This is a genomic window from Methanolobus sp. ZRKC2 (genome assembly GCF_045291185.1).
Taxonomy (GTDB): Archaea; Halobacteriota; Methanosarcinia; order Methanosarcinales; family Methanosarcinaceae; genus Methanolobus.
This window is the reverse complement of record NZ_CP146980.1, coordinates 2,479,616-2,594,958: the sequence shown is the minus strand read 5'-3', so window position 1 is coordinate 2,594,958 and position 115,343 is coordinate 2,479,616. Positions and strand designations below refer to the sequence as shown.

The window sequence follows — 115,343 nt, the reverse complement described above, 5'->3', positions numbered from 1 at the left end:
CGTATTCCACAACACCCATTGTATTGCCTGAATCGTCTTTTATGGGAGAAACAAAAATCTGAAATGCCTTCCCGGTTCTTATTTCACGTATATCAGCAGGGGTTGTTGTTTCAATTATTGTTCTCCCCGTTGAGAGAGCCTCCCCTATTTTGCACCAGGGACAGGGAGATTCCCTTTGCATGAATACTTCGTAACATTTTTTCCCAAGGAGGTCATTAGAAGAAGCACAATTTGCCATTTTTAACCTGAAATCAGCATTATTATGGGCAATGATATTATATTCAGTATCTACTACATTAAGGGTTCCGGGAATCAAATTGATTATGGATTGGAGTAATGTCCTGTTCTCCCGGAGTTCCTGATCTGCTTTTTTGCGCTCAGTGATGTTTGACAGGAAGAGTGAAAGCCCGACGACATTTCCTTTGTCGTCCTTGAGAGGACTGTAAACATTCTCATACCATTGCCTGTTGAGTGAAGAATCCCCATATTCTTCAATCATTGTGAAAGCTTCACCTGCAAGTACACGATCAAAGTTTGCTTTTGCCTTTTCCCGGTCTACAGGGTCTTTTATATAGCTAAGCATATTGACACCAACCTCGATACTGGCATTCCATATATGCTCCATTGTAGCTTCATGGTTTTTGTTGAAAGCAAGATACCTGTATTCCTTATCAAGAGCGAATATTACAACGTTTTCAGGGCTTTCGATTATCCCCTGAACAAAATTATACGCCTGCCTGTATCTTTCTTCATTTTGTTGGAGTGCGTCTTCAGCTTCTTTTCTGGCAGTAATATCCAAAATTGTTCCCTGATAATGAGTAATCTCACCATTATCATTTCTTTTAATAACCGTACGGTCATCTATCCACCTGACATTTCCATCAGCGGTGAGAATACGATATTCCTGGGAAAAATCACCTATTCCCTTTTCTGAATATGTTTGAACTTCCAAAGCAACTCTTTCCATGTCATCGGGATAGATAATATTTTCAAAAATAACGTTCATTGACAGAAAATCATCTGGAGAATAACCGAACTGTGAGACGTTCTCAGAAACATATTCAACGGGCCATCCGTCTTCGGCTTTCCACAAAAAAACAACTACAGGACTATAATTTAGAATTTGCTCTAAAAGGCTATCATACCGACTATGATGGGGGTTTGCAGAATTTTTTTCACCACAATTCATTCCGGATTTCACCTCTGAGAACTGATTGTGTAACAGTTACAATGAATCGTGGAAAATATATATACTTACTGATAGCGGATGTCTCCCCGGGAAATATCTAGCTTGCAACCAGGAGAATATACATGCTAAAAGGAGAGAGGGAATGGTTGAAGAAACTGCCGAAGATATGATGATGTATGGAAATAGTCATACTGGAAAATATTTAAAAGAAAAGTTACAGAAAGAAAAATGCTACCTGAGGAAGTGTGCGATATGATTGAAATGGCAGATTTATCCATAGAAAGACCAATTGGAAGCCATAGTAATAACCATATTCTGGAATTAATTAAAAGCGAGTTTGCGGATTGTAATTACGACCTAATCTCTTTACCAATTAAATGCCAATACTGGAAAAAAGGAATCTCATCAATAGGACAAGGTGACATCAGGCATGAGCTCTTAACAAGCCCATTTTCAAGAAATTATAACGGAAAGGGAAGACTAATCGTTTGTTCAAAAATCCTGGATTTGGAAAACAGTGAAATTGAAAATAATATTCTTGTGTTAAAAGATGAGATTACACAGATTCCACTGATGCCTAAAGATTTCCCATTCTATTTCCCGGATGAGAATAAGAAATTCTATGAATTGGTAGAGAAATCAAATCCAGCTTGTATTTTAACTCTTACAGGAAAACACCAGATGTCAGGCCTTGACCCGTATCCTTTCTTTGAAGATGGAAATTTCAGTATCCCATCCTGCTATGCGTCAAATGAATTGGATTTAGACAAACTTGACCTTACAAAAGATATTGAAATTACCATTGATTCAAGTGTTGAAGAGCGAGAGACAGAACAATTGATTTTGCAGAAGAGAGGCACATCAGATGAAACCATAATTATCTGTGCACACATGGATACCAAGTATGGGACAGACGGCGCCCTGGATAATGCAAGTGGACTATATACCCTGTTGCAGATCGCTAAGAGGCTGGAAGACGTAAAAACAAGATCTAATATCCATATCGTGCCTTTCAATGGGGAAGAGTACTTCGGCGTAAGCGGCCAATTGAAATATCTTGACTATTTGAAGGATAACGAAAAAAAAGTCAAATTAGTTATAAACATTGATTCTCCCGGATATCGTGACTCAAAGAATGCACTGTCATTTTACAATATTGAAGAGGATAGAGTCAATGATAATTTAAGTGGCATAAATGATGATGTAGTGAAGGGAATGGATTGGTATGCAGGAGATCATGCAATATTTGCTTTTCAGGGCATCCCCTGTATTGCAGCAACCTCAAGCAACCTGTTTGAAGAAGCGATAAATGTAACTCATACTTCAAAAGATGTCTTAGCAAATGTGGATACTAGTTTGCTTAATCGCTTGTCTGGAGACTTAATTGGTATTCTTCTGAAACTGGATTGGGAATAAAATTTTCAGATATTTTTTTCAACACAAACAATTTACAAAGACAGATATAAAGTCTTTATATGTATGCATACAAGGAATTTAACTATGTCAAAAAATGTATCTTAAGAGCGGACCTTTATCAAGCAGTTGGTGAGTTAGCTGCAGATCGAAGAGTTAGAGAACTCGCACCAATTACCGCTTTTGACAGAAGCAAATTTTTTTTGTTAACTCTGCTAGGTATCGACTGGATTACGCTGAACCTGACATTGAGCTGGTGTTTACTGATCCTGCGTGACTGTGGCTGCCTGCAGATATAGTGACGCACCAGCATTTTTTGGAGTGATGCTTTTCGAAGAAATACAGCACGGTCAATGTTTGAATAGGACTAATCTGCAACTTAGAAATGCAAGGCTTTTACGCACTTGCCGACTTGACGCTGGGAGGGGTCGCACCTAAGAGACAAGCGAGCGTGAATTTTCAAAATGTGCCTATCCTCAGGATACTTGTCACTTTACTCTTTTTCTTGTTTTTTGGAGTAATTAGTGAGCTTCTGAGTCTGTTTGCATGACATATTTATTATATACTGTTAATTTAAATTAGAGGAATATTTTAATATTTTTATCAAAATCTTATCGAAAAAATAATAGTATTGTAAAACATACTGTGCAAAAGAATGAAGTTGATTATTGTAGAAAAAGATGTATGAAAAATATTACATTCATATGTGACAATCTTTCAAAAAATCGGTACAATCAAGGGATAAGATATGAGCGAAAAAAAAATAAATAATTATGAATTTAATTTACTTGCAGATGAAATTGTTGATATCGATTTTTTTGAAGATAAAACTCATGAAAATGTAGCTGAGACACTATACAAATTAATTAAAAAAAGTGATAGTGGCTTTACAATTGGAATAGAGGGATCATGGGGTTCAGGAAAGTCAACAGTCGTTTCAATCTTAAAAAGAAAAATGGAAAAAGAGCCTGAATTGTTCCACTATTTTTATTTTGACGCATGGGCGCATGAAGGTGACCATTTACGAAGGATATTTTTGGAATCTTTTATTTCTCAATTAAATACAGGATCACAAAAGCTTAAAGATTTAGAAAAAGAAATTTCAAATCGCAAGCGTAAGACGGAAACAACTACAAAACAACATGGAACAAATCTCGGAAAATTGCTCGCATTTTCGGTTCTATTTGTGCCTTTGGGTGCAGGTCTTGTTTCTGGAGCCGATATTCTACAATTATCTTTGTATTGGAACGGAAACCCACAATGGTTTTTTTTGATTGGAACTTTCTTGTCGCTCATGCCATTGTGGGTACTTGCATTAAATGCGTTCCATTTAAAAAAACGTGATGAATATACATGGAGAGAGATTTTCAAGGGCAAATGGAAAGATATGCTTAAGTCAGATAACTGGGTTTTTTTAGAAAGCAATAGTGAAATCACTACTACACAAGAAATATCTGAAGAAGAAGAGCGTTCTTCCGTGGAATTTGAGAAATATTTTAGAGATATATTATCTGAAGTTTTTCGCAATAAGAAATCTAGCAAACTGCTAATTGTTGTTGACAATCTTGATCGTATTGATGCAGAAGATTCATTGAAAATTTGGTCAACCCTACAAACCTTTCTTCAACAGAGAAACCCTTCAAAATCAGGTTGCCAGTTCTACGAGAATATTTGGATTATTGTTCCTTATGATATGTATGGACTTTCTAAGCTCTGGGATAATGGGAAATATTTAGAAGCTGATTCCATAGAACCTAAATTGGGGTCTTGTGCAAAATCGTTTTTCGATAAATGTTTTCAAATTCGTGTTGAAGTTCCTGAACCAATCTTTACGGGATGGGAAAATTTCACAAAAGATATGCTGAATAAAGCGTTTGAAGGTTGGGAGGATAACGAAAAAAAAGAAGTATTAGAAATATTGAAATTGACACGTCAAAATCTTGGTGATACTCCAACCCCTCGTCAAATTAAAAACTACATCAATCAGGTAGGAATACTTAAGTTGCATGTCGGCAAAGAAATCCCTATAAAAAGCGTTGCATATTATTCAATATATAAATATATAAAAGGTTCTTCGACAGGATCAATCAAAAATGATTTGATAAAAAATGTCTTACCTTTACCTAAACATAAAGACTTTTTACCACCGGAATGTAGTAAACATCTAGCAGGGATTATTTTTGGAGTTAAGCCGGAAAAAGGGAACCAACTACTTCTTGAACCGGAAATTGAAAAAGCTTTGTTAAGTGCAGATGGTAGGGAATTGAAACATATAGCAGAAGTCCACCAAGATGGATTTTGGTCAGTATTTGATTATCATATAAACAATATACTTGTAACAAGTGATTCGTTTAATTATTCAAAAGCAGTTTATGATGGCTTATGGGAAAAGTATGAATCTGAATGTGACAGGTTTAGATTGAAAATAAAGGAATCTTTTGCAAAAGAAATACCATCTCTTCCTGAAGATGGAAAGATTGAAGACTATTTGCCCATCATAAAAATGAATTCGGACAGCATTTTTCTTGAAAAAATATGGAATGTTGTTATAGTAACCTTAGAATCAAAAATTAAAGGAGAGGAAGATTTTAATTTCGAAGATAATGTAAAGTTCCTGAAAAATATTGTTGAAAGCCTAGGAGATACTCCAAAATCATATACATCTTCAAAAATTGGCATTGAGCAGTGGATTAAGTGGGCCAAAGCAGCGAATTTAGAGGAAATACCTGCATATCTATGGATGACGCCTACCCAACTTATAGTTGAAGAGGTTAAAACAGCTGAGGGTACAGTACTGTCTGGAACAAAAGAACTTTTATCATATTGTATTCACTCAGGAATTACTGGTTGGGAAGAAGTTGCTACTGCATGTCAAAATCACCTATCAAAAAATAATGGTTCAGTAAATGATCAAAGTTCGAAGGAAATACCTGAGATTTTGCTATTACTTACTATACATGATCAAGCTTCTCACAAAGTAATTGAACGAATTCTTCGGAGTGGCCAATTCCATAATTTTGTTCAAACGCAACAAAATAATGAAGTAAATATCTATTCAGCTTTTCTAATGGCATATTTCTTTAAAAACGGACTGCATGATATTGATATTCCAAATGTTGTGAATTCGATGGATGGGGTGCAATTAATGCGGACTATTTGGTTGACAAATAATGAACCTAATGCAATCGAAATGCTAATACTTCTAAAAAAATATAATAAGCTTGATCTCGTATGGGACATGGCTGAAAACAAAAAAAATCAACTTGTTATTGGAATTATACATTTTGCTCTTGAGGATAATATTTTAGAATTGTTCAATTGTCCTGGTGCACTAACGAAGTTGCAAACTGTTATAGAAATGATAACAGACATTGATATGCAGGACAGATTAGTAACGCAATTCATTGAAAATTCGGATGTAGAAAAGGAGATTAAAACCACTTCTAACTTAGACGTTTTTAAGTATGCTGAAGCACTTAATTCAATTTTGAGAAAATCAAAAGACAATGATATTGTTCGTATCCTTACAATACCTATGAAAAAAATAGATCAGAAAGGGTGGGATACGTGTTTTATTGATAATAAAAACCCAATACTACTAGCTCTAGAAATAAAAAATAAAAAATCGGACTTTTCACTTGAAAATGCTTATTTAGGTACAATTTTTGGATTTGCTCAACGGTGGAGTAAAGATGAAAACAGGGTGGATGATTGGCATAAAGAAAAATGGATTGATCTTGTGAATCTACTAGGAGAAAGTTTTCAAAAGCGTTACAAAGATAAAATCACTAAATTGTTGTTAGATAATGATTTTGTTGTTACAAAAGAGTTCTGTGAATATAATCATGGTTTTTTTGACTATCAGACTTTGTTCAATAGTGAAAAGACAAAACTACAAACTTCATTTGCAGAAGCAGTTGAAAGCAATGGTAATTTTGATTGTTTAGAAATATTGGATATAATCCTGAATATTGATAAATCTAGAGATTTTATTCCAGATAGTTACATCTCTGATGCCGAATCAGAACCACTTATGAATCTTTATGAAGCCCAAGAAGATGATAACAAAAAAGATATTCTAAAACGACTTGCTCATAAATTCAATATTGAAATCATAGAACAAAAATCGGAATCTCAAGAAGAAATAGAGTAAACATCAGTAAGGCTTTAGCAGATTGAGTTTTCCTTGATAACAACATGCATAAAAATGGTGCGGGAGGTGCGATTCGAACGCACGAACTCCTACGAGACAGGGTCCTAAGCCCTGCGCCTTTGGCCAGGCTGGGCAACCCCCGCATTTTCGAACAGCACTGTAAACGGATTTGTTATTTATTAATATTACGCGCTCTACAGATAATTCAGGATATATTTGTGATTAAAAAATGATAATTTCTGGATCATCAACGATGGAAAATCAGTCCTTTATGATCCAGAACTTTATAGAAGCGCACTTTCAGGAAATCAGTTATCACAAAAGCTACTAGAGAGTAGACCCACACGAAAATGGCCAATTCCCAGCCTATTGGAGTTATGTAGAGACCATATACCACAATCAGGGTTGCAAATAGCTTTGTTGCGACAGCAGACCATAAGAGAAGCCCTCCAGGCTTTATGGACCAGAAAGGTCCCCTTGTGCGAGCCAGGAAAATCGTCAGGTGACCGGCTACGGCCAGCTTGAGGAAAATAAACGATTGGATCTCACCCTGGCTAAGGCTGAGCACAGTCTCTCCCAGATAGAGAATTAGGAAAGAAAAGAATACACTTATGAATCCCAGAAAAGTAGCCATGGTTATGATACTTCTCATATTCCATTTATCGGGAAAAGGAGAAGGTTTCACATTATCATATGCAATAGCCATTATGGGACCATCATTAAGTAGTGCCAGCAACACAATCATGAAGGCTGTTATTGGGTATAAATTGAAAACCACGATAGAGAGAGCGATAAAGAACACTATGTTTACAGTTTCTGAAACACGGTAGACAGAGTAGCTTTTCATTCTCTGGAATATTATCCTGCTCTCACGAACAGCATCCACAATAACCGAAAGACCGGGTTTGGTAAAAACGATATCTGCTGCAGATTTAGCTGCATCCGTAGCACCTGCAACAGCAATACCGGCATTCGCTTTTTTAAGGGCAGGAGCATCATTTACCCCATCACCCGTCATACCAACAATGTGATCGTTATTCTGCAACAGCTCTACAATATGGTACTTATGTTCCGGGAACACCTGTGCAAAACCATCAGCATTCTCAACAATACTCATTGCTTTATTGTCAGACATATGAAGTATTTTTGAAGCTGCAATGATATGTTTTCCCAGATTAACCTGACCCGCAATCTCCTTTGCAATGGCAATGTGATCACCGGTAACCATCTTGATCTTTACTCCCAGGGACTGGGCTTTCTTGATGGTTTCAGCAGAGTCATCATACGGAGGATCATACAGAGCCAGTATACCAAGCATCCTCCAGGTCCCATTCTCATCCGTGCCTGCAACTCCGAGTGCTCTATGTCCTTCAGATGCGAATTTTTCCACAACGGTATTCAATTCATCGCTAATAGCATCTTTATTGGAGGACATCTCAAGTATAACCTGAGGCGCTCCCTTTGCAAACTGGAAGTGTTTGCCATTACTATCTTCTACTGTGACCTGGGCACGTTTTATAACCGGATCAAAAGGCTTGAATTCAAGAACTTTGTATTTTGAACTCCTTCCTCCGACGTCCTCCATACCTTTAACCCCGGATATTATCGCAGTATCTATTGGATCATGGTCTTCTTTCCTCGAGGCCAGCAGGCCACCAAGATATACATCAGTATCCGAAAAATCCCCGAAAGACACAACATCGGCAAGTGTCAGCTTATTCTGGGTAATAGTACCGGTCTTATCAGAACACAGCACATCCATACCTGCCATTTCCTCTATAGCAACCGGTTTGCTTACGATAGCCTCCTTCTTGGAAAGATCAGTAGCTCCCACTGCCATTGATACGGACAATACGGCAGGCAGTGCAGCGGGAATAGCTGCAACCGTCAAAACAAGTGCAAATTGGAGAGTTGTCAGCATACTCTCCTGACGGTAAAGAGCCACCATGAAAATAAGAACAATTGCAAAAACTGCAAGGACTATAAGGTAATCCCCTATTTTCATAACGGCTTTCTGGAAATGGCTTACAGTCTTGGCTTCTGCCACCAGACGTGTTGTTTTGCCAAAGTAAGTATCCATGCCTGTCGAAACAACAAGAGCATTCATCTCACCTTTCTGGATTATCGACCCGGAGTATGCTACATCCGAAACGTGTTTCTCCACAGGTAGAGACTCGCCGGTTAATGCAGACTCATCAATCTGCAAATAATCGCCTTTTATCAACTTGACATCAGCAGGAACGATATCCCCAAGACGCAAACGCACAATATCCCCCGGAACCAGTTCACGTGCAGGTGATTCTGTCCACTTGTCATCACGCTTAACCCTAGCATTTAGGGCCATTCGCTTTTTCAAAAGTTCGATGGCATTGTCAGCCTTATTTTCCTGCCAGAAACCCACAACAGCATTAATTAATAGAAGCACGAATATGATGATCAGGTCATCCCAGCTCTGTATAATTGCAGAAAGAATTATAGCAATTTCTATCATCCAGGGAATGGGACCCCAGAAATAACCAAGGAACCTTCGAAGAGGACTTACCTTTTTCTCGACGATCTCATTATAACCATATTTTTGAATTCTCTCCTGAGCTTCGGAAGCAGTAAGACCATCAGGGGATGAAGAGAGTTTATCCATTACCTCATCTACCGAAGTTTCACTGCCGAATTTCTCTTTCTTACCCTGGTCTTTACTACTCATGTCCCCAGCATCATCTGCCATAAAGCAACACCCACACTCACACAATACAAACTGCCAATTCCGTACAAGTAAAGTTTTTCCTCCAGCATTAAATGCCTTTGGAAATGAAATTACTAAAGCAAAATCACTTTCAGTTATTCATGAAAATTGTCCGGGAACCTCCATAAGTAATTAGCATCTATCGTTTAGAACCTGTACAGTAGTACTGTCAGAATACTATAATCATACTTACAGGCACACATTTATCCAAAAGATAAAACAAGGCAGGAAGAACACTTTTCCATAGCTTCCATAGCCTTATATAACAGGAAAATGGAACTGTGGTCGATTATTCACTACCATGGATAAAATGAACTAAAAATGAAGGCATTATCATTAAGATAAGCAGCAAAATTCCTACGTACAGCCAGCAAAGGCATGATTTATTAATTGAAGACAACTGGATGCAACTTAAAGAGCCTCAAAATCTTGTGACCTCAATAGTTGTTTCACTGCCCCTGATGGCCCTCAATACACTACTGGCAATTGCCGTGTTCGGTTTGTTCCGGCCAATGGTGCTCTCAGATCTTGGCATCAGCCAGGAAGGATTCCAGATAACCATCAATCTGCAGATAATTGCAGGTTTAATTGTGCTTTTGCTGGTACATGAACTGCTGCATTTAATATTTGTACCGCATTTTGCATCTTCAGAGAAGACATGCGTTGGCATGACCCTTATGGGAGGATACGTTTATTCAGAAGAAGAGATCCCAAAATGGAGATATCTACTGATTACAATAATGCCTTTTGTAGTTATTTCATTAATAGTGCCGCCCATACTTGGAATTCTTAGCTTGTTGTCCCCTTTGGTGCTGATCCTGATAATTATAAACTCCATGGCATCTTCAGTGGATATACTGACATTCATAACGATAGTAACACAGGTGCCCAATGGATCATACCTGACAAGCAACGGTTTAAGGACCTACTGGAAAAAATGAAATAATCCTCCACGCAATTATAAAAATATCACACAGACCTGAATATCACAAGAGACCTTGCCCTTTCAAGAGAATGATCCACCATTGGTTGACGGTATCCCGTATCATCGGGCAATTCGGTCTTTTCAAGGGCATGGATGATTTTTGGGTTAACTCCTGCAAGTTCAGGTACCCATTTCTTGATGTATTCGCATTGAGGATCATACTTTCTTTGCTGCAGCCAGGGATTGAATATACGGAAGAAAGGTTGTGAATCTGCCCCTGTGGAAGCTGCCCATTGCCAGTTTCCGTTGTTCACACAGGGATCATAATCCACCAGTTTGCTCGCAAAATATCTTTCTCCCCAGCGCCAGTCAAGATGAAGATCTTTAACCAAAAATGATGCAACAATCATTCTCACGCGGTTATGCATATAGCCGGTGGAATTGAGTTCCCTCATACCGGCATCAACAATAGGAAAACCTGTATTACCCGAACACCATTCTCCAAAAGCCGGCATGTTGTAGTCCCAGGATATCTTCTCAAATTTCTCTTTGAAGGCACACTTGAACACATATGGATAATGATATGCGATGTAGGTGAAGAAATCACGCCAGTAAAGTTCCCTTATCAGGGAATGTCCGGCGCCCAGTTCATCTTTCACAATATGATAGAACTCCCTGATAGAAATAGTTCCCAGTTTATTATGTGCCGAAAGTCCAGTAGTTCCGTTAACTGACGGATAATCCCTTTCATAATCGTAATCCTTAAACCGCGAAATATTCTCCAGTACCTTCAGGGCGTTATACCTTCCCCCATGAGTGAATATACAGTCATTCCGTACATTCAGCAATCTATCAATATCAGTAATTTCTTCCAGACCAAGGTCTTCGGTATAAAAATTGCTTTCCACCATCGTGGAAGGCACAGGAACTAAATTGGCAGAAGCTGCATGGTAAAACTGAGAAAAAACAGAATAAGGTTTTCCTTTCTGCGTGAATACAGTAGCAGGCTCATTCAGAAGGCAATCATGGAATTGCAGCAGCCTGACATTCATATTATTACATACATTCCTGATTGACTCGTCTCTTTGTCTGCTAAAAGGAGTGTAATCCTCATTCAGAAAAACAGCATCTATTCCAATTTCATCCGCGAGCATGCCAATGACATCTTCCGGCATACCTGAAAACATATACAAACGTCCACCTTTACTCTCCAGCTGGCTCCTGAGATCTTCAAGGGATTCCAGCAGGAACTGAAAAGCATTGTCATTGAAGTTCTCCCTCTCAGGATTCGCAAGTCGCGGATCGAATATAAAGCATGGTATGACTTTTTGCGAAGAATCTATTGCTTTCATAAGAGCAGTATTATCCTCAATACGTAGGTCCCGCCTGAAAACAAAAAGTGATCTTCGAAATTCCGACATCATTGTACCTCAATTGCAACCTCGTTTCTCATCAGCACAGAAGGGATCCAGGGAGGATCATATCTCATCAGAAAATAGTCTCCTTTGGTTTTGATACCATGCTCATCGAGTACCCTGTCAAGCTCTGCCCTGTGTTCCTCATAACTTGAATCACTGACATATCCTGAAAAAGTTATCGTTGCAACTTTCCGTGGAGGTAACCTGGAAGTACCAATATTACTATTTTCCGGCACAGGTATGTCTTTTGAATTGTATTCTTCAGGAAGCACAAAGGACATGTTCACAGCACCTTTTCCCTGGTCAGAAAACACAGGTGCCGTCATACTGATTTCGACATTCTCATTGTTATTGCCTGATATATAGCTTGCAAGTGCCGAAAAAGCAGAGTTTGTACCATCAGATGTAATTGTAATTAGCGCAAGATCGCCGTACTGCCTTATTTCTACATCGTCCTCCAGCTCTTCCAAAATAACATAATCCACCTTCTCTGAACTCATCGATACCATTACTCCCGCAAGGAACCAGATTACAATTAATACGCCTACAATGGCCAGGATTCCAAAAATAACCTCCTTCCTCTCCATAATAATAAAACGCATTTGGAGCTTAAAGGTGTTTAGATTTCACTTAATTCCGAAATAAAACTGCATCTATATAGTCCAAATGCAAAATAAGCTTTTAAAAATATTTATATATATTATGCTCGTTTCCATACACATGATCGAAGCTTTGATCTTTGACGTTGATGGCGTACTTGTGGACTCCATGCACCTGCACGCACATGCATGGAAAACAGCCTTTGCTGAAGCAGGGATTGATTTTGACGAGAGGGAAATATATGGCATGGAAGGAGCCAACGATAAAGGTATTGTCGAAATGGTAACTAAAAGTCTGGACAAAGAGATAGATGACGGGATTTTCAACTCTGTCCCGGCCAGAAAACATGAGCTTTTCAATGTCGACGATGTGAAGGTATTCGATGGCATGGACACCTGCCTCCAAAATCTTAAAAATGATTTACTCCTTGCCGTTGTTTCAGGTTCTGACCGGAGTGCCGTGGAAAAAATGATGGGCAGATTTTTTCCGGATACTTTCAACGTAATGGTCAGCGGAAGTGATGGTATCCAGGGAAAACCCAATCCCGATCCATACAATAAAGCCGTTGAAGAACTCGGAGTACGCAAAGAAAATTGCATTGTTGTGGAAAACGCACCACTGGGGGTTGAAGCTGCAAAGAGTGCCGGGCTTTTCTGTATAGGTTTACCGACCTATGTGGACAGCACACAGCTGGAGCATGCCAACCTGGTTCTGAAGAACCATGAGGAACTTATAGCCTATCTGAAGGAAACGTTGGAGTAACTTCCAGATTGCATTTTTTGCTGGTTTCGGTACAAATGCTCTCCAGCAATTTCCTGACAGATGCAGGACCATAGAGAGATTCAGCCTGTTTTCTCAACTCTGCGGTATTTTCTCCGAATTTGCCTTCAAAGACTACCTCGCATATCATTGAAAGCAATTCTTGAGCTGAAACTGAATAATCAAGCCTCCTGCCATATCCCCTGTTATCCACAACCTGAGCATTATTCTCCTGTTCATTATGACCCTGGTCCGGGAATGAGAAAAGCGGTAATCCGAAACTCAGTGTTTCCATAAGAGTGCCATGTCCCCCTGCAGAGATTACGAGGTCGCTTGCTTTGTAGTACGGGAAAGGATCGGCTATGAAACTGCAGATGTTCACGTTTTCAGGTATTTCCCCCAATTCGCCAATATCCAGACTGGGACCTGCTATAAGAGTATAGTTTATGCGATGATCCATCTTTGCGGCTACCAGGATTTTATCAAATATTTCTCGCCTGTAGCCGAAACCTCCGATTGTGCACAACACATGCGGACTGGCCATATCGGGTGCTTCCACCTCGCTGAACCTTTTTCTGACAAGTGGACCGCTAAATGTCATCTTTTTTCGGATATCCTGAGGAAATGCAAGGTTGCGAGCACATACAGTATAAGGCTCCGGAAAATCCGGGACTACTATACGATCAACTGTGTGGTAGATGAAATGATAGAATCTCCTGACAAAAATACCAAGAACCCCGACTGCCGAACCTTTGCTCTGAAAGAATTCCTCCATGTTAGACTGGTTAACGATCATGCAGGTACCAATTTTCTTTAACCTGGCAGCCAGTATACCAAGATAATAACCATCAGACACTATGATATCCGGATCTTTTTCTCTGACAAGCCTGAACACCGAGAGAATATTGCGCAGAGACATGCTTTTGATTGTGTGCCTTATGGAAGCTTCAAGATTCAGAGAACCTTCTTTGCCCACGAGTTTTAGCTCCTGCGGAATCTCACAGACAGTGTATCCTGATTTTTCAATCAGTTCCTTTGAGTAGCCGTAGGCTCCGAAATGTACAGTGTGACCTGCAGACATTAGCTCCCTGCCAAGAGTAATACTTCTGCCGGTGTGGCCAAGGCCTTCACCACATGTGAAAAGAATAACATCCATGATTTTTTCCGCCATTTATCTTATATGTTCATGTCGCATATATTCCTATGAGGGGTAGATTAAGATAACACTAAATAATATATTTCTCTTTAGAATGTATATATATTAGAGATAACTATATTATATAGAGATTAAATATTTATCTGGCACTTTTTTATATATCACATGAAGCTCGGAGTACTATAACAATCTGAAAAGCGTGATAACCTTGTTCCAGAGACCAGACATCAGCAAACAGAAGATTATTTCCTCTGAAAGGACAGCCAAACTTTTAGAAAACGGGTGGCACAGGGCAGACCTGCACGTACATACCTGCTGTTCCTACGATGTCCCTCCTGCAAGGTCAATGCATCCTGAAAATCTCTTCAACAAAGGGAAATCGAGAGGGCTTGATTTCATAACTTTTACAGACCATGATACTGTAAAGGCCTATGACCTGATGGGATGGAACAGAAATGATCTTACAACAGGTGTAGAGCTCTCCATTAACGACCAGGAAAATGTTGGCCACACAGTACATATCAATGTTTTTGAGTTTGATAAGCAACAATACAAGGAATTCAACCAGCTGGCAAGAAAAGAGAACAATATCTACAGCCTGATAGATTATTTCAAGAGCAATGATCTCCCTTACATGTACAATCACCCATTCTGGTTCCAGCTGGGAGACAGGCCTAATATCCTTGCAGTACCTGAACTTGCAAAGAACTTCCCGGTTATAGAGTATAATATGCAGGATCTGAAACAGAAAAACCTGTTTTCAATGGTCCTTGCACAACGCTATGGGAAGGGAATGGTAGTCACAACTGATAGCCACACAGGAAGCATCGGAAAAGTTCATACCATTGCAAAGGGAGACGATTTCCGCGAATATTTCACCAATATCAGTAAAGGCCGCTCTTATATGGTAATAGACGAACCTATATGGAAACACCTGACAGGAGAGATGAGTGCCTGGATCGAACTGGTATTCAGCATGGAGAAGGATATACGCGAAGAGATGGGATTTACTACCGGCGTGGGAAAGATAGACAGAATTGTGGATCTCCTAGACAAATACGGACTTAACCATCACCACAGATTCAACAGTGCGGCAATGAACGCGATGCAACTGGTATCAAGATCAGGATTGCCGGTTTTCCTTTATATGCTTTCAAAACAGCCCCAGGTTTCCAGGATCGGTAAAATGGTTAATGTCTGAGATATTGATATCCAAATCAGGAAACTCTTTTTTTATTTTCTATGATTCACTGCCTGTTAAGAATTTCTCCCATAAGATCACTGTCATGGAGTATCTTGAAACTTACCAGGCCACCTATGAGGAGGTTTATGTAGAAAGTAAAAGCCCTCCATATGATAACGAGAACACCAAGCATATAGGCAGGTACAAATGTGGAGAACAGGGTTGTAGCCCCGAATTCTGCTATACCGCTTGAGCCGGGAGTTGCCGGTACGATCAGGAGAATGAACAACAGTACCTGGGTCGCAAAAGCATACAGGAAGAAAGGTTGTGAGCCCAGACCCAGTAAGAGAACAGGGATCAGTGAGAATTCCAGTACCCAGAATAGAACGGTTAATAACATTCCATAGAATAAACCACTCCTACCTTCATTTATGAAAGTGTAACTGCATTCATTAAAGTGCCCGATCTCCTTTTCTACCCGTTGGGGCAGATTTTTTACCAGTTCGCTTTTACCGGTGATCCTGACAAAAAGACCGGAAAACATGTGAATGATATTTACCAGTTTCCCCGGTCTCTTGACGGAATACATCAGCAAGAGTATTACGCCAAGTATAGTCACAACTCCTGCCAGCAGAAGGATATCGATTCCTGGATTGTTCATCCTTCCACGCAGGAAATATACTGCTATCGGAGCAGCTATCAATATTACTATAGCATCAAGCAATCTTTCAGTTACAACTACCGAAGTTGCTTTTCCCAGGGGCATGTACCTTTTACTGAGAAGATGCACCCTCAATGGCTCGCCTCCGGCTGATGACGGAGTGATCGAGGCAAGGAAGACACTTGATGAAACTATCTCCAGCGAATCGATAAATTTTACATTATATCCAAGGGCCTTTGACATAGAGCTGGTTCGAAGTCCCCATACTACGAAGGAAAGTAAGTGTAACAACAGAGCGGCAAATATGTACTCCATTTTCATCCCGAGGATTATATCCAGGGTCTGCTGATCCCAGACAAACACGAATATAATGAGAACGGAAATGAAACTTATCCCAAGAGTTAGTGTTAATAATTTTGATAACTGTTTCATCTGCAGCCTTCGCAATTAAATTGTCTGATAAACTAAGCATTTGTATAGACTGCCGGGTTTTATAATAAATTGATGGTATTGGGCATTTAGAGAAGTCAGGAAGATATTTTATGAGAAACTGGAAAAAATGCAAATACATCAATCAACTTTTTAAAAAATAAAGCATATTATCATGCTCATGAAGTTTTCTGCCATAAAGGCAAAAAGGTGCTATAGATGAAAGTAATGATATTTGTCTGCGGAGAGGGCCTTGGACACACTAGCAGGTGTATCTCCCTGGCACGGGAGCTGACATCTGCAGGTCACACTGTACACTTCGGAGCCTATGGGTATTCTGCAGATTTCATCGAAAGTAAAGGTTACTTAGTCCACAGGATACCTTCGGAAGTCACGCTTGTAGGTAAAGCAGGTACCCTGAACCTTAAGAGATCGATACTTGCAACTTTCAAGAGAGGACAATTCCTGAGCATTATCAAAATCACAAGGCTGCTTAAAAGAATTAAACCTGATGCTGTAATCTCGGACAGCTACTACATAGGTGTCATGAGTGCAAAGGCCAGGAGTATACCCACTCACCTGATTATCAACCAGTCAAGCATGGAACAGTTCTTCATGCAAGAGGGAATTTCAAGCAGGATTGTCGGAGAGCTTGTTAAGAAGTTTTACAGTGGAATATTCAAGAGAATTGACGGCATCATCATCCCGGATTTTCCCATTCCCCACACCATATGTCGCAGAAACCTTGAATTTGAGAAAGATATCCTGGATAAAGTTCTCTACAGCGGCCCCCTAATAGGAAAGGAATACGAAGAGGTTGATGAGTTGGACCTTAAAAAACCGCATATTCTTTCCACGCTTGGAGGTTTTGGCTACAGAGAACCGATCTTCAGGAAGGTAATACAAGCAGCAGAGATGGACAAAGAGATTAACTACACACTACTCTCCGGCCCGAATGTAGACCCTTCCATCTTTGAATCCCTGCCAAAGAATGTAAAGGTGCTCGAATTCATTGACGACCAGTTCCCATACCTTAAGTCATCGAACATTGTAATTGCTCCCGGCGGACACAGTACTATGATGGAAGCTTTCAGCTTCGGTGTACCTATGATTACTTTTCCTGACATGAACCACACCGAGCAACAGAATAATTCATGGGCGGTGGAGGAGGATGGCCTCGGGAAAAAGCTGGATTACTCTACATCTCCCGAAAAGATACTTTCAACCATACAGGAAATTCTCCAAGACAGCAAATACAGGGACAATACTTTTGAATTGAAAACGGCAGCAAAAGAGCTTAACGGACCTACAGCCATATGTAAGATGCTTGAATCGGAACTGAGAGATAATGAGAGAGATGAAGGGAAGAAGAGAACGAAAATTGCTGCGATTGGCAGGTTACGAAAGAAGATTTCTGTAAAGAAGAGTTATTGAGAACACAAATTAAAGATGATATCAGAAGTTTCAGAAGGCACGCCAGCCATTCTGCAACTCCTGATTTTTTGGTGGTACAATATCGAAGTCAGATTCTTTTATCCAATATAATATGTAACCTGGACTGACATTGAAACTGTGGTCTCACCTACCTCGATTGGAGTGGAAGCTGCTTCGTCCATTTCTGCTTTATCCATGTTCCTTGCATAGTATATTACAGGATCATCATCATCACTTATGGATGCTGTCTGCACACCTGTAACCTCAACACCCAGACTGTCGGCGAGGTCATTGGCCTTTGATGATGCATCAGTTGTGGCTTCATCCAGAAGATCTTCTCGAAGCTGCTCCTGCATTTCATCGGACACTGAGAAGGAGATGCCTCCGATCTGGTTAGCTCCTGCATCTGTAGACCTGTCGATGATATCGCCCAGGTTGTCAAGTTCAGTGGTTGTGACCTGCACACTGTTGGATGCCGAGTAACCGGTGATCATTCTTTCTCCCTCATAGTTGTAGACCGGATACACGGAAACATAGGATGTCTGTATTTCCCTATCCTCCAGACCCATTGCCTTGAGTTCTTCTATGACGGCACTCATGAGAGCTGCATTCTCATCAGATGCCACCTTTGCAGTATCGGATTCCACAACTACACCTATGCTTAAGGTGGCTGTATCCGGGACGACTTTCTGTTCAGCGTACCCACTCATGGTAATTGTATCTTCTACATTCGTTCCTAACCCATTCTGCGAGATGGCGAATATCGTCAGCGACATCACCACCAGGACTATTGATAGTGCAATTATAGCTAAATAGGATTTATCGTTTTTATTTTCCTGTGACATTTTCACATGCTCCTTTTTAGGTGCTTTGTTAACCGACAATTATGCCAGGTTATTGTAGTTAACAGAAGTACCTGCACATATTAAAGAATTGTTTAAACTTTAAGTTGAGTTGTAGTTATATATGGCGCAGCATATTGATAAGAAATAATAGAGGAGTGAAGTGAATTTATGAGGATAGAGAATGAATGGCAATTAACTACTGCATCTCCTGAAAGACTAGCCTGGAAGCACAAAGAAAATACTAAAAGTAAAGGAAGTGAATACGATTCTACAGATTCGTTTTTTTACTAATACAAACAATAAGAGAAGCCACTAAATACACCCATACTAAGTAGACTGCAATTGTAAATAGTATGAATGGAACATTAGTACTTTTAAAAGCCAAATATTCTACATATTTTTCTGTACCAAGCATTCGCGAGACAATAATCGTGGAAAACACACGTATGAATGTGGGGATGAGATACAAGCTCACAACCAAAATTATGAAACTATAAATTTTTTGTTTTGTAGGTCTAATAAATGTGATAATATCCATAACAAGCGTAATGTCTAGAAATTATTAAAATGTTTTTGAGTTTCATGGAAAAAGGTAGCGATAAGAATCTAAACCACCAATTTGAGAACGAAATTGGTCAAGACTTATGAACCATTTTTCAATGTATTCGGGTGAGAATACCTCCAAATAAAGAAAATCTAAAAAAAGTAGATAGCTAGATGAATCGCTTCAGAGCCTATCTTCAATTATTTTAGCAATTCTGATTGCTTCATCTAAATCTTTGCCCTTTTCATCCATAACATTTACAGTTACCAATTCATTATTAGAGGTCATGAATATTAGGTCGGTATGCGAAATATCTGATAGGTTGGCATATGAAATATCTGATTCTTCAGAGGGGGAACTACATGAATAGAAGCCATTAGTACCAATGTTGCAAGTATCAGTATCATATTCTGCCCCCTGCAGCTGTACATCCTGCTCTTCCATCGCAGTTTTAAATATTTCAATCCACTCATATCCTCGTTTAAACATGAATTCCAGTCCTTCATCCGAATCGAATTTTTCGATTTCAACCGACACCGCACGCCCGGATTTATCAATCCAATAAGATTTCTCTCCAACATTGCGAGTAACCAACGGTAAAGCGTCTGTATATTTGCTCCCGCGGGATGAATTATAAGTGTAAATATCACTTTTAGGAGCTGCATAGAAGAAATAATCGTCTAAAGTAAGTCCCGGTACATCACTAGGTTTAATTATCAAATCAGGAGCCGGATAGGATTCCGAATCTGTTTCTGAAGAAAATGAAGCTTCTGAAATACCTTCATCTTCGCTACTGACACAACCTGAAAAGAGTAAGCAAGCTATTAAAATAAAAATCATCAATATATTTTTTGTATCAATCAACTCTTCGACCTTCTAGAATTTATTTATGATTCATAAATTTATTATCATATGTATTTTTCGTTTTTATTTGAAATCTCAGGTTTTTCAGCTTCACTCTATGAAAAAAAGCAGATACTGAGAACATCAAACAGTAAGAAGAAATCATCCAGTTATGTTGACTAATAGAAAGCAATAAAATAATTTTGACTCTGTAGAAAAACTATTGATATCATCATCTATCATCTAAACTCTGCAAAATAATCACTATTCGGAGAAAATATAAAAATTTTATTGAATCATATAAGCAGTTTGATAGAATGACCATAAAGTAATTATAAAGTGACCTTTACTGTGTCAAAAACAATTAATAAACAATAAATATTAAGAATGAGTAGGCATAAATTATGAGAAGTAAGAAAGTATTAATAATTTTGTTGATTTTGTTATCTGCATTTTTTACAACAGGTTGTGTGGACGAACAGACTGACCAAGGAGAAATTGCAGAAACACATGTTCAAGGAGAAAAGGAACTGCAGGATCCTACTTTGATGGAAGAAAATTTATCTGTTTCTCAACTGCAAACAAGCAATTTTGATGCAGCTGCAACTCCTGTTCGTGTATCACTGGAAGAAGCGCAGGACAAGGTAAGTTTTGAGGTAAGTTATCCTTCATATATTCCTGAAGATTATAATTTCATCCATGCATCTATTTATAAAAGCGTTGATAAAACAGCTTCAGAGGGTGTTTTGGAAAGTGTTGGTCTATTGTACAAGAACAACACTGGTTTTATAAGTATCAGTGAAAAGAGTTATCATAATGATTCTTTCAAGTATCAGGCAACTGACGATGATGAAACTGTCAATATCAATGGACATGAAGCCACATACATAGAATTTTCACAGGGTCATGCTTTGATATGGGATGTAGACGACATCCAGATATGTATTTATGCTATGACTAGCAAAGAAGAAATTTTGAGGATGGCTAAATCCATAAAATGACCTGTATGGTCCCATTTTTTCTTTTTTTGTTTTTTTATATTTTAAAATGCTACATATACCAAAATAAGAATGCCTGAAAAAATTATTAACCTTGCACCATATCCTCCATTTTCCCTCCCCATACAGGTATTTGTTTTTGTTAGTATGGCATATAATATCAATAGAACACTCACAATTAAAGGAATGAGTGATAAGATTTTGCCTACAATTTTTTCTTCAGTAAGTCAACCCTGAGCCATTTTATGTATATCTTCTGAATCCATGCTCTCTGTATTTATGTGGTGGATTTTCAAGTATACAAATTTCTATATAGTAGGTAGAAAGTACATTTATTTATGAAATCTATGCAAATAATGCTAATGTTTATGTTCTTAATTCTGATAAGTTCAGGATGCACAGAAAAAGAAGAATTCACAATATCAGATAATGCAACTATAATATCCATGAAATATGTGGTCACCTCGCCAACTGACATGGAAATGCAGGAACTGATAATTAATTCAACTTCTATGAATCTCAGCATATATAGTCCTGACAATGAACTCAAAGCACGTTATGTCACTCCAATGATCAAGTACCAGTGGAAACAGCCTCCTTATATGCTGAAAGGAAAGCCCTTCCTTGAGATGACGTCCTCTTCCAAAGCGCAGAAAATCCGACCAGATGCTTCAGATTCTGGTACTCTGGAAGTTACTGTGCTGCAGGATGGTAGTATACACAAATTAACCATTGATTCAGATTCTTCTGAATATCAAGTTGAAGATTTGTATGAGATTGAAAATTATATGGATTCTTTGAGACAACTCGCATTTGAACCCACATTTGATGAAGCACAGGAAATTGTTGAGCAATGGATCATTTCGATGCCAACTTACAGTTTTGATGGTTCAAACCTCACATTGGAAGAACATATTCGCGAAGATACACTGCCTTCTACACACCTGCTGATTTACACATTCACCAGCAGTCATGAAGGCTATGGTGACCGCTCAGATGAAATTTTAACTGAAGCAACCACTAACCACACAATAAGAGTTACCTTTAGCCAGCGTGAAATCAGAAAAGCCATAATTGATGGATCATGGGATGAGATCAATCAAGAAACAGTATAAAGTAACCTTATACTTGGCGTGAACTCTCAGCAATAACAATTCAAGAAAAGGTTAGAAAAGTGCGCCGACCGGGATTGGGAGCCTTCATAATTATGATGACATCCCGCACCTATCGGCCATATCACCCAATGATGAACATTAGGTGTTTACTCTTCCTGTTGTCATGAAACGCTAGCGGGCGGACAAAATAGAAAACCCGGTTCACGTTTCAGACTTGACCAATTAGCCGTTGGCACAGGTCAAGTAATCACATATTGTGTTTACAAAGATAAAAGGGTTTTTATACCTAAAATACATTATTAAGAATGTTGAGTTTAGCCGACTCGACTAAAATATTATAGGACAAAATAAAATGAACTCGAATAGTATTAGCTTAAGCTATATCAACATAGCTAGCATAGTAGTTGAAAACAAATCATTCTTTCCGGGCAGGTGTTCTGCATGAAAACCAGCACAGTACATCCACACGGTAAGGATGATAAATATTGTCGTTCTGTGATTCCTCAGCCGGTTTGTAAGGAGGTTGGGTTGAAAATCGGAAGTACTCTTTCTTGGTCTGCACTTGACAATCAAACCCTTATCGCAAAGGTGGTGCAGTAATGGCAGATACTAAACCAGAAGATAAGCAAAATGAATCCGGTGTTCCTAATGCTTTGCCGGAAACAGCATACTTGCGCTTGCCTTCAACTGATTTTTCCCTTTCTCCTGATAATGAAAAAGATGGCAGGAAATATGAAGGTTCTGTTAGTCTCAAAGTTTCCAATACTGGCGACTTCAGAAAGGACTATTTCAGAATTCCTTATATTGACATGAAGAAGATTATTGACTTCTGCCGTGAGAATAAGGATCTTTTCAATAAGCAGCTAAAACAGGAACGTGAAAAGTTACAGGTAGGGGATCTTTAACCCCGCCTTTTCTGAGGTGTTATTATGTCCGATAGCTGCAAGCATGGACTTTCAGAAGCAAGACTCACGGAACTTGTCACCCTGCGCCGCCATTGTGTTCTATATCGGGACGAATCCGATGATGTAACAGATTATAGAAAATGGCAAGGAAAGATAGACAAAATAGACGCAGAATTCAAAGCTAACGGGGTGCTACCATGACCAGCACTCTTAAAAGGTGTCCTGACTGCGGACAGCCTGTTAGAGTTTTTCCTTCAGATGACTTCACAGAGTGCGACAATAAGTTATGTGGTGAATCTTTCCGGGTTGTTCGTGATGGGGACGACATTAAACTCCTTCATCTCTACTACAAGAAACGTCCAGATAATGAAACCCGTTTAGACATGTTCGCCCAGGGGTTGCTTACATGATCGAAGAAATAGGTGGTCTTGTGTGCCTTGGGATGATGTTTCTTTCTATGATAATTGGTAATCGTCTTGTGAGGTGTGGACTGTGACCGAGCTTAAACTAGGAGATATCCAAGAAGTATACTTTAAAACGTTCGACATGGAACGCATATGCATAGACAAGGTATTTTTCCTTGTTTATGATGAGAATTACTCCCAGGGTGATCATCGTTTTGATTCTGAACTAAGAGACAAATTTATACATTATGTGAAACGGTCCCGCATCGGAAAAGGTCGTTTTGAGCAAGTTTTACGGAAAGAAAACGAAGGTCAATATTCATCCTGGGAACTCCAATTAAGAGGGCCTCGCGTAATGCGTTTTCATGTCAACATTATACATTTTTTGCAGGAAAGGCATAACATAAGGCCTGAGAGTGTCATATACGATGATAATTTTATGCCAATCGATGTAAAGCTTACCGCTCAGGATTATGTAGCAGCTTTTCGGGAATTCGTATGGGACGCAATGCAACTTTATAAGCGAGTGGTAAAAAAGCATTGGGGTGTTGACCTAGAAAAGATAAGATACAAAATATCCGAAATTGAAATACCTTTCGAGGTCTATCCGGCTAGTGTTGAGGACATCGCTGATAACTTGTATGCAAAAGGTCTTGCATTTTCAAAATATAACACCCAGAGCGGCACAATCTACCTACAGGATGTCAAAACCGACAACATGATTAAAGTTACCCGGAAGTACGACAAAATATCTAAAGTCGATGATGCAGACTTAAACCCGGTCCTGCGTCGTGATATTCTCTATATGAATAAAATAAATAGCGGAAGGAATGACCACAAAATACAGATAAAAATCTATCAGAAAACATTCGGACTCTGCAGGATAGAATTCACAGTATTCTCAAAAGATGCAGATTCAATCTTTGAATTCAGGCGAGAAGATGAACAGATAACAGAAGACTTAATTCTATTCGTTCATCACGGCCTGAAAGAAAACGGCGTTTTAGCAGATCGCTATGATAAATCGCTTGACGATGTTATCAAATTCGTTTCAAAAGCATTCAAAGAACCTGAAGATCTGATATACTCCCTGCGTGGATGTGATATTTTCGAAACTTGCAGGGCTAACAGATCATCACGGCAAAGGCTGGTTAAAAAAGGAATCCTGCTTAAGAAATATGACAGTGACGGGCAACAGCAAAGAGGTGTTTATATTGTCAATCCTCTTGTACGTGATTTTTTGAACATGTATAAACCGAAAGGTAACGAACACTTTGTAAAAGGGGGTTTATTCCCTGATCTCTAAAGGTGGTAATGTGATTGAAAAGATACTTCGATATTTTTTAGTTATCAATGCTCCTTTTGCAATGTTGGATTTATTATTTTTAAATAGACTAAAAGATGTTGGATTCTTAACCGATATCGAAAGGCAGATAATAGTATATTCTGGGTTGTATCTTGGAATCCTGCTTTCTATTTTCATAGCATGGGCAATACTGAACGAAAATGCAGAAAATAATGCCAAATAGAGGAAAATGATTTGGTATTTGCTAGACAAAGTTAAATATCAAAATATTCATATATTTTGACTGTTTACTAATTCCAATTCATAAAAATGGTCCCAGAAGAAAATCGTTACAATACAGTATTCTAGCAAGCGATACAAACCTGGAATACCAGGATAAAATCATGAAAACAATGTCACAATGCTTCCATAACCACAAAAATAGTGCTCACGCATTAAAATCAAGGTCAGCTATTCTGAAAATCTCAATGCTATTGCTGTTTTGCCTGTTCCTTAGCGTACCGGCATCGGCAGCTACTTATTCTGGTGGCAGCGGTACACTTGCCGACCCATATCAGCTATCAACTGACAGTGATATTGATATGCTTTCCGTCACTTCTGCTGATTGGGACAAGAACTTCACACTGACACAGAACATTACACTAGTTGGCAATCACAGCTCAATTGGCAATTCAATTACCAAGTTCACAGGTGACTTTAACGGAAGTGGATTTGCAGTGAAGAACCTGACTGTTTTTCAAACCACTGAATATGCCGGATTCTTTGGTTATACAGATTTCGGTGCTAATATCCATGACCTTGGAGTAGAGACAAGCCCGGATGGTGTTGTATCAATAAGCAGCAATGTTGGCGTGCTGGTCGGAAAGAATTATGGCACTGTGAACAACAGTTATGCTGCTGGTAATGCCTCAGGTGGAGAATTTGTCGGCGTGTTGGTTGGAATTAATAATGGCATTGTGAGCAACAGTTATGCTACTGGTACTGCCGCAGGTAGTAGTTATGTCGGCGGTCTGATTGGACAGAATGATGGCACTGTGAACAAAAGTTATGCTACTGGTGATGCCTCAGGCGTATCCAATTATGTCGGAGGTTTGATCGGATATAATTTTATTAGTGGCACTGTGAACAACAGTTATGCTACTGGTGATGCCTCAGGTCTTAGTAATATCGGCGGTCTGGTCGGATATAATTTTAAGACTGTGAGCAACAGTTATGCTACAGGCAGTGTTACCGGAAGTGGTAATTATGTCGGCAGTCTGGTCGGAAAGAATGATGACACTGTGAGCAACAGTTTTGCCACTGGTACTGCCACAGGTAGTAGTTATGTCGGCGGTCTGGTCGGACGGAATGATGACACTGTGAGCAACAGTTTTGCCACTGGTACTGCCACAGGTAGTAGTTATGTCGGCGGTCTGGTCGGAATTAATTATGGCATTGTGAGCAACAGTTATTATTCCGGCATTCCGGACAACAGTATTGGAACTACGTCTTCATATGTCAATTTCACCAGTTTTGCATTCATTTCCGGAAGTTCAGGGCTTAACTGGAACGCAAGCGGCAACAATATCATAACAGCCAATGATCCGGGTTTTGTATGGAAAATCGTAGATGGATATACTCATCCGTTCTTCCAGTACCAGGATATACCTTCACCACTTGCACCATATGTAGAATCCATATCAGTGAGCAATGGTATCAATAACAGCGACGGTAGTGCGTCATTTAAGCTCAACGTTACAGGGTGTAGCTTTAACATCACGGACACTGTGTTTGTAAACCTGACAATGGAAGGCCAGACCCCGATAAACGGAACAATTGACAGTATCACCTATACTACCATCAATACTACATTCAACCTGACACAGGCTATTGCAGGTGACTGGTCACTATATGTCATCAATCCTGACAGCCAGAACTCAACAGCGAAGACTTTTACAATCGAATCATCTTTCATTCCGGGAATTCCAGAAACATTCACAAATACAACAGGTAAGTTCTGGGTGAATCATAGCTGGAATGCAGGCACAGGGGATATAGCTGATTTCTATAACGTAAGCTATGATATAGGCTGGCAAAATGATACGATAAAAAGTTTCAATCATACCGGACTTGCTGCTCATGCATGGTCCAATATAACGGTCTACGCATACAATTCCACTGATTCCATATTGTCGGCAGGAGTCAGTAACAACATTCAGATCCCGAACAATGCTGTCACTATTCTCAATGTAACGGATATTACAGTATGTGAAGGAGAAACTATCAGCTTTGACATCAATTCCACGGATGCAGACGGTGATACGCCGCAATTTGACTGTAACAGGAGTTCCCTGTTCGACAATTTCAATACCAGCAATGGCGAGGGTTCATGGGTCACAGACCTCAATGATGCGGGAATTTACTACATTGAATTCAATGTAAGTGACGGTTATGGTTCGGTAGATTCTCAGGTAATGAACATCACAGTAAACAATGTCATCATTCCGGGAATTCCAGAAACATTCACAAATACAACAGGTAAGTTCTGGGTGAATCATAGCTGGAATGCAGGCACAGGGAATATAGCTGATTTCTATAACGTAAGCCATGATATAGGCTGGCAAAATGATACGATAAAAAGTTTCAATCATACCGGACTTGCTGCTCATGCATGGTCCAATATAACGGTCTACGCATACAATTCCACTGATTCCACATTGTCGGCAGGAGTCAGTAACAACGTTCAGATCCCGAACAATGCTGTCACTATTCTCAATGTAACGGATATTATGGTATGTGAAGGAGAAACTATCAGTTTTGACATCAACTCCACGGATGCAGACGGAGATACGCCGCAATTTGACTGTAACAGGAGTTTCCTGTTCGACAGTTTCAATACCAGCAACGGCGACGGTTCATGGGTCACAGACCTCACTGATGCGGGAACTTACTACATTGAATTCAATGTAAGTGACGGTTATGGTTCGGTCGATTCTCAGGTAATGAACATTACAGTAAACAATGTCGTAACTCCGGTTGCCAATTTCAGTGCGAGCGTAACTTCAGGAACAGCACCTCTGACGGTCACTTTCACAGACAACTCCAGCAACAACCCGACAGCCTGGTCCTGGGACTTTGGGGACGGTGCAAATTCCAGCCAGCAAAGCCCGGTTCACACTTTCAATGCTGCTGGGACCTATAACGTAAGCCTGAATGCAAGCAACTTTGCCGGAAGCAACCTTAGCAGTAACATGACCATCACCGTTACAACAGCACCAAGTTCCAAATCATCAGGTTCCGGCGGTGGTGGTGGAAGCTCCGAAAAACTACACATCAGTGAATCGGATGAACCTGGAAAGGGTGCTGGTGAAGGCAATACGGAAGAAAAAAGCACAAAGCATGTTGAGTCAGTGAGCTTTGAAGCTGGTTCCAACGGCAAAACCCTGACTGATGTTACTGTATGGTCCAGTGAAGAAACCGGATATCTCAGCGTCGGTGCAGGCACTAAAGCTATAAGTGAGTCAGGTGGATCTGTTAACAACATCAGGATAGTAGATATCCTGCCTGCTACTGTTCCGGCAGCAACGGACGTTCCTGAGATGGAAGGTGCAATGGCTTTGCAGGCCTATGAATGTACACCTGACGGTACAACATTCTACCCGGCGATCAGCCTGACATTTGCACTGAGCGAGCAAGAATGGGAGCAATACGGAGAAAGTGCAAGGGTAGGCTGGTACAATGATGATACCGGCGAATGGGAAATAATGCAAGGAACTGCAGATGCCGTTTCAAGAACTATTACCATTAAGGTATCGCACTTCAGCACTTATGCTCTCTTCGGTGATGATACCGGAGAGGCTGCGACCGGGGCAACGGAGAAAACAAGTATTCAGAGCAGTATGTCCATGTCCTGGCTCTGGATAGTTTTACTTCTGGTAATTGTCGGAGGAACGGGGTACTATGTTACACAGGTAAAGAAAAAGGAATAATGTCGTATAGATACGGCATTTTTTTACTTTTTTATTTTGTGTGTTTTAGCTTATTGTATGTTTATTTCGATATTTACGGGGATATAAATTTATCATATATCGCCAAATAAAGGAAGGAAATCATAAAAAGGTTGGGAAATTAACCTTTCAGTCCAATCTCTCCCTTAGACAATATGTACCCGATTGCAGCACCTAAGAACCCTACAAGCGCTTGCCCTTCAACAATTCCCTGATAGGCAAGAACCGAAGCAAGACTGATGACAAGTGCAGCAAGAGCATAACTCCCAAGTACAGTATAGGTTCTTTCTCTTGCTCCACGGCTTCCCCAATTCTCGATAAGTCTGTGAACTTCGTCCCATTTGAAATTGTCAATTGCAGATTGCCAGTTCACTGTAGGGGCGATTTCCTGATTTACTTCTCCTATTTTCCCATTCTCATCGACATAATAAGATCCATGAGGAATCAAATTGTAATTTCCTTCTTCATCGATATAATATGCTCCCGGTGTAACTTGTTTCTGTGATTCTGTCATCATTATTCCTTCATATATTTTTATAATTTTAAGATTAATTTGTATACATAGTATAAATATATAATATCCATCTTCTCTTTTTCTTATTTTCTCGATCATTTCAACAGCTAAAAGATATTTTCTTATAGTTACACACACTGCCAATTAAAGGAAATCTTCCTTTTTATAGCTTCCAAGAACATACTGAAAAACGGTTGTTTCTTTATATACTAAAATCAATTTTTTCGATGTCTGGTAATGGCCTTGGAAGAAATCTTCCTATTAGTTTTACTAATCGGAAATTATATGTTTGCCTAAACCGGACAATAAGAATTTTGCAAGATCTTGCTGCAGCTGGAGATCATCAGCTCAGGCCTACAAAACAAAACCATAACAATCGATACATAATAAATAAAATTATGAACTAAAAACTATTTTTGATACTGTACAAAAAGGCAAATTAAGTATTTCCCATCAGTATGTGAGTCTCGGTCGGTCGCTGGCTTCACGCCATTGTCTGAGCAAACGGGTAATATTGGTTCGCCGAAGGGTAGCCCGCAGGGCCGGACCTTTATTGCCCGGTTGTGAGTGCGTGAATAAAAGCCAGTGTCCGACCATCACATACAGGAAATGCTATTGTCTTGCTGATCAGGGATAACTTAGCCCCCGGCATCATTCCCCCCTTTCCCATCAGGCTTAGATCGAGAGAGGGAAGCTGGCTTCATTTTGCCTGAAGAACTGCCCGGCGTGCGAGCCTACCTGGCCGCCGTCGGGCTTCCGGCCCTCTCCCCTCGGGGCTATTAGTAGATAGTACCTCTGTGTGCACACATTTGATGCACAAACTCTTAGCATATCGGTTTTTCGTTCTACCATTCTTTTATAATGTTGGAAAATGCTTATATATAATTACAGTTTGTAAAAATATTTATTAGGAATATTGTGCTTAAATCCGCTACAATACGTTTGTGCACTTTATACCATCATTGCATAGCGGTTTTGTTTTAAGAACATTGTTCTTAATGTACTTATTATACTTATTTACAAAGTTATATATGTCTACATGCTTATATACTTCTTCATGAGAACCCTTAACCTCAAAAGGTCGCATTGCGCTTCACTATCCCTTTTTTCGTTAGTCGGTTCTCTCGTACCACGTTGGAGAGCCATATTTTTTATTTCCCTGGCTCTCCTAATCTTTGTTTCTTCTGCTTCTGCTGCTCTTGAAGAAGTGCATACGGAAATTCGAACAACTGATAGTGGTCCTTTAATAGATTTTACAGGCTCACATTGGAATTGGCGTTTAGATTATGTTCGATCTTCTGACCTTCCAGATCCCGGACAAGAATACGTATTTTACAAATCTTATGTTGTAGAGAACATGGAATATTTTACGCGGGATAGTCAATATGGATGGTTGTATAATGGCTATTATTACAAGATTCCTAACGCTGTTGCCGGTGAAACGTTATATGTAGATTCTTATTATGCTAAGGTGGGTTCAGAATATAATACTTGGTCGGTAAAGCTTGTATTTTTCAGAGGTACTCCTGAACCTGATTCTACTCTTTATTTTGATGGTTCTGCATCTAATCAGAATTCGTATATTAATGATACGTATGTACCGTTGGGAGTTACAAAAGATGGAATCTTAGATTACGAAATTGGCTCATATGATTCTGAAAAATTATATTTTGTTAATTGTACTTCAGGCGGGTATTCTTATCAGGAGGATTGCAAAGACGGTAATAGTTTTGATGATTCAATGACCAGCCGCCTGGGTAGAATGGCCTATTTGCCCTATGTTGATGGTTCAGAGAGTTACACCTTTACACTATGGGAAGTTGACGGTGTAGATAAGAGTGACATTCCTTGGTATCTGTTTTTTGTAGAGCCTCTTTCGTGGCTTATTAGTCATTATACAAGTTCTACACCTACTTATACAGAGCTTGATTCCATTACTATTAATCTGCATGCGGTTGAAAGTATACCACCTGATGAGTTACCCGATGAGTTACCGGATGATGATCCAGCACCTGAACCTGAGCCTATTGATCCAATACCCAAACCTGAGCCTATAGAAATTCCTGACTATACCACTAACGAAAGCTTAAGCGGTAATTATACTGAAAATTTTACGGATTCAGCAGGTGAAATTATAGGTACTGTTTCTAATGGAACATCCGGCACTATTGGTTTTTTGCTCTCTCCGGTGCGTTCCTTGACTACATATGTCAATTATGCTAATGCTACTCTAGCCGATTCTTATAACTCTGCAAATAGCAGTAAACCTATTTTGCTTGCGATTGTTCCTCCTGTTGTCTCTGCTATTCCGGTAAAAGTACAGAAATATATTACTTTTGTCTTGGTCCTGAAACTTGTATTAATCCTTTTGAGGTGGAAATAATGGCTCTTGACCTCCTTTTACAAAGTTTTTTGAACCTTATCTTGTATGCTATTCTTTCAGTTATTGATTTTATCTTTGGAGGAATCCATGAAATTATAATGCAGATATGGACAGCTTTTGCTGAACTGTACCAAGCATTTTATGGCCTGATTATGTCTGTAGTCGGCCTGTTTACTGATTTCTTGGGTGCTCTCTTGCCTTCCGCATGGTTTGCTCTAATGCTTATCACAATGCTGGTTGTTTTTGTTCTCCGTGTGTATCATTTCCTGAAAGATGTTTCAATAGCGGGGTTCAAAATATGAGCGATTTTATTATTTTAATTCAGTTCATTGCTTCCGTTGTTGGGGCCGCATTTGATGCTTTTGATACTGTTTTTATGGATGGGTACACCTTTTTAGATATCTTTTTGGCATTGGCTTATTTTGGTTCTATCTTGTGGTTCTATGAGGAACTTACCGATATACGAGGAGGTCGGAACGATTAATCTTAATTATACCGAAGCTGCCCTTTTCTTTAACGCCTCTTCTGCTGGTTCTACTTATTGGCACAACGAGGATTTGGTTATACTTCTCTTGATAATAATTGCACTTTGTCAGGTTTTCCAACTTGTATTAGTTCTCTGGAAGTGGGTTTTAAATGATTAGTCTTGGCCTTGGTCCTTATCTTGATAATCAGTTTGCTTGTCTGCCTCTGAGCACTCAGATTTTTTTAGCTTCTGTTATTGTTCTTGGTGGCTTTGTCGGCTGCTTCTGGTTATCTGTCTATGTCTTGGTAACTGAAGTATTTCACATTCCTTTTAGAAAGTTCTTAGATGATCTTTGCGGAGTTGATTCTGAATGACTGATGTTTACACTCAAATAGTAACAATTGTAGGACCACCTCAAAATGACGTGCAGGCAACGGTTGTTTATTTCGTGGCCTGTGTTGTTGGTCTTTTGATTGTGTTCTTAGTTCCGTACGTTATGAAACTCATAGCTTCAACAGGCCGATAAGTGGCCATTGACTGAGTGGAGGTGAAAAAATAGATGGGTCTGACAGAAGATTTAGCAAATATGACTGAGATTGTAGGTTTCGGCTTTGACACTTTGGGAAGTGCAATGTCTAGTTTCACCGTGTATCCTATGAACATCTTTGTAGGGTTCACTATTGTTGGTATATCTTGGAAGATGGTTGCAAAATACATCATCAAGAGGAAGTGACCAAAGGAATAAGTCCGGGGCAAATTTCAGGCTTGCCTGATCTATGCCCTAGACGCAAACTATAGAGGTCTTTTATGTCAGTTGAAATTATCGGAGCTCCCCCAAGGAAAGGGAAGACTTATTGGGCTACTCGGAAAGCGTTGAAATCTATGGAGAAAAAACACAATAAACGCTTGGAAAACCAAAAAGCACGTTTGAAGAATCCAGATATTCCGGTTTATACTGGTCAGGTATTCACTAATTATCCAGTGTTTCATCCTACTCTCGGATATACTAAAGTGTGGGAGGAAGGTTTTGAAGAAATGCCTATTTTTGATTCAGATATCTATATTGATGAATCGCACAGGTATTATAATTCTAGAAAAATCAAGAATTTTACAAGTGAAATGCATGATTTTTTTGCATGGTCTGGGCAGCGTGGTAATAATGTTGTACTGATTACGCATGACCCGGGGCGTGTTGATACAATTATCCGTGAGATATGTGAATGCTTCCGGTTTGCTCGTAACTGGTCCTTATTTGGTCGGCCTATCATCTTTTTCATTGATTCTTATTTATCTGAAGATGAGTATAAGCAGCGTCATACAGGAACTCGTTATTCTATGGACTGGTTCTTATTCTCAAAAAAAGTTGCAAAGTCCTATGATACTCATTTCTTCCGTAATGAGCCAGAGGAAAAGCCATATTATAAGGATTGGATGGAACGTTATGGTTTAAAAGAGCCACAAATGACTACAATCCGGGATTATTTAAAAAAGTGTCTTTTTAGGGTTAAGTCCTACTGGACCTAACCCGGCTTGAGGCCTAAGCCCAAAAAGAATAGATCAAGAAAGAAAGACGCAGTTAATATTTGACCTGCATCAATAAACAAGGAGTGGCGGCGAGCATCTAAAATACTCTTCTTTTACTAGTTCCATATCTATATCAAGATAAAAGCCGCTCCATACCTCTTTTTTAATAGTGTGTCCGAGCAAGGTTTGAATATGTTCTCCTTTCATTCCTTTTCTACGAAGATATGTTGTAACAAATCCTCTAAAACAATGTGTTGACATTTTCTTTTCAAGCGGTGCGTCTGGATCAGGATCGTGAAAGCCGATATTTTCAGCATGATATTGTATGAATTCGTTGATATCATCTTTATGGATTCTGCCGCCGTGTTCCGTAATGAAAAGGTAAGGGCTTTTACATTTTCCTATTTCTACCCGGCTTTCTCTCCAAGATAAATATTCCTTGAGAACGAATTCGAGTTCAAGATCAATAAAACGGATAATGTTTTTAGCTCTCTTTTTTCGTTCAATAATTATTATTTTATTCTTAAGGTCGATATCTTCCGGTTTCAGGAGTAATAGTTCTTCCCTGCGAATCCCGGTTTTTGCAAATACCATCACTATTGTTAGTTCGAGTATGAGTTCCAACCTTTTTATCAATTCACGCACATTTTCAAGTTTTGGAACCTGCCTTCTTTCTGAAGGTTCTACGTTGTCCAGATATCTTTTACGAAACCCGGTTATCGGGTTAGTATCAACTATTTTTTTATAAATCAGAAATTCATAGAAAGACGACAGACCAGAAAATATATTTTTTAAAGTTGACCCACTGAGATCTCTTAACATTAAGTATTCCAGATATTCTTCTAATTCTTCTGTGTCTACTTCACCGGGTTCCGGGAAATATTCTAAAAATGCCTTTACGTTTTGACTATATCCCTGAATAGTTCTTTTTGCTCTTCTACGAATAGTTAAATCTCGTTCAAAATTTTGTAATAACTCCACTATTACCACCGTTTTTTAGAAGTGGCATATATAGTTTTGTATCAACTATTTAAAAATATTCTATATAGTGTCTATAAATCACATAGAAAAATGAATCAAGTGATACTGTTTAATTTTTATATTAACAGTAATAAGGAAAAAGGGTGATATGCGCCGACCGGGATTCGAACCCGGGTTTAAGGCTTGGAAGGCCTCAGTCATAGCCACTAGACCATCAGCGCAAGATTGCAACTCATACAAGCGTTTTTCAAATATAACGTTTTCGCCTGGTGCTGAATAACAGCAAATAAGTATATTTTGGATCATGCATATCTGAATCCTACAATCAAATACAGAGGACAAAATTGATCGATGCAGCTATTCATACCGAAAAAATAACAAAGAAATACGATGGAGTGACGGCTGTCGACAGTGTTGACATTACTGTGGAAAAAGGGGAACTCTTCGGGTTGCTTGGACCCAACGGGGCAGGGAAGTCAACACTCATAGGCATGCTTTCCACAATGTTAAGACCCACTTCAGGCAACGCACAGGTCTGGGACTACGACATAAAGAGAGATGCCACAAAGGTACGCAAATCAATTGGTGTGGTATTTCAGGATACCACCCTTGACCAGAAGCTCACCGGGAGGGAGAACCTGGACCTTCACGGAAGACTCTATGGCTTGCCAAAAAAATCACGCCACCAACGCATTGATGAAGTGCTGGAGCTTGTAGAGCTATCCGAATGGGCTGATGAGATCGTGCAGAAATACTCCGGCGGAATGATGCGCCGCCTTGAGATTGCCAGGGGATTGATGCATCATCCCAATGTATTGTTCATGGACGAGCCCACACTGGGACTCGATCCACAGACAAGGAACCACATATGGGATTACATAAAAGAACTCAACCGGGAAAAGAATATCACCATCATACTCACGACCCATTACATGGAAGAAGCAGACAGGCTCTGCAACCGCCTGGCCATCATCGATCACGGGAAAATAATCACCAGCGGAACACCTATGGAATTAAAGTCATCACTTGGCGGAGATATCCTTAACCTTGAGTTTACCACAAATGAAGATACTGCAAAGCTTATTGAACACTATTCAGCAAACACACTTGCAGGCAGTATTTCCGCATCTGGAAATACAGTACAGATCACCACCGCCGAGGGAGAGCGGACGATACCCGATGTGCTGAAAGTTACATCACAGATTGGCCTCGATATCCAGTCAGTTAGCCTGCACAAACCAACCCTTGATGATGTTTTCCTGCATTACACAGGAAAAGGAATACGGGACTCAGATACCGACGCAGGAAAAATAAAAACTATGAGAAGGAGAAGACACGCAGGAAAATGAGGAAAGAAACTACATCGTGTAGTTTTCACGCAACTCTTTTATCCTATCCCTCAGTTCCGCAGCCCTCTCGAATTCCAGATTCTTGGCTGCAAGATGCATTTCCGCCTCAAGGTCAATAACCATATCCGAAAGTTCCGTTGTGGACAGGTCTTCTGCTATTGACATTATCTCCGAAACCCCCTCATACTCTTTAGATTCCACAAGCTCTTTTTGCAGTGCTTTCTGAATAGTCTGCGGAATGATATCGTGTTCACGGTTGAAATCTATCTGGAGTTTTCGACGCCTGTTAGTCTCCTTCATAGCGCGCTCCATTGAACCGGTGATGTTATCAGCATATAGCATCACACGACCCTCGGAATTCCTGGAAGCACGCCCGATGGTTTGGATCAGGGAACGCTCTGAACGCAGGAACCCCTCCTTGTCCGCATCAAGTATGGCCACAAATGCGACTTCAGGAATATCCAGCCCTTCCCTCAGCAGGTTAATACCCACAAGTACATCGAATTCACCTTTTCGAAGATCCCTGACAATCTCCGCACGCTCGAGAGTATCTATATCAGAATGCATATATCGCACCTTGACACCCATTTCCACCAGGTAGTCAGTCAGATCCTCAGCCATTCTCTTTGTAAGGGTTGTTACCAGGGTACGGAAACCTTCAGCAGTCACTTTTCTTATCTCACCGATCAGGTCATCTACCTGGTTCTCTATTGGCCTCACCGTAACCTCGGGATCTACAAGGCCAGTAGGCCGGATGATCTGCTCCACCACAGCACGGCTCTTTTTTAGCTCATACTCTGCAGGAGTGGCAGACACGTAGAGAACATTGTTTAACTGCCTTTCGAATTCATCATAGCGAAGTGGACGGTTGTCATATGCGGATGGAAGGCGGAACCCATAGGATACAAGTGAGTCCTTCCTCGCATGGTCACCGTTGTGCATGCCCCTTATCTGGGGAATGGTCACATGGGACTCATCGATAACAACCAGATAGTCGTCCGGGAAGAAATTAAGTAATGAAGACGGCGGGGCACCTGGTTTACGACCATCAAAGTGACGGGAATAATTCTCTATACCACTGCAATAGCCTAGTTCCCTTATCATTTCTATGTCGAACCTTGTACGCTGTTCAAGCCGTTGTGCCTCAAGAAGTTTGTCTTCCGACCTTAAGCGAGCCAGCTGTTCCTCGAGTTCGGCCTCAATGGACTTCAGCGCCTCTTCGATATACTCTTCCGGCATAACGAAGTGCTTTGCAGGATATATCATAGTACTCTCTCCGGGAGCTAGCTCATGAATAACCTTTCCTGACACAGGATCAAAGTAGGTCATTCTGTCTATCTCGTCGCCGAACAATTCTATCCGTATGCCCCGGAGTTCCTGAGCAGGATAGACTTCTATAGTATCTCCCCTTGAGCGGAATTTTCCCTTACTGAACTCAACATCGTTGCGTTCATACTGTATATTGATGAGGGACTCAAAAAGTGATCTTTTGTCTATCTCTTCCCCCACTGTCAGAATAACTGACATCTTACGCCATTCATCAGGAGAACCAAGGTTATAGATGCAGGATACACTTGAAACAACTATGACATCCTTGCGCTCAAGCAAAGACCTGGTGGCAGAAAGGCGTAAACGGTCAATCTCTTCATTTATTGAGGAGTCCTTTTCTATATATGTATCACTTGTCGGGATATAAGCCTCAGGCTGATAGTAATCATAATAACTCACGAAATACTCAACTGCATTTTCCGGGAAGAATTCACGAAACTCAGAGAAAAGCTGTGCTGCAAGAGTCTTGTTATGTGCAATCACAAGTGTGGGCTTCTGTATGTTCTGGATGACGTTTGCAACTGTGAATGTCTTACCAGAACCGGTTACACCCAGCAGAGTCTGATGTTTCTTATTCTTTTGGAATCCACCTGAGAGCTGTTCTATAGCTTTTGGCTGGTCACCCCGTGGTTCATAATCAGATACAAGTTTGAACGGACGCATCATTTGTAGTATTGAACTGAACCTGTATAAACGTATTCACAATGGCTACGCATGCCTATTACAAATTTGTGAACAACAAAAAACAATTTAACAGGATCACAGCTTAACCACAGAATACTCACCTGAAAACAATGAAATAAATAACCATAAGAGCTATTGCCAGGATGATCAGGGTTTGTGCACTCTTATTGTCGGAACCAAAGATTATCGGGATAGGACCTATCATAATTAGTCCACTACCTTTCACCTCGGCTCCCGAGGATTCATCATTCTCCCTGTTTCCGAGCATTGAACCCATACTACCGAGTATGATAAAAAGAAATCCAAGCATGATTAAGAGCATGCCTACGGAGATAAGCAATGCAGACATTATGACATCCTCCTTGCGAACAGGAGATAAGCGATTGCTATAATAACACCTGCCCACAGCATTGAAGTTGTGATCTCAGGAGAAGAACCAAAAGCTATTGGTATCGGACCGATGAGAAGGACACCTCCGAATTCTCCGTCAGACCCACCTGAGGAAGATAACATACCCAGGAATACAAGGATAAAACCAAGGACAATGAGTAAAATGCCAATACGAATAGCATTCTGAGAAGAACTCATGGTTAAGAAAAGGATTTGTGGGATTTATACCCTGTGATGGAATTGATGCGGAACATTTACCCTGGTATCAGGATAGGATGGTTCCATTTCATCTGCAATGTACCTGTATTCACGCTGGGTTCTGTTACCACGGCGGTCAAGAAGTTTTTTCTGGAACATCCTTGAGAGATATGTAGATACAGTGCTCTGTTTTATTGGACCGTATATTCTTTCATATTGCTGCTGGATGTCCTGTGAAGAAAACCAGACTCTTGGATACTCATATTTAAGAAAGAGTTCAAGCCTCTCATTAATAGTAAGGGAAGAATCATTGATTCGTTCCCTCAAAGTGGTGGTACGGACAGGAGCTATGTGAGCATCCTGCCGGGCATTCATTACTTCTGGTACAGTCGGCTGAACCTGTTGGTTGTGGAGTGGTGGTGGTTGGGCTATAGAGGAGTTTTGCTGAGCCGACTGACCATGGAAGTAATATGGTGCTGCCGCAGGGGGCAGATAATAATTATTTGGCTGGAAAGCCTGTTGTGATTGCAACTGCTGGTAGAACTGCGGAGGAACTTGCTGTTGTAAAGGCAATTGCTGTTCCTGAACCGGATTCACAGTTTGTGAATATGGCATCACAGGTTGTTGTATAGCAGTTGGAACGTTACCGGAAGAAGTATTAGATGAGTTAATAGACGAAGGTTCGGTGTATATTTTGTTCTCGTCCTCTAGAGAGTCTATGAATGCAAGGATGCACCGTTTCCAGTGCTTCCCGCCGAATTCGACACTCGTGCTTTCAGCGCCATCTTCATCGATGATCTCAAGCCGAACCTTCATCCTATTTGCCTCTTTTGCAGATCCATTCATCCCCTCAGATTTGTGGATTCACATACCATTTATCCCCTCAGATAATGGTTGCTCGTTTAATCTTGATCCGTTGATATGTGATCACTTCCGGAACACAATGTTTCCGTGTGACCTACAATTACTTAAATGGAAGTAATAATATATAAATATTCCGTTTGATATCAGTATGCATTTGTTTTTAGACAGAATAAAGCCCTATTATCCCTTTTTTCTTGATTTAAAGAGATTAAGACAGCCATACTATCCTTCCACTAATTCATTAAGTGAAATTAATGGTAGATAAATTTTTCTTTTTTGTCCTGTTATGAACTCAATTTTTAATTATCACAATTAAATACAGCATTAAAGTCTTTAATTACAAAATAACACCTTAAAATGAATTTATTCGTCAAAAAAAGCTGAAATACAGAAAAAATTCCTGTTTTTTGTGAAACTAAAAAAGAAACGGAAAGGAGCTAAAAACTTTCCACCAGAGAAGGCAAGGCTTCCCTGAAATGCTTGCAGTTGATTTATATGACATGATGCCCATAGTATGCCCTTATGTCAAACAGTAGTGCTGAGTCGCCGGTTGACACTGAAAACCCAAAAATGGGGACTCCTATGGAGTCAGAAGATACTGAAAAAAAAGACGTTGATTCACTGCTTCAGGAAATCGAAGTACTGAAGGTGAGCAATGAGAATATGCGGGCAAAATTACTTGAAGCGAGCATGCTGGCCAATAGTTACCTTGAAGAGGCCAATAAGCTCAAAAAACAGATTGAGCAGTTGACAAGGCCCCCACTTTTCATTGCCAGTGTAATGGAAGTAGAAAATGACATGGCAGTCATAAGACAACACGGGAACAACCAGGAAGTTGTCACAAAGATCCCTGCCAATTTCCATGGCGAGATACAGCCAGGAATGAGAGTCTGTGTAAATGCTGCATTCTCCATAATATCCATTATCAGCAGGGCAGCCGATGTGCGCGCACAGGTCATGGAACTAATCAATTCACCTGGCGTGGACTATGATATGATAGGAGGACTTGACGATGTCCTCAAGGAAGTCATTGAATCCGTAGAGTTACCACTTACCGAGCCTGAGCTTTTTGAGAAGATAGGTATAGAGCCACCAACAGGAGTTCTGCTTTACGGTGCACCAGGAACTGGAAAAACACTTATTGCAAAGGCCGTTGCATCCCGCGCGCAGGCAACTTTCATCCGCATGTCAGGCTCAGACCTGATTCAGAAGTTCGTGGGTGAAGGTGCGCGCCTTGTTAAAGATGTATTCCAGATGGCCAGGGACAAAGCTCCATCGATATTATTCATTGACGAGATCGATGCTGTGGGAGGCATGCGTACACATGATGGCACCACAGGTTCTGCAGAAGTCAACAGGACAATGCTCCAGTTGCTTGCGGAGATGGATGGTTTTGACGCAACAAGAGATGTCAAAATTATTGCTGCAACCAACAGGATAGATCTGCTGGACCCTGCATTGCTCCGCCCGGGACGCTTTGACCGTGTGATCGAAGTGCCAATCCCCGACGAGAAGGGACGTACGGAGATCATGAAGATACACACCCGCAAGATGAATCTTGATACGGATGTTGACTTCGAAAAACTCTCAAGAATAACCGATGGCCTGAGCGGTGCTGATCTCAAGATCATCACCAAGGAAGCCGGCATGTTTGTCCTGAGAAGACGTGGCGACAAGATAAGAATGAAAGACTTCATGGATGCCTACGAAAAAGTAGTCACCGAAGAAGAGACAAATATTCCTCACGGTATGTTTGCATAAAGCAAATGTACCCACATTTTTCCAAACGAAAGGTTAATATGCATTAAATGACTTTCAAGATGCTGTTAAGCCAAATCAAATTGCTCCGATAGTGTAGCACGGCCAATCATGCAGGACTCTCACTCCTGCGACTGGGGTTCGAATCCCCATCGGAGCATTCTTCTATTACTCTTAATTTTTGTTTTGAAATTTAATCTTTTAACTGAGTTGCCGCACTTTTTTCCTGAAAAATATAAGAGCCGTACCAATAGTAGCACAAATAAAAAAAAAGAATCATGGACAGGTCGGACATTCCTCAACAGTCCAATCCATCCACTGGGCAGAACGTAACTCTTTTGCGGTTTCCAGGTCTACCCCATAGACCTGTTGGTAGAATTCCAGTAACCATTCATCAAGCTCCACATCCTCAAATAACTCAGGATATGTACCTGTTGCTATCACCATTACATCAATAGGATACTCTAATCTTTTTGCACAATTACAGGGCGACCATGGGAGTGCCACTACCTTTCGATTCTTTATGGCATCCATCTCCTGAAGATTTTGATAATAAGGTGCTTCATAGAGTTCAAGAGGCGGATGATAGCCGGATGCAGTACAGAGCACAATAACATCAGGATTGAGTGCCAGCAAATGCTCGGAACTTACTGTCTTGAAATATCCTTCTTCCTGGAAAGCATTGTTAGCATCCACAATGTCCTGAATAAAGAAAGACTCGATCGTATCAAGACCAAAGACCTGCCCGGCTCCACCGTTTCCACGTGCCTTGGGAGAGGCACCGAATATCAATACTTCAGGCTTATCCTCATCCTGCACATCCTGTGTTTTCTCACTTACAAACTTCACCTGTTCCTCCAGGTAATCAGCAATAATTCCTGTTTCATTCTCTTTACCAAAGACCTGGCCAATGATATTGATTTCATCAGATATTGTAGACATATCAGGAGAATCATAACAATTCGGACTGTGAAGTACAATAAGAGGAATTCCCAGGGATTCTATTGTCTCGATACTCTTCCGGGTAGTCTCATCTTCAACATATCGGAGAGAGCAACTGCCTGCACGAACAATCACAACATCCGGTTCAAGACTTGCAAGAGTCTCATAATTGATTGCGGAACCGGAAGATACAAACAAAGGCAGATCCATTATCCAGGGATTTAAGTATGTCACCGGATTCATGCCATCCTCATAAACATATGTTTCCCCGCCAACTGTTTCATACGTGTAATTAAAATTACGCTGAAGACAGCTGGAGCCGACTCCTACAAGAGTATCCTGAACTCCGATAGCTGCCATGACGCCTTCGACAAAACCATCACTAACCGTAGCAACCCTCTCAATATCCGCCGGCACCTGGACAACAACCCCACGACTGTCAACAACAGTCCTGTATTGTTGTTCAACTGCAATAGAGCTATCATTTCCATTTTCAGTGCATCCGACACCTAGCAAGAAGCTTAGCAAAACAACAAGCACCAAAAAATAATGTACATTGATTTTCATCATTACTTCTCCATTTAAAAGGCTAAAAGATTTAATCTCCGGAAAACTACCTCACTCTTGCAGAAACACTTCTGGGAAGCACCATTCTTATCCCATCAAAAGACCTGACAGCACACATATCCTGATAAACATCATTAAGAATATCTTCAGTAATCACACGATCAGGAGGACCCTGGCTGATTATCCCGTTCCGGTTCATAACTACAACCTTATCACAAAACCATGAAACATGGTTCGGATCATGGCTGCATGCAAGAATTGTGATCCCCTGCTCGCTTATTTTACGCATAAGGTCCCATATACCCATCTGGTTGCGGAAATCAAGTGCGGAGGTGGGTTCATCCAGAAAAATAATACGCGTTTCCTGAGCTATGGCCCTGGCAATAAGTACCATTTGCCGTTGTCCTCCTGACAATTGATTATAAGGCTGCTCTGCAAGATGAGAAATCTCCAGTAATTCCAAAGCATCCCATGCTTTCTTCTTATCCACCTGCCTGATACCAAAAAAAGCACCTAAATGCGGAGTTCTTCCCATCAGAACTACTTCTTTAACAAGATATGGGAACGGGGGTTTGTGCTCCTGGGGAACATAGGCTACTATCTTTGCCATATCCTCAATCCTGCAATCACCGATATCAACACCATCCATAACAACCGAGCCTTTAGAATATTTCAGAAATTTCATACAACATTTGAATAGTGTGGTCTTTCCACACCCATTCGGCCCGAAAAGTCCGCAAAGCTGGCCTTCTTCAACATTGAACGATATGTCATGCAGAATGGTGGTGGACCCATAGTTAAAATGAATATTCTTTACCTGAAGAATATGATCACCCCAGCAGAGATCTTCCTTTGTTCCGTAACAGATAGCAAAGGTATGGGGCCCCGAGTATCGAAGTAATAATCCCCACCGGGATTTCAGAAGTCGTAAGTGTTCTTGCCATTGTATCGCATACGATCAGATAGATGCTTCCGAGCATAGCTGCAGAAGGTATTACAAATCTGTTATCAGGCCCTACTGTCATTCTTGCCGCATGTGGCATCATAAGACCTACCCATGCAACAATCCCAACAACTGAAACTGCAATTGCCGTAACAAGAGTAGCAATAGAGATGATAATAAATTTTGATCTTTCAGGATTTACACCCAATGCTTTTGCTTCTTCATCTCCCATAGAGAGGATATTCAATTTCCATGCATACATCCACATTATCAGGAAAGAGACAAACACTATTGGCACTGTAATCATAACATCATTCCAGGTAGCGTAATAGAAGCCACCCATAAGCCAAAATACAATCTCACGCAGTGCCGAATCATCAGCGGTGTATTTTAGAAGAGAGACTAATGCCGAGAATATCGACCCGATTATTATGCCGCCGAGTATCAGAGTTACTACCGGAGTCTGACCTCGTGTTCTTGCCAGCATATATGCAGCCAATACGGCAATCGATCCAAAAATGAATGCAGCCACCTGTACAGAACTGAAAATTTCAGGATAAACGATCCCCAATGCTGCACCAAATGCAGCACCTGAAGAAACACCAAGAATATATGGCTCAACCAAAGGATTCTTGAAACAACCCTGGAAGACGGCACCGGATGTTGCAAGAGCAGCTCCGACAGCGATGGCCAGCAGGACTCTCGGGAGACGAATATTCCATATTATAGTATTATGCAGCTTGCTGACTCCGGAAATATCCTGATATGGATTGATGTTTGCAAATATGGTTGCATAAACATTTGTAAAAGAGACATCATAAGCTCCCATTAACATTGCAAGCACTGCACAAAGAACCAGAGATAAAAAGAAGATGAAAAGAATACCATATTTACGAGTATCAGAAAAAGCTTCAAGATTTACTTTATATTCATCTTTCAATTGAAAGCCTTTTCTGAAAACTTCAAGCATTTTTCTCCTCCTTAAAAGTTAGGCATGTATTGCTAAACTGCAATAAATTAGTCTTTTAATTTCACTAAAAAAGATACTATTGACTCTATTTCCGGAGAGTTTACATTGAATTCATTCCCAAGCAAACCTGCTCTGAAAACAGATTCCATAATAGGAAGAGTCGCAAGAACACGATTTTGAGGAACTTGCTCAAAAAGAATAGTTTTACTTCCCCCTTCAACCCTGTTCAGCACAAAATATAGTTCTTTTCCGGCAGCATTCGCAAGATTGCTTATCTTCTCTGACAGACGTATAGATTCATAAGATGGGTCAATAACCATGAACAGTGCATCGCAGCCTTCCTCTACACCCCTGCCAAAATGCTCGACACCAGCTTCAGTATCGACAAGAACAAAATCATTACTTGCAGTGTCAATATTCTTCAGTAAATGTTTTGAAAGAGCACCCATAGGACAGGCACAACCCTCACCAAAATCATGGATTTTCCCTACTGACATGAGTGATAAGTTTCCATTTCTGGAGACATATTCTCTGGGAATATCGGCTATTTCCCACCTGCTTTCAAAAAACTGAACCTCTTCCCCTGATGAAAAACTATTCATCATCTTTTCAGCAAGCTCATTTTTTCCGCCGAAATAATTAAGGAAATCCTGCGGCAATTCCATTCCTAACTGCCGGTGAAGTCCGAAGTTGGATTCGTCATTGTCTACAACAAGGACATTATATCCCCCTCGGACCATGGCTTGTGCAAGTAAGGCTGTTAATGTACTTTTTCCACATCCACCTTTACCACATAAAAGTATTTTCAAAATATCACCACTTTATTTATTTTTAAGCGGACCCTTACATGTGCGGACCCACTTCATTTGACAAGCTGGTAACTTACCCATATGAACATACTCCTGGAGAATGCCATAGCACTATTTCCAATAAAGCATCGTTTTTATTGCTATTTTATCAGTTTTTTGTGTTACCAGCGACAATAGCACAGAAGATATTATGATATAAAAAGATATTCATAACAATTAGTATTACTAAACCATAATATCTTAATATTACATGCTCATTACATACTTGACATTATGATTTGAAGAAAGGTCAGGCAAAATTAAAAAAAAGCAAGATAATTGCCATCCTGTGCATACCGATAATCTTAGCCAAATTCGTTTCCAACCGCATAAAAGAATGGAACCATAGATCACCCAGAAAGCATGTGAAGTTCTGATAGCAGCACAGAATTGCATGGATTTTGGAGTTGCCAGACCTACCCCCAAGGACAAGAAAGTATCAAGAACAATTTAAGGAAGATGAATATGGAATTGCAAGATATAGACTGGAACGATGTCTGGACAGAACAGATGAAAAAGCACAGGGCAAGTGAGAAAAAAGAATGTGCCTCAATCTGGGAAGATAAAGAGAATGCAAGAAAATTCTGGGACATTTCACAAAGAGACGGACAGAAGAGAGCAAGAAAAACAATTGAAACACTGAACATCACACCAGAATCAAAGGTACTTGACATCGGTGCAGGACCTGGATCACTTGCAATTCCACTCTCCCAAAAAGTCAGTCATGTGACAGCCATAGAACCATCTACAGGCATGACCGAGGTTTTGCAGGAGAAAATAGAGGAGTACGGATGCGACAACATCAACATTGTCAGGAAAAAGTGGGAAGATATCGATACTGAAAAAGACCTTGATGGCCCCTATGACATCATCATTGCATCTTTTTCATTAGGGATGGATGACATCCGCAAAGCAATCGAGGATATGGAATCAGTGTCATCAGGCCATGTCTACCTTTACTGGTTTGCGGGAGATACCACATGGGAAAAGCTATCTCGAGAAGTATGGTACCGACTACATGGAACAGACTATATTCCCAACCCGAGATGCGATGTTCTCTACAATATTCTTTACCAGATGGGAATTTACCCCAACATGCAGACATTCAAACTTGAATATACCGAAAGTTATCAATCTATAGAAGAAGCAGTGAATAGTCTTTCAAACCATTTCTCATTGACCACTGAAGATCAAAAGGCAACATTTGCAGATTATCTAGAGAATAAGCTTGAAAAAGATAAGGGAGCCTTCAAATATCAAGCCAGCTCAACCAGAGTAAAGATCTGGTGGAAAACAAAAGATATCAACAACAAGTGAATGTTCTTGGAATGGGTTCCAGCTGTTGTCTAGAAAAAATTCAGCGATCGTTAGAAACATCCAGCACGCTGGATGTCTGTGTTACTATTTTACCTACAACGTCCCGGACTTTATCCCTTCCTTTGACTTTGATCCTGATTTCAGCAAACTCAGCATAAAGACCAGACCTTTCCTTGTAAAGCTGATAGAGGCCTTTGTCCTTCAAACCTACAACTCCCCGCTTATCAAGGTTAGAAAGCCTATTTTTAATTATACCAAAGGGCACGTCCAAAAAAACAATAATCGACTGGTTTTGCAAAAAATGCATGGCTTTTTCGGAATAGATCACACTACCACCCGTAGAGATGATGCAATTGTCCTGCAACTCAAGTAAAAGTATGCACTCCTCTTCTACATCAATAAGAGCAGTATCACCTTTCTCATCTATCAGCTCCTGAAGAGCTGAGCCTGAATATTCCTGAATGAGAGCATCAGTATCGATAAAGCAATACCCCAGATGACTGGCAAGTGCATTTCCCACGGAGCTCTTGCCCGCACCGGGCATACCGATAAGAGTTATAATCATACTGCCATCCGTTCAGCTTTTACATTTCTCTGTTGTCCGTAGCTTTGTCCCAAAAACAAATAATCTCAATTTGTCAATGCCTGTATTGGCGCAGGTATCCTGCCGCCCCTTGCAATGAAGTTCTCTGAGCTAAAACCGTTCACTGGCATCACAGGTGCGGTACCCAGCAGGCCACCGAATTCCACCATGTCACCTATAGTCTTCCCAGGAGCAGGGATGATTCGCACGGCAGTTGTTTTCTTGTTGATCATTCCAATAGCCATTTCATCTGCAATGATAGCGGATATAGTTGGTGCAGGTGTATCACCAGGAACTGCAATCATGTCCAGACCCACCGAGCATACGCTGGTCATTGCCTCCAGCTTATCAAGACTGAGTGAACCTCTTCTGACCGCCCTGATCATACCTTCATCCTCACTAACAGGAATGAAGGCACCGCTCAGGCCTCCAACGGACGAGGAAGCCATTGCACCTCCCTTCTTCACTGCATCATTCAATAGGGCCAATGCAGCAGTAGTGCCGTGGGTACCGCAACTCTCCAGACCCATTGCCTCAAGTATCGCAGCAACACTGTCACCTATAGCAGGAGTAGGAGCAAGAGACAGGTCAAGCACGCCGAATTTAGCATCCAGGCGCTTAGCGACCTCTTTCCCAATGATTTCACCCATGCGGGTTATCTTGAAAGCCGTTTTCTTGATACATTCAGATATGTCACCAAGTGAAGGGTCTTCCAATGCTCTTACTGCCGAGTTAACCACACCAGGACCACTCACACCTACATTGATAGTACACTCCGGCTCGCCTATTCCATGAAATGCACCTGCCATGAAGGGATTATCATCAGGAGCGTTTGCAAAAACCACAAGTTTTGCACAGCCTATGCCCCCTTCCTCACAGGTTAACTGTGCTGTTTCCCTGATAATCTTTCCCATGAGTGCCACAGCATCCATATTTATTCCGGCTTTGGTTGTTGCCACATTGATTGACGAGCATACCTTCTTTGTTCCCGAAAGTGCAGCAGGAATAGAGTTGATAAGCTTCAGATCGCCAGATGTCATGCCCTTCTGAACAAGAGCACTGAATCCTCCAATGAAATCCACCCCTACATCCTCTGCAGCTTTGTCAAGTGTCCGGGCTACCGAGGTCAGGTCCGAAACATTACAGCTTTCTGCAACAACTGCAATAGGAGTAACTGAGATTCTTTTATTGGTAATAGGAATTCCATAGAGGCTTTGCACTTCATCTGTGGTTTTCACAAGGTCACGTGCGTATGTGGTGATTTTGTTATAGATATTCTCGTTAAGGATATCTATGTCAGGGTTGCTGCAGTCGCGCAAACTGATACCCATTGTCACGGTCCTGATATCAAGATTCTCATTGGACACCATTTTGATAGTTTCAAGAATCTCTTCCGGATGAATAATCACTGAAAAATCCCCCTTCAGATCCTGTGCATGAAACGAAAAGTATCTTCATGCTGAACCTTTGCTTCGACACCAAGTTCACGACCTGTCTCAGACATGGCTTTCTGGAAGGACACAAGGTCAAAGTTCTCCTCTTTTACTTCCGCAAGCATAATCATCGTAAACAGGTCTTCCATGATGGTCTGGCTGATATCTACAATATTAACGTTGAAATCCGCCATCACCCGGCTAACGTCTGCAACAATACCAACTTTATCGATACCAATGACTGTTATTATGAAACGACTGGGAACCATGATCTATCCTTCTAGATTACAAACAATTAGAGTACTTGCATGTATAATAGATTAAGTTGTATTTCTGGTTTTGCTAGCATATGGGCACTCATCTCCATAGTCAGCCTAAAAACATAGATGCAACAAAACAAAGAGCAAAAGCTCAATTGCAGTATGAGCATAAATATAAAAACAAACATATTTCAAGAAATATTAGTATCTTTACTAGAAAGCCTCAGATCAAATGTCACATTGTATAAAAATTTTTTAGAATATAATAAGATTAATATAAAATAAAATTCATATATGGGACGAGGCATTAAGCTCACGCATCATTATCAATAAGTATTTATAGAAATGATATTATTATTATAATGATGATGATTGAGCAGCAGTGCTCATCAAATGATTCAAAGTCGAACACTCAGGCGAAACAATGGTGAAAATTGTACATGCACAAACCGTACTCACAGAGGATGAATTGGCGGCCCTTAAGAAGAAATGCAATGAGTCGTCTACAAAAGAAGCTTTGAGTATAGCGGTGCAACATTATCTCGAGTGCGAATATACCGACCTCGACGATAAAATGTGGACAAAGAAACTTGAAAAAGTTGTCCAGAAAAAAAAGCAAAAGAAAGTGTAGACTTTTGAATGAGAGAGGAACAGAACATGAGTAAAGCAAACCAATTCCTTAAGGAAGAAGATGCAGTATCCCCGGTCATCGGCGTTATCCTGATGGTCGCAATCACTGTCATCCTTGCTGCAGTTATAGCAGCATTCGTATTCGGCATGGGACCACCAGAACAGGCGCCACAGGCAAGTCTGAGATCAAGCGCTACTGAATCAACTGGTTCCACCCAAGTAAACATTGTTATGCTTGAACATCAAGGCGGAGATGAAATCGTACTTAGTTCAACAAACACCAAATTCCTCATTGATGGAAATGAAGTGACCTATGCACAAGTTGACGAAAGATTCACTGCGGGAGAACGCCTCTATATAGGAAAGAAAGGCGCAGGTAACGATTTCTACGTTGCAAACATAACAAATGACAACACCAACTTCACTTCAGCAATTGGAAGTACTGGCGATATTGTAGAAGTAAACATTATCGATGTTTCAAGCCAGCAGATGATCGCTGACATGGATGTCAGGTTCTAAACACATATTTAATGACGCATCTTGCGTCACTTTTTTCTTCTTTTTTTATATCAAAAATTAAAAAAGTATATATACTTTCCAGAAGACCGTTATATAACCATTTAAAGGATGTGGTTTATAATGGATTATGAAAGTTTATTGAAAAGTTCTTGGAATTTCCAGAAAGACAATATCGTTACTTATGCAGTAGCTACGATAATTGCATTTATTGGCATGATATTTATTGTAACAATTGCTCCCCTTGCATATGGCTTAACATATATGGGCGTTAAAGGAGCAAGAAACGAGCCTATTGAAATAAATGATGTTTTTGAGGGCTTCAGAGATGGAAACTTCATTCGAAGCTGGATCTATATGTTAATATACATAATTGTCTTGGCAATAGCCGGAGCAATACATTCAATCCTGAGTACGATAGTAGGGATACTGTTTATTTTCGGATTACCCCTGCTTGTTATCAAAGGATACAGTGGTATTGATGCCATCCAGGAAACTTTCGAGACAGTGAAGGAGAATCCTGTCGAAAGTCTGGTTCTTTACGTAATAATATTAGTCCTCAATGTAATCGGTGTAATAGCATTACTGATAGGCTTGCTGATAACAGCACCCCTCAGCCAGATATTACTCGCAGGCGTGACTCTCGAGTTGACAGGGGAAGACCTGCAAAGTTCCGAGACCTACGTAACAGAAACAGCATGATTGTGGTCTTGCAACCAGATTCCTTGTAAAAGGCAGAACAATTTTGTGAACCAGTAGGTTCACATGTTTTTCTTTAAATATAATCTTCTTCTTTTGCAAATAACCTGAAAATTTAATCAAATGCCGTATATCTCATTACCTTTCTTGACCTTCTCAATGTCACGATCGATCACTGAAAGCTTGTTCTTGTCTACCTTCATCCCTGCAAGGCTCTCAATGAACCAGATAGATTTGACATGATCATCAGGAGTTAGTTTCCAGTCAGGTTTCTCCATATAGAAATCGATGCCTTCTGCATAATGCATCAACTCCACCCTGACATCTTCAGTAAGCCATCCCAGATCCTCATAGTAGGATAATATATCAGGAAGATTATTTCTCCCCACAAGTCCCATCAGGAACTCAAGCCATTCCATACAGAGCTTCATATTAGTAGAATTCTTCATTATATTGGAAAGGTGTACATTCTGGCCAAATCCTTTATAGCTGCGTGCTCCTATTTTTTTGAGTTCCGAATCAAGGTATTCAGTAACCGAATCCAGGTTTTTCTCAAATTTATCCTGCCAAAGTTCACAACTTTCCTTAAACTCACCGAGACCTGAAGACGTAGCCCCGAGTTCATCAACCAGGGAACTGACAGATCGTGCAAGCTCAAGTGAAGTTGACCTTGATTCTTCCTGGATCTTTTCAATAACAGATAAACGGGATTCAATCGGATCAAGCATTTCCAGTCTACTTTCAAACTGCAAAAACCTTGAATCATTCTCCTGAGCAGATTCATGCATCTGCACCAGCAAGGCAGTATAAGAATTCACAAGCTCCGATACGCTTTCCTCGATTCTTGTAAGGCTTGATCTGATATCCTCATTGTCAGACTGAACACTGACCAGCGCATTCTCAAGACCAGAAACCTTACCTTCAAGAGCATCTACCTTCCCGTCAAGAGAATCAACTTTAGTGCCAGTACTAGCCAAAAGTCCTTCACTGTTTTCTATAGTTGATAGCAGTGGTCCAAAACCGGACACATTCTCCGACAAATCTGAAACATTACCTTCAACATCTTCAAAACGGGAAAGCATTTCTTCAAGTTCGGATCTTAGACATTGGATATCAGATGACATTTGTCCTACCTGAGCAAGTTCATCCTCTGAAATTGTTGCTGCTTGAGAGGTAACATCCGGACATGCCAGATCATCTGACATCTTGCAATCATCTGAGAGAACACCAATATCATTTAGTGATAAACTGCTCATTGGAGATATGGAATTTACTTCTTTTTCCTGAGGATCCACAGGAATTACTTCAGATATATCATCTCTTTGATCAGGAGATAGAACTTCTGAATTTTCAAAATTCTCAAGAGCAGAAAAGTCAATTTTTTGTTCCTCTTTTAGTTCCATCAGGGGCTCTGTTACAGGAGTGATTGTCCTAATTTCCTGAGAGACAGATTGTTCAATTGTTTCATCAAAAGGAGATACAACATTAATTTCATTTTTGACATCATCTTTTGGTTCGGGAATCGCCGGCCCTACAGGTGGAAAAACCTGCTCAGCAGCCGGAGGTTCAGCTTGAGGGACAGGCATATTGAAAGAGGAAGCTTCATCGAAAGGTGAAGAGTTATTTTGCTCTTCAGCAATATCAACGCCACCAGTCAACCCATCCATCCTTTCAATCAGGCTTTGCCCTCTGGTCAAGCCGGTTAACAGTGATTTGACTTTTTCACTTACACCATTAAAACTCCCGATAATATTACCAACTTTGACAGAAGAACCAATCGAGCCAATTAAACCGGGAGATGCAGAATGTGCAGCTGAAGATGAATCTTGCCCTGAAAAAGGGTTACCTGTATTAGAAGGAAAATCAGGGAAAGGATTAGCAGACTGTTGTAAAGAACCGGAAAAAGGATCATCAGATATAGGAGCAGAGCCAGGGAAAGGATCCGCAGAAGGTGGAACAGAATCCGAAAAAGGATTTTCTGAATCCTTGGCAAGATAAGATTTAGTATCTTCGGATGTTCCAACGGAAGATAAAAATGGATCATTTTCCGATGGATTAAGATTCTGATTAGGGTTTGTCGATACTGGAGAAGGATCTGAAAAAGAATTGGAAGAGGGAGCCACATAATCAGGCAACGGGCCGTTAAAGTTGGGCATCGGGTCGGAAAAAGGATTTTCCGATAGAGGAGCCTGGCCAGGAGGAGTTTCTGGAGAAAAAGGTGTTTCAGAGAATGAATTTTTCAAATCAGGCTCTTTTTCCTGCAGGGAAACCTCCTGAGGAGAAAACAACTTCTGAATCTGATCCCCGGAAATAGGATTTTGTTCCGGGAAGGGATTGACAGGTGCAGCATTTTCCTCGATGCTAGGAGCTTCAGGTGAGAATGCAGGTGATTCTTCAGGGACATTCACATAAGCAGGTTCGGGCATTTTCTTATGAAGTTCACTCTTAGTAGGCACAGAAACCTCTTCACCCGGAAGCACAGGAACAAAAAGAGGAGGAGGAGATTTCTTGGCCTCTTTCTTAGGAGCAGAAAGATCTTTCTGGGGCACAGTCTCAGCCCCAGGTAATCCAAAGCTAATCTCATCAAGGCTAAAAGAAGGAGGAACAGAGCTTTCCACATCCTCATTTCCTTCTTCAACTGTGCTGCTAGCCTGCATGAAAGGAGGCAAGTTGCCCGGCGGTTGAATAGGCGTTTCAACTACAGTCGGAGAATTATCAAAAACAGGGTCTGAAGAAGGCAGGTTTTCTAACGTGGCCTCCTCCATTGGAGAGCTGGCAAATGCATTAGCAAGTATATCAGGAATAGATTGCTCACTTTTTTTTTCCGCGGAAACTGAGTTATCAGGACCGGATTTTTCCTCATTAGATGATTCCTTACTGGAATCTTTTTTTACTTCCCAGGGAAACTCACTCATGAAAACCAACTACAACAAGGAAAGATAATAGATACAAAATAATTATATAGCTCATTTTTATATAAAATTTGCTATCGAACATCAAAGAAGGAATGCAGAACAAGAATTAATCATGAAAATCTCTTCAATCTGGAATTGGTATCAATCAAAAAAGAGAGTAGGCGCACGGGAATTATTGAGGGAATGGACGAGAGATAAAGGATGAAATTTGTGCTAAAATTCATTTGTTGTGAGTTTGTGCGCCTAGATGTGGATTTGGAATAATAATATATAAATTTTATGAACGACTTTTGAAAGCATATAAAATGATGACGCTATGATGTAGTTCACTTTAGAATGTTACATATCAACTTATGCGTATGGTAACATATGAATAGATGTCAATCACACAATAATCAGACAAAAAAGATAAAAAGAAAAGAATAGGAAGAGAAACATCTGCTTTCAGTCAAATGATCATACTTTTGATATCCTCGCATTAGCTACTGAATAGCGGACCATACTTTCAATATCAACTTTTTCTTCTTCAAGTGGCAGGGAATCAAACTTAGCTTTGACTTCAGGATGTTCAGGAACTGCTGTGCAGCCACCTGCCTGCACTATAGAAATATCAAAAGTACCTATTCTTTTAGCAATGTCAATGATCTCATTTTTATCAAGACCTATCAGTGGATGGTAGAGCGGAGCACAGATCCCATAAGTCTCAGCATACATATTAGCCGCAGTCTGGGAAGCTACCTGTCCGAGAGATGAACCTGTAACTATGCCGGAGGCATTTTCTGTCTTCATGATCTCAAATGCTATCCGGTACATTGTACGCTTACAGAGTACACACGTCTTTCCACGTTCGCATTTATCGATAAAAGCACCCAAGTTGGAGCCGTTTGGAACTTCATATACTTTAAATGGGTGCCCAGGACACCATTTTTGAAGTTGCTTAATACATTCCATTGTCCTCTGTCTCGCACGTTCATCATTGAACGGTTCATTATTGCAGTACACGGGAATGATTTCCACGCCTCTTTTCATCAAAAGCCAGGTCGCAACCGGAGAATCAATTCCACCTGATACAAGGGAAATCATCTTCCCCTGAGTACCAATAGGTAATCCACCAACACCCTGCACTATTTCCGTAAATACATATGCATGATTCTGGCGCATTTCCACAAATACTTCCCTGGAAGGATTTGTCAGATCAACCGAAGGACTCATACCCCTGGATTCAAGCATTTCCCATACATCATCCCCACATTTTATTGCGAGTTCACGGGATGAAAAATCATGGTTCCCTGTTCGCTTTGCCCGTATGGCAAAAGATTCACCTTCATGAACGAAACCATCCGCCATACTTGCACACATCTTTGCTGCAGATTCGAGCGTCGGATCGGTAGTTTGGGCCGGAGAAGCAGAGACAACTCCGAAAACATCCGCTGCTGCCTGCGCTGCACGAATATCTGAAGTATGGACAAATACCCTTCCCCATTCACGGCTTATTCCCGAATAAGATACTCCGTTTTGCTTGAGCATTGCTTCGATATTGCTCATCAATATTTTTTCATACCAGTTTCTAACACCGGTGCTCTTTAGTGCCAGTTCACCATACCTGACAATGATTACATCGAACATCGCTTTACCATTCCACACATATTAGTTAAACATAATTAAGAAGGACTTTTTTGTCGCTAAATTAAAACAGAGCAAATTCTGAAAAATAATCAACCTTCACCTTCTTATACTGAAATCTCTGAACTCACCGGAAGCAGAAGACCAACTGACATCAACATCTTCAACTGAGGCATAAGAAGGACCTTTTTCCAGCAATCCTATCAACTTTTCAATATCAGCACGCTTACCCTCTGCAACCACTTCCACTCTGCCGTCCGGAAGGTTCCTGGCAAAACCTACAAGTCCAATATCAGTAGCATTATCCACAGTAAACTTACGATAATAGACTCCCTGTACTCTCCCGGAAACAAGGACAGTTGCAGAGACTTGTGCCTCTGCATTTGTATTCCGCATACAGATTAATTTGCCTGTGAATTATAAGAACTTTGGCCTTGTGGAAAGGAGCTTTGCAAGAGGCAATCCCCTGTATGGCATCCCTTCAATTTCTGACTGAACCCTGGCATTGAGTTCTTCAGCAGTCATTTCAACTTTCTTCGGTTTATTGGGTTGTGATTCGGATCTGACAGTTACATTGATGTTGCCGGTCTCGACTTCCTTGTCACCCACAACAACAACATATGGAACCCATTCACGTCCTGCCTCACGGACCTTCTTACCAACTGTGTCCTCACGGTCATCGATATCAACACGGCAATCGAGCTGTTCCGCAACCTGCAATGCAAAATCCATATGCTTATCGGAAATAGGGATAACTCTTACCTGAGTAGGAGACAGCCAAAGAGGAAGTATTGGTACTCCACCATTTTCAGCCTTCATAGCCTCCTTCTCAAGCAAGCCATAGATACAACGCTCAATGGCCCCGCTTGGGGAACAGTGAAGTATCACCGGTCTCTTTGCAGTTCCATCAGTATCAATATAATTGATATCATACCTTTCGGCGTTTTCCACATCAATCTGAACAGTTGAAAGGGCACTTGCTTTTGCAAGAGCATCCACGAAGTTAAACTCGAACTTGAGGACGAAATAGAAGAACCTGGTATCCCACATCTCTACAAGCACCGGTTTGTCAACGGTTTTCGCGAGATTTGTGATGAAATCCCTGTTCTCATTATAGAAATCCCTGGTGAACCTTATAGCCACCTCGAAGTCATCGACCTTAATGCCTACTTTATCAAGAAGCCCAATACACATATTGTACTGAGAATCAAACTGTGCCACCGCCTGTTCCATATCAGTACAAAGACTGTGCATATCCGGCATTGTAAATGCACGCAGACGCCTGAGACCCACGAGCTCACCACGTTGTTCCTTGCGGAAACTGTAGCGAGTCATCTCGATCATCTTCATTGGCAGATTCTTGTAGGAAATGGTCATGTCATGATTCATGAGGAACTGGCCGAAACATGCAGCGAACCTCAGGAACATGTTCCTTTTGTCAGATTCTATGGAATACTGGCGTGCAGGGAACCTGTCGAGGTACTTTTTCAGCGTTGGGTGCTCCATATCATACATCAGAGGAGTCTCGACCTCCATAGCCCCTACTTTATAGGACTCATCCAGAACATAGCCCTCCAGCAATGATTTGATCAGCCTGCCTTTTGGATAATAGCGCATATTACCTGAATCCGAGCCAGGCTCATAGTCAGCTATCTCGAGCCTGCGCATGAGCTCCACGTGCGGAGGTGCCCTTTCCACTGCTCTCTGCTTTGATATTTCATAGTTGACAAACTTCTGCAGGTTCTCATGCCCTGTGAAATCAAAATCATCGGTATTATGAAGTTCTCCATCAGGAGTGAGGATGTGCCAGTAGGATTTGGCCGTACTTTCGGCTTTTAATGCCTCTGAAACTACCTCTTCCTTTTCTTCTGCAACAACTACTGCCTCACCGCAACTAACTGACTTTCCCTCCGGCACTATTGAGCGGGAAAGTTCGGACAGCGGATGTCCTTTACAGCTTATTTTGAAAGCTTTGTACCATCCAAAAGGCGCCCTCTTAACATTAAATTCTCCTGAGAGTTCCTTTTCCACAGCTTTGAGAACAGAGACAGCAACTTTCGGAGAGGAAAGATCAGAGCTCAGGTGCGCATATGGATAAACCATTATATTCTCTGCTTTAACCTGTGCAGCCACACCTTTGATTTCAGCTATAGCCTTACTTATTACCTCATCTGTTGCGGATTCGTCGGCCTTCTCGACTGCGATAAAAGCTGTCAAAGCCTCATCAAGTCTTCCAGACTTGAACGACTCCTCTATTTTTTCTGCAACGGGGGTACTTTTTTTAACTTCGTATTCGATGTAATCGGAATGAATTAACAGCAATTGCATGAGTTCACCTTTCAGATAAATGCTAACTAAAATCAGGCCATTCCATATTAACCTTTTCAGTTTTTAGCAATCGAACCACTTGGATGAAAAGAAATTCTCAGTCCGAAACCTCATTTTCAGATAAAGAGGAACTATCTTCAGAAAAAAGAGAGACTTCGGATTCCTCATCAACATATACGCGATATGCGGCAATTATGGCACCAAGGAGTATAGGGGCTGCAAAGAAACCCGCAATACCACCTACAAAAGCTCCTCCGAGGAAAGCAAGAAGAATCAAAAGCGGATGAACATGTGATTTCACACTGGCAAGGTATGGCCGCAGGAAAAGTTCAGGAGGCACATATATAACGATAGATGCCACTACAAAAAACACAACAGCACTTTCAGGACCTTGCTCAATATAACGATATAGAGAAAGAGCAAGCAGGATCATGTAACCTGCAAACATGGGAATAACTGAAGCTATGAAAATAAGAGCTGAGAGTGCGAGAATGTTTGAAAAACCGAATGCATAGAAAACAACAAGTGAAAGAATACTAACTATCAGTGCGGCAGATGCATTTCCTATAAAAATTCCCTGAAGTATAATATCAAGATGATGGAAATACCTGTTAACTGAACCTTTACTTTTTTCCGGCACTATGTTGAGCAAGGCAGAGTAAAACTTATGACCATCGGCAAGCAGGAAATAACATACGAAAATAGCTATGATCAGATTGAGACCGAACATCATTAGATTTCTTGCATAGGAAAAAATGCCCGAGTTCCCAATTATCGGAAGGAAAGAAGTTGAAAAGTTCCATACCAACTGCTGCACATCATCGCTATACTTAGCAGGTATGTCTATTGCCCTGAAATAATCGAATAAAACGTTTATGACATCAGCCTGATTCTCAATGATCCAGGCAACCTGGCGAACTATCTCGAACAGGCCGGATCCGATTATGAAAACAACCGGAACGACAATACACATAGTAGCTACAAAGGCACCTATACGGGGGAACCTGTTCAGTTTCATAAATATAGGCCTGGAGATATACGCAAACACAAGCCCTAGGACTAAGCCGTCAGCCAGGGGCAGGAATATGAATATCTGCACAACCAGAAGCAATAGAAGAAAAGCTCCCACAGCTATCTTCCATTTAGAGTCAAGTATACGGGAAACGCCGTCCTGTTGAATTGAAACCATTTACATCCTTCAGAAATTTAATAAATAACAGTCGCGTTTATATAATTACCTCAGCCTATTAATAACCCACCGTATAAAAGTGAAATATGCACATTCACGGGTTATCAAAATTTACCTGAATACTTCAAAATTACGCAGGAGTCCGTGCACCTGCCACATCCAATACATTTCTCATTCACCAGAATGCCATTTCCCGCATCCAGGACGATTGCCCCACAAGGACAGGCATTGATACAAATACCACACTCGGTACACCTGTGATTCCGATCCAGTTGTTTTGAAACATCTTCAAAAAGCTGTTCTGCCTTTTCCTTATTTTCCGAATTTACCACCATACTTCCTGATGAGAATATTTTCACTGTAGAGGAATCCTTACTAACAAACAAAAGCCCAAGTTCTTCCGAGAAACTAGGCTTTCCCAGGATATTAATGACATTAGATGTCTTCTTCATCGAGAGACCACTTATTGCTCCCTCTATGGTATAGCCACCTGCCTTACATGGAGAAATACCTGAAGTTACTTTGATACTGAAAGGGGACAACTGCTCCTTAAAAGAGCTGGAAATCCCCATTTCTTCGCAAAACTTTAACATTTTAGGAGGAAGCTCTTTCCAGCGCCATAAACCATGACCAACGAATTGTTCAGGGGTGCCGGTCTTTTTTGCCCATTCAAAGAGGAAAAAGTTCCAGGTTTCATACAGTTCAGGGTGCAGGTCCTTCAATCGTTCATATTCCGCAGAAAGCGCTGCAGGGCACAGGTAGCAGCCTACCCTTTCAAAGCCCATATCATAAAGAGGATTGTACTGTAGTCCTCGCCAGTAAATGTACAACCAGACCTCAATTGCCCTCCAGTCCCTTATCGGGAATATGTTCAACTGACCCGGCACAAAAGTATTCTTTTCACTTGCAGCAATCTTTGCCCTGTTAAATGATTCGTACTTCCTCTTGCCATCTATTGTCAGGCAGACAGGAGCAATTTCAAGACATTGCTCAATGGCTTCGTTGGCAGGAGACAATTTACAGATTTTACAGCACCATCTGAAGTCCTTAGCAGGAGGACCGAAGGCTTCCACATTATCCCAGAAACCAGTGGATGCTTTTTTCTCAATTAACCGAATATTATTATCCCTGCAATATTCATGAACAAAATCCACTGTCTCTGGGAACTCAATACCCGTGTTAAGGAAAAATGCCCCTACATCCCGGCTCCTGAGAGCACTTCCGGCCAGATCCAGAACTACAAGGCTGTCTTTTCCACCACTGAAAGAAACATTAACAGGAAGATCTTTGTATTGTTTCTGGTTTGCAATGCCCTTGATAGTATTCATGGCATTCTTTCCCAGGGTTCGAAGATGTTTTATGTTAGCAGCTACAACGTCATCCATGTTCGGGACTTCAGGATTCAGAAAAACTTCCCGAGAGTCCACCTTCCGTACCTTGATCACAGAGGCTCTGCAATCCTGGAGATTCTCAGCATTGCAATATGCAATACCATAGCCTGTAAGATTTCCCGAGTCAATCAGAACATAATCGCCGTTTTTGATATCTGCAGACACATCCTCAATCATGTCTGAACCAAGTTTTTTCCCGTTAAGGTGCCTGTTGCTTTTCTTAAGCACGACAAGCTTTTTGGTGCAATTTCGGAGAAGGACTTTCGCACCCTGCACCATTGGTTCAAAAACATAATCCATTGAACGTATTTCAAATCTGAGTATTCCAAAAAACAGGCCATCTACAATGACTTCATCAGTCTTGTCATCTCCTGGAATTTTATTCAGCAGCACAATTCGCTCATTAAGAGGATCACAACCAAATAACTTAATCAGTTGTTCATGAAGTATCTGCCTTTCATAAGGAGAACAAAACCTCACATCAGCCGGTTGAGATAATATGATTCGCAGTCCGTCCTTACCGCAGGTGCAGCATTTGGCTTCAACAAGAGGAACATTGCATCCCCTGCACCAGAAAATAAAGTTTTTTTCGTGATCTGCATACCGTGAATTAGATTTTCTGGCCTTACGTTCCGTCGCTTTAGTACCAGAGGATTTACCTTTTTTACCGGCATGCTGCCGATAGGATCTATTTTGACTCATCGGATGTATCAGTTACTCCTTCGCTTAAGGATTACTTAAATCGTTAAAAAAGAACGTCAGTCCGACAAAAACGCCGAACATGATTTAGTCAGTAGTTAACTCCGGAACTATTTCTTCCCGAGATAATCATTTATGGTTTTTGCTGCGATCTTACCGGCACCCATTGCACTAATAACAGTTGCAGCACCGGTTACTGCATCTCCACCTGCGCAGACATTGTCCAGAGAAGTCTTCCCGGAATCATCTACAACTATCGTGCCACGGGAATCGACCTCCAGTCCCTTTGAACCGGAAAGTATCATCGGATTAGGTGAAGTCCCGATTGCAATGATAACAATATCCGCATCGAGGACATACTCAGACCCTTCTACGGGTACAGGGCTTCTGCGTCCGGATGCGTCGGGTTCTCCGAGCTCCATCCTGATACATTCAACACCTTTGACTGTCATGTTCTCGCCTTCAAGTATACGAACAGGATTGGTAAGGAATCTAAAAACGATTCCTTCTTCCTTAGCATTCTCTATTTCCTCTTTCCTTGCAGGGAGCTCTTCTTCACCACGGCGGTAGACAATACTTACCTCTTCCGCACCAAGGCGAAGCGCACTGCGGGCCGCATCCATGGCAACGTTGCCTCCGCCTACCACAATCACGCGCTTTCCTCTCTTGATGGGAGTATCATAGTCAGGGAAGCGATAGGCTTTCATCAGGTTAACTCTTGTAAGAAACTCATTTGCCGAGTAGACACCGTTGAGGTTCTCACCTTCGATTCCCATGAACTTCGGCAGGCCTGCACCAGTTCCGAGGAAAACCGCATCAAACTCTTCCTTTAATTCATCAAGAGTTTTTATCTTACCGATGACATAATCTACCTTGACATCAACACCAAGTTGCTTTATGTAGTCAACTTCATCCCTTACAATTGCCTTTGGAAGCCTGAACTCCGGTATACCGTAGGTAAGGACTCCTCCTGTATCATGAAGAGATTCAAATATAGTAACCGCATGACCTGCTTTAGCAAGATCGGCTGCAGCCGTTAGGCCTGCAGGACCTGCACCTATGACAGCAACGTTTTTTCCACTTGGCTCGGCCTTTACAGGAGGTTCCACACCCTCCTTCCTTTCATGATCGGCACAGAAACGTTCCAGTCGGCCTATTGCAACAGGTTCACCTTTGTTTGCAAGTACACAGTATTGTTCACACTGCACCTCCTGGGGACAAACCCTGCCACAGACAGCAGCCAGGGAATTCGTCAGCTTAATCGTAGCAATTGCTTCATCAAAATTGCCGTCTTTTACCTGAGCAATAAAACCGGGAATATCAATATTCACCGGACATCCTTCTACACATTTGGGGTTCTTGCACTCCAGGCAGCGTGCTGCCTCAGCAAGCGCCTGCTCTTCAGTATAACCCAGTGCAACTTCTTCAAAATTGCAAACCCTTTCCTTAGGGTCCTGATGAGGCATTGCCTGTCTTGCTGCCATCAGTTACCACTCCTGCAGGTGCACTCATGATTCTCAAGACACTCGGACTCCTCACTGCGATATAGCGCAAGCCTGCTCATCAGCAGATTAAAGTCAACCTTGTGAGCATCGAATTCTGGCCCGTCCACGCAGGCAAACTTTGTCTCACCGTCAACGGAAACTCTGCAACCACCACACATACCAGTACCGTCAATCATTATCGGATTGAGGCTGACAATTGTTTCCACACCATAAGGAGCTGTCATACCTGCTGCTACTTTCATCAGGATAGGGGGACCGATGACAACGATTCTTGCAACCCTCTCGCCACTGTCAAGTATATTTTTCACGACATCGGTCACAAAACCATGATGTCCTTTGGAACCATCATCAGTAGCTACATAAAATTCATCGCTTTCAGCCTGCATTTCATCTTCAAGCATAAGAAGGTCTTTATTCCTTGCACCAATAACTGATATTACTTTATTACCTGCTTCACGATAAGCTTTAGCCTGCGGATATACCGGAGCTATGCCTACGCCACCACCCACAAGAATGACTGTACCAAGTTTTCTTACATCGGCAGGTGTTCCGAGAGGGCCCACAAAATCCTGTAGTTCATCCCCAGTTACCATCTTTGCCAATTGCTTTGTTGTCTTTCCCATTTCCTGGAAAATAATAGTAACATATCCTTCCTCTGCATCGAAGTCTGCAATTGTCAGAGGTATCCGTTCACTGGTCTCATCAATGCGTATAATAATGAACTGACCAGCCTTTGCAGCCTTTGCAACATCCGGTGCCAGTACTTTCATCTGATGAACCTGGGGAGCTATCTGTTTTTTTTCGAGAATTTTGTATGACATGAGATCACGTTATGAACTTAGAGTAATTCAAGATAGAAATCTGTGCATATGATTAGGTTTCTAGTACTTAATACTTAAGTAAAGGTGAGATAGACATTAGTCATGATTTGTCTTTTAGGTAAGAAAAGACAGATTGAATGATGAGGCATATAGCTGATCAAAAACATATGTTTCTTTGTTTCTGCCGGCAGCATGCAAGAGATAAATAATCTAATAAACATTTCAGAACCAAGGAAATATGCTCTGTGTAATTTACTTAAATGTCGGTATGCTTATTTATATCAAGTGAGCAATTTGCATGTAAGTTAAAATGGAGGAATGTGCATAAAATCGATGATTCTTGCAGGTGGATCGGGAACCCGTCTCTGGCCACTTAGCCGGGAACTTTACCCAAAACAGTTTTTGAAGATAAAGGACAAGTCCCTTTTCCAGGATACAGTATCAAGATGCCTGCAAGTCTCAGACATATCGGAGATATATGTCGTCACAAACGAAATGCACAAATATTTTGTGATCGGGCAGGTGGAAGAGCTTGGTTATCAAATACCTCTGGAAAATCTTCTCCTTGAACCTGAAGGAAAGAACACGCTTCCTGCAATTTGTTACGGAATGAGAGAAATTGAAAAAACTCATGGAGATTCAGTAGTAGGTGTCTTCTCTTCAGACCATGTACTGGACAGCCATGCTATGAAAACAATATCAAGTGCTCAAGCACTTACATCCGGTTATCTTGTGACCTTTGGGATAGTGCCAGTATACCCCCATACAGGCTACGGGTACATTAAGCCCGGTGACGAGATAGACATCGGAAAGCAAGTCATGGAGTTTAGGGAAAAGCCCTGCTATGAGGATGCTGAAAGGTTCATCTCTGAAGGATGTCTCTGGAATAGCGGAATGTTCCTTTTGGATACCAGTGTTTTTCTGAGTGAAGTGCAGGAACTGGCTCCTGATGTATGGGGTGCTTTTGAGAATTCGGAGAGTATTCAGGAAGCATTCAAGAAAATGCCCAATATTTCCATAGATTATGGAATTATGGAGAAATCAACGAAGGTAGCTGTTGTCGAACTTGGATGCAAATGGAGTGATCTTGGGAACTTCGATGCACTTTATTCTGAATCGGAAAAAGACACAACGAACAGTTGCGCGATTTCCTGTGAGGACATATTTGTTGACTCTGAGAATAACTTCGTATATTCAAAGGATAACAAGCTGGTTTCACTGATAGACATAAACGATATGGTAGTTGTCGATACAACAGATGCTCTGCTGGTATGTCCTCGAGAGAGCAGCGAGAAGGTAAAAAATGTCGTCAATATCCTCAAAAAAAGAAATGATGACAGAATCAATATCCATGAAACCGTCTATCGTCCATGGGGTTCATACTCATTATTAGAGAACTCTGAAAGACATAAGATAAAGAATATATCGGTCCTCCCAGGCAAAAAACTAAGCTTGCAACTCCATCACCACAGAAGCGAGCACTGGGTCGTTGTCAAGGGGATGGCACGTGTGGAGAATGATGGTGAAAAATACTTCTTGAGACAGGGAGAAAGTACATTCATCAGGGCAGGTGTGAAGCACAGGCTTTCAAATCCCGGGAAGTTCCCCCTTGAGATCATTGAGGTGCAACTGGGCGAATATGTGGAAGAGGATGATATTGTCAGGTTTGATGATGAGTATGGAAGAGTTAAATAAATACATTTCCATGTTTGTATAAATATCATTCAATAATAATCGGTACCAATTATGATTTAGGATAAAAAATATTTATCACAAATATAAGCAGGAAAAAAGAAAATGCCTAAAATAGCTCTTATCACAGGAATTACAGGACAAGATGGTGCTTACCTCGCAGAATTCCTATTGAACAAAGAATACATTGTACACGGTATTAAGCGGAGGTCTTCATCTTTTAATACTGCACGTATAGACCATCTTTATAAAGATCCACATGAAAGAAATGTAAATTTCTTCATGCATTACGGTGACTTAACCGATTCTACTAATCTGATAAGGATTATACAAGAAGTTCAACCTGATGAGATATACAACCTTGCCGCTCAGAGCCACGTTCAGGTCTCATTCGAAACACCTGAATACACCGCAAATTCTGATGCACTTGGAACACTACGAATTTTAGAAGCCATACGCATTCTTGGTATGGAGAAAAAGACAAAATTCTATCAGGCTTCAACAAGTGAACTCTATGGCAAGGTTCAGGAAATACCTCAAAGTGAAACAACTCCATTCTACCCAAGAAGCCCCTATGCTGCAGCAAAGTTATATGCATATTGGATCACAGTGAACTATCGTGAGGCGTATAACATGTACGCTTGCAATGGTATTCTTTTCAATCATGAATCTCCGATTCGAGGAGAGACTTTTGTAACTAGAAAAATCACAATGGCTGTGGCCAATATCAAAAAAGGACTTCAAGACAAATTATATCTAGGTAATCTTGATGCTAAGAGGGACTGGGGATTTGCAGGAGATTATGTGCAAGCCATGTGGTTGATGCTGCAGCAGGATGAGCCGGATGATTATGTGATCGCTACAGGTGAAACACATTCTGTGAGGGAGTTTGTGGAGCTTGCTTTCAGAGAAGTTGGAATTGAGATTGAGTGGAAAGGTGAAGGCGTGGATGAGGTTGGTATGAACAGTGCGAACGGAAAAGTTTTGATTGAGGTTGATCCGCGCTATTACAGGCCAACTGAGGTGGAGCTTCTTATTGGAGACCCTAACAAAGCTAAAGAGAAGTTGGGATGGGAAGCAAAAGTTGGACTTAAGGAATTGGTAAATATGATGATCATGGAAGATTTAGGTAAACTATGACAACCTCACTTTACAAGATACTTAATTAATTAAAAATATCTTGCATATATGATGTGTATTAACGATAGCACATAATCATGTCCAAATTTAAAACTTTTATTTCCCGGATAATGAGTATAAATCCGATTCAACGTCAGAGTATCGTGTCGTTTATCTGGCAAATCATACTTACATTTATTGGTTTTTTTAGTACGATGTACTTTGCGCATACAGTTGGAGCAGGCATTTTGGGAGGATACTTCCTGTTTCTTGCATATTTAAGTATTATCGGATTGGTTACTGATGGTGGTTTAGGAGGAGCAGCAGTCAAACGCATCAGCGAAGGAGAAGAACAAGACACTTATTTTAGTGCATATATTGTTCTGCGCATTTTATTCGTAACATTAGTTATGCTGGCACTGATTTCATTTCGCAGTTACTTTATAGACCTTAACGAATCAGGAACCTTTGCTTGGTTATTGATAGCATTAGTTGTGTCAATTCTACATGGAGCAGTTTCAAACGGCACTGTAGGATGCGGAAAAGTAGGCATAAATGCAACTGCAAATTTCATTAATAATATATCACGGATTCTTATTCAGGTAGTTGCTGTTTTTCTTGGCTACGGGGTTGCTGGACTGGCCGGCGGCTTTGTTTTGGGAAACATCGTTGGTTCTATAGTACAGATGCATTTTTTTGATCTGCATTTCACGCGTTTTGGGTGGAGACATCTAAAAAGTTTATCTTCGTTTTCATTATGGTCATTTCTCATCTCAGGGGGAAGCTTAGTATTCATGAATTCCGATTCAGTGATGATTGGATATTTTCTGAAAAATGCCGATGTGGGCGTATATAGAGTAATATTCCAGTTTACAGCACTTGCAGCATTTACAACAACTGCGCTTCGCTCTTCATTATGGCCGAAGGTTAGCAGATGGGATAAAATTGGAGAAACAAGGCTTATAGAAGAGTCACTTTCCCGCGCATTAACATATTCACTTATATTAGCACTACCATTGTTCATGGGTGGAGCTTTGCTGGGAGATAAACTACTCTATTTTTTCTATGGTGCAGACTTTGTTAACTATGAAACGCTCATGATTTTATTTGGAGTGCAAATTATAAATGTTTTTCAGTATTTTTTCACCACATTTTTAAGCGCAATGAATCGATTAAAAGAATTATTTAAGATCACAATTGTGGCGGTTGCAGCTAATGTTGTACTAAATGCAACTTTAATTCCTATAATAGGTATTCAAGGAGCTGCGATTGCTACCCTTGTGACAATGAGCTTGAATGCTTTTCTGGCAAGACGTGTTCTAGCTAATATTATCACACTTCGATTAGAACACAGCAATTTGCTAAATATTTTTAAAGCTACTATTGTTATGGGGATGATTGTTGGCGCATACCGTTTGATTGTACCATTGTCCAATGTTTGGCTAACATTGGGAGCAGTCGTAATTGGGGGAGCAGTTTATGGATTGTCAATATTGAAGTTGGATAGGAAGATTTATGAAGATTTAAAAGGAATTGTGATTCAGATGAATCTGCCATGGCCAGACTGGTTGTAGTCTTAAAAAGAAGTTAGATATATAGAGGATATATTTTAAAATATAAAGTTTTGGCCATATCTTAACATGCATATACTAATGAACAAAAGGAATGATTCAATTGATTAACATCGCTCAAATTGGTGTAGGCTATTGGGGACCAAATATCCTCCGAAATCTAATTTCAAATGACGATTGTACGGTAAAAACCGTAGTTGAACTTTCAGCAGAGAGACAAGAATTTGTTACTTCTCTTTACCCAACTGTTGATGTAACAGATGATGTTGAATCCGTATTCAAAGACTCTCAAATTGATGCAGTCGTCATTGCTACTCCAGTAGCAACTCATTTTGACCTTACCACTAGAGCTCTTGAATCTGGAAAACATGTTTTTGTGGAAAAACCAATGGCAAAGACACCAGAAGAAGTTGAAGAGATTGGTATTCTTGCTAAAAAGAACAATCTTGTAGCCATGGTGGGTCATACTTTCTTGTATAATGCTGCCGTTCGTTACCTCAAAAAATTGATTGATTCTGGAGAATTAGGAGAGATTCGTTACATATACAGCCAACGCCTGAATCTGGGGCGTATACGTCCGGATGTGGATGCTTTATGGAACTTTGCTCCACATGATGTGAGTATTATACAATATTTACTTGGAGACCCTACACCTTTATCTACTAAAAAGCAGGGTATGGACTATGTACAAAAAGGAATTGATGATGTAGTGTTTTTAAATATAATCTATCCCAATAAAGTCATGGCACACATACATGTTAGCTGGTTGGATCCGCATAAAGTGAGAAAAATAACAGTTGTAGGATCAAAGAAGATGGTAATTTATGATGATATTGCAGATAATAAAATTGCCATTTATGATAAAGGTATAGACCGCATGGCCATATTGGGGGAAAATATGGACTTTGATAGTTCCAGCATAGTTCAATTCAACCATCGATCCGGGGATGTTCATTTGCCCAAGGTACAATTTGAAGAACCACTGAAAATAGAGATGGAACACTTTATTGATTGTATTTTAACTGGAAATGAGTGCTTGACAGGAGCCGAGCATGCGCATAAAGTAGTAACAATTTTGGCGAAGGAATTATGATACCATGGATGAAATAATTGTGCTTGTGACAAGTGCTGGCGTTTCATCTGCAATAAATATTATAAAGTCATTAAAACTACAAAACGAATTCAAAATATCAATAATAGCTACTGATCTTGATGAGCTTGCACCAGGATTACATCTTGCAGATCATTCATATATATCCCCTCCAATTTCAAAAACTGAAGAATACTTGAATTTCATATACGAAATTTGCGAAAAACACAATGTAAGTGTACTATATCCTTGTTATTCCAAGGAACTGGCAATAATATCCAGAGCCAAAGATGATTTCAATCGATTGGGAGTTAAAGTGCTATTATCATCCCCAGATGTTATTGATTTATGTAACGATAAAATGAGCGCTTCTATGAAAGTTGAAGAATTGGGGATACCTGTCCCAAAAATCATATTAAATCCAAATAAATTCAACTTGCCTCTTTTTTCTAAGCCATTGGAAGGAAGCAGCAGTGAAGGTGCTACTTATGTGGACAATTATCTAAAACTGCATTATTTGCTTAATTCAACTGAAAAAAGAATTTATCAAGAATATGTAAGTGGAGATGAATATACAATTGATGTATTATGTAGTAATGACTCAGATGTCCTTTTTTCAGGCCCACGAAAGAGAATCTCAACAAAATCGGGTCAATCTGTCAAAGGTATTACGATAAATAATGATAGATTGGATGATTATGTCAATAGTATTTGCAAGTCTTTCGGAGTGGTTGGTGTTTGCAACATTCAATTTATTGAAAGAGAAGAAGAGTTCTATTTCATAGAAATAAATCCAAGGTATGCTGCTGGTGGACTCATGCTGACAGTTAAAGCTGGAGCAAACCTCCCACTTGCAGCACTAAAGTTAATGCTGGGATTTAATATCGACAAATCAGAACTTGTACACAAACCAAATATTGCAATGACAAGGTATTGGGAAGAAATAATAGTTGAGGATTTACATGAAGATTAAAGAATCTAAAGTTTTTGTAACAGGCGGAGCAGGGTTTATCGGGTCACACATCGTTGAAGAACTAGTTGCCTTAGGTGCAGAAGTTACAGTTTATGATGATTTCTCATTTGGTAAGTTAGATAATTTAGCCCATATAAAAAACGAGATAAATATTGTGGAAGGAAGCATTCTTGATTTTGAATTACTTAAAAATGAAATGAAAGAGCACGATGTTGTATCTCACCAAGCAGCCCAATTAGAAATATTTCTAGGAGCAGATAATCCAATTCAAGATTTGAATATTAATACAATTGGAACATTGAATGTTTTAAAAGCCGCCAAGGTAAATGAAGTGAGAAAAGTAATTAATGCATCTTCGGCTTGTATTTATGGACAAACTATATCAAGAACTGCCGAGGATTATTTACCAATGCCTAATTGGGAATATGGGGTTAGCAAACTTGCTGCGGAGAGATATGGAACCATCTACAGCAAGTATAAAAACTTAGGTGTTGTTAATTTAAGATATGCAATAGCTTATGGTGAAAGAGAATGGTACAGAAGAGTCTTAACAATTTTCATCAAGCGTGCTATTCAAAATAAACCACTTGTTGTCTTTGGTGATGGGAAGCAAATAAGAGATTTTGTTTATGTCAAAGATGTCGTAAAACTGCATAATCTTTGCATAGAAAACGAAGCTGCTAATGGACAATCATATAATGTCGGAACAGGCACTTCTACTACAATTATCGATTTGGCTAACTTAGTTGCGGATGTCGCAGAAGACGTTTTAGAATATAGGCCTACTATTATTTTTGAGGAGACTAAGGAGGGAGACTATTCTAAGTTAGTTCCAGATAAAAAACGCAATACTGCAGAACTTAATGTTATGCTTTTAGATATCGAAAAGGCGTATAAAGAACTGGGATGGAAACCAAAGACAGCACTTGAGCAAGGTATTAGAAATGAGATGATATGGGCAGTTAACAACTTAGAATACTGGAATAAAATACATTATACTACAGGGTAAAAAAATGATGTTCTTTTTCGACCTTGATGGACCTATATTAGATGTTTCCGAAAAGTATTACCAAGCATATTCATATAGTTTGCAGGAATTGAATTGCACAGCTCTGCCTAAGGATGATTATTGGAAGTTTAAACGTCTAAGAGTTCCTGATTACGAAATATTGTCTAAAACTGATTCTGAACACTTACTTGCAGAATATAAAACCCGACGCAATGAACTTATAGAAAAAAAAGAAATGCTTGCCTATGATTGTGTGTGGACTGAATTGAGGAAAACATATGATTCATTATTCAATGAATTTCCAGCCATTCTCGTAACCTTGCGTACTGAGCCTGAAATGGTCAATTGGCAATTAAGAGATTTAAATATTGATACATGGTTCAAATCTATAATCTCACGTCCATCGACAGGAATTTCAAAAGATAGATGGAAAATAAAAGTCGATGCAATAAAAGCACTCGACCTATCAAAAAGTATTGATATACAAGAATGTGTATTTGTCGGTGATACTGAAACTGATATAGTTGCTGGCAAACAATTGGGAATGAAAACTGTAGGAGTAACATTTGGTATCCGTGATAAAAAATTATTGTCCCCATTGAAACCAGAGATTTTAGTAGATAATCCATCTGATTTAGCAGTTCACTTAAAGGAGACATATCTGTGAATACTCACTCAATTTCTGAAACAGAGAATCTTGATAGTATATATAAATTTTACAGCGAAGAAGTCGGCTTTGAAAATATTTTGCTGCGATATAAAGTTCAATCAATTAAACCACATTTGAAAGGCAAGGCATTGCTGGATGTAGGCTGTGGAGTTGGATTTTTGTGCAGGGCATTCTCTAAGTATTTTGATTGTGTGACCGGAATTGACGGATCCCCTAAAAAAATTCAAAAGGCCAAGGAAATTAATGCATTACCTAACATAAACTATATTCAGAATCTGTTTGAAGACTTCAATCCAGAAGACAAATTTGATACAATTATTGTGACAAATGTCCTCGAACATATTGAAACTGTGGATGATTTTTTAGGAAAAGTTAAAAGTATGCTCGCATCCGAAGGAAGAATCATTATTACGGTACCGAATGCCAAAGGATTGCACAAAAGAATCGGAAAGCATCTGGGAATGATTACCGATTTTTATGAACTCACTGAGGCTGATATAGAAAAAGGTCATCAACGAATTTATGATAGAGATAAACTTGTTGCTGATTTAGAGTCAGCATCTTTTTGTGTTTCATCGGTAGAGGGTATTCTGCTCAAGCCATTATCCCATAGGCAAATGGAATCATGGGATATAGAAATATGCGACGCACTTTACGAAATTGGAAAAGACTTGCCAGATTATTGTTCAAGTATAATGGCCATTTGCGAAAAAAAGTTATGATTGTGAGTTGAAAAATTATGATTGTACCATTTGTTGACCTAAAGAGGCAATACCTATCTATCAAGCCTGAAATAAACAACGCCATAGAATCTGTCATTGAAGATACAGCTTTTGTCAGAGGAAAGTATGTTACAGATTTCGAAAATGCTTATGCTGAAAAATACGGTGTAAACCATTGTATAAGTGTTGCAAATGGTACAGATGCAATCTACATAACCTTGAAGGCGCTTGGAATAGGATTAGGTGATGAAGTAATCACTGTTGCTAATAGCTGGATATCAACTTCTGAGACAATCACACAAGCAGGTGCAAAAGTTGTCTTTGTTGATATTGAACCTGATTATTTCACAATTGATGTTTCAAAAATTGAAGAAAAGATTACATCTAAAACAAAAGCCATAATTCTCGTTCACCTCTATGGGCAACCTGCAGAAATTGATACTATCAAAGATATTTGTGACAAACATAGTTTTTATCTAATAGAAGATTGTGCTCAGGCACACTTTGCATCCTACAAAAATCAGAAAGTCGGGACATTTGGTATAGCTGGTACATTCAGTTTCTACCCCGGAAAAAATCTAGGAGCATATGGCGACGCAGGTGCAATTATCACGAATAATGGGGAGCTTGCAGACAAAATGCGAATGTTTGCAAACCATGGGTCCCTAAAAAAGCATAAACACCAAATAGAAGGGATAAACAGCAGGATGGATGGGTTGCAGGCTGCAATTCTTTCTGTGAAATTACCTTATATAGATGAATGGAATGAAAAAAGATATCATAATGCACTTTTATATAATGAACTATTGTCCGACGTTGAAGAAATAACTGTTCCAAAAATAAGACCCAACGCCACTCATATTTTTCATGTTTATTCAATTCGTACAAACAAAAGAGATAAACTGCAGACCTATCTTGAAGGAAATGGAATTTCCACCGCAATTCACTACCCTGTAGCCCTACCATTTATGCAGGCTTATAAGTATTTAGGTCATCATTCAGAAGATTTTCCCGTAGCATATCAGTATCAAAATGAGATTTTGTCTTTGCCTATGTACCCTGAATTGTCCACCACATCTGTGTATTATGTAGTTGATAAGATCAAGGAGTTTTTTAAGCAATGAAAGTTTTAATGCTGTGGAAATATTATCCACAATATCTTTCATATTTTTATGAAAAATATCCATATGTTGTCGATTTGCCATTCCAAGAACATCGAAATGCGATGCTGAATGACCATTTCGGCTGGCCCGGAGACTTGAGCAGATACATGAATAATCAGGGGATTGAAACCGAATTTATCATTGTGAATGCAGAATCCATGCAAAAACAATGGGCTAGAGAAAACAATTTTGAGTCTTACTCAGATAGTGGGTGGGAAAAAGAAATTGCAATGGAACAAATCAAAAGATTCAAACCAGATATTCTCTGGATTACTGCAATTTTTGATTATTTCGGGGATTTCATAAAAGATGCTTCAGCTCATTGTAAAAAGGTAATAACGTGGGTAAGTTGTGCTACACCCGATAATTTGGATTTATCGGGATTGGAAGTTTTGGTTACCAGCCATCCAGAGATGCTAAAAGACAAACAACATCTGTTCAACGAGGTAGTTGTTGTAAAACCTGGATTTGATTCAGAGATATTAAAAAAGATTGGAAATGTTGAAAAGAAATACGATGTCACGTTTGTTGGAAGTATTACAGCAAATCATCTAAAGCGCGCAGAAACATTAGCTTATCTTATAGAAAACGGGATTGACCTAAAATTTTTTGGAAACGTAGGTGAAACACCAAAAATCAGAAAAGATGAAATAATAAAGCAAGTAGGGAAATATGTTTCCAGTTTACAGAATATTCGTAAAGGAATTCATATTTTTAGAGATACATATCTGCAAACAAGTCAGAAACATAATGATTACCAACGTCATATTGAAACTATAAAAAAAGTGTATCAAGGCCCGGTATTTGGCATGAAAATGTACCGGACTCTTGCAGCCTCGCACATAACATTAAATATACATATTGATGTAGCAGGTGACCATGCAGGAAACATGAGAATGTTTGAAACTACAGGCGTTGGAACATGTTTATTAACAGAGTATTCTGAAAATATAAATGATTTGTTTGAACCCGGAAAAGAGGTTCTCACTTATATTTCGAAAGAAGATCTGTTAAGTAGTATCAAAAAATCTCTTGAGTTTGATGAATGCATTGAAAGCGTGGCCAAAGCTGGACAAGAAAAGACTCTAAATGATCATTCAATTGAAAGAATGTTCACAGAACTAGAATGCGTTTTTGACATTGAATAGGAATTTGAAAGAGTACAAGTTTAATCAAAAATAACAGTCGAGTAGGTTGAATAATGAATTCGGCATCTGATTACAAAAAATCAAACTTGGGCCAGCCTTCATTGCTAATATATATCCCTTCTTTCAACCGCTTTGAATTATTACTTAAAAAGATCAAAGTGCTGTCACCACAAGTCGATGGTGTGCGAACAAGATTAGTAATCAGTGATAATTGCTCAACTGATAACCGTTATTTAGAATTGAATGATTTCGTGGATAGTTCTAAAGTAGATACAATACGTCGAAACAGCAATAAAGGAATTGCTGGAAATATCCTTCATGCTTTTGATGAAAAGTTTGGAGATTTTGTTTGGATACTATCAGATGATGATGATGTTTTTCCAGATTCTGTTGAGAAAATTACAGACTCTCTTGATTATGATTGTGATCTTATATATCTCCGTTCAAATATAAAAGGTGAAAAAAATATAAAAAGCATTGATAGCGTGACAACTAAAAAAGAATTTTTTACTTTGTTTTCAGGACTTTCAATGACAGGGTTAATCTCATCAAATGTATATAATAAATCAAAAATCAATGAAAGTACCCACATAGGATACTTATTTTGCAGTAATCTTTTCCCACACACTGCTATGTTTTTAAATCAGATATCAGACCAAAACAGTATATTGATAAAAATAATAGATGATGTTGTAAAATGGCATTTTGGAGAGATTACATATAGCTCATCCTATTTCAGAGCATGGGTTTCATATTTAGATCTTGTAGAAATTGTTGAAGAGAAATATAGATACAAATTCATCAAAAAGTTTCTTTTCGATTGGGCATATACCCATTATATTCCAGTATGCTACAATTCGAATAACTTACTGAAATATATATATTATTCATTGAAATATCCTAAATCTTTCATTTGGTTCAGTTATTTTTTATTGACTTATCCCCTTTACTGGATTATGCGTAAATTAAAAATATTTACAGCAGGTATTTTAAAAACAATATTAAAAAAAAATCAATATGATATACTTAAAGACTGGATGAAACAATAACATTAAAAATAATCAAAGTTATCCTAAACTATATTGGATGATGCCCTATGATCAACAATGTGTGCCAAATATGTTCTAAAAAGACAGAACTATTTTATGAAGACATCTATGATGACCGATATGGCTTTCCTCAAACATATTCTTTACTGAAATGTGACTCATGTGGGCATGCAATTGTATCCCCAGAACTAACTCCAAAAGAAATATCCACATTATATACAGAATATTATCCACGAAAAGAAATGCCTGCTGAAATGAACACAAAAACAATAATTGCATCAAAACGTAAAATTTTCCTTGAAGGAAAAGGAACATCTTGTCATTACAGTGTACCTTCAAAATCACGTTGCTTGGATATTGGATGTGGTTTCGGAGAATCATTATTCTATTTAAAACATAATCAGTGTGAAGCCTACGGTATCGAAGCTGACGAAAATGTGTTGAAAATGGCCGAAAAATATGATTTGAACATAAGAGTGGGACTTTTTAAATCTTCTGATTATTCTACTGAAAATTTTGATTGTGTCACAATGTCACAAGTACTTGAGCACATGATAAACCCGGTTGAAACAATAAAAGATGTCCATGACATTTTGAAACCAAATGGTCATCTGATTTTTAGTGTCCCCAATTCTGAATCAATCATGGCCAAAATTTTCAAGCGAAAATGGATTAATTGGCACATACCGTATCATCAGCAACATTTTACAAAAGACAGCATAACAATGTTGGCTCATAAATGTGGATTTGAAATAGAATCCATAAAAATAATAACGCCTACATCTTGGATAATATATCAAATTAATCATTTATTATATTATCCAGAACAGAAAAAAGCTTCAGTTTTTTGGTCACACCTATATAGAAATAACTTAGGATTGAGATTAATATTCACAACTACAAGTATAATAGACCGATTAAAACTAATGGCACCAATCGCAAGACTCTTGGACTTCTTCAAAATAGGAGAAAGTTATGTTGTTGTGTTCCGAAAATCATAAAGTTAATCTTGATAGAGCTGAAATCTATTAATGATGAGAAATTATTGAATAAGGGTATGGGAAACACAGATATAAGTGTTCATAATGTCTCCAGAGTGGTTATATTCCTAGGAAAATACTAAATCTTGAAATTGAACAATTTAATTTTGAAATTTAGAAGTTGGTTTAAGAAAATAATCTAAATCTAACCTCATAAAAAGAATTGATGTGTAATAAATGCAAAATCAACCATTGATTTGGATTGTGGTACCTGTATTTGAAAGAGAAGATGATATTTCAAAGTTAGTGGAACAATTGAGACAGCAAACGTATGAAAATTACAATTTAATCATAGTTGACCACGGGAAAAAGAAGATCCCACAAATTCCAGATAACAACATAGAAATAGTGTTCGCATCTCCAGACCTATGGTGGTCGGGTGCTATTAACAAAGGTATAAGGCATGTATTAGAAAACAAAAACGTCAGTCCACAAACACCTATTTTGGTGATTAATGATGATGTTACTATTGATAAAAATTATTTATCTAATTTGATTTCAGATTGGAATCATAATGAAAATGTAATGATCGGGTCATTATGTGTTGATTCCAACAGCTCAAAGGTACTATATGCAAATATTATTTTAAACAAGCTCATTGCAAAATTTGAGTATGCTAACACGTTTAGTAATGTTGAAGATCTGAAAGATTGTCTGCTTCCAAGTGATCTGTTGGCTGGAAGGGGTACTTTGATCCCTGCAAAAATATTTATGGACATTGGCCTTTATGATGAAAAAGTACTTCCACATTACTGGGCAGATTATGAATTGATATATCGTTCTAAAAAAAGAGGCTATAATGCTTTTGTTTCTGGTAACTCAATTGTATATACAGGAATAAATATGCCAAATAAATTGAATAGAGATAATTTATTAAATTCTTTATTATCAGCTTTATTTGGAAGGAGATCGTCTTCTAATTTGAAAGATTTATTTCATTTTTCATTTTTAAATTTTAATTTAATCTATGGTACCTATTTCTTTTTCATCAACTCTTTACGCAACATTGGCTATGTATTATTAAAATGATATATATATATATAATAGAAGTTTTCTATTATGATATTAATATATATCTATACGAATGCATGTGGTGAATTATGAACGTGAGAAAATTAATCTTGAAAGTAAAGTTAAATTCGTTTCCTCCTAACAATATCAAATTAATAATAGGAAGTGGAAGAAGAAAATATAGTGGCTGGATATCTACTGATAAAAAAAATCTGAATATTATGTCTGGCGACGATTGGGCATATTACTTCAATAAGAATTCCGTTGATAATATCTTATCAGAACACGTTTTTGAACATTTCACCGAAAAGGAATGTTTAAAAATATTTAATTATTGCCATACATATTTAAAAGAGGGAGGATGTTTGAGGATAGCTGTTCCTGATGGTTACAATCCAAATATTGACTATATTGAATATGTGAAACCAGGCGGGTACGGTTGTGGAAGTGATGATCACAAATTGTTATATAATTATGAAACATTAAGTAATTTGTTAAATGAAGTGGGGTTTAAAGCCGAATTGATAGAATATTGGGACGAAAATGGACGATTTAATTTTGTAAAGTTGACTGATGATCGAGGGCATATTCACCGATCAAAAGACAATGATCCTAGAAACAAAAATGGGGATTTGAATTATACCTCTTTGATAATTGATGCCATAAAATAAATTCTCTTCTTTTTGGAGTCTTCTTTATTCCTTCCAACGATTTAAGCCTTCAAAGGAAATTTGTTCTAATTACTGTTTCAATTTGCTTTTATTAGAAAATAAGAAAAGGATTTATTTTTAGTTAAATTTTTAAAGCGTCAATTGATCAAGAATAACATACAATGATTAACAGGAAATCACAATGAATCATACTCCAATAGCCTTATTTATATATAACCGACCAGAACATTCTAGAAAGACTCTTGAAAGTTTAGTAAATAATTCAGAGTTTGCGGACAGTTCACTTTACATCTTTTGCGATGGAGCAAAAAGTGAAAAAGACATAGATTCCGTTCAAGCTACTCGTGAATTGATTCACTCCTATGAACTTGAAAACGCAAAAATCATCGAAAGCAAACACAATAAAGGCCTGGCACAATCACTTGTTGATGGAATAAATTATATATTCCGGGAACATGACCGAATAGTTGTCCTTGAAGACGATTGTGTTTCATCTTCTGATTTCATTCATTTCATGAACACATGTCTTTCTAACTATGAATCAAATGAAAGAGTTATGAACGTTAGTGCATATTGCCCTCCAATAGAAATACCTGAGGACTATCCTTACGATATATTTTTTTCTTATCGCTTTTCATCATGGGGATGGGGTACCTGGAAAAGGGCCTGGAAAAATTATTCCAGAGACCCACATATGTTGGATATTATAGAAGATTCAAGTGTGATAAAGAAGAAAATAGACAGAGCAGGCTTAGACCTATACCCCATGCTGAAAAGGCAAGTCAATGGTAAACTGAACTCATGGGCTGTTTTTTGGGCTGTTAACATAATAATGAATGACGGACTGTCTATTAGTCCTGTAAGATCTCGAATAACAAATATAGGCCATGATGGTAGTGGAACTCATTGTCGTACTGATGAAAAATATAATGTACAAATCCAGAATCAAAAACCACGTAAAATATCTTTTCCAGAAAGTATCATACCCCATGAAAGAATCGTAAAAGAATACTACAATTTTCATACAGGAACTTTGTTTAAGCAAATGTTATACCACTCTTATCACACCTACTTCAAAGTGATAAATTCCCTTACCAAATATATTTAATTTAAGAAAGCTATTATTGTAGCATCTAGATAAGTATAAAAAATCAACTTCAAACCAATTTCGGACAGAATTATTGGAATGTAGTTAGATATGTTATAATAAACATCAACAAAAGCGATTAAAATGAAAGTTGTAATTCTCTGCGGCGGTCTTGGAACCCGATTAAAAGAAGAAACTGAGTATCGACCAAAACCGATGGTAAAAATCGGCACAAAGCCCATTCTCTGGCATATAATGAAACGATACAGCTATTACGGATACAAAGATTTTGTCTTATGCCTTGGCTACAAAGGCGAGATGATTAAAGAGTACTTTTACAATTACGAGATTCTCAACAATGATTTTACTCTTGAACTCGGAAGACACAATAAAGTCGATATCCATGATTCTCATGATGAAGTTGGTTGGAAAGTCACATTAGCAAATACTGGAGAAAAAACTCTAAAAGGTGGGCGGCTAAAGAAGATTGAACATTATGTCGATTCTGACCTCTTCATGGTTACTTATGGAGATGGAGTCGCAGATATTGACATCAATGATTTAGTTGATTTTCACAAAAATCATGGGAAAGTAGCTACATTAACAGGCGTCATGCCTCCATCTCGTTTTGGGACGTTATCAGTGCAGAAGGATAGAGTAATTGAATTTAGCGAAAAGCCTCAGACCACAGAAGGACTGATAAATGGTGGTTTTTTTGTATTCAATAGGAAACTATTCGATTATTTAACTACTGACGACTCATGTGACCTTGAGATTGGGGTATTGGACAGATTGGCTGAGGAAGGCCAGCTGATGGTATACAAACATTCAAGAAATTGGGTGTGCATGGATACAATAAGAGATATGGAATACCTGAATGGATTGTGGTCGTCTGGAAAAGCATTTTGGGATAATTTCGAGTAATTGATAGATTATGGCCAAATTCGCCCCCTATGATCTTACTGACAGGACTATATTTCTAACAGGAGCTACAGGATTTATTGGATCCCATTTATTAAAGCGCTTAATAAAAGAGGGATGCGATGTCCATATAGCTATCAGACAAAATAGTTCTTTGTGGAGAATCAGAGAATTCAAGAGTAATTTCACCATTCATAAAATTGATTTGAGCGACTTTGATGCCTTAAATTCAATAATTCAACAAATCAAACCCGAAATAATATTTAATCTTGCAGCATATGGGGTCGATTATCGCCAACAGGATATGCAGCAAATTATCAACACAAATATAATTAATAGTGCCAATTTGTTTGAAGCTTTTCTTGCAAACAATGGACATCGATTTATTCATACTGGAAGTTGTTTTGAGTACGGCCAAAAAAACAAGCCAATTTCTGAATATGATTGCCTTGATCCAACAAGTGTGTACGGAGCAACTAAAGCTAGTTCAGTGTACTTATTATCAAACATGGCTAAAGGTATGCAATCTGAAAAACTAATAACCCTACGTCCATTCGGAGTTTTCGGTGAATACGAAGGTTTGCATAGATTTGTCCCTCAAGCAATAGATAAATTAAAAAATGGACATCCTATGCAAATGACACCCGGTGAACAAATAAGAGATTACATTTACATCGATGATTTAATTGATGCATACATACTAGCCTCTACTGTTCCACTGACTAATAAAACAGAAATAATAAACATTGGTTCCGGTAAAGGAATTACAATGAAAAAATTTGCATTCATGATCTCAAACCATCTTGGAGCTAGTGATGGGTTACTGCAATTTGGAGCTCTGCCATATAGACCTAATGAAATGATGTATTTAGTGGCAAATGTTAACAAGGCAAAATCTTTGTTGGGATGGGAGCCTAAAACATCGATTGAAAAAGGACTTGAACATACTATTAATTGGTATAATCAAAATCTGCCAGATTTAAATCATTATCTTAAATGATTACAGGAATTTTTAACATGAATTTTTCTTGGAAACATCGAAACGTTTTTGTCACCGGATGCACTGGTTTGCTCGGGTCATGGCTAACTAAATATCTAATTGATGAAGGTGCCAATGTAGTTGGACTTGTAAGAGACACTGTCCCAAAATCGATTTTGTGGAGCAATACTGGAGATTTCAAAGACATTTCCAATAAATTAAATGTAGTACACGGTGACCTTGAAGACTTAAATAAACTGGAAAGGATCATAAATGAATATGAAATAGAAACCGTATTCCATTTGGGTGCACAAACAATTGTAAAAGTAGCCAACCAGAATCCTTTATCAACTTTCCAATCAAATATTATTGGAACCTATAATATCTTAGAAGCATGTAGAAGTGTTGGTTTGCCAAAAGCTATAATTGTGGCTTCATCTGATAAAGCATATGGAGACCAAAAAACATTGCCATACGACGAAAATACTCCTTTGCAGGGCCAACATCCATATGATGTATCAAAAAGTTGTGCTGATCTGATAGCTACCACATACTACAATACATATGACCTCCCAGTTTGCATAACAAGATGTGGTAATTTTTATGGCCCAGGTGATTTAAATTTTAATCGAATCGTACCAGGGACTATAAGATCAGTACTAAATGGCGAAAGACCGGTTATCAGAAGCGATGGGACAAATATTCGAGATTATTTCTATATAAAAGATGGTGCACTTGCTTATATGCTTCTTGCTGAAAAAATGCTGGAATCTGAGGGTGCACTTGATGGTGAAGCATTCAATTTCAGTAATGAACTTCAAATCACTGTCATGGAATTAGTAAATCAAATACTTAAAGTTATGAAACATCCTGATCTTGAGCCTTTGGTTCTTAATCAAGCAAATAATGAAATTAAGCACCAATATTTATCAGCAAAAAAAGCAAGAAAATTGTTGAACTGGACTCCTAAATATTCACTAGATGAAGCACTTGTTGGAACAATTGAATGGTATGAACAGTTCTTCAATGGACAATGAAAGTTGCTTTTATCCATTAATTAACAAGAACAATAGAGGGTAATGACATGGACGAAAAAAGCCTGAGGGATGATATCTTCCAAAAAGTAAAGGATTTATATTTGTTAAGGAAGGAGGAACAAAGTGATTTCGTTCCCGGTGAATCATACATTCCTTATTCAGGTCGAGTATATGATGAAAAAGAGATAGTATCCCTTGTTGATTCTGCACTTGATTTCTGGCTCACATCAGGCAGGTTTGCTAAACAATTTGAAAACGAATTTGCTGATTTCCTAGGAGTAAAACATTGCCTATTGACAAATTCCGGATCTTCAGCAAATCTTCTGGCAATTTCTGCATTGACATCACCAAAACTTGAAGAAAAACGTTTGAAACCTGGTGATGAGGTTATCACTGTGGCAGCAGCATTTCCTACAACAGTTAACCCAATTATTCAAAATAATCTAATTCCTGTGTTTGTAGATGTGAATATAGGAACCTACAACATTCAAGCGGATAAGATAGAAGATGCCATCTCAGATAAAACCAGAGCAATTTTTATTGCGCATACACTTGGGAATCCATTTGACCTAAATAAAGTGATGGAAATAGCAAAAAAGTACAATCTTTGGGTAATAGAAGACAACTGTGATGCACTCGGTTCCAAATATAATGACCAATGCACTGGCACTTTTGGACATATCGCCACATTTAGTTTTTATCCACCTCATCACATGACCATGGGCGAAGGTGGAGCGCTGGTCACTAATGACACTCAGCTTAAGAAACTAATAGAATCATTCAGAGACTGGGGACGGGACTGCTGGTGTGAATCAGGATGCGACAACAGTTGCAAAAAACGTTTTAGCTGGCAGTTAGGTAATCTACCTTTTGGATATGATCACAAATACATATATTCACATATTGGTTACAATCTAAAAATAACAGATATGCAAGCTGCGATAGGAGTTGAGCAGCTTAAGAAATTACCATCCTTCATTGAAACAAGAAAAAATAATTATAGAACACTTTATGAAGGATTGTCAAAATTTGAAGATTATTTCATTTTGCCAAAAACAGAACCTGAAGCTGAACCGAGTTGGTTTGGGTTTATGTTGACGGTTCGTGAAAACGCTGGGTTCAACAGAGAGGAAATAGTAAATTACTTAGAAAGAAGCAAAATAGCAACTAGAATGTTGTTCGCAGGAAACATTATTAAACAACCCTGTTTTGAAGGTGTCAAATATCGAATTTGTGGAAATCTTGCACATACTGATCAAATTATGGATAATACTTTTTGGATTGGCTTGTATCCTGGCTTAACTGACAAACATTTGAAGTTCATGATTGAAAAAATTCAAGATTTCATTCGTTCTCTAAAATTATAATAGCCATTTACCCAGCAGGAAGTATAATGCGACACAAGGACAAAGATTACATAGTTGCAGGGATTCCTCCAAGTAGATTAGGCGTTGGTAGATTAATGGCATACCTTGTAGAACAAAATCAAAATAATTTTTGTATAATTTATCCAAACATAAAGTATCCAGAATCTGATTTAGAGACTCTAATTCGAAGAGTTTCATATCTAGAAGTATTTAAACAAAGTTTTAACTATGCATATTCAAAAATAATTAATCATTTCCACTTCAAAAATAAAATTGGTTCATTAAAAAGTAGAAATGTTATATTGGTTCATCCTCAAACAATTGGATTGGAAAATGTAACTAAGATAGTTGAGAACAACAACGTTTTTATCTACTTAATGGATTGTAGTTTTTTTTGCGTTAAATCATATAATCATATCGAAAAATCATTTCAACCTTGCTCCTTATGTATAGGCGGAAATTATGAATTCGCAAAACTAAATAACTGCAAACCATTTCCCGAAAAATATAAATTAAGCACTAACGTCCATTTTTTAAAAATGCTTCAAAAATCATCAAGCAAAATAACTTTCTTGGTTCAAAATTATTCACAAGGTGATTTAGTAAAGAAGCACTTCGGAGAAAAGACTAGAGTTTTGAAAATTGGTATGTTTGCTAGTGATTTTATCGAAAATTCTAAAAATTTAAAAAATAAGAGAGAAATTGACGAGAAATATAATTTTGACTTTGTATATCATGGGGCCGTTAGTGAAGCGAAGGGATTACTTTATACACTCAATATTGCATCTAAATTAAATCAATTTTCATTTTTGATTCCAGCGCCCTATGAAAAATGCAAGAAAATTATTGATGTGCAATCGTTTGAAAATGGACTCGAAAATGTAACTTTTTTAGATATGCGTTGGGAAACAGGATTGAAAGAATACATCACAAATTCAAAAGTAATTTTATGCCCATCTTTATGGTCTGCCTCTATAGAAGGAGCTGTCATAAAATCTTTTATTTTCAATGGTGTAGTAGCTTTAGTACCTGCAAAATACTCATTTGCTAATGATTTACCTGAAAGTATTTATTGCAAACTAGATGATAATTCTTTAGATAGAGCAGCTGAAAAATTAAAAGAATTGATTGAAAACGAAGTATATAGAAATTGTGTGCAGACCAATGCTCAAAATTGGATTTATTCATTCTTGGATGATAACAAACATATTATAGAAAAGTTGAAAGTCGCTTGTGCGAAAGAAACATATGAAGAATGAATTTCAACGGAAAATAAATGAGAACAAATTTACTTTTAAAATAGGAGATTTACAATGAAACTGTCATCCAATATCTACATCGCAGGCCATAGAGGCATGGTAGGCTCAGCCATAAAAAAAATATTGGAATCAAAAGGTTATTCAAATTTAACATACCGCACTCACAACGAACTTGATCTAACAGATCAGCGGGAAGTAGACAGTTTCTTTGAAGAGGAAAAACCAGAATATGTTTTCCTTGCTGCAGCAAAAGTCGGTGGGATACTTGCAAACAGCACATATCCTGCAGATTTTATCTACCAGAACCTTATGATAGAGGCAAATGTAATTCATGCTGCCTACAAATACGGCACTAAAAAACTTCTCTTCCTAGGTTCATCTTGCATCTACCCAAAATTCGCTCCACAGCCCATGAAAGAAGAATACCTCCTCACTGGGGAACTTGAAGAAACAAACGAAGCATATGCAATAGCCAAGATTGCTGGCATCAGATTATGTAAGCATTACAACCAACAGTACGGAACCAACTTTATGTCTGTGATGCCAACAAACCTCTACGGCCCAAATGATAATTTTGATCTGCAAACTTCCCATGTTCTCCCCGCATTGATTCGTAAGTTTCACGAAGCAAAGATAAATTCTAAACAAAATGTTATAATTTGGGGTACAGGATCACCAAGACGTGAATTCCTTCATGTGAATGATATGGCAGCTGCCTGTATTTACCTGATGGAAAAGTATGATGCATTCAACATCGATGAATTCATTAATATAGGAGTTGGTGAAGATATCACAATCAAAGAACTCGCAGAAATTATAGGAGATATCATTGGATATGAAGGTGAAATTGTTTATGATACATCTAAACCTGATGGCACTCCCCAGAAACTACTGGACGTAAGCCGTTTGAATGAGCTTGGATGGAGGTTCAGCATATCGCTTAGAGAAGGAATAGCACAGACCTATGAATGGTATTTAAGTACAAAATAATATAATACTCAGCCATCAATAGATTTGTCCTTTTTCAGAAATCTTATCGTAGGTAATCGCAATGATCTCACAACCTTTCATCTCTGTTGTAATAGCCGTGTATAATGGTGCAAAGACCTTGCAGCGCTGCATTGATAGCGTATCTGAGCAGTCATATAAAAATAAGGAAATAATCATCATTGATGGAGGCTCTACAGATGGTACTATTGAGATTTTAAAGGCTAACGATGAAAAAATTGCTTACTGGAAATCAGAGCCTGATAACGGAATTTATAATGCATGGAATAAGGCATTAGATAAGATAAGCGGAGAGTGGATATACTTTTTAGGATCAGACGACTATCTATGGAAAAATACAGTGTTCCAAGAAATAGCACCGCATCTAAGCGAAGCAAATTCTCAAGAAATACAACTGGTCTACGGGCAGGTAGCACGAGTTACAAAAGATGGAGATATTGCTTGTGTTGATGGACACTCATGGGACCATACATGGCAAGGAATGATTTTAGACGGAGTATGTACTTTCACACATCAGGGAATGTTTCACCATAAAAATCTTTTTGAAACTTACGGAAATTTTGATGAATCCTTCAAAATAGTAGGAGACTATGAATTACTGATAAGAGCTTTCAAAGAAGGAGGAGATGCTATTTTCACAGAAGGCATAATCGTTGCAGGAATGCAAACAGGCGGAGTAACTGCGAACTGTACAAAACTTGTCAAAGAAACTGCAGAAGCACGAAAAAGCAACCAACTAAAAGTTATTACACTTCCCTGGATCATTTCCTACGCATGGGCTCTGTGTTATCCTTGTTTAAATTACGTTATAGGCGATAAAAATACCAGATACTTAGTGAATTCTGGAAAGATCTTTGTTACAAATCTTTCTTACAAAAAAAACCAGATTTTAAAATAAGAACAATCAGGATTTTATTTGTATAAATTATTAACTTTTTTGGCTATTTATCATTCGAATTAACAAGATATCATATTATTCTAATCAGAAGGGATTGTAGCAAGTAAAAATATTTGCATCCAACAATTCGAAAAAATGTAATTTATTTCGAGAATATATATATTGTATGCGAGTTATTAGATGGAAATAAGGGATAAATTAGCAAATTCATTCTGCCATAATTGTTAGATCAAATTTCTCAATAAGAGTTTATATCGGATTAATAAACGTACTTTCGGATTTAAAAATTGAAAATGATAATACATGCAAAATATCCTATGATTTGTTTAAGTGACATTGGAAGTATTCAATATGCATTAAATATGAGTGAAGCACATGACTGATGAAAACAACAAAAGTAAAATAATTAATTCACTACCTTATATTCTCGGATTGATTATCTCATTCTTGATTGCATTTTATATCAGAACTATTCCAAAAGCAAGCGTATTCCTATCAAACGGATTCGTGCGTTTTGGTGGGAACGATCCATGGTATCATTTAAGAAATGTTGAATCCATTTTGCACAATTTCCCAAACATGTTATGGTTTGATGCATATACCCAGTACCCTAATGGAACTCACCAGATATTTGCACCACTTTTTGATATGTTTCTATCATCGATTATATGGGTATTAGGACTAGGTAACCCTGATACATATCTGATTTACACAATTAGTGCATACTATCCTGTGTTTCTGGGTGCACTTGTAGTTATCCCAACATACTTTGCTGCCAAATGGTTGTTTGACCGCAGAGTAGGGTTACTTGCAGCTTTGCTTATCGCAATAGCTCCAGGACAATTTCTCTCAAGATCTATTATTGGATTCAACGATCACCACATAGCTGAAACACTCCTTACAACTATAATTGCCATGTTCATGATAATGGCGCTGAAAATTGCCCGTGAAAATCCCATTACCTTTGAATATATCAAGAATAAAAACTTTGATGCAATAAAACCAGTCCTTCCATATTTCATACTTACCGGAGTAGCACTTGGAGCGTATTCACTTGCATGGTACGGAGCTATATTTTTCAGTTTCATACTCGGAGTCTACATAACTGTGCAGCACATTATTGACCATATGCACAAAAGGCCAACCGAATATTTAGCGGTTGGTGGCGTCATTATCTTTGGAATAACCTTATTCATGGTACTAATGACACCTAACATATCATCAAGATCCATTTTATTAAAAGGTCTCTTAGCAGGTATCGTGGCATTTCCCATCTTCAGTTTGTTATCTATAGAACTCAATAAGAGAAAACTCAAAGGATATTACTATCCCCTTTCAATATCAGCGTTATCCATTATAGTAATAGGACTAGCAAAAGCATTCTTACCATCAATATATGTCCTCATAGCCAGTTTGGCAAGTTACTTCACCCGTACTGGCGGAGGTGTTACAATCGCAGAAGCTTCCCCCCTTCTCTCCGTTGGTGGACAGTTTTCCCTCCAGCCTCTCTGGTACAACTTTGGAGCAATAGGATATATCTCCTTCATTGCACTTGCGATACTTATCTACAAAGCATTCACCCAGAAGAATACAGCTGACCACACTTTTCTGCTGGTCTGGACTCTCATGATAATCTGGGCCATGCTGCAACAGAACCGTTTCGCATACTATTACTCGGTGAATGCCGCTATCCTCAGTGCATGGATAGGTATTAAGGCTCTTGATTACACGGGGTGGCAAACTTTAGTGGATTCAATCAAGTCAAGGACATTCAGTGCAAGAAAAATAAAACTCGCTCATGTACTTTCAGCCGCCTTCATCATACTTATCCTAATATACCCATCCTACAGTCTTGCAATGCAACAGACCCAGGGAACAGGAGGACCTAACGGCTACTGGATAGAAGCAACCACTTGGCTGAGATATAATACACCGGACCCTGGATTGGATTACTATGAGAGCTACGAGAAACCTGCAGCAGGTGAGACTTACCAATACCCTGAAAAGGCATACGGTGTGATGTCATGGTGGGACTACGGACACTGGATAGAGGTGATAGGACACAGAATACCAAATGCCAACCCGTTCCAGCAAGGCGTAGGCGGCCGTAGAAACAGCATCGAAGAAGAAAACAAACCCGGTGCATCCACCTTCTTCACAGCGCAATCTGAGGAAGGAGCAACAGAAGTACTTGAGGCCATCCATCCAGATCCCAACAAAGCAGGCGCACGCTATGTAGTTTCTGACGTTGAAATGGCTACCGGGAAATTCTATGCAATGGCAGCTTGGACTCTAGACACAAAAGACTACTATGTATCTGTGCAAACTGATGCAGGATACCAGAACGTTCCTGGAGAGAGATATTTCAATTCAATGGAAGCAAGATTACACATCTTTGATGGCAATGGTCTTGAACAATACCGTATGGTACATGAATCGCCTGCAGGAAACACCCAAGAGCCAGGATATAAGAATGTCTATAATGTGCTCTATGGAGGTAGCCTTCCAATGATAAACACCGGCTACGTTAAGATCTTCGAATACGTAGAAGGTGCACAAATAACCGGGACAGCTCCATCAGGAGAAACTGTAACGCTTACCAACACAATCAAGACAAATCAGGGACGGACTTTCGACTACTCCCAGTCTGCCACATCCAATGGTAGTTACTCCTTCACGGTGCCTTATTCCACAGAGGGACCCATAGAAGGGGAGACGCAGTTCGATACCATGCCAACCGGCCCATATACCATCAGTTATGGTAACACGACACAGGAAGTAAGCGTTGCTGAGCTTGATGTACTGGAAGGAAATGTGATAGAGATTTAATCTATCACATTATTTTCTTATGAATTACACTTTCAATCTTTTCATTTTTAGTATTATAACACACCCCGCTATCTAGAAATAGCATTATGTAGAACCTAGGTCAAAGTGAGAACATGGAAAGCATAATCAAAGGAAAAGCATGGGTATTCGGGAATGACATTGACACGGATGTCATAATACCCGGGAAATACCTCCGCACAACAGATATGCAGGTATTTGCGGACCATGCCATGGAAGGTATCGACCCGGATTTCTCTAAAAAAGTGCAAAAAGGAGATATCATCGTTGCAGGAGAAAACTTCGGATGCGGCTCATCCAGGGAACAGGCTCCCCTTGCACTGAAACATGCAGGAGTGTCCTGTGTAGTTGCAAAATACTTTGCCAGAATATTCTTTAGGAATGCTATAAACGTCGGACTTCCCCTGATAGAAGTGGATGTGGAGTGTCAGGAAGGAGACGAAATTGAGGTTGGGCTTCTGGAAGGTACTGTGAAAGTAAACGGAAAGACTCTCAAAGGTAACAAACTTCCGGATTTCCTGTTGGAGATGCTCACAAACGGCGGGCTTGTGGCACACAGGAAAGCATTGCAAAAAAAAGAGAATATTTAATTCGGCAGTTATGATCTTTCCTGATGAATACAAATATGTTGGGATGACAAAAGGCATTCCTGAAGACTTTGACGATAAACGTATCTATTTCCTCACAAAATATCTTATCGTTGAAGACAATGAAGCTGACGAAACCTGCTATTCCATATACAGTGTTACAAGCAGCGGAGATCAGCTTCTAAGGGATGTTAGCACTCTTGAAAAAATAGCCTGTGGAGAAGAGATTATCAGATATGATAAAGACCTGAATATCAAGGACCGTCTTCTTCTTATTGAAACAGCGCACAACTTATGCAAAGGAAACATTAACACGGTAATATTCACAGGTATCGATAAGCACGTCACCTTTGTTCATAAACCAGATCTTTCAAAGGTGCTTGATATAGAGATTGTTGATATAGTGCCTCCTGAGCCCTCATGGCTTGCAAGTGTTGTCAGGAGAATCGAGAAAAGTGGTATATTCGGAGACCTGACGATCAGGTTCTCAGAGAACCTTACAGACCTTCGGCAGTTCGAAGGGGAAGACACTGTTTTCCCCTGTTCATCCTCCGGACTGAAAGGGAAATGCCTTGACTGCGATGTTATTACAAAAGAAGGATCACTGCTTGTGGGGTGTGAGATATCCAGAAGCCTGTTCGAGTCGAGGTTCCCAGGGCTGGACTATTCATTTGTCAATATCTGCCCATTCAAATCGGATGTCTTCAAGCCTTCAAAGCCTTTTATCACCAGATGCTGCCGTTCGGAAAAATCAGGCATAGTGATAATCAATGGCATAAAGGGGGCTGTGGTTCACTGGGGTGCGTCGGAATTCTACGTTGCAAATACGATATGGGAATTAGTCAGGGAATTACGTAAACAGGACTTATCCTGAGGTAAGAATATGAAGCTCGCAATTGTTGAAGGAGATGGCGTCGGGAAGGAAGTAATTCCGGCTGCTGTCAAGGTATTGGATGCTCTAGAAATGGATATTGAAAAGATTCCCGTAGAGCTGGGATACGGTAAATGGCAACGCACAGGTTCAGCTATCACTGCCCAGGATATTGATATAATGAAAAGTTGTGACTGCATACTTTTCGGAGCCATAACGACCCCTCCTGATCCAAACTACAAAAGCGTACTGCTTACCATTCGCAAAGAACTCGACATGTATGCAAACATCCGCCCCATAAGACCTTTACCCGGAGTTCATGGAATACTTGGCAGGAGCAATTTCAATTTTGTCATTGTACGTGAGAACACTGAAGGACTGTACTCAGGAATCGAAGAAATTGGAGAAAATGCTTCGTATACTAAAAGAGTCATTACCAAAGAAGGATCACGTAGAATAGCGGAATATGCCTGCAAACTTGCAAAGAGCAGACAGAACGAACTTATTATCGTACACAAGTCCAATGTAATAAAATCGGACAGACTGTTTCTTGATGTATGCCGCGAAACTGCGTCTGCACACGGAGTTGAATACCAGGACGAGTTAGTGGACTCTATGGCCTATAAATTGATGGTTTCACCTGAAAAGTACGATGTGATAGTAACAACAAACCTTTTCGGAGACATCCTGAGCGACATGTCAGGAGCACTTGTAGGCGGTCTTGGCCTTCTCCCAAGTGCAAACATAGGTACAAAACATGCTTTTTTCGAACCTGTCCACGGAAGTGCACCTGACATTGCAGGAGAAGGTATCGCAAATCCCATCGCAGCCATACTGAGCCTCAAGATGCTTCTTGAATGGCATGGCGATATGGTGCAGGCATTACTTGTTGAAGAGGCTCTGGACTCTGTCCTCAACATGGGCATAATGACGCCGGATCTTGGTGAATCCTTCACAACGGAAGAAGTAGCTGATTCTATTGTTGAGCATATAAGAAAAAAACTTGGAAAATAACCCAGTGATGCAAATCAGCCAGGAAAACTTCCCCTCCGATTATTAAAATTCAGGTATATACCTCTTCTTTCTTGGTCAACTGATTCCAAGTAATGACGATACCGCTGCCATAGTTACCACGGCACTTAAACCTGATATCCATACCATGACCACAAAATCGATTGTTGCACTCAGCATATGGCCACCATCAACGACCCGTATGAGGATTGCAGACATCAGTGAATGACCTATCATTATTGCAAGAACCATGTTTGCAAGGGTTTCCATGCTTCCTATATTTGTATAAAGTACCATTCCCATAGACATTCCGGGCGGCATATCAACAGCCGTGAACATGTCCTGCATCAGTCCAACCACACCCAGGGAAATATACATTGTAAAACCGATACCACCTGTCAGCCCGTAGAGAACACCTACCAGGCTGCTTGCCGACTGGCTCCTTTTCTTCCTGAGAGTCACGATTCTATGAAAATTAGTTGCGATTATGTCCCCTATGACTTCAGGTTTTCCACCGAGATTTGTCGCCTCCACGAACATCACACTAAATCGCTGGATAAGATTACTTCCCGTATTGGCGGAGAATATCTCCCAGGAAGTTATTTTATCTATTCTGGTTACCAGCATCTTGTAAAGATTGTTCACATCCTTTGTCAGGGGACCGAAGTCATGGGCTCTCAAAGCTCTCAGTGCCTCGTCTATCACACCACCCCTTGCACCGGCAGAACTTCCCAGGGAACGGATGAAAGCAGGGAAATTTTCATCTTTTCGCCTTATACTTTTTTCGATCTTCCTGGAAACGTATCCTGTGTAAACGAGAGGAGTTAAAACCATTGCAACAGCTATCGACGTTTCTATCCTGCCATAGAAAGAAACAACGATAGCTACAGCAATGCAGCCTGCTATAGAAATGGGAATTGAGCGATACAATGTGAGTTTCTCATTCGTAACTATTCTGGACCTGCTCCATGCAGGATCCTTAGGAATCTTATTCTTGGTGAAGATTACCATAACAAGATCAGTAACAAGGAAGACCACTACTACAATTCCCATGAGAAGTTCTGCATTCATCCCCGTGATAACAGGCATTATTACCGCAAAAGAAGCCATGAAGATAAGTGACATCACCATAGATACGAACAGTTCTTTGATGACCTCAACCGCATAAAGAGCACCATTGTACATGGCCTCATATTCATTCATTACAACGTTCTGCTCTGCAAAAAGAAAAGTTTTCACATCTTCTCCTGACTGAAGTGCGTGGGCGAACCTATCAAGGAAATCCTCAAAAATGATTGAAGGGGTTCTTTTAGAAATGAACCTGCACCCGTCTGCAAGACTGAGGTTCCAGACAGTCACAAGGTCATATATCTTCTTGGTCTCTTCCGCAAGTTCCTGGTAATCCTCATTTTCCGATACAATACGGACAATATCAAGCCTTGGAGTCTCAGCCGTTGCAATAGAACCCATCTGAGTGATGTAGTAGTGCATATTGTTGTCAATGCGAGCAGCCTTTGCACCAAGAATCGACAAAGGGTAGGAAAAAGCAAAGATGATGCATACTACAGTAACAAGAGCAGGGATGTATTTCGTAGGTCCTGTAAAGAGAGTGGGGAGAGCAAAATACATCAATACAGCAAACAGAATACCAAATACAATAATAGGTAAGGCAAACTTTTCCACATAGGCTTTTGGTTCCATGCCAAGATTCTTGAATGCCTTCTCATAACTCATGAAGCTCACCTTATACAGAGAAAGGAAGACCATCAACACCGTGTTTATAGAAGTTCACGATAATTTCAAGTACTTCATAATAGTCATCAATGCCTCTTGACCGCATTTCTTCCAGTATCCTTGCCCTGAGGAAAAGATCCTGGTATATCATCCTCTTATCTTCATACCCAAGTTTTGTGGCTATCTTATCCTCAAGTATGTAACTGTTATTCAGACCACGAAATTTATGCTTATCAGTATCCGGTTCCCATTGGAAAACGGCCCTGGTTGCAACACCACCGATTTCCTCATAATAGCCCTCTATTTCCTCAATTGCAAGGGCACGCCTGAGAAACTTACCCTTACGGTAGACGGCTGAAAGTATCATTGCAATGTTCAAATTGTCAATAAAAGTTACAGGCACATTGATCGGGTCTGCTGTGAGACGCTGGATCATCTTCGAAACAGCAGATGCGTGGAACGTTGCAAGTACGGGGTGACCTGTCTGCATACCCTGGAAAGCCACGTTACCTTCAGCTCCTCGAATTTCACCTACGATAATGTAGTTTGGCCTGGAACGAAGAGCAGCTTTAAGCAGGGCAAAGGTATCTACCCTTGATTCGGGTGGACCTTCCTCACGGGTGATCAACTGCTGCCACACCGGCTGAGGAGGCTGGACCTCGGCTGTATCTTCTGCGGAGAATATCTTTGCCTTGGGGTTGACAAAGGCAAGACACGCATTAAGCATTGTAGTCTTTCCACTTGCAGTTTCACCACTGAAGAATATACTCATACCATTTTCAAGACACATCCACATATAAGCTGCCATTTCCGCATTCAATGCACCCCAGTTTATAAGCTGGATAATACTCACCGGAACCTCACTGAACTTACGCATGGTAAAGCTGCTACCACGCTTACTGACATCTATACTGTAGATGATATTGATACGAGACCCATCGGGGAGTGCACCGTCAGCAATTGGCCTTGCATCACTCACAGGACGACCGATACGCTCACTCATACTCCTTAGCCAGTTGTCAAGCCCCTGTTCATCCCCAAAAGTAAGATCGGTTTTTACCGTATCGAATATCTTGTGAACAATAAAGACATTGTCCACTCCGATACTGCTGATATCTTCAAGATAAGGATCCCTGATAATGGGCTCGATGGGGCCGGAACCGATAATGTTCCTTTCAATATGATAGAGTATTTTATTATACTCCTTCTGAGTCATAGGAACCTGCTTCTGGACCGGCATCAATTTCTGGAGTACATTGAATTTTCCCTGATCTTCAGAATCCAGGTCTCCGCCTTCACCTATATCAATCGATCCGTTCAGGAGTTTAGTAATAAGGTCCTTGAGCTCAGATTCCGATTCCGGTACAGATTCCCTTGCAGATTTTTCAAGTATAATGCTAAGGACAGCATCATATTTTTTCTTTTCAAGATCATTCAATGTTGGTTCGATACCATAGTAACGTACTTCACCAAGTTCCTCACCACCATAAAGATGAATGAATACCGGGTCTCCTACTGGTAGAATAATATTGACATAGTCTTTACTGAGGTCCTTGGAAAGACTTACCACAAAAGTTGGTTCATCCTCACCATTCTCCTGCATGAACTTTTTGACATATTCACCAAGGTGCGGATTTCTCTGTATCGCTTTCTCAAATTCCTGATCCATTCAATCGCCTTCTTCATCATTATGATACAGAAGCTATCTCTACAACAAGACCTACCTTGGGCTCGATCCTGAAACCGACCATCTGGCCCACAGGACCTTTTGCGCCCGTGAATTTATTGACAACGATAGTACGCTTTACTTCGCTTCCCAGAGGCCTTGATTTAAGAGTTATGTAAACATCACAGGATGACCTGAACATCGCAGCTATGTCCTCGCTAAGCTGATTAGGCTCGATGGTAAGGATGATGACCTTACCCATACCGTTCAGTTTTTTAAAAAAGGAGATCAGATCAAGACTTTTTTCGGTGTTTGCACTGTACTTTATGAGCGATGAGATCGTATCTATAATGATCACATTCTTTTCGAATAACTCTTCAGCAGCCATCAGCCTCTCGAGAAAATCGAAACGGGATTTTGCTGCCTGCACAAGAGGTATAACGGGGATATACAGCAGATTACCATTTAGCAAAAAAGGAGCAATCGGGTAATCCATGGAATACATCTGATTGATGAATCCCTTTGTGGTCATTTGTGTGGAAACGAACGTTACACTGACTTCGTTTTCGTTAAGACCATATGCTAGGCGCTGAGTGATAGAACTTTTTCCACCTCCACTTCCGCCTTCTATAACTACAAGGGAACCTCCGGGAAAACCTCCTCCAAGCTTTGCATTGAGTTCATCCCTTGGTATTTCGAATGAATTGATCTTTGACATTTTCCTCCGTTATGTTATAAAGTTCATGCCACCGGATTTGCCATTCTCCGCCGCAATAACTACGCGATGATCCCCCGCCTCAAGAGGATCAGGGGTTGTGGTCACATTGACCAGCAGAACATCCCCCGGACGCCATACGACATCACCATCAGGCAAATCAACATCCATGTCGGTGGATTCTATCAGGATACCATCTACAAGGACAGTAATGAATTCCGGAGCAAGCTCTGTTTTACCGGTGTTTTTTGCATAGAAGGTATAATAGTGCCCGGTTGCATCATACGGAATGATATAGGGGTCATTAACAATCGTTATATCCGTCCTGATTTGTTCGGAAAGCAATTTGCTGTTGACAGAAGAAGATGAGACCATGGACTGTATGTCGGCAGAAAGTACAGTAACAACTCCCATTGCAATTATTATGGCTGCTATGAAGAATATCATGTGAGTTACAGCCGTCTCTGCTTTTTCACATCCGAAAAACGGATGTTGTGGGTAAAGATGTTCATCCCTCATACTTTGTTACCGTCTGGTCTGATATTGCCAATATAATCGGATTTATTATATATTGTCAATAGTATATAAATTTGACACCAGCCGATTATGAATATATCAAACTACATAAGTACCGTAGTCAGCAATACCGTTCTCGGTTACGACTTTTACACGATGGGTTCCCGTACCTGTTAAATTAGATACGGTGAGATTGCGTGTTTCTTCCGGAACCCATGTAACTGCGGTATCGGAAAAAGAATATTCTTTAAGGCTCCCGTCAATGAGAACATTGAGATCATCAAAGCGGAGAGTTTCGCTGCCCGTATTCGTCATAGTGACAGTAAGATCATAGGTCCCGTTGAAGACACCTGCAACCGAATTATCAATTTCAAGGTCCGTGTTCAGGCGTTTACTCTGCATCTGATGTTGCTCAGCAGACGCATCAGCAGCTATATCGGAGGAGGTTGTCAGAATTGTGTACGAGAGAGTACCTACAATGACAGCTGAAATAAAGAAGATAGTAACAACAACCGAGACCTCAAATCCCATAAAGTTCCTCCAAACCGTGTTTCACTTTTGACATTTCCCGGTCTATGGAACTAAGCATGTTGCGATCGATCTTGCGTCCACATAATCGCTCAACAAAAAGCAGGGATTTTGTATGATCTTCCGGAAGAAGACGCCAGGTAGGTTTCTCAACATAATAATCTATTCCGCGGGCATATGCCATTACCTCGGCCCTTACATCCTCACTTATCCATCCAATATCCACATAATAATCAAGTGCATCCATAAGGTTATTCCTGCCTACGCGTTCCATCAGGAATTCTATCCAGTTTAGCAACACAACAACACTTGTGGGATCGGTTCTTATGTTTTCCAGGCGGACCATTGGAATTAGTTCTTTAGGATTCTTTTGGGTGCCTTCATTCTCTTCAGGATCTGCAATTATTTCCTCAGACTCCCCTGCAGCATTCGATACGGATGATTTTGAAGATACCGGGACACCTTCTCTTTCAATCTCATCGACCCTTAAGGAAATGGAACTTGTTGTCTCCGCGAGTTCAAGGATATTCTGGTCGATGAGTTCGTTCTTGTTCGTGAGTTCCTCTGTCTTTAATGTCAATTGCTCTATGCTCTCATGAAGCATAGACATGGCATCTGCAAATGCGGTCAGTTTGGATTCCACATCCTGCATCTTGGAGTCAATTTCACCGGAGATACCAGGCAGGTTCAATTTGTGGTCAACAGAATCCAGATCATTCTTGAAAACAACCAGCAGATCGCTAATTTCGGTAATCCTTTTCTCAGCTTTCTCAAATCGTTCTATTGTAGCCCTGGAAGCTACATCATCACCTACAAAAGGATTTACCTGATTGGATACGATCTCATACAGTGAAAGCAATTCAAGCACACTCTGGTCTATCTTCTCCACGGTCTTCTTGATCTCTTCATTCTCACGTTGCACCATACTCAAGGTCACGTCAGCTTTGGAAACCTTCGTCTCTATATCCTTGATCTTTTTAGTATTTGACTCGATAGCTTCCTTGTTCTCTGAAGAACTGGATTGATCAGATGCTCCCGGCAAACCTGGGCCTCCCATGCCAGGAGGAGCACCAGCAGGAGAAGCTCCATCAGGCATTCCCGGAGGATTCATACCAGGAGGACCTGCAGAAGGAGAGGGAGCTTGCAAACCCGGAGGCATGCCTGAAGACAGATCCGGAACAGAGTTAAGATCGGGAACTCCATCCAGGAAAGGAGGTTCACCTGAACCAAACGGAGAGCTTCCTCCCTTCTTTTTTCCTTTTTTACCAAGGATACCGGAAGTTGCCTTCTTTATTTTATCGCTTAAGCCGGGCATGGTTTCACATAACAGAATCGAGTTTGTTAGATATATCTATAGCTAGTTGAATATATGTTCAATATTATATAAGAATATTGAATGAAATTGTTTTGCATATTTCAAGGATGCTAAGGTGGATTTAAATCATTTGACAGACCATTGTTTCGAAGATAAAAGTGACACGCAAGAAAAAATTTGAACATCGGGTATTTTCCGACAAGGACGGAGTAAGATTTGCAACCCCTGAAGAGGTTGCCAGATACAGGGCTAAGCGCTTAAAATGTAATACCATTGCAGACATTAGTTGTGGAATCGGTGGACAGACTATTTATTTTGCAAAAGAATGCGAACAAGTCTATGCAGTAGAAATAGATCCCAAAAAAATAGCATATGCCAGGAAAAACTGCGCGCAGCTTGGAATTGAAAATGTGGAATTCATCTGCGGGGATGCACTTTCTCCTGAAACTATCGACAACTTGCCCCAGCTTGATGTAGTATTCTCAGATCCGGCAAGACCAGCAAGTGAGAAGATGCGCGAAATAAAAAACATGCAGCCATCGATTCCTGAAGTAATTGCAGCCTATGGCACAAAAACATATAATTTTGCCTTTGAGGCACCCCCAAAACTGACACCCGAAAGAGTTCCTTTTGACTGCGAAAGGGAATATCTGTCCCTCGAAGGTAAAATGAATCGTTTAAACCTGTACTTCGGAGACCTGAAGAAGTGTGAGGTCTCAGCCATAGCCCTGCCTTCAGGAGCCAGAATCGAATCAAAGAATAAGATGCCAGATATCCGGAGAAGCAAAGAACCGGCATTGTATGCCTATGAGCCGGAAGAATCCGTAGAAAGAGCAGGACTCCTTGCACAACTGGCGGAAGAAATTAGGAAACAGGCATCAGATACCAGCATATTCCAGGTCGACAAGAAACGTATTTTTCTAACATCTGCGGAACAAATAGACCACTGTTTGTTCAAGAACAGTTATAAAGTACTGGATACTTTAACTTTTGACATTCCGTCGATAAATGATTACCTTAAAAAACACGATTTTGGAGAGATATTATTGAGAGCTGCGGTGGATCCAAAAGAATACTGGAATATCCGCAACCGGCTAGAAGAAGGCATCAAAGGAAACAAAAAAGCACATCTTTTCCTTAAAGATGAAGTTGCCATATTATGTGAGGCATTATGAGATTACTAGTCGTTTAATTCCAGCAGGGATTTTGTCCTTTTTATTAATTCTTTTCTGCTGAAGGGTTTTGTAATATAGTCATCGGCTTTGATAACATGCAAACCCAGCATTTTATCGAATTCCTGGCTTTTTACAGTCAGCATGGCAACAGGAAGCCCGGGATTACTTTCCTTTATTTTATGGAAGGTTTCCCATCCATTCATATCAGGCATCATGATATCAAGCAGGACAGCATCAGGAAGATCTTCCTTTATGAACTCAAGACACTCAAAGCCGCTGCTTGCGCCCATGACATCGATGCCCTCGGATTCAAGAATAAGTTTCACAAGGTCTATGGTATCTGGCTCATCATCTACGACCATGACTTTGGGACACATTTTTTTTAACTCCTGGAAAAGAATAATCTTTTTAGAACAGAATATAATATACTCTTTAATTATATAATTAATCCTCTTCTGACCAGCCAAGCCTCCTCATGACCATCTTAATCCGGGCTTTGACTTCCCTTTTATCAAAAGGCTTTGATATGTAGTCATCTATACCAAGCTCCATACCTTTTACCTTATCTTCTACTGCCGTTTTTGCAGATATCATTATAACAGGGATGTCACTGGCCGTTTTGCTTTTCTTGAGTTGTTCAACAACCTCATAACCATCCATATCCGGCATCATGATATCAAGCAGTATCAAATCCGGTTGTTCCTTAAGTGTAGCATCTATTGCCTGCTCACCATTGTAGGCAACCAGGAATTCGTAGGGCTCACTTATAAGAGATAATTTTAGGAGTTCCGGAATATCAGGTTCATCATCCACAATCAATATTTTCAGCTTTTCATGTCGGATTTTCTTTCTTGAATATTCTAGTTTGATTGACCCCTCTTCTACAGTATAAAGGAAGTCAAAGTCCTTCAATCCAACCTGGGTATGTACCTCACCGATGTTGGTAGTTTCAAGCACCACATCAAAAAAGGATTTTATCAGCATTTCCGTATCATTAGAGAGTATATCCTTCAGAAGAATAGAAACTATGCCACCCTCCTTTTCCCGGATCTTTTTCTCGATGAACTGCATGAAGTTCTCAACGACCTGCAGGGTGTCAGTGGCGATGACATTCATGTTGTCAATTACAAGCAGGGATTGTGGATTCTTTTCAAATAAGTTGGCTACATGTGATGCTATCTTTGTGTAATCTGCAGGAGAGCTGCAATAAAATGTATTTTTCTGTGGCGGCTTTCCCGGTACTTCGATGTCTATAAACCATAGACGATCCATAAACTCAGTGTTATCAAATCCGAAGTCTTCGAACTTATTCAGCACTTTATCTCTTGAAGAATTCAGACATAACCAGACAACATTCCTGCCGGTATTGTTCTTAAGTATATCATGTACATGAAAATAGACTAAACGCTCAACAAAACTATCAACTGGAGCAAAGAACAATGAACTTTTACTTGACAGTTCATTCCTAAGTGTCGCCAGAATTTCAGAAGTCCGATCTTCCATTATCCCTTACCTTTATATTGTTTTATCAATATTGGTTTTATTTTCTTATTAATGTTTGGGATGTATTATATAAAAAAAATGAAGCATTATTTGATCGGAGTGAGCCGGACCTGCGGATAGCCGGAGTCGAAATCCATTTGAGCAACATACAATCCGGTTTTCGGAACAATACCATACATTACCAAAGTCTTGTCAACGTTCTCAAACTTCCAGTGAGTTGTGGCCATGTGCGCTACAGAATCAGTGATCTTCTGACCGTGTTTTGCAACTGCAAGAACAACATTGTCAGTAGTTTTGGTTACTGACGCCATTTGGCCTATAATAGAACCTATGTTTTCCCAGCCATAGTTGTATTCCATACTATCCAGCCCGATATAATCAAGAAGAGGAGAACCATGTTGACGCATCATCTCATTCTTTGACTGATAGAACACATCCATATCCTTATAGACATTACCCGAAAATGCTGCTATATAGGGAGGAATACGTCCCTTAAGGTCACGTATCTCAAAACCCTTGAACTGTCCGGGAAAAACATGTTCTGTAGTGAAGGGAGAGATGAGTCTTTTCTCGGTTTCAACACTAGTACCCTCAGTAGGAATACTCAGCATCCCCCTACCCAGGTTCAAATGATTGATAAATGTAGGAAGCAAGAGACTGTAAAAGGAATCACCCACACCGCTTGTGATCTCAAAAAGGTTGAAACTGCCTTTCTGGTACCCTCCAGTAAGAATATTATCAAAATCAGGACTTCCTGTGGATATTTTACTCTCAATCGGATCAGGAACAGGATCAGGAACTGCAGTCGCTTGAGGATAAGAAACCCCGAAGGGTTCAAAGCTTGTAAAGCTACCTCCTTCCAGCGTAAAAACATATCTTGACTGAGACATACCGACTCCCCGGAGCTTGTGTAACTGAACCTTGCGTATGTCAGCATCTGATATCTCAGAAACTTCCAGAGACACTACTCCATCGACAAGGTAATCAAGAGAAGTGACCTCAGTCTGTTCGGTGATAAGTACAAGATCTGCATTCACCTTCCTGGAAAAATCAGAAAGGAGACGTTCAAGTTCGAACTTGTTATCTTCCCACTGGGAGGATCTTGTTGTCGCAATACTCAGAGAATCTATGGAGTCCACTACTATCATGGGTTTTGAATCGCCCGATTCCCAGATGACTTTGATTCTGGAAGCTAGCATTCTGAGGAAATCTTCATTATTGCTGAAATCCCCTTCAATCCACGGGAACTTACCATAAGATGAGGATTTGTCTATCCGGGGAGAAATGTAAATGCAATTTCCTTCCGGACAGAGCTCATTCAGTATTCCGAATATGAAAGTAGTTTTACCGGTACCTGGTTTGCCTTTAACGAGCAGGGACTTCCCAAACTGGGAAGAAAAGAACTGCCCGATCTCCCCTGGAATCATAATTCACCTCTTAAGCAGCCTTTAGCTGTTCCTTTAACAAAGATACACCGCATTCCAGTGAGTCGTTGACTTTCAACGGATCGACTCCACCGCCACGAGCCATATTCGGACGACCGCCACCACCGCCGCCAACTACTTTTGACATTTCCCTGACGATAGAACCTGCATCTGCACCGGCTTTCAAGGCGTCATCGCCTGCGGCGGCAACGATCTTGACACCTTCCGCATCACTTGCAAGTATGGCAACGACATCTTTGTTCTGTGTAAGCTCACCTGCGACCTTCACCAGTTCTTCTACGTCTGCATTGGGTATCAAACTCGCAATCACACGGACACCATCGACATCAAGGGCATCGCTGACCATTCCTGCAACACGTACATGTGCCAGTTCATCTTTGAGCCTTTCGTTTTCTTTCTTGAATTCTTTCCATTCACCGAAGAAACGCTCGATGGTTGATGGCAGGTGTTCGGGAAGTACACGCAGTGCTTCTGCCGACTGGTCAAGATAGGATTCCATCTTTTGGGTGGCCTTCACTGCCGCAAGACCGGCAGCATATTCGATACGCTCCACACCATCCTGAATACGTTCAGTCTTAAGGATCTTGATAGGGCCTACAAGTCCCGTACTTATACAGTGAGTACCTCCACAGGCCTCAACATCATCTGCAACTTTGAGAACACGGATAGTGTTTCCCGGAGGGACACCTCCCTGATAGAGCTTGAAACCATACTTCTTCTCAGCATCAATACGGTCCATCCACTCGGCAGTAACACGCTGGTTCTCCATCACCGTGCGGTTGGCAATCAGTTCCATCTGGTTCAGTTCATCCTGAGTTATGCGTTTGTAGTGAGAAATATCAAGGCGGGCACGGTCAACTGCCTTCTGTGCACCGGTCTGCCACACATGGTCACCAAGTACCTTCCTTGCTGCGTCATTCACAATATGTGTCGCAGTGTGGTGGCAGGCATGAGCCATCCTCCGTTCCTCATCTACCTTTCCGACAACCAGGTCACCTTTTCTCAGGTGAAGCTCATCTTCTACATCTTCTATGATATGAACAACAACACCGTCCACAACCTGAACATCAATAACATTCAGGACATTATCATAGACCGTGATAGTACCATGATCTGCAGGTTGTCCACCACCTTCAGGATAGAAAAGGGTACTATCAAGCACCAGATGATTATCAAAGACATCCAGCACAACTGCCTCGAATTCCATCCTTGTAGGTTCGTCATAAAAGAGACGCTTTGTTTCGGGGAGTTTCTCGACCTTTTCCGCATATGGGAAAACTTTTTCCTCTTTAGCCTCGGCCTTGCTGTGGCCCTCAGCAACAAGCGAATAGAAATTATCAGGAAGTTCGGTATCTACTCCCATTTCAGACGCAACCTGTTTTGATATCTCAGGAGGGATGCCATGACTGTCATACATCTCTATGACCGTTGAGAGAGGAATCTTCTCACCTGAGGACTTGTAATGTTTTGCAGATTTCTGTATCATTCGCCTGCCACGATCAAGGGTCTCAGCGAATTTTCTTTCCTCATGTTCCAGTATATCCTGAATAACATCAAGCTTCTCACTAAATTCAGGATATTCTGGCAGATTATTGATGTGCATCTCAACTATCTCTGACAGAGGAATCCTGATATCCATATCATTCATCATCCTCAGAGTTCTGCGAAGCACCAGGCGTGCAAGATATCCTGCTTTGACATTTGATGGAATTATGCCATCAGCCAGCATGAAGGTGAGACAGCGGGTATGATCGGTTATCGCATATACATTCTCCACAGGTTCCATAATAGCCGAAAGTTTGTCCACAGTGGTACCAATACTTGAAGCTACCTGTTTACGAAGCTCGAAGAGATTTGCCTTCTCGCTTACATCCATGAGTCCTGCAAGGCGGGCATTCTGCGAAAGGATGTTAGAATATTCTGAATTGTCCAGCTCATGCTCAAGACCTGCAAGTTCCATGAGTTCATTGACAATGTTGGGGAAAACAGCATCGTATATTGTAGGAGAACCCTTCGAAGCCCATACAAAACGCTCAAGGCCATAACCCGTATCAACAATATAGTCATCCATCTTACGGTATTGCTCACCTTTTATTGGAATGTCACCTTCCTTTGACTGTTCCAGATTCATGAAAACAAGCGTGGCAACTTCAAGGCCACCTATAAGGGCTTCAACACAGGGACCGGCATTACCACCGCCAGCCCAGGGTTCCTCCTTATAAGTCACAGCCAGGGGGTCAGCCCCAAGGGAATTGAAAAGCTCATCACACAACTCCATTGTGCGATCTTTCCAGTAGATTTCTTCGTCCTTTTTATTAAAGGCATGATGGGCCATCATCTCAAAAGTAGTTAGATGGCGACCACTTCGCCCTACCGCATCAAGATCTGAAAGGCGGATGCATGGCTGGGAGATAGTAAGCGGATTTGCCGGCGGTTTTACCTGGCCGGAAGTGACAAATGGCTGAAAATCAGCAATTGAAGCGATGGTCAGATAAATGTCATCCCTCCACCTGGCAACAACAGGATATCTTTCCAGTCTGGTATGACCTCTGTCTTCGAAAAATTCAAGATAGTACTCCCTCATTTCAGCGAGGTCGAACTTTTTCTTGAAAACCGGATTGCCTATGAAACTATAGGGGTCACATGGGGCATCCCCGCATGTACTCCTGTCGACATCACGTGTCCAGAAAAATTGACCACATTTTGAACACTGCTTCCTAATAAAACCGTTTTCAGAAAAAAAATCAAGCTGATATTCATCCTCAAGCATAATTATTCCAACTAAATGATCCTTTGATGAAATTTATTCTTCCAAGTATACCCCAATGATTAAAAACATTTCTTATAGGAATCCATCTGATAATAAAATTATATTATTAATATAAATATACATAGATCATAATTTAGACTGAGTGTGATTTCACAAAAACTATAGATTTATTATAACTATATTGTGAACATAAAACTGTCAATAAAACTACATACTCAAAAAATCAAGTACATTATCTTTAAATAGATGATCAAGAACTAGGGTTAATGGTGATGACCGATGGAATCAATGCGATATATGTCATTAGTGTTTAGAGGTTTGGTCGAAGAGTACAGCAACTCCGGAGTTAGACCTTCCGTTTTCATGGATGCTGGTGGTAATCTACAGGTGTACCTGTGTGATCCCATTGTTGAGGAAAACAGAGAGGAATACGGCATCGATATTGAAGGAGAATACGAAGTTAACGGCGGACAATTCACTGACATGTACGAAGCATTGAAGCTTATCGCACCTGCCCCACTTGAAGCAGAGACAAATCTGGAACTCAGGAGAAAGGCAGCCACCAAACAATAACTAGTTCACGCACGGGAAAACAGCATATTTCTTTTTGAAGTATGTGACAGGACGAGAGAGAATGGACTATAAAAAATTCCTGAAAGTCTTGAAAAATTCCAAACAGGTCTATAGGGAAGACTATGTAAGGAAGATTTTCAGGAGTGCACACTATGATATCGGCCTTTTTGAAACTCACTTGAATGAGTTCAATGAAACAATGAAAGGGAACGATTCTGCCCTTGCAAGGCAGTATATGGACAGGACTATCCTTGCACAGGTTTTAGATGACGCTTCAATATTGCTCGAAATAGCAAAAGACGATAAATGCCTCAACGAAGAACAAAATGAGACAATTATCGATATAATCGGTAAACTTGATGCTATCAGTGAAGATATTGAAGTCATCGAACATGTCAAGGCCCTTGCCGAACTTCCGGAAGGTACCGAATACGACATGCAATCCGGCGAAAGGAAAAAAGTCTTTGCAAATGTATAATTTTACGGGATATCCCCGTACTTTTTTATTTTGGCCATTAGTTTTAAGAGATTGATCTGCAAAAGGTAGGCCATGTCCAGAAAAATCCTTCTTACAAATGATGATGGCGTATATTCCGCAGGCATAAGAGCGGCCTATAGAAGTGTTGCAGACCTGGGAGAAGTAACTGTATCCGCACCCATCATGCAGCAAAGTGGTGTCGGACGTTCGATATCTATTTTTGAGCCTTTAAGAGTCACAACCACCAAAATTGATGGTGTTGAGGTCAATGCCGTAGGCGGGACACCAACCGATTCGGTAATAATCGGAATGTTCACGATCATGAAACAAAAGCCAGACCTCATACTTTCAGGTTTTAATATTGGAGAAAACATCAGCACCGATACCATCACGACCTCCGGGACCATAGGCGCAGCTCTTGAAGGAGCAAGTTACGGCATCCCTGCAATTGCCACATCTGTCCAGGTAAAAGAAGAAGGAGATAAGTTCGATGACCATAGGGATTACCAGCATGACTTTGAAGTCGGGATAAAAGTAATCAACCGGATCGCCAGGAAAGTATTGCAGCACGGACTTCCAGACAATGTGGACCTGCTGAATATCAACCTTCCTTACCATGTAGAAGATGATACGGAGATAGAGATCACCCGGCTTTCAAGGAAGCTATTCAAGACAGAGGTGGAAGAAAGGCATGATCCAAGAGGCAGACCCTACTACTGGATAGCTGGAGATCTTATAAGTGAAGATGAGGAAGGCACTGACGTGAATGCTCTTGTCAGCAAAGGAAACATATCGGTGACACCTATCACACTTGATGCCACATCACCCATCGATTTTTCTGAAATAGAGCATCTGCTGTAAAAATGCCATAATAAGAAGAAAAAGATTTTTAGGCAAATTAAGAATAATTTATTTTTTTATTTTCAGGAGTATCTCTGCGCAGTCTTCATCAACTCCACGCAGAGTTCCTGTTGCACCTACGACAGTGCTTCCCAGAATGTGTTGTACAAAACGATTAATCTCGATGTTTTTACCATCAACTGTCAGTTCTACTTCCATTTTGATCTCTCCTTCCTGTGTAAAAAGGCACTCTTCTGCTAACTGCAAGCTGAAGAAGTGCAGGCAGCTCTTCCGGGCTTGCGTTTGAGACGTCTACAAGATTATCGTTTGCAAGCAGGCAAGGTTTGAGCTTCCCATCTGCAGTCACACGCAATCTGTTGCAGTTTGCACAGAATTCCGTGTTGTCAACAGGACGTACAAACTCCACTTCAGCACCATTGATTATGTACTTTTTCCTGTGGTGCATCTGGCGTACTTTGACGTCAGTGGAACGCGCCAGTAACGCACCCTCTACTTCGTCGGCATTGACATGCAAATCCGCCACATCCTTGAAATCCATAAGCTCAATCAATTGCAGTATGACATTTCCATTGAACTGCTTTGTAAATGCAAGCATTTCTTCGATCTCATTCTCATTTAGATCCTTCAGGAGAACCATGTTCACTTTTACAGGAGTCAATCCTACGCGAACAGCTTCCTCAATTCCCGCAAGTACTTTTCCAAGAATATCCTTTTTGCAATTTGTTATCATGCGAAACTTTGCAGGATCAAGAGTATCCAGACTAACGTTTACCCGATCCAGGCCAGCTTCTTTCAGGGATAATGCCCGCTCTTTTAGCAATATCGCATTGGTAGTCAGGGAAACATCCCTGAGTGGAGGTAACTCAGTCAGGATATCTTCCAGATCTTTCCTGAGAAGAGGTTCCCCTCCTGATATTTTCAGCCGGTCAACACCAAGGTCTGCAGCCGCCCTGACAATACTTACAATAGTCTCGACTGACATTTCTCTGACACTGCCAGGATCACCTTCGTTATGACAATAAATACAATTAAGGTTGCACCTGTTGGTTATGGACATCCTCAGACTTCTGACAGTTCGTCCGTATGTGTCTGTCAGAGTCACACGTGCCCCTGATGAATTCATAGTACGTAGATAGACTTCGCTTATTTAACTATTTTGAATAAGGAGTTTTCAATTAGACAGCTCCAGTAACCCGGAGAATAATGCATATATACATATTAGACAAAATAGCCTGCATGACAAAAGCTGTACTGCTGGCGGGAACAAATAGTGGCGTAGGAAAAACCACTGTGTCCATGGGAATAATGGCAGCCCTGAAAAAAAGAAATATGGATGTACAACCCTTCAAAGTGGGACCTGATTATATCGATCCTACCTACCACACTGCTATTTGTGGTAAACCTTCAAGGAATCTTGATACTTTTATGATGCAGGTTGAAGGAGTCAAAAATACTTTTTCCAGGCACTCACAGAACGCCGACATAAATGTAATAGAAGGAGTAATGGGACTTTTCGATGGCATGGGAGCTACCGAGATAGCAAGTTCCGCACATGTTGCAAAATCACTTAATCTCCCCGTGATCCTGGTGGTCAATGTTCACGGAATGTCACGGAGTGCAGCAGCAATGGTCAAAGGATTTTCAGAATTCGACAAGGACGTGAATGTCGCCGGAGTTATACTCAACAAAGTAGGAAGCCCCAGACACTCACAGATGATCATCGATGCTATTCAGGACATTCCTGTCGTAGGCACACTTCCGCGTAACCAGGATGTCAGTGTTCCCTCCAGGCACCTTGGCCTTTTCATGGCTCATGAACAGGATTTTGACACATCAGAACTCGCAGGTTTCATTGAGGAAAATATCGATCTGGATGCAATCATCTCCATAGCCGAAACTGCACCTGATGTTGAAGATGTACCTGTTGAAGAAAGCTCTTCGGAAGACAAGGTAAAGATAGGTATTGCACTGGATAGTGCATTCTGTTTCTACTACCAGGACATGTTCGATGCCTTCAGGCAGGCCGGAGCAGAAGTTGTTTTCTTCAGTCCGATAAAGGAGGAAGTTCCGGATGTCGACGGAATGTATTTTGGAGGCGGTTATCCCGAACTCCACATATCTGAGTTGGAAAGTTCAAAGACCACAAAATCCCTGAAAGACCTCTCCGCCGACGGCATGCCCATTTACGGCGAGTGTGGCGGGCTTCAGTATTTATCGAAATCCTATGAGATCGATGACACTGTTCATAAAATGGCAGACCTGTTTCCTGCAGAGACTGTGCTGACAAAGAAACTACAGGCACTGGGATATACCGAAGGTACTGCAAAGGGTGACTTTATAAAGGGAACTGTAAGAGGACATGAGTTCCACTATTCGGTAACGTATTGTGCTGACGATGCAAAACTGATCTACGAAATGAAACGCGGGAAGGGGATCGTGGACGGCATGGACTGTATCACCGAACATAACTCCCTGGCAAGTTATACCCACGCACACCCTGCTTCATTCCCTGTGAAAAGCTTTGTGGATAAATGCAGGGAATATAAGCACAGATAAGAAATCAATTAAGATTCCGTTTTGGCACTATTATCAGATGGTGCCTTAACATTCTGCTTTTGCGCATTCCTGTTCTTGAACCAGATTTTGCGCCGGTAATAGCCTAAAGGATGTTTAATCTTTTTGCAGACCTCATCGGGAGAATAGCAGTTGCCGTACGTCTGCATAGTTGCACATGAAGGAGGTTTGTAATTTGTCCCCGATGCGCCAGCTATATGCTCAACCTGATATCTTGCCTTTTCAACATCAAAGTCAGGAGAAGAAGTAAAAAGGTTCAAGATATCATCCACGGACATTCCTACTGTAAGCAGGAAAGAGGTCATTGCGAACCTCATAGAGTGCGCAAGGTTGATACCTCCCTGTGTTTGCGATATAGCATAGGTAACACACGGAGGAAAAAATCCGCTCTCCACAGAGCCGAATTCGGATCCATCCCCAAAGGTAGTCTTACGTTCGTGGAGTGCAGTCTTTATATCTTCAAGATATGGCTCACACGCCTGCTGGACATCCTCCGGAACTGACACCGGAAGACCGCCTTCAATTCTGTTCTTAATACCTTCCTGTAGAAGACGGGCCAGTTCATCTTTTGAAACATTTACATAACCGTGTTCAAGTTTACGATTCACAAGTTTCCATTCAGTTGCTTTTAAAGTGCTTCCAAGACGAATGTAATCAGTAAAGTGCATCCTGAAACCAGAATCATAATCCTTCGCCTGAATACCAAATTCCAGAGCAAACTCTTTGAGAAAACTAAGCTCCTGGCCTTTAAGGGACTTATAGGATGAAACAGCCTCTGCCAGTGAATATCTTCTTGTCAGAAAAGGATCGTCAATACACGAAACAAGTATACGCGAGAAAGGATAGGAAAGCAGTTCGATCAGTATTTTCCGATCATCCGAACTAAGAAGACCGGGTTTGGCAATCTCACCCTCGATAGACTGCAGCACCCGCTCCTTGCCGCGCAGACGTGCCGAGTCCATTGCTCTCGAAGAGATCAGCCGATCAAGGGAAAAATCAAGACTCGCCACATAACGGGAAGCCTCACTTACATAGGGATATAAGGCAAGGTCCTTTTGATCCATATCCTTAGTCAGATTCGATACGTGGAGCCAGCAAATATCCTATCTTACCAGAACCATTTGCAATTGTAAAGCCGACCTTGACCGGGAAATCTTTACCGATCTCAACGGTAACCTCATTTGATTTAGAAGCCGGCTTGACTATATCAGACAGGTAATCCAGAGAGAAGAGCGAACGGGCATCACCAGATTTCAGGTCTATCAACTGGTCACGCGGGATGTCCAACCTTACACGGTCCGTATCTCCCTCGGCTTCCATATAGAATGCATCGCCTTCAACACCCAGAAGCATATGATCACTTATCTTCTCCGCAGCCTTGACCGCCCTTTGAAGATCTTTCCCGTTCATGACAACCTCTGCAGGAAGCTCAAGCTGGGGAATTCTGGGCTCTGCCCTTATAGTTGAGGGATCGAGCAATGCAAGGGTATAGGACAGGCCACCAAGATGAAGTGACATCTTCTGTGACATCTCGTCAAGCTCCATGATAACTTTGTCTTCCTTGCCAGCGACACTGAAAATATCATTGATCTTGGACAGATCCATACCTATTTCACAGTCGTCGGCAGTGAATTCATCAAAGGCATTAGAACTCAGTTCAAAACTGACCATCGCCACATTGGCAGGGTCTACAGCCCTGACCGTAAATCCTTCAGGAGATATTTTGAACCTCGCTTCATCAACTAGAACTGAAAGCGCCTCTATGGAACTCTTAAGTGTATCTGCATCGATTGTTGCCTTGAACATCTGGATTCTCCGCCAAATAAATTTAATTTCTATGTCGTTATATACATTTAATAATAAAAGCTTTCTTCAAAATAATCTGAAAGTCTGAACAACCTGCTAGACATAAGATACTAATTATATATTAATCATACTCACGCCAGGTTGCACTGCACTTTGTACACTTGAAGAATCTTGTTTCCGATTCATCTGCAGACCTGAGCTGACGCAACCACCAGTATGCCGTATTGTTGCCACATTCCTCACATCTCACCGTTGTTGTTGGAAGACCCTGTTCAATGTTGCCTTCAAGTACTGTGACTTCCCTGTCTGCACGTTCTGCTTTAGACACCAGTGATTCGTCTTTACCTTCTTTTTCTTTAACATACCCACATTTTCTACATTGGGAGCTACCCTGTACCGGAAACATCATGCTTTTACATTTTGGACAGAATTCCATCGATTTCACCTTTTGACTGCTCTAATATCGTATTGTGGTCGAATGCCATTTCTGGTATATTCATTATGTCGAAGAGATAGACACTCTTCGCATCGGAACCAGCTTTAAGATCACCACGACCCACTGAAAGGTAAACCACACTTACGGTATGGCCTCGGGGATCACGCAGAGGGTCAGAATATACCCCAAGCAACTTAACTATTTCTATTGACAGACCGGTTTCCTCAAGAGCTTCCCGTACAACTGCTTCTTCTACGGTTTCACCTATGTCAACAAAACCACCTGGCAAAGCAAATTTACCCTGAAAAGGAGGGTTTTTACGCTGTATAAGCACAATCCTGCCATTGAACAGAATAACAGCATCAACTGTCAGTTTTGGAGTATCGGGGCACATATGAACAAAAGCTTAATACGCTAAATCAAATATATAGAGCGCATACCTATTAAAGGTGCGTGCAAATGATAGAAAATGTACTTTGGGTTGCTGTGGCATTGATGCTTGCCAGTTCACTGACACCCAGAAAAAATAATCTCCGTAAATTGCTGGGAGCGGCAGGCTGGGCATTCTTTGCAATACACTGGTTTTACCAGCCACTTCATTACCTTGAAATAGCTGATTACTTCAATGTTGTTCTGGTTATAGTTGTGGGCATAGTTTGTCTCATAATAGCATATACTATGTTCAAGGAGTACAAGTCACCGGATATCCCGGAAAAACGGTCACCAGATATTACATCCATGGCAACAAGCGCAACAGCCCTGGGTTCGCTGTTCTATTTCCCATTCGCACAGATGGAATCCCTGAATGTAGGAATCATTTCCCTTGTAACGGATAACGTACTCTGGACTCTGCATATGCTAAACGTGCCTGCAGAACTGACAGCCTGGAACAAAATAGGACTTAACGGATACCAGGTAGAGATCATACTCGCCTGTACTGCTATTGAAAGTATAGCATTGTTCATAGGGCTTATAGCCTCTGTCAACGCACCATTTAAAAAGCATGCTATGGCATTTCTGGTTTCCGTGCCTGTTATATACGGGTTAAATATAATAAGAGATGTATTTGTAATAGTTGCTTATGCATACCAGTGGTTCGGTCCTGATAGCTTTGAGATCGCCCACCACACCATTGCAAAAATAGGATCAGGTATCGCCCTCTTTGCCATAGCCTATGTAGTAATGCGTATCCTCCCCGAACTAATAGAGCTTATCGAAGGAGTATGGTTCTTAGTCACCGGATGCATTCAGAATTTAATAAAAAAAGTAGTAGGAAATAATTAGATGCTTGCAAAAGGTTCGGCTCCTTGGATAATAACTGCAGTTACTATCAGTATACTTGCTACCATTGCTCATTTTTTCTTTAGCTGGCCACATACGGATCTGGTAGCACTCTTTGGGATAGCTGTTACAATATTCTTTTTATTCTTTTTTCGAGATCCTGAAAGGCATATTGAAAGATGTGAAGACATCATGCTTGCACCTGCCGACGGTAAGATTGTAGATATTCGGGGAAGAAAGGTGTGCATCTTTATGAATTTCCAGAATGTACATGTTAACAGGGTACCTCTGACAGGAAGAGTTCATTCAATCATACATAAGAAAGGAGGATATATACCTGCATTTTGTAAGGATTCAGAAAGGAATGAACGTAGTCACATACTTATAGAAACAGAGCATGGACTGGTGGAAGTTATACAAATCGCAGGAACTGTTACCCGGAGAATAGTCTCATACGTCAGAGAAGGAGATTATATGACTCAGGGAGAACGATTCGGAATGATACGTTTCGGATCAAGAGTTGATGTAACCATCCCCGAGAATTTTGATATTGCCTGCAAAAAAGGAGACAGGGTTTTTGCAGGGATAACAGTAATCGCCCGGGCAAACTGCAATGGGAAGTGAAACGATTTTCCAGATGTTGAAATTGGCTGATATTGCAACTTTATTCAATTCACTTTGCGGCCTGCTGGCATTAATCCTGGTCCAGAACGGTTTTACCTATCTCGCACCCACACTGATATTAGCAGCTGCCATAGCTGATGGTATTGATGGATATCTTTCACGACTTTATTCAGGTAGTGAAATCGGAGCAAACCTTGACTCTCTTGCCGATGTTATATCATTCGGAGTTGCACCTGTTGCTATAATGTATTCATTCGCAGGCGATGAAGCAAATTATTTGCTTCTTGCAGCACTTTGCTTTTACTTCCTCTGCGGGATACTAAGACTGGCAAGGTTTAATACATCACATCAGGAACTTCCTTCATTCAAAGGATTACCCATTACCGCAGGAGGAATTGTCCTGTCAGCATATATGCTGACAGGTGAGAATTATTTTAATATTGGCTTTGCAACAATACTCACTTTTGTCATCGGACTATTGATGATAAGCAAGATCACTTACATGAAAGCAAGAAAACCTGAAATCCTGATACCAGTGGGTTTACTCTTTGGAGCAACCATCCTTTCCTATGCTGTGAATATTAGCTATACATATTTCATGGCAACCCTTTTAATGGGAGCTATGTTACTCTATATGATATCTCCCGCCATAAAGAGAACTGTGTGAAAAAGCATGAATGACATTATAAATGACAGAGATAACGCATTATTTGAGGCAGGTATCAAACTGGGCGCCCTTTACCACCAGTTTACAGGATCACCAGTCAACCTTAGGACAGTAAAGAGTCTTGAAACGGCAATACAGGAAAGCATTTCAGTCCAGCCGTTCGTTAAGGACATAAGCGTATACATAGACAGGGACATCATCCGCTCAAAAATAAACGGCGAATTCGGATATTGCGAACTGGAAGGACGTAT

At 40.1% G+C, this 115,343-nt stretch carries 108 protein-coding genes and 3 tRNA genes (2 of these 111 running past the window's edge); 64 read left to right on the top strand and 47 right to left on the bottom strand.

The window, feature by feature from the left end; genetic code table 11:
* Positions 1-1,189 carry the start of a response regulator gene (locus V7O62_RS12440; RefSeq protein WP_406656651.1) on the bottom strand. 1,994 nt of this gene lie to the left of the window's left edge, so the window shows 1,189 of its 3,183 coding nt (coding positions 1-1,189); it begins with the start codon at positions 1,187-1,189; the stop codon falls past the left edge of the window.
* Between the two features lie 252 nt (positions 1,190-1,441).
* On the opposite strand from V7O62_RS12440, the gene V7O62_RS12435 reads away from it, so the two are divergent.
* The 3 genes from V7O62_RS12435 to V7O62_RS12425 all read left to right on the top strand — a co-directional run bounded on the left by V7O62_RS12435 (position 1,442) and on the right by V7O62_RS12425 (position 6,755).
* Positions 1,442-2,605, top strand: a complete 1,164-nt coding sequence (locus V7O62_RS12435; protein WP_406656650.1) for a M28 family metallopeptidase — start codon at positions 1,442-1,444, stop codon at positions 2,603-2,605.
* Positions 2,606-2,664: 59 nt separating this feature from the next.
* Entirely contained in the window at positions 2,665-2,901 is a 237-nt protein-coding gene (locus tag V7O62_RS12430) for a hypothetical protein (RefSeq protein WP_406656649.1), read from the top strand.
* Positions 2,902-3,350: 449 nt separating this feature from the next.
* Positions 3,351-6,755 carry a P-loop NTPase fold protein gene (locus V7O62_RS12425; protein ID WP_406656648.1) on the top strand — a complete coding sequence of 1,135 codons (3,405 nt, stop codon included), beginning with the start codon at positions 3,351-3,353 and terminating at the stop codon, positions 6,753-6,755.
* Positions 6,756-6,810: 55 nt separating this feature from the next.
* Here V7O62_RS12425 and V7O62_RS12420 read toward each other — a convergent pair.
* Both V7O62_RS12420 and V7O62_RS12415 read right to left on the bottom strand, forming a co-directional pair.
* Positions 6,811-6,898, bottom strand: a tRNA-Leu gene (locus tag V7O62_RS12420).
* A gap of 104 nt (positions 6,899-7,002) precedes the next feature.
* A complete protein-coding gene (locus V7O62_RS12415; RefSeq protein WP_406656647.1) occupies positions 7,003-9,477 on the bottom strand; it encodes a plasma-membrane proton-efflux P-type ATPase in 2,475 nt (824 codons plus the stop codon).
* A 422-nt stretch (positions 9,478-9,899) separates the two neighbouring features.
* On the opposite strand from V7O62_RS12415, the gene V7O62_RS12410 reads away from it, so the two are divergent.
* Positions 9,900-10,436, top strand: coding sequence for a DUF3267 domain-containing protein (locus V7O62_RS12410; RefSeq protein ID WP_406656646.1), 537 nt, complete (start codon positions 9,900-9,902; stop codon positions 10,434-10,436).
* A gap of 28 nt (positions 10,437-10,464) precedes the next feature.
* Here the strand turns inward: V7O62_RS12410 and V7O62_RS12405 are convergent, their stop codons facing one another.
* Positions 10,465-11,844 (bottom strand): cryptochrome/photolyase family protein, encoded by a 1,380-nt coding sequence (locus tag V7O62_RS12405; RefSeq protein ID WP_406656644.1) that lies wholly within the window; start codon positions 11,842-11,844, stop codon positions 10,465-10,467.
* Positions 11,841-12,425 (bottom strand): SOUL family heme-binding protein, encoded by a 585-nt coding sequence (locus tag V7O62_RS12400; RefSeq protein WP_406656643.1) that lies wholly within the window; start codon positions 12,423-12,425, stop codon positions 11,841-11,843. Before V7O62_RS12400 ends, V7O62_RS12405 begins: the two co-directional genes overlap by 4 nt.
* Before the next feature lie 133 nt (positions 12,426-12,558).
* On the opposite strand from V7O62_RS12400, the gene V7O62_RS12395 reads away from it, so the two are divergent.
* Positions 12,559-13,200 carry an HAD family hydrolase gene (locus V7O62_RS12395; protein WP_406656642.1) on the top strand — a complete coding sequence of 214 codons (642 nt, stop codon included), beginning with the start codon at positions 12,559-12,561 and terminating at the stop codon, positions 13,198-13,200.
* On the opposite strand, the gene V7O62_RS12390 is transcribed toward V7O62_RS12395, so the two are convergent.
* Positions 13,169-14,368 carry a UDP-N-acetylglucosamine--N-acetylmuramyl-(pentapeptide) pyrophosphoryl-undecaprenol N-acetylglucosamine transferase gene (locus V7O62_RS12390; RefSeq protein WP_406656641.1) on the bottom strand — a complete coding sequence of 400 codons (1,200 nt, stop codon included), beginning with the start codon at positions 14,366-14,368 and terminating at the stop codon, positions 13,169-13,171. The genes V7O62_RS12395 and V7O62_RS12390 overlap by 32 nt on opposite strands.
* A 184-nt stretch (positions 14,369-14,552) precedes the next feature.
* Between V7O62_RS12390 and V7O62_RS12385 the strand changes: the two genes are divergently transcribed.
* A complete protein-coding gene (locus V7O62_RS12385) occupies positions 14,553-15,554 on the top strand; it encodes a PHP domain-containing protein (RefSeq protein WP_406656640.1) in 1,002 nt (333 codons plus the stop codon).
* A gap of 46 nt (positions 15,555-15,600) precedes the next feature.
* Here V7O62_RS12385 and V7O62_RS12380 read toward each other — a convergent pair whose 3' ends face one another.
* Positions 15,601-16,629, bottom strand: a complete 1,029-nt coding sequence (locus V7O62_RS12380) for a YbhN family protein (protein WP_406656639.1) — start codon at positions 16,627-16,629, stop codon at positions 15,601-15,603.
* Positions 16,630-16,845: 216 nt separating this feature from the next.
* Between V7O62_RS12380 and V7O62_RS12375 the strand changes: the two genes are divergently transcribed.
* A complete protein-coding gene (locus tag V7O62_RS12375; RefSeq protein WP_406656638.1) occupies positions 16,846-18,060 on the top strand; it encodes a UDP-N-acetylglucosamine--N-acetylmuramyl-(pentapeptide) pyrophosphoryl-undecaprenol N-acetylglucosamine transferase in 1,215 nt (404 codons plus the stop codon).
* A 98-nt stretch (positions 18,061-18,158) separates the two neighbouring features.
* Here V7O62_RS12375 and V7O62_RS12370 read toward each other — a convergent pair whose 3' ends face one another.
* Both V7O62_RS12370 and V7O62_RS12365 read right to left on the bottom strand, forming a co-directional pair.
* On the bottom strand, positions 18,159-18,905 hold the full coding sequence (locus V7O62_RS12370; protein WP_406656637.1) for an SIMPL domain-containing protein: 747 nt from the start codon (positions 18,903-18,905) through the stop codon (positions 18,159-18,161).
* A 727-nt stretch (positions 18,906-19,632) separates the two neighbouring features.
* Positions 19,633-20,313, bottom strand: coding sequence for a hypothetical protein (locus V7O62_RS12365; protein WP_406656636.1), 681 nt, complete (start codon positions 20,311-20,313; stop codon positions 19,633-19,635).
* 383 nt (positions 20,314-20,696) lie between these two features.
* On the opposite strand from V7O62_RS12365, the gene V7O62_RS12360 reads away from it, so the two are divergent.
* From V7O62_RS12360 to V7O62_RS12320, 9 genes are all read left to right on the top strand, one after another.
* Entirely contained in the window at positions 20,697-21,293 is a 597-nt protein-coding gene (locus V7O62_RS12360; RefSeq protein ID WP_406656635.1) for a DUF4367 domain-containing protein, read from the top strand.
* Between the two features lie 335 nt (positions 21,294-21,628).
* Positions 21,629-22,405, top strand: a complete 777-nt coding sequence (locus tag V7O62_RS12355; protein WP_406656634.1) for a hypothetical protein — start codon at positions 21,629-21,631, stop codon at positions 22,403-22,405.
* Positions 22,406-22,846: 441 nt separating this feature from the next.
* Positions 22,847-23,005: a hypothetical protein gene (locus tag V7O62_RS12350; protein ID WP_406656633.1), complete on the top strand. Its 159-nt coding sequence runs from the start codon at positions 22,847-22,849 to the stop codon at positions 23,003-23,005.
* Positions 23,005-23,310, top strand: a complete 306-nt coding sequence (locus V7O62_RS12345) for a hypothetical protein (protein WP_406656632.1) — start codon at positions 23,005-23,007, stop codon at positions 23,308-23,310. The genes V7O62_RS12350 and V7O62_RS12345 overlap by 1 nt, the downstream gene beginning before the upstream one ends.
* Positions 23,311-23,334: 24 nt before the next feature.
* On the top strand, positions 23,335-23,511 hold the full coding sequence (locus V7O62_RS12340) for a hypothetical protein (protein ID WP_406656631.1): 177 nt from the start codon (positions 23,335-23,337) through the stop codon (positions 23,509-23,511).
* Positions 23,508-23,720, top strand: a complete 213-nt coding sequence (locus V7O62_RS12335) for a hypothetical protein (RefSeq protein WP_406656630.1) — start codon at positions 23,508-23,510, stop codon at positions 23,718-23,720. Before V7O62_RS12340 ends, V7O62_RS12335 begins: the two co-directional genes overlap by 4 nt.
* Before the next feature lie 82 nt (positions 23,721-23,802).
* Complete coding sequence (locus V7O62_RS12330) at positions 23,803-25,020, top strand: hypothetical protein (protein ID WP_406656629.1); 1,218 nt, start codon at positions 23,803-23,805, stop codon at positions 25,018-25,020.
* Positions 25,021-25,030: 10 nt separating this feature from the next.
* Complete coding sequence (locus tag V7O62_RS12325) at positions 25,031-25,243, top strand: hypothetical protein (protein WP_406656628.1); 213 nt, start codon at positions 25,031-25,033, stop codon at positions 25,241-25,243.
* Positions 25,244-25,403: 160 nt separating this feature from the next.
* Positions 25,404-28,988: a GLUG motif-containing protein gene (locus tag V7O62_RS12320; RefSeq protein WP_406656627.1), complete on the top strand. Its 3,585-nt coding sequence runs from the start codon at positions 25,404-25,406 to the stop codon at positions 28,986-28,988.
* Positions 28,989-29,127: 139 nt separating this feature from the next.
* On the opposite strand, the gene V7O62_RS12315 is transcribed toward V7O62_RS12320, so the two are convergent.
* Positions 29,128-29,523 carry a hypothetical protein gene (locus V7O62_RS12315; protein WP_406656626.1) on the bottom strand — a complete coding sequence of 132 codons (396 nt, stop codon included), beginning with the start codon at positions 29,521-29,523 and terminating at the stop codon, positions 29,128-29,130.
* Between the two features lie 1,054 nt (positions 29,524-30,577).
* Between V7O62_RS12315 and V7O62_RS12310 the strand changes: the two genes are divergently transcribed.
* The 6 genes from V7O62_RS12310 (at position 30,578) to V7O62_RS12285 (ending at position 33,893) form a co-directional block, all read left to right on the top strand.
* Positions 30,578-31,903 (top strand): hypothetical protein, encoded by a 1,326-nt coding sequence (locus V7O62_RS12310; RefSeq protein WP_406656625.1) that lies wholly within the window; start codon positions 30,578-30,580, stop codon positions 31,901-31,903.
* Complete coding sequence (locus V7O62_RS12305) at positions 31,903-32,205, top strand: hypothetical protein (RefSeq protein ID WP_406656623.1); 303 nt, start codon at positions 31,903-31,905, stop codon at positions 32,203-32,205. The genes V7O62_RS12310 and V7O62_RS12305 overlap by 1 nt, the downstream gene beginning before the upstream one ends.
* The gene (locus V7O62_RS12300) at positions 32,202-32,387 is read left to right on the top strand and encodes a hypothetical protein (protein ID WP_406656622.1); all 186 of its coding nucleotides are present in this window, start codon (positions 32,202-32,204) and stop codon (positions 32,385-32,387) included. Before V7O62_RS12305 ends, V7O62_RS12300 begins: the two co-directional genes overlap by 4 nt.
* Before the next feature lie 152 nt (positions 32,388-32,539).
* Positions 32,540-32,743: a hypothetical protein gene (locus tag V7O62_RS12295; RefSeq protein WP_406656621.1), complete on the top strand. Its 204-nt coding sequence runs from the start codon at positions 32,540-32,542 to the stop codon at positions 32,741-32,743.
* Between the two features lie 185 nt (positions 32,744-32,928).
* Entirely contained in the window at positions 32,929-33,102 is a 174-nt protein-coding gene (locus tag V7O62_RS12290) for a hypothetical protein (protein WP_406656620.1), read from the top strand.
* A 74-nt stretch (positions 33,103-33,176) separates the two neighbouring features.
* The gene (locus V7O62_RS12285) at positions 33,177-33,893 is read left to right on the top strand and encodes a zonular occludens toxin domain-containing protein (RefSeq protein WP_406656619.1); all 717 of its coding nucleotides are present in this window, start codon (positions 33,177-33,179) and stop codon (positions 33,891-33,893) included.
* Positions 33,894-33,962: 69 nt separating this feature from the next.
* Here the strand turns inward: V7O62_RS12285 and V7O62_RS12280 are convergent, their stop codons facing one another.
* A complete protein-coding gene (locus tag V7O62_RS12280; RefSeq protein WP_406656618.1) occupies positions 33,963-34,883 on the bottom strand; it encodes a tyrosine-type recombinase/integrase in 921 nt (306 codons plus the stop codon).
* A 140-nt stretch (positions 34,884-35,023) separates the two neighbouring features.
* Positions 35,024-35,095 (bottom strand) — tRNA-Gly (locus V7O62_RS12275).
* 123 nt (positions 35,096-35,218) lie between these two features.
* Here V7O62_RS12275 and V7O62_RS12270 point away from each other — a divergent pair.
* Positions 35,219-36,223: an ATP-binding cassette domain-containing protein gene (locus tag V7O62_RS12270; RefSeq protein WP_406656617.1), complete on the top strand. Its 1,005-nt coding sequence runs from the start codon at positions 35,219-35,221 to the stop codon at positions 36,221-36,223.
* Positions 36,224-36,232: 9 nt separating this feature from the next.
* On the opposite strand, the gene uvrB is transcribed toward V7O62_RS12270, so the two are convergent.
* The 4 genes from uvrB to V7O62_RS12250 all read right to left on the bottom strand — a co-directional run bounded on the left by uvrB (position 36,233) and on the right by V7O62_RS12250 (position 39,640).
* On the bottom strand, positions 36,233-38,215 hold the full coding sequence (uvrB, locus tag V7O62_RS12265) for an excinuclease ABC subunit UvrB (RefSeq protein WP_406658299.1): 1,983 nt from the start codon (positions 38,213-38,215) through the stop codon (positions 36,233-36,235).
* Between the two features lie 118 nt (positions 38,216-38,333).
* Entirely contained in the window at positions 38,334-38,585 is a 252-nt protein-coding gene (locus V7O62_RS12260) for a TIGR00304 family membrane protein (RefSeq protein WP_406656615.1), read from the bottom strand.
* Entirely contained in the window at positions 38,585-38,824 is a 240-nt protein-coding gene (locus V7O62_RS12255) for a TIGR00304 family membrane protein (RefSeq protein WP_406656614.1), read from the bottom strand. Before V7O62_RS12255 ends, V7O62_RS12260 begins: the two co-directional genes overlap by 1 nt.
* Positions 38,825-38,848: 24 nt before the next feature.
* A complete protein-coding gene (locus V7O62_RS12250; RefSeq protein ID WP_406656613.1) occupies positions 38,849-39,640 on the bottom strand; it encodes a hypothetical protein in 792 nt (263 codons plus the stop codon).
* Between the two features lie 570 nt (positions 39,641-40,210).
* Here V7O62_RS12250 and V7O62_RS12245 point away from each other — a divergent pair.
* A complete protein-coding gene (locus V7O62_RS12245) occupies positions 40,211-41,449 on the top strand; it encodes a proteasome-activating nucleotidase (RefSeq protein ID WP_406656612.1) in 1,239 nt (412 codons plus the stop codon).
* An 82-nt stretch (positions 41,450-41,531) separates the two neighbouring features.
* Positions 41,532-41,606 (top strand) — tRNA-Glu (locus V7O62_RS12240).
* A gap of 116 nt (positions 41,607-41,722) precedes the next feature.
* Here V7O62_RS12240 and V7O62_RS12235 read toward each other — a convergent pair.
* The 4 genes from V7O62_RS12235 to V7O62_RS12220 all read right to left on the bottom strand — a co-directional run bounded on the left by V7O62_RS12235 (position 41,723) and on the right by V7O62_RS12220 (position 45,677).
* On the bottom strand, positions 41,723-42,958 hold the full coding sequence (locus V7O62_RS12235) for an ABC transporter substrate-binding protein (RefSeq protein ID WP_406656611.1): 1,236 nt from the start codon (positions 42,956-42,958) through the stop codon (positions 41,723-41,725).
* Between the two features lie 43 nt (positions 42,959-43,001).
* The gene (locus V7O62_RS12230; RefSeq protein WP_406658298.1) at positions 43,002-43,724 is read right to left on the bottom strand and encodes an ABC transporter ATP-binding protein; all 723 of its coding nucleotides are present in this window, start codon (positions 43,722-43,724) and stop codon (positions 43,002-43,004) included.
* 61 nt (positions 43,725-43,785) lie between these two features.
* A complete protein-coding gene (locus tag V7O62_RS12225) occupies positions 43,786-44,868 on the bottom strand; it encodes a FecCD family ABC transporter permease (protein ID WP_406656610.1) in 1,083 nt (360 codons plus the stop codon).
* A gap of 47 nt (positions 44,869-44,915) precedes the next feature.
* Entirely contained in the window at positions 44,916-45,677 is a 762-nt protein-coding gene (locus V7O62_RS12220) for a P-loop NTPase (protein ID WP_406656609.1), read from the bottom strand.
* Between the two features lie 504 nt (positions 45,678-46,181).
* Between V7O62_RS12220 and V7O62_RS12215 the strand changes: the two genes are divergently transcribed.
* Positions 46,182-47,033 carry a class I SAM-dependent methyltransferase gene (locus V7O62_RS12215; protein WP_406656608.1) on the top strand — a complete coding sequence of 284 codons (852 nt, stop codon included), beginning with the start codon at positions 46,182-46,184 and terminating at the stop codon, positions 47,031-47,033.
* A gap of 40 nt (positions 47,034-47,073) precedes the next feature.
* Here the strand turns inward: V7O62_RS12215 and V7O62_RS12210 are convergent, their stop codons facing one another.
* The 3 genes from V7O62_RS12210 to V7O62_RS12200 form a co-directional block, all read right to left on the bottom strand.
* Complete coding sequence (locus tag V7O62_RS12210) at positions 47,074-47,598, bottom strand: shikimate kinase (RefSeq protein ID WP_406656607.1); 525 nt, start codon at positions 47,596-47,598, stop codon at positions 47,074-47,076.
* A 65-nt stretch (positions 47,599-47,663) separates the two neighbouring features.
* The gene (locus V7O62_RS12205; protein WP_406656606.1) at positions 47,664-49,025 is read right to left on the bottom strand and encodes a PFL family protein; all 1,362 of its coding nucleotides are present in this window, start codon (positions 49,023-49,025) and stop codon (positions 47,664-47,666) included.
* A 14-nt stretch (positions 49,026-49,039) separates the two neighbouring features.
* Entirely contained in the window at positions 49,040-49,318 is a 279-nt protein-coding gene (locus V7O62_RS12200; RefSeq protein ID WP_406656605.1) for an ACT domain-containing protein, read from the bottom strand.
* A 415-nt stretch (positions 49,319-49,733) separates the two neighbouring features.
* Here V7O62_RS12200 and V7O62_RS12195 point away from each other — a divergent pair, with 415 nt between their 5' ends.
* The 3 genes from V7O62_RS12195 (at position 49,734) to V7O62_RS12185 (ending at position 51,157) form a co-directional block, all read left to right on the top strand.
* Positions 49,734-49,940 (top strand): DUF5371 family protein, encoded by a 207-nt coding sequence (locus V7O62_RS12195; RefSeq protein ID WP_406656604.1) that lies wholly within the window; start codon positions 49,734-49,736, stop codon positions 49,938-49,940.
* A gap of 26 nt (positions 49,941-49,966) precedes the next feature.
* Positions 49,967-50,458 (top strand): type IV pilin, encoded by a 492-nt coding sequence (locus V7O62_RS12190; protein WP_406656603.1) that lies wholly within the window; start codon positions 49,967-49,969, stop codon positions 50,456-50,458.
* Positions 50,459-50,578: 120 nt separating this feature from the next.
* A complete protein-coding gene (locus tag V7O62_RS12185) occupies positions 50,579-51,157 on the top strand; it encodes a hypothetical protein (protein WP_406656602.1) in 579 nt (192 codons plus the stop codon).
* Between the two features lie 116 nt (positions 51,158-51,273).
* Here the strand turns inward: V7O62_RS12185 and V7O62_RS12180 are convergent, their stop codons facing one another.
* The 8 genes from V7O62_RS12180 to V7O62_RS12145 all read right to left on the bottom strand — a co-directional run bounded on the left by V7O62_RS12180 (position 51,274) and on the right by V7O62_RS12145 (position 63,625).
* Positions 51,274-54,069 (bottom strand): FlaD/FlaE family flagellar protein, encoded by a 2,796-nt coding sequence (locus V7O62_RS12180; RefSeq protein ID WP_406656601.1) that lies wholly within the window; start codon positions 54,067-54,069, stop codon positions 51,274-51,276.
* Positions 54,070-54,525: 456 nt separating this feature from the next.
* Positions 54,526-55,695 (bottom strand): tRNA uracil 4-sulfurtransferase ThiI, encoded by a 1,170-nt coding sequence (thiI, locus tag V7O62_RS12175; protein WP_406656600.1) that lies wholly within the window; start codon positions 55,693-55,695, stop codon positions 54,526-54,528.
* Positions 55,696-55,791: 96 nt separating this feature from the next.
* Positions 55,792-56,088, bottom strand: coding sequence for an acylphosphatase (locus V7O62_RS12170; RefSeq protein WP_406656598.1), 297 nt, complete (start codon positions 56,086-56,088; stop codon positions 55,792-55,794).
* 21 nt (positions 56,089-56,109) lie between these two features.
* Positions 56,110-58,020 (bottom strand): threonine--tRNA ligase, encoded by a 1,911-nt coding sequence (locus tag V7O62_RS12165; RefSeq protein ID WP_406656597.1) that lies wholly within the window; start codon positions 58,018-58,020, stop codon positions 56,110-56,112.
* 97 nt (positions 58,021-58,117) lie between these two features.
* Positions 58,118-59,209 carry an AI-2E family transporter gene (locus V7O62_RS12160; RefSeq protein WP_406656596.1) on the bottom strand — a complete coding sequence of 364 codons (1,092 nt, stop codon included), beginning with the start codon at positions 59,207-59,209 and terminating at the stop codon, positions 58,118-58,120.
* Between the two features lie 104 nt (positions 59,210-59,313).
* Entirely contained in the window at positions 59,314-61,302 is a 1,989-nt protein-coding gene (locus V7O62_RS12155) for a phosphoadenosine phosphosulfate reductase family protein (RefSeq protein WP_406656595.1), read from the bottom strand.
* 107 nt (positions 61,303-61,409) lie between these two features.
* Positions 61,410-62,783, bottom strand: a complete 1,374-nt coding sequence (gene gltA / locus V7O62_RS12150; protein ID WP_406656594.1) for an NADPH-dependent glutamate synthase — start codon at positions 62,781-62,783, stop codon at positions 61,410-61,412.
* Entirely contained in the window at positions 62,783-63,625 is an 843-nt protein-coding gene (locus V7O62_RS12145; RefSeq protein WP_406656593.1) for a sulfide/dihydroorotate dehydrogenase-like FAD/NAD-binding protein, read from the bottom strand. Before V7O62_RS12145 ends, gltA begins: the two co-directional genes overlap by 1 nt.
* Before the next feature lie 318 nt (positions 63,626-63,943).
* On the opposite strand from V7O62_RS12145, the gene V7O62_RS12140 reads away from it, so the two are divergent.
* From V7O62_RS12140 to V7O62_RS12015, 26 genes are all read left to right on the top strand, one after another.
* Positions 63,944-65,320: a mannose-1-phosphate guanylyltransferase/mannose-6-phosphate isomerase gene (locus V7O62_RS12140; RefSeq protein ID WP_406656592.1), complete on the top strand. Its 1,377-nt coding sequence runs from the start codon at positions 63,944-63,946 to the stop codon at positions 65,318-65,320.
* Positions 65,321-65,422: 102 nt separating this feature from the next.
* Positions 65,423-66,457, top strand: a complete 1,035-nt coding sequence (gene gmd / locus V7O62_RS12135) for a GDP-mannose 4,6-dehydratase (RefSeq protein WP_406656591.1) — start codon at positions 65,423-65,425, stop codon at positions 66,455-66,457.
* 110 nt (positions 66,458-66,567) lie between these two features.
* Positions 66,568-68,010 (top strand): flippase, encoded by a 1,443-nt coding sequence (locus V7O62_RS12130; RefSeq protein ID WP_406656590.1) that lies wholly within the window; start codon positions 66,568-66,570, stop codon positions 68,008-68,010.
* A gap of 91 nt (positions 68,011-68,101) precedes the next feature.
* The gene (locus tag V7O62_RS12125) at positions 68,102-69,100 is read left to right on the top strand and encodes a Gfo/Idh/MocA family protein (RefSeq protein ID WP_406656589.1); all 999 of its coding nucleotides are present in this window, start codon (positions 68,102-68,104) and stop codon (positions 69,098-69,100) included.
* Positions 69,101-69,104: 4 nt separating this feature from the next.
* Positions 69,105-70,070, top strand: coding sequence for an ATP-grasp domain-containing protein (locus V7O62_RS12120; RefSeq protein WP_406656588.1), 966 nt, complete (start codon positions 69,105-69,107; stop codon positions 70,068-70,070).
* Positions 70,060-71,079: an NAD-dependent epimerase/dehydratase family protein gene (locus V7O62_RS12115; protein WP_406656587.1), complete on the top strand. Its 1,020-nt coding sequence runs from the start codon at positions 70,060-70,062 to the stop codon at positions 71,077-71,079. Before V7O62_RS12120 ends, V7O62_RS12115 begins: the two co-directional genes overlap by 11 nt.
* Positions 71,080-71,083: 4 nt before the next feature.
* Positions 71,084-71,746 carry an HAD family hydrolase gene (locus V7O62_RS12110; RefSeq protein ID WP_406656586.1) on the top strand — a complete coding sequence of 221 codons (663 nt, stop codon included), beginning with the start codon at positions 71,084-71,086 and terminating at the stop codon, positions 71,744-71,746.
* The gene (locus tag V7O62_RS12105; RefSeq protein WP_406656585.1) at positions 71,743-72,471 is read left to right on the top strand and encodes a class I SAM-dependent methyltransferase; all 729 of its coding nucleotides are present in this window, start codon (positions 71,743-71,745) and stop codon (positions 72,469-72,471) included. The genes V7O62_RS12110 and V7O62_RS12105 overlap by 4 nt, the downstream gene beginning before the upstream one ends.
* Positions 72,472-72,488: 17 nt before the next feature.
* A complete protein-coding gene (locus V7O62_RS12100) occupies positions 72,489-73,595 on the top strand; it encodes a DegT/DnrJ/EryC1/StrS family aminotransferase (RefSeq protein ID WP_406656584.1) in 1,107 nt (368 codons plus the stop codon).
* On the top strand, positions 73,592-74,782 hold the full coding sequence (locus tag V7O62_RS12095; protein WP_406656583.1) for a glycosyltransferase: 1,191 nt from the start codon (positions 73,592-73,594) through the stop codon (positions 74,780-74,782). The genes V7O62_RS12100 and V7O62_RS12095 overlap by 4 nt, the downstream gene beginning before the upstream one ends.
* 53 nt (positions 74,783-74,835) lie before the next feature.
* A complete protein-coding gene (locus V7O62_RS12090; RefSeq protein WP_406656582.1) occupies positions 74,836-75,831 on the top strand; it encodes a glycosyltransferase family 2 protein in 996 nt (331 codons plus the stop codon).
* Positions 75,832-75,878: 47 nt separating this feature from the next.
* Positions 75,879-76,832: a class I SAM-dependent methyltransferase gene (locus V7O62_RS12085; RefSeq protein ID WP_406656581.1), complete on the top strand. Its 954-nt coding sequence runs from the start codon at positions 75,879-75,881 to the stop codon at positions 76,830-76,832.
* A 216-nt stretch (positions 76,833-77,048) separates the two neighbouring features.
* Positions 77,049-77,900 (top strand): glycosyltransferase family 2 protein, encoded by an 852-nt coding sequence (locus tag V7O62_RS12080; protein WP_406656580.1) that lies wholly within the window; start codon positions 77,049-77,051, stop codon positions 77,898-77,900.
* Between the two features lie 71 nt (positions 77,901-77,971).
* Entirely contained in the window at positions 77,972-78,553 is a 582-nt protein-coding gene (locus V7O62_RS12075) for a class I SAM-dependent methyltransferase (protein WP_406656579.1), read from the top strand.
* Between the two features lie 181 nt (positions 78,554-78,734).
* On the top strand, positions 78,735-79,661 hold the full coding sequence (locus tag V7O62_RS12070; RefSeq protein WP_406656578.1) for a glycosyltransferase family 2 protein: 927 nt from the start codon (positions 78,735-78,737) through the stop codon (positions 79,659-79,661).
* Positions 79,662-79,784: 123 nt separating this feature from the next.
* Positions 79,785-80,564, top strand: a complete 780-nt coding sequence (gene rfbF / locus V7O62_RS12065) for a glucose-1-phosphate cytidylyltransferase (protein WP_406656577.1) — start codon at positions 79,785-79,787, stop codon at positions 80,562-80,564.
* Between the two features lie 10 nt (positions 80,565-80,574).
* On the top strand, positions 80,575-81,561 hold the full coding sequence (locus tag V7O62_RS12060) for an NAD-dependent epimerase/dehydratase family protein (protein ID WP_406656576.1): 987 nt from the start codon (positions 80,575-80,577) through the stop codon (positions 81,559-81,561).
* Positions 81,558-82,577 (top strand): GDP-mannose 4,6-dehydratase, encoded by a 1,020-nt coding sequence (locus V7O62_RS12055; RefSeq protein WP_406656575.1) that lies wholly within the window; start codon positions 81,558-81,560, stop codon positions 82,575-82,577. The genes V7O62_RS12060 and V7O62_RS12055 overlap by 4 nt, the downstream gene beginning before the upstream one ends.
* A 47-nt stretch (positions 82,578-82,624) precedes the next feature.
* Positions 82,625-83,944, top strand: coding sequence for a lipopolysaccharide biosynthesis protein RfbH (rfbH, locus tag V7O62_RS12050; protein ID WP_406656574.1), 1,320 nt, complete (start codon positions 82,625-82,627; stop codon positions 83,942-83,944).
* A 26-nt stretch (positions 83,945-83,970) separates the two neighbouring features.
* Positions 83,971-85,203 (top strand): hypothetical protein, encoded by a 1,233-nt coding sequence (locus V7O62_RS12045; RefSeq protein ID WP_406656573.1) that lies wholly within the window; start codon positions 83,971-83,973, stop codon positions 85,201-85,203.
* A 54-nt stretch (positions 85,204-85,257) separates the two neighbouring features.
* Positions 85,258-86,193 carry a GDP-L-fucose synthase family protein gene (locus V7O62_RS12040; RefSeq protein ID WP_406656572.1) on the top strand — a complete coding sequence of 312 codons (936 nt, stop codon included), beginning with the start codon at positions 85,258-85,260 and terminating at the stop codon, positions 86,191-86,193.
* A 61-nt stretch (positions 86,194-86,254) separates the two neighbouring features.
* Positions 86,255-87,109, top strand: a complete 855-nt coding sequence (locus tag V7O62_RS12035; protein WP_406656571.1) for a glycosyltransferase family 2 protein — start codon at positions 86,255-86,257, stop codon at positions 87,107-87,109.
* A 375-nt stretch (positions 87,110-87,484) separates the two neighbouring features.
* Positions 87,485-89,938 (top strand): oligosaccharyl transferase, archaeosortase A system-associated, encoded by a 2,454-nt coding sequence (locus V7O62_RS12030; protein ID WP_406656570.1) that lies wholly within the window; start codon positions 87,485-87,487, stop codon positions 89,936-89,938.
* A 113-nt stretch (positions 89,939-90,051) separates the two neighbouring features.
* Positions 90,052-90,546, top strand: a complete 495-nt coding sequence (locus V7O62_RS12025) for a 3-isopropylmalate dehydratase small subunit (protein WP_406656569.1) — start codon at positions 90,052-90,054, stop codon at positions 90,544-90,546.
* Between the two features lie 10 nt (positions 90,547-90,556).
* Positions 90,557-91,417 (top strand): hypothetical protein, encoded by an 861-nt coding sequence (locus V7O62_RS12020; RefSeq protein ID WP_406656568.1) that lies wholly within the window; start codon positions 90,557-90,559, stop codon positions 91,415-91,417.
* 9 nt (positions 91,418-91,426) lie between these two features.
* Positions 91,427-92,428 carry an isocitrate/isopropylmalate family dehydrogenase gene (locus tag V7O62_RS12015; protein WP_406656567.1) on the top strand — a complete coding sequence of 334 codons (1,002 nt, stop codon included), beginning with the start codon at positions 91,427-91,429 and terminating at the stop codon, positions 92,426-92,428.
* A gap of 75 nt (positions 92,429-92,503) precedes the next feature.
* On the opposite strand, the gene flaJ is transcribed toward V7O62_RS12015, so the two are convergent.
* The 6 genes from flaJ to V7O62_RS11985 form a co-directional block, all read right to left on the bottom strand.
* A complete protein-coding gene (gene flaJ, locus V7O62_RS12010; protein WP_406656566.1) occupies positions 92,504-94,159 on the bottom strand; it encodes an archaellar assembly protein FlaJ in 1,656 nt (551 codons plus the stop codon).
* A gap of 10 nt (positions 94,160-94,169) precedes the next feature.
* A complete protein-coding gene (locus V7O62_RS12005) occupies positions 94,170-95,828 on the bottom strand; it encodes a type II/IV secretion system ATPase subunit (RefSeq protein ID WP_406656565.1) in 1,659 nt (552 codons plus the stop codon).
* A 19-nt stretch (positions 95,829-95,847) separates the two neighbouring features.
* The gene (locus tag V7O62_RS12000; RefSeq protein ID WP_406656564.1) at positions 95,848-96,543 is read right to left on the bottom strand and encodes an ATPase domain-containing protein; all 696 of its coding nucleotides are present in this window, start codon (positions 96,541-96,543) and stop codon (positions 95,848-95,850) included.
* A gap of 9 nt (positions 96,544-96,552) precedes the next feature.
* Positions 96,553-97,059, bottom strand: a complete 507-nt coding sequence (locus tag V7O62_RS11995) for a flagellar protein G (RefSeq protein WP_406656563.1) — start codon at positions 97,057-97,059, stop codon at positions 96,553-96,555.
* Positions 97,060-97,155: 96 nt separating this feature from the next.
* The gene (locus V7O62_RS11990; RefSeq protein WP_406656562.1) at positions 97,156-97,587 is read right to left on the bottom strand and encodes a hypothetical protein; all 432 of its coding nucleotides are present in this window, start codon (positions 97,585-97,587) and stop codon (positions 97,156-97,158) included.
* A complete protein-coding gene (locus V7O62_RS11985) occupies positions 97,577-98,899 on the bottom strand; it encodes a FlaD/FlaE family flagellar protein (protein ID WP_406656561.1) in 1,323 nt (440 codons plus the stop codon). Before V7O62_RS11985 ends, V7O62_RS11990 begins: the two co-directional genes overlap by 11 nt.
* A gap of 158 nt (positions 98,900-99,057) precedes the next feature.
* On the opposite strand from V7O62_RS11985, the gene V7O62_RS11980 reads away from it, so the two are divergent.
* Positions 99,058-100,074: a methyltransferase domain-containing protein gene (locus V7O62_RS11980; RefSeq protein ID WP_406656560.1), complete on the top strand. Its 1,017-nt coding sequence runs from the start codon at positions 99,058-99,060 to the stop codon at positions 100,072-100,074.
* Between the two features lie 5 nt (positions 100,075-100,079).
* Here V7O62_RS11980 and V7O62_RS11975 read toward each other — a convergent pair whose 3' ends face one another.
* The 4 genes from V7O62_RS11975 to alaS form a co-directional block, all read right to left on the bottom strand.
* On the bottom strand, positions 100,080-100,451 hold the full coding sequence (locus V7O62_RS11975) for a response regulator transcription factor (protein ID WP_406656559.1): 372 nt from the start codon (positions 100,449-100,451) through the stop codon (positions 100,080-100,082).
* Positions 100,452-100,518: 67 nt separating this feature from the next.
* The gene (locus V7O62_RS11970) at positions 100,519-101,577 is read right to left on the bottom strand and encodes a response regulator transcription factor (protein WP_406656558.1); all 1,059 of its coding nucleotides are present in this window, start codon (positions 101,575-101,577) and stop codon (positions 100,519-100,521) included.
* Between the two features lie 86 nt (positions 101,578-101,663).
* Positions 101,664-103,004, bottom strand: a complete 1,341-nt coding sequence (gene gvpD, locus V7O62_RS11965) for a gas vesicle protein GvpD P-loop domain-containing protein (protein ID WP_406656557.1) — start codon at positions 103,002-103,004, stop codon at positions 101,664-101,666.
* A gap of 10 nt (positions 103,005-103,014) precedes the next feature.
* Positions 103,015-105,792, bottom strand: coding sequence for an alanine--tRNA ligase (gene alaS, locus V7O62_RS11960; protein WP_406656556.1), 2,778 nt, complete (start codon positions 105,790-105,792; stop codon positions 103,015-103,017).
* A 279-nt stretch (positions 105,793-106,071) separates the two neighbouring features.
* Here alaS and V7O62_RS11955 point away from each other — a divergent pair, with 279 nt between their 5' ends.
* The 3 genes from V7O62_RS11955 to surE all read left to right on the top strand — a co-directional run bounded on the left by V7O62_RS11955 (position 106,072) and on the right by surE (position 107,704).
* Positions 106,072-106,365: a hypothetical protein gene (locus tag V7O62_RS11955; RefSeq protein WP_406656555.1), complete on the top strand. Its 294-nt coding sequence runs from the start codon at positions 106,072-106,074 to the stop codon at positions 106,363-106,365.
* Positions 106,366-106,426: 61 nt separating this feature from the next.
* Positions 106,427-106,843, top strand: a complete 417-nt coding sequence (locus tag V7O62_RS11950; protein ID WP_406656554.1) for a hypothetical protein — start codon at positions 106,427-106,429, stop codon at positions 106,841-106,843.
* A gap of 72 nt (positions 106,844-106,915) precedes the next feature.
* Positions 106,916-107,704 (top strand): 5'/3'-nucleotidase SurE, encoded by a 789-nt coding sequence (gene surE / locus V7O62_RS11945; RefSeq protein ID WP_406656553.1) that lies wholly within the window; start codon positions 106,916-106,918, stop codon positions 107,702-107,704.
* 48 nt (positions 107,705-107,752) lie between these two features.
* Here the strand turns inward: surE and V7O62_RS11940 are convergent, their stop codons facing one another.
* Both V7O62_RS11940 and moaA read right to left on the bottom strand, forming a co-directional pair.
* Entirely contained in the window at positions 107,753-107,902 is a 150-nt protein-coding gene (locus V7O62_RS11940; RefSeq protein WP_406656552.1) for a hypothetical protein, read from the bottom strand.
* Entirely contained in the window at positions 107,880-108,827 is a 948-nt protein-coding gene (gene moaA, locus V7O62_RS11935; RefSeq protein WP_406656551.1) for a GTP 3',8-cyclase MoaA, read from the bottom strand. The genes V7O62_RS11940 and moaA overlap by 23 nt, the downstream gene beginning before the upstream one ends.
* Positions 108,828-108,940: 113 nt before the next feature.
* Here moaA and V7O62_RS11930 point away from each other — a divergent pair, with 113 nt between their 5' ends.
* Positions 108,941-110,260: a cobyrinate a,c-diamide synthase gene (locus V7O62_RS11930; protein WP_406656550.1), complete on the top strand. Its 1,320-nt coding sequence runs from the start codon at positions 108,941-108,943 to the stop codon at positions 110,258-110,260.
* A gap of 8 nt (positions 110,261-110,268) precedes the next feature.
* Here V7O62_RS11930 and priL read toward each other — a convergent pair whose 3' ends face one another.
* From priL to V7O62_RS11910, 4 genes are all read right to left on the bottom strand, one after another.
* Positions 110,269-111,342: a DNA primase regulatory subunit PriL gene (priL, locus tag V7O62_RS11925; RefSeq protein ID WP_406656549.1), complete on the bottom strand. Its 1,074-nt coding sequence runs from the start codon at positions 111,340-111,342 to the stop codon at positions 110,269-110,271.
* A gap of 4 nt (positions 111,343-111,346) precedes the next feature.
* Complete coding sequence (locus tag V7O62_RS11920) at positions 111,347-112,084, bottom strand: DNA polymerase sliding clamp (protein WP_406656548.1); 738 nt, start codon at positions 112,082-112,084, stop codon at positions 111,347-111,349.
* 121 nt (positions 112,085-112,205) lie between these two features.
* Positions 112,206-112,520 carry a transcription factor S gene (locus V7O62_RS11915; RefSeq protein ID WP_406656547.1) on the bottom strand — a complete coding sequence of 105 codons (315 nt, stop codon included), beginning with the start codon at positions 112,518-112,520 and terminating at the stop codon, positions 112,206-112,208.
* Positions 112,498-112,914: an NUDIX domain-containing protein gene (locus tag V7O62_RS11910; RefSeq protein WP_406656546.1), complete on the bottom strand. Its 417-nt coding sequence runs from the start codon at positions 112,912-112,914 to the stop codon at positions 112,498-112,500. The genes V7O62_RS11915 and V7O62_RS11910 overlap by 23 nt, the downstream gene beginning before the upstream one ends.
* A 65-nt stretch (positions 112,915-112,979) precedes the next feature.
* On the opposite strand from V7O62_RS11910, the gene artA reads away from it, so the two are divergent.
* The 4 genes in view from artA to V7O62_RS11890 are tightly spaced (at most 6 nt apart) and all read left to right on the top strand, a layout consistent with a single transcriptional unit that may run on beyond the window.
* Entirely contained in the window at positions 112,980-113,804 is an 825-nt protein-coding gene (gene artA, locus V7O62_RS11905; protein WP_406656545.1) for an archaeosortase A, read from the top strand.
* Complete coding sequence (locus V7O62_RS11900; protein WP_406656544.1) at positions 113,805-114,425, top strand: phosphatidylserine decarboxylase; 621 nt, start codon at positions 113,805-113,807, stop codon at positions 114,423-114,425.
* Complete coding sequence (locus V7O62_RS11895) at positions 114,415-115,092, top strand: archaetidylserine synthase (protein ID WP_406656543.1); 678 nt, start codon at positions 114,415-114,417, stop codon at positions 115,090-115,092. Before V7O62_RS11900 ends, V7O62_RS11895 begins: the two co-directional genes overlap by 11 nt.
* Before the next feature lie 6 nt (positions 115,093-115,098).
* Positions 115,099-115,343, top strand: partial view of a dihydroneopterin aldolase family protein gene (locus V7O62_RS11890; protein ID WP_406656542.1) — the 5' portion only. 124 nt of this gene lie beyond the right edge of the window; 245 of the gene's 369 nt are visible here — the first part of the coding sequence; it begins with the start codon at positions 115,099-115,101; its stop codon lies beyond the right edge, outside the window.

Coding starts and splice junctions, on each gene's coding strand:
- V7O62_RS12435 (WP_406656650.1), top strand. CDS start 1,442: ATGATTGAAATGGCAGATTTATCCATAGAAAGACCAATTGGAAGCCAT.
- V7O62_RS12430 (WP_406656649.1), top strand. CDS start 2,665: ATGTATGCATACAAGGAATTTAACTATGTCAAAAAATGTATCTTAAGA.
- V7O62_RS12425 (WP_406656648.1), top strand. CDS start 3,351: ATGAGCGAAAAAAAAATAAATAATTATGAATTTAATTTACTTGCAGAT.
- V7O62_RS12415 (WP_406656647.1), bottom strand. CDS start 9,477: ATGGCAGATGATGCTGGGGACATGAGTAGTAAAGACCAGGGTAAGAAA.
- V7O62_RS12410 (WP_406656646.1), top strand. CDS start 9,900: ATGCAACTTAAAGAGCCTCAAAATCTTGTGACCTCAATAGTTGTTTCA.
- V7O62_RS12405 (WP_406656644.1), bottom strand. CDS start 11,844: ATGATGTCGGAATTTCGAAGATCACTTTTTGTTTTCAGGCGGGACCTA.
- V7O62_RS12400 (WP_406656643.1), bottom strand. CDS start 12,425: ATGGAGAGGAAGGAGGTTATTTTTGGAATCCTGGCCATTGTAGGCGTA.
- V7O62_RS12395 (WP_406656642.1), top strand. CDS start 12,559: ATGATCGAAGCTTTGATCTTTGACGTTGATGGCGTACTTGTGGACTCC.
- V7O62_RS12390 (WP_406656641.1), bottom strand. CDS start 14,368: ATGGCGGAAAAAATCATGGATGTTATTCTTTTCACATGTGGTGAAGGC.
- V7O62_RS12380 (WP_406656639.1), bottom strand. CDS start 16,629: ATGAAACAGTTATCAAAATTATTAACACTAACTCTTGGGATAAGTTTC.
- V7O62_RS12375 (WP_406656638.1), top strand. CDS start 16,846: ATGAAAGTAATGATATTTGTCTGCGGAGAGGGCCTTGGACACACTAGC.
- V7O62_RS12370 (WP_406656637.1), bottom strand. CDS start 18,905: ATGTCACAGGAAAATAAAAACGATAAATCCTATTTAGCTATAATTGCA.
- V7O62_RS12360 (WP_406656635.1), top strand. CDS start 20,697: ATGAGAAGTAAGAAAGTATTAATAATTTTGTTGATTTTGTTATCTGCA.
- V7O62_RS12355 (WP_406656634.1), top strand. CDS start 21,629: ATGAAATCTATGCAAATAATGCTAATGTTTATGTTCTTAATTCTGATA.
- V7O62_RS12350 (WP_406656633.1), top strand. CDS start 22,847: ATGAAAACCAGCACAGTACATCCACACGGTAAGGATGATAAATATTGT.
- V7O62_RS12345 (WP_406656632.1), top strand. CDS start 23,005: ATGGCAGATACTAAACCAGAAGATAAGCAAAATGAATCCGGTGTTCCT.
- V7O62_RS12340 (WP_406656631.1), top strand. CDS start 23,335: ATGTCCGATAGCTGCAAGCATGGACTTTCAGAAGCAAGACTCACGGAA.
- V7O62_RS12335 (WP_406656630.1), top strand. CDS start 23,508: ATGACCAGCACTCTTAAAAGGTGTCCTGACTGCGGACAGCCTGTTAGA.
- V7O62_RS12320 (WP_406656627.1), top strand. CDS start 25,404: ATGAAAACAATGTCACAATGCTTCCATAACCACAAAAATAGTGCTCAC.
- V7O62_RS12315 (WP_406656626.1), bottom strand. CDS start 29,523: ATGATGACAGAATCACAGAAACAAGTTACACCGGGAGCATATTATATC.
- V7O62_RS12310 (WP_406656625.1), top strand. CDS start 30,578: ATGAGAACCCTTAACCTCAAAAGGTCGCATTGCGCTTCACTATCCCTT.
- V7O62_RS12305 (WP_406656623.1), top strand. CDS start 31,903: ATGGCTCTTGACCTCCTTTTACAAAGTTTTTTGAACCTTATCTTGTAT.
- V7O62_RS12300 (WP_406656622.1), top strand. CDS start 32,202: ATGAGCGATTTTATTATTTTAATTCAGTTCATTGCTTCCGTTGTTGGG.
- V7O62_RS12295 (WP_406656621.1), top strand. CDS start 32,540: ATGATTAGTCTTGGCCTTGGTCCTTATCTTGATAATCAGTTTGCTTGT.
- V7O62_RS12290 (WP_406656620.1), top strand. CDS start 32,929: ATGGGTCTGACAGAAGATTTAGCAAATATGACTGAGATTGTAGGTTTC.
- V7O62_RS12285 (WP_406656619.1), top strand. CDS start 33,177: ATGTCAGTTGAAATTATCGGAGCTCCCCCAAGGAAAGGGAAGACTTAT.
- uvrB (WP_406658299.1), bottom strand. CDS start 38,215: ATGCGTCCGTTCAAACTTGTATCTGATTATGAACCACGGGGTGACCAG.
- V7O62_RS12260 (WP_406656615.1), bottom strand. CDS start 38,585: ATGTCTGCATTGCTTATCTCCGTAGGCATGCTCTTAATCATGCTTGGA.
- V7O62_RS12255 (WP_406656614.1), bottom strand. CDS start 38,824: ATGAGTTCTTCTCAGAATGCTATTCGTATTGGCATTTTACTCATTGTC.
- V7O62_RS12250 (WP_406656613.1), bottom strand. CDS start 39,640: ATGAAGGTTCGGCTTGAGATCATCGATGAAGATGGCGCTGAAAGCACG.
- V7O62_RS12245 (WP_406656612.1), top strand. CDS start 40,211: ATGTCAAACAGTAGTGCTGAGTCGCCGGTTGACACTGAAAACCCAAAA.
- V7O62_RS12235 (WP_406656611.1), bottom strand. CDS start 42,958: ATGATGAAAATCAATGTACATTATTTTTTGGTGCTTGTTGTTTTGCTA.
- V7O62_RS12225 (WP_406656610.1), bottom strand. CDS start 44,868: ATGCTTGAAGTTTTCAGAAAAGGCTTTCAATTGAAAGATGAATATAAA.
- V7O62_RS12215 (WP_406656608.1), top strand. CDS start 46,182: ATGGAATTGCAAGATATAGACTGGAACGATGTCTGGACAGAACAGATG.
- V7O62_RS12210 (WP_406656607.1), bottom strand. CDS start 47,598: ATGATTATAACTCTTATCGGTATGCCCGGTGCGGGCAAGAGCTCCGTG.
- V7O62_RS12200 (WP_406656605.1), bottom strand. CDS start 49,318: ATGGTTCCCAGTCGTTTCATAATAACAGTCATTGGTATCGATAAAGTT.
- V7O62_RS12195 (WP_406656604.1), top strand. CDS start 49,734: ATGGTGAAAATTGTACATGCACAAACCGTACTCACAGAGGATGAATTG.
- V7O62_RS12190 (WP_406656603.1), top strand. CDS start 49,967: ATGAGTAAAGCAAACCAATTCCTTAAGGAAGAAGATGCAGTATCCCCG.
- V7O62_RS12185 (WP_406656602.1), top strand. CDS start 50,579: ATGGATTATGAAAGTTTATTGAAAAGTTCTTGGAATTTCCAGAAAGAC.
- V7O62_RS12180 (WP_406656601.1), bottom strand. CDS start 54,069: ATGAGTGAGTTTCCCTGGGAAGTAAAAAAAGATTCCAGTAAGGAATCA.
- thiI (WP_406656600.1), bottom strand. CDS start 55,695: ATGTTCGATGTAATCATTGTCAGGTATGGTGAACTGGCACTAAAGAGC.
- V7O62_RS12170 (WP_406656598.1), bottom strand. CDS start 56,088: ATGCGGAATACAAATGCAGAGGCACAAGTCTCTGCAACTGTCCTTGTT.
- V7O62_RS12165 (WP_406656597.1), bottom strand. CDS start 58,020: ATGCAATTGCTGTTAATTCATTCCGATTACATCGAATACGAAGTTAAA.
- V7O62_RS12160 (WP_406656596.1), bottom strand. CDS start 59,209: ATGGTTTCAATTCAACAGGACGGCGTTTCCCGTATACTTGACTCTAAA.
- V7O62_RS12155 (WP_406656595.1), bottom strand. CDS start 61,302: ATGAGTCAAAATAGATCCTATCGGCAGCATGCCGGTAAAAAAGGTAAA.
- gltA (WP_406656594.1), bottom strand. CDS start 62,783: ATGGCAGCAAGACAGGCAATGCCTCATCAGGACCCTAAGGAAAGGGTT.
- V7O62_RS12145 (WP_406656593.1), bottom strand. CDS start 63,625: ATGTCATACAAAATTCTCGAAAAAAAACAGATAGCTCCCCAGGTTCAT.
- V7O62_RS12140 (WP_406656592.1), top strand. CDS start 63,944: ATGTGCATAAAATCGATGATTCTTGCAGGTGGATCGGGAACCCGTCTC.
- gmd (WP_406656591.1), top strand. CDS start 65,423: ATGCCTAAAATAGCTCTTATCACAGGAATTACAGGACAAGATGGTGCT.
- V7O62_RS12130 (WP_406656590.1), top strand. CDS start 66,568: ATGAGTATAAATCCGATTCAACGTCAGAGTATCGTGTCGTTTATCTGG.
- V7O62_RS12125 (WP_406656589.1), top strand. CDS start 68,102: ATGATTCAATTGATTAACATCGCTCAAATTGGTGTAGGCTATTGGGGA.
- V7O62_RS12120 (WP_406656588.1), top strand. CDS start 69,105: ATGGATGAAATAATTGTGCTTGTGACAAGTGCTGGCGTTTCATCTGCA.
- V7O62_RS12115 (WP_406656587.1), top strand. CDS start 70,060: ATGAAGATTAAAGAATCTAAAGTTTTTGTAACAGGCGGAGCAGGGTTT.
- V7O62_RS12110 (WP_406656586.1), top strand. CDS start 71,084: ATGATGTTCTTTTTCGACCTTGATGGACCTATATTAGATGTTTCCGAA.
- V7O62_RS12100 (WP_406656584.1), top strand. CDS start 72,489: ATGATTGTACCATTTGTTGACCTAAAGAGGCAATACCTATCTATCAAG.
- V7O62_RS12095 (WP_406656583.1), top strand. CDS start 73,592: ATGAAAGTTTTAATGCTGTGGAAATATTATCCACAATATCTTTCATAT.
- V7O62_RS12090 (WP_406656582.1), top strand. CDS start 74,836: ATGAATTCGGCATCTGATTACAAAAAATCAAACTTGGGCCAGCCTTCA.
- V7O62_RS12085 (WP_406656581.1), top strand. CDS start 75,879: ATGATCAACAATGTGTGCCAAATATGTTCTAAAAAGACAGAACTATTT.
- V7O62_RS12080 (WP_406656580.1), top strand. CDS start 77,049: ATGCAAAATCAACCATTGATTTGGATTGTGGTACCTGTATTTGAAAGA.
- V7O62_RS12075 (WP_406656579.1), top strand. CDS start 77,972: ATGAACGTGAGAAAATTAATCTTGAAAGTAAAGTTAAATTCGTTTCCT.
- V7O62_RS12070 (WP_406656578.1), top strand. CDS start 78,735: ATGAATCATACTCCAATAGCCTTATTTATATATAACCGACCAGAACAT.
- rfbF (WP_406656577.1), top strand. CDS start 79,785: ATGAAAGTTGTAATTCTCTGCGGCGGTCTTGGAACCCGATTAAAAGAA.
- V7O62_RS12060 (WP_406656576.1), top strand. CDS start 80,575: ATGGCCAAATTCGCCCCCTATGATCTTACTGACAGGACTATATTTCTA.
- V7O62_RS12055 (WP_406656575.1), top strand. CDS start 81,558: ATGATTACAGGAATTTTTAACATGAATTTTTCTTGGAAACATCGAAAC.
- rfbH (WP_406656574.1), top strand. CDS start 82,625: ATGGACGAAAAAAGCCTGAGGGATGATATCTTCCAAAAAGTAAAGGAT.
- V7O62_RS12045 (WP_406656573.1), top strand. CDS start 83,971: ATGCGACACAAGGACAAAGATTACATAGTTGCAGGGATTCCTCCAAGT.
- V7O62_RS12040 (WP_406656572.1), top strand. CDS start 85,258: ATGAAACTGTCATCCAATATCTACATCGCAGGCCATAGAGGCATGGTA.
- V7O62_RS12035 (WP_406656571.1), top strand. CDS start 86,255: ATGATCTCACAACCTTTCATCTCTGTTGTAATAGCCGTGTATAATGGT.
- V7O62_RS12030 (WP_406656570.1), top strand. CDS start 87,485: ATGACTGATGAAAACAACAAAAGTAAAATAATTAATTCACTACCTTAT.
- V7O62_RS12025 (WP_406656569.1), top strand. CDS start 90,052: ATGGAAAGCATAATCAAAGGAAAAGCATGGGTATTCGGGAATGACATT.
- V7O62_RS12020 (WP_406656568.1), top strand. CDS start 90,557: ATGATCTTTCCTGATGAATACAAATATGTTGGGATGACAAAAGGCATT.
- V7O62_RS12015 (WP_406656567.1), top strand. CDS start 91,427: ATGAAGCTCGCAATTGTTGAAGGAGATGGCGTCGGGAAGGAAGTAATT.
- flaJ (WP_406656566.1), bottom strand. CDS start 94,159: ATGAGTTATGAGAAGGCATTCAAGAATCTTGGCATGGAACCAAAAGCC.
- V7O62_RS12005 (WP_406656565.1), bottom strand. CDS start 95,828: ATGGATCAGGAATTTGAGAAAGCGATACAGAGAAATCCGCACCTTGGT.
- V7O62_RS12000 (WP_406656564.1), bottom strand. CDS start 96,543: ATGTCAAAGATCAATTCATTCGAAATACCAAGGGATGAACTCAATGCA.
- V7O62_RS11995 (WP_406656563.1), bottom strand. CDS start 97,059: ATGAGGGATGAACATCTTTACCCACAACATCCGTTTTTCGGATGTGAA.
- V7O62_RS11990 (WP_406656562.1), bottom strand. CDS start 97,587: ATGGGATTTGAGGTCTCGGTTGTTGTTACTATCTTCTTTATTTCAGCT.
- V7O62_RS11985 (WP_406656561.1), bottom strand. CDS start 98,899: ATGCCCGGCTTAAGCGATAAAATAAAGAAGGCAACTTCCGGTATCCTT.
- V7O62_RS11975 (WP_406656559.1), bottom strand. CDS start 100,451: ATGTGTCCCAAAGTCATGGTCGTAGATGATGAGCCAGATACCATAGAC.
- V7O62_RS11970 (WP_406656558.1), bottom strand. CDS start 101,577: ATGGAAGATCGGACTTCTGAAATTCTGGCGACACTTAGGAATGAACTG.
- gvpD (WP_406656557.1), bottom strand. CDS start 103,004: ATGATTCCAGGGGAGATCGGGCAGTTCTTTTCTTCCCAGTTTGGGAAG.
- alaS (WP_406656556.1), bottom strand. CDS start 105,792: ATGCTTGAGGATGAATATCAGCTTGATTTTTTTTCTGAAAACGGTTTT.
- V7O62_RS11955 (WP_406656555.1), top strand. CDS start 106,072: ATGGAATCAATGCGATATATGTCATTAGTGTTTAGAGGTTTGGTCGAA.
- V7O62_RS11950 (WP_406656554.1), top strand. CDS start 106,427: ATGGACTATAAAAAATTCCTGAAAGTCTTGAAAAATTCCAAACAGGTC.
- surE (WP_406656553.1), top strand. CDS start 106,916: ATGTCCAGAAAAATCCTTCTTACAAATGATGATGGCGTATATTCCGCA.
- V7O62_RS11940 (WP_406656552.1), bottom strand. CDS start 107,902: ATGGAAGTAGAACTGACAGTTGATGGTAAAAACATCGAGATTAATCGT.
- moaA (WP_406656551.1), bottom strand. CDS start 108,827: ATGAATTCATCAGGGGCACGTGTGACTCTGACAGACACATACGGACGA.
- V7O62_RS11930 (WP_406656550.1), top strand. CDS start 108,941: ATGACAAAAGCTGTACTGCTGGCGGGAACAAATAGTGGCGTAGGAAAA.
- priL (WP_406656549.1), bottom strand. CDS start 111,342: ATGGATCAAAAGGACCTTGCCTTATATCCCTATGTAAGTGAGGCTTCC.
- V7O62_RS11920 (WP_406656548.1), bottom strand. CDS start 112,084: ATGTTCAAGGCAACAATCGATGCAGATACACTTAAGAGTTCCATAGAG.
- V7O62_RS11915 (WP_406656547.1), bottom strand. CDS start 112,520: ATGGAATTCTGTCCAAAATGTAAAAGCATGATGTTTCCGGTACAGGGT.
- V7O62_RS11910 (WP_406656546.1), bottom strand. CDS start 112,914: ATGTGCCCCGATACTCCAAAACTGACAGTTGATGCTGTTATTCTGTTC.
- artA (WP_406656545.1), top strand. CDS start 112,980: ATGATAGAAAATGTACTTTGGGTTGCTGTGGCATTGATGCTTGCCAGT.
- V7O62_RS11900 (WP_406656544.1), top strand. CDS start 113,805: ATGCTTGCAAAAGGTTCGGCTCCTTGGATAATAACTGCAGTTACTATC.
- V7O62_RS11895 (WP_406656543.1), top strand. CDS start 114,415: ATGGGAAGTGAAACGATTTTCCAGATGTTGAAATTGGCTGATATTGCA.